This is a genomic window from Streptomyces sp. NPDC052687, assembly GCF_040678395.1.
In the GTDB taxonomy this organism is placed as follows: Bacteria; Actinomycetota; Actinomycetes; order Streptomycetales; family Streptomycetaceae; genus Streptomyces.
Map to the genome: position 1 here is coordinate 1 of NZ_JBFATR010000024.1, position 103,749 is coordinate 103,749.

Annotated in this window: 97 protein-coding genes and 2 pseudogenes; 57 read left to right on the forward strand and 42 right to left on the reverse strand. The window is 73.6% G+C overall.

Annotated elements, in window-relative coordinates; translation table 11 throughout:
• The 4 genes from AB0K92_RS19950 to AB0K92_RS19965 all read left to right on the forward strand — a co-directional run.
• On the forward strand, positions 1-367 hold a 367-nt coding region (locus AB0K92_RS19950; protein ID WP_365924574.1), incomplete at its 5' end, for an alpha-glucosidase C-terminal domain-containing protein.
• Positions 368-410: 43 nt separating this feature from the next.
• Entirely contained in the window at positions 411-1,802 is a 1,392-nt protein-coding gene (locus AB0K92_RS19955; RefSeq protein ID WP_365924576.1) for a maltokinase, read from the forward strand.
• 4 nt (positions 1,803-1,806) lie between these two features.
• Entirely contained in the window at positions 1,807-4,047 is a 2,241-nt protein-coding gene (glgB, locus tag AB0K92_RS19960; protein ID WP_365924579.1) for a 1,4-alpha-glucan branching enzyme, read from the forward strand.
• A 79-nt stretch (positions 4,048-4,126) separates the two neighbouring features.
• Entirely contained in the window at positions 4,127-5,224 is a 1,098-nt protein-coding gene (locus AB0K92_RS19965; RefSeq protein WP_365924581.1) for a glutamate--cysteine ligase, read from the forward strand.
• 231 nt (positions 5,225-5,455) lie between these two features.
• On the opposite strand, the gene AB0K92_RS19970 is transcribed toward AB0K92_RS19965, so the two are convergent.
• Positions 5,456-5,689, reverse strand: a complete 234-nt coding sequence (locus tag AB0K92_RS19970; RefSeq protein ID WP_165995354.1) for a DUF6480 family protein — start codon at positions 5,687-5,689, stop codon at positions 5,456-5,458.
• Positions 5,690-5,842: 153 nt separating this feature from the next.
• Here AB0K92_RS19970 and AB0K92_RS19975 point away from each other — a divergent pair, with 153 nt between their 5' ends.
• On the forward strand, positions 5,843-7,774 hold the full coding sequence (locus AB0K92_RS19975; RefSeq protein WP_365924583.1) for an AMP-dependent synthetase/ligase: 1,932 nt from the start codon (positions 5,843-5,845) through the stop codon (positions 7,772-7,774).
• Positions 7,775-7,903: 129 nt separating this feature from the next.
• Here AB0K92_RS19975 and AB0K92_RS19980 read toward each other — a convergent pair whose 3' ends face one another.
• Positions 7,904-8,746 carry an aminoglycoside phosphotransferase family protein gene (locus AB0K92_RS19980; RefSeq protein WP_365924585.1) on the reverse strand — a complete coding sequence of 281 codons (843 nt, stop codon included), beginning with the start codon at positions 8,744-8,746 and terminating at the stop codon, positions 7,904-7,906.
• Positions 8,747-8,935: 189 nt separating this feature from the next.
• Between AB0K92_RS19980 and AB0K92_RS19985 the strand changes: the two are divergent.
• The 3 genes and pseudogenes from AB0K92_RS19985 to AB0K92_RS19995 all read left to right on the forward strand — a co-directional run bounded on the left by AB0K92_RS19985 (position 8,936) and on the right by AB0K92_RS19995 (position 12,032).
• Positions 8,936-9,866 (forward strand): annotated as a pseudogene (locus AB0K92_RS19985) (IS5 family transposase).
• Positions 9,867-9,995: 129 nt separating this feature from the next.
• Complete coding sequence (locus AB0K92_RS19990; RefSeq protein WP_365924587.1) at positions 9,996-10,430, forward strand: ATP-binding protein; 435 nt, start codon at positions 9,996-9,998, stop codon at positions 10,428-10,430.
• A gap of 228 nt (positions 10,431-10,658) precedes the next feature.
• The gene (locus AB0K92_RS19995; RefSeq protein WP_365924589.1) at positions 10,659-12,032 is read left to right on the forward strand and encodes an NAD(P)/FAD-dependent oxidoreductase; all 1,374 of its coding nucleotides are present in this window, start codon (positions 10,659-10,661) and stop codon (positions 12,030-12,032) included.
• 78 nt (positions 12,033-12,110) lie between these two features.
• On the opposite strand, the gene AB0K92_RS20000 is transcribed toward AB0K92_RS19995, so the two are convergent.
• Both AB0K92_RS20000 and AB0K92_RS20005 read right to left on the reverse strand, forming a co-directional pair.
• Entirely contained in the window at positions 12,111-13,001 is an 891-nt protein-coding gene (locus AB0K92_RS20000) for an RNA polymerase sigma factor SigF (protein ID WP_165995363.1), read from the reverse strand.
• A 243-nt stretch (positions 13,002-13,244) separates the two neighbouring features.
• A complete protein-coding gene (locus AB0K92_RS20005; protein ID WP_365924591.1) occupies positions 13,245-13,718 on the reverse strand; it encodes an ATP-binding protein in 474 nt (157 codons plus the stop codon).
• Between the two features lie 165 nt (positions 13,719-13,883).
• On the opposite strand from AB0K92_RS20005, the gene AB0K92_RS20010 reads away from it, so the two are divergent.
• Positions 13,884-14,105, forward strand: a complete 222-nt coding sequence (locus tag AB0K92_RS20010; RefSeq protein WP_365924593.1) for a hypothetical protein — start codon at positions 13,884-13,886, stop codon at positions 14,103-14,105.
• Between the two features lie 332 nt (positions 14,106-14,437).
• Entirely contained in the window at positions 14,438-14,890 is a 453-nt protein-coding gene (locus AB0K92_RS20015; RefSeq protein ID WP_365924595.1) for a cyclic nucleotide-binding domain-containing protein, read from the forward strand.
• Positions 14,891-14,960: 70 nt separating this feature from the next.
• Here the strand turns inward: AB0K92_RS20015 and AB0K92_RS20020 are convergent, their stop codons facing one another.
• Both AB0K92_RS20020 and AB0K92_RS20025 read right to left on the reverse strand, forming a co-directional pair.
• Positions 14,961-16,283, reverse strand: coding sequence for an MFS transporter (locus tag AB0K92_RS20020; protein ID WP_365924597.1), 1,323 nt, complete (start codon positions 16,281-16,283; stop codon positions 14,961-14,963).
• A gap of 80 nt (positions 16,284-16,363) precedes the next feature.
• Positions 16,364-16,981, reverse strand: coding sequence for a LysE/ArgO family amino acid transporter (locus AB0K92_RS20025; protein ID WP_365924599.1), 618 nt, complete (start codon positions 16,979-16,981; stop codon positions 16,364-16,366).
• Between the two features lie 93 nt (positions 16,982-17,074).
• On the opposite strand from AB0K92_RS20025, the gene AB0K92_RS20030 reads away from it, so the two are divergent.
• Together AB0K92_RS20030 and AB0K92_RS20035 are read left to right on the forward strand one after the other, a co-directional pair.
• The gene (locus tag AB0K92_RS20030) at positions 17,075-17,977 is read left to right on the forward strand and encodes a LysR family transcriptional regulator ArgP (RefSeq protein WP_165995374.1); all 903 of its coding nucleotides are present in this window, start codon (positions 17,075-17,077) and stop codon (positions 17,975-17,977) included.
• A gap of 84 nt (positions 17,978-18,061) precedes the next feature.
• Entirely contained in the window at positions 18,062-18,313 is a 252-nt protein-coding gene (locus AB0K92_RS20035; RefSeq protein WP_365924601.1) for a WhiB family transcriptional regulator, read from the forward strand.
• 118 nt (positions 18,314-18,431) lie between these two features.
• On the opposite strand, the gene AB0K92_RS20040 is transcribed toward AB0K92_RS20035, so the two are convergent.
• Complete coding sequence (locus AB0K92_RS20040; protein WP_365924603.1) at positions 18,432-18,887, reverse strand: DUF6098 family protein; 456 nt, start codon at positions 18,885-18,887, stop codon at positions 18,432-18,434.
• Positions 18,888-19,009: 122 nt separating this feature from the next.
• Here AB0K92_RS20040 and AB0K92_RS20045 point away from each other — a divergent pair, with 122 nt between their 5' ends.
• Entirely contained in the window at positions 19,010-19,360 is a 351-nt protein-coding gene (locus AB0K92_RS20045; RefSeq protein ID WP_365924605.1) for a DUF488 family protein, read from the forward strand.
• A gap of 134 nt (positions 19,361-19,494) precedes the next feature.
• Here AB0K92_RS20045 and AB0K92_RS20050 read toward each other — a convergent pair whose 3' ends face one another.
• Positions 19,495-21,168, reverse strand: a complete 1,674-nt coding sequence (locus AB0K92_RS20050; protein WP_365924607.1) for an FAD-binding dehydrogenase — start codon at positions 21,166-21,168, stop codon at positions 19,495-19,497.
• A gap of 16 nt (positions 21,169-21,184) precedes the next feature.
• Positions 21,185-21,811 (reverse strand): TetR/AcrR family transcriptional regulator, encoded by a 627-nt coding sequence (locus AB0K92_RS20055; protein WP_365924609.1) that lies wholly within the window; start codon positions 21,809-21,811, stop codon positions 21,185-21,187.
• Between the two features lie 136 nt (positions 21,812-21,947).
• Here AB0K92_RS20055 and AB0K92_RS20060 point away from each other — a divergent pair, with 136 nt between their 5' ends.
• From AB0K92_RS20060 to AB0K92_RS20070, 3 genes are all read left to right on the forward strand, one after another.
• Positions 21,948-22,568, forward strand: coding sequence for an alpha-ketoglutarate-dependent dioxygenase AlkB (locus AB0K92_RS20060; protein WP_365924611.1), 621 nt, complete (start codon positions 21,948-21,950; stop codon positions 22,566-22,568).
• Between the two features lie 190 nt (positions 22,569-22,758).
• Entirely contained in the window at positions 22,759-23,505 is a 747-nt protein-coding gene (locus tag AB0K92_RS20065; RefSeq protein WP_365924613.1) for an MBL fold metallo-hydrolase, read from the forward strand.
• A 44-nt stretch (positions 23,506-23,549) separates the two neighbouring features.
• The gene (locus tag AB0K92_RS20070; protein ID WP_365924615.1) at positions 23,550-24,788 is read left to right on the forward strand and encodes a DUF4032 domain-containing protein; all 1,239 of its coding nucleotides are present in this window, start codon (positions 23,550-23,552) and stop codon (positions 24,786-24,788) included.
• Here the strand turns inward: AB0K92_RS20070 and AB0K92_RS20075 are convergent, their stop codons facing one another.
• Complete coding sequence (locus AB0K92_RS20075; protein WP_365924617.1) at positions 24,789-25,658, reverse strand: universal stress protein; 870 nt, start codon at positions 25,656-25,658, stop codon at positions 24,789-24,791.
• Between the two features lie 85 nt (positions 25,659-25,743).
• On the opposite strand from AB0K92_RS20075, the gene AB0K92_RS20080 reads away from it, so the two are divergent.
• The 5 genes from AB0K92_RS20080 to AB0K92_RS20100 all read left to right on the forward strand — a co-directional run bounded on the left by AB0K92_RS20080 (position 25,744) and on the right by AB0K92_RS20100 (position 31,599).
• Positions 25,744-26,097 (forward strand): VOC family protein, encoded by a 354-nt coding sequence (locus AB0K92_RS20080; RefSeq protein WP_365924619.1) that lies wholly within the window; start codon positions 25,744-25,746, stop codon positions 26,095-26,097.
• 139 nt (positions 26,098-26,236) lie between these two features.
• A complete protein-coding gene (locus AB0K92_RS20085; RefSeq protein WP_365924621.1) occupies positions 26,237-27,913 on the forward strand; it encodes an FAD-dependent oxidoreductase in 1,677 nt (558 codons plus the stop codon).
• An 11-nt stretch (positions 27,914-27,924) separates the two neighbouring features.
• Complete coding sequence (locus AB0K92_RS20090; RefSeq protein WP_365924739.1) at positions 27,925-29,379, forward strand: ATP-binding protein; 1,455 nt, start codon at positions 27,925-27,927, stop codon at positions 29,377-29,379.
• The gene (locus AB0K92_RS20095) at positions 29,376-29,729 is read left to right on the forward strand and encodes a UBP-type zinc finger domain-containing protein (RefSeq protein WP_365924623.1); all 354 of its coding nucleotides are present in this window, start codon (positions 29,376-29,378) and stop codon (positions 29,727-29,729) included. Before AB0K92_RS20090 ends, AB0K92_RS20095 begins: the two co-directional genes overlap by 4 nt.
• Before the next feature lie 151 nt (positions 29,730-29,880).
• The gene (locus AB0K92_RS20100) at positions 29,881-31,599 is read left to right on the forward strand and encodes a serine/threonine protein kinase (RefSeq protein ID WP_365924625.1); all 1,719 of its coding nucleotides are present in this window, start codon (positions 29,881-29,883) and stop codon (positions 31,597-31,599) included.
• A gap of 7 nt (positions 31,600-31,606) precedes the next feature.
• On the opposite strand, the gene AB0K92_RS20105 is transcribed toward AB0K92_RS20100, so the two are convergent.
• Positions 31,607-33,058: a serine hydrolase domain-containing protein gene (locus AB0K92_RS20105; protein ID WP_365924627.1), complete on the reverse strand. Its 1,452-nt coding sequence runs from the start codon at positions 33,056-33,058 to the stop codon at positions 31,607-31,609.
• 160 nt (positions 33,059-33,218) lie between these two features.
• On the opposite strand from AB0K92_RS20105, the gene AB0K92_RS20110 reads away from it, so the two are divergent.
• Positions 33,219-34,190, forward strand: a complete 972-nt coding sequence (locus AB0K92_RS20110) for an LLM class F420-dependent oxidoreductase (RefSeq protein WP_365924629.1) — start codon at positions 33,219-33,221, stop codon at positions 34,188-34,190.
• Positions 34,191-34,287: 97 nt separating this feature from the next.
• On the forward strand, positions 34,288-34,713 hold the full coding sequence (locus tag AB0K92_RS20115; RefSeq protein WP_365924631.1) for an SsgA family sporulation/cell division regulator: 426 nt from the start codon (positions 34,288-34,290) through the stop codon (positions 34,711-34,713).
• Between the two features lie 180 nt (positions 34,714-34,893).
• Here the strand turns inward: AB0K92_RS20115 and AB0K92_RS20120 are convergent, their stop codons facing one another.
• The 3 genes from AB0K92_RS20120 to AB0K92_RS20130 all read right to left on the reverse strand — a co-directional run bounded on the left by AB0K92_RS20120 (position 34,894) and on the right by AB0K92_RS20130 (position 37,759).
• Positions 34,894-35,319: a DUF6328 family protein gene (locus tag AB0K92_RS20120; RefSeq protein WP_365924741.1), complete on the reverse strand. Its 426-nt coding sequence runs from the start codon at positions 35,317-35,319 to the stop codon at positions 34,894-34,896.
• A 229-nt stretch (positions 35,320-35,548) separates the two neighbouring features.
• A complete protein-coding gene (locus tag AB0K92_RS20125; RefSeq protein ID WP_365924633.1) occupies positions 35,549-36,532 on the reverse strand; it encodes an aldo/keto reductase in 984 nt (327 codons plus the stop codon).
• 12 nt (positions 36,533-36,544) lie between these two features.
• Positions 36,545-37,759 (reverse strand): FAD-dependent monooxygenase, encoded by a 1,215-nt coding sequence (locus AB0K92_RS20130; protein ID WP_365924743.1) that lies wholly within the window; start codon positions 37,757-37,759, stop codon positions 36,545-36,547.
• Between the two features lie 323 nt (positions 37,760-38,082).
• Between AB0K92_RS20130 and AB0K92_RS20135 the strand changes: the two genes are divergently transcribed.
• From AB0K92_RS20135 to AB0K92_RS20145, 3 genes are all read left to right on the forward strand, one after another.
• Positions 38,083-38,487, forward strand: coding sequence for a tyrosinase cofactor (locus tag AB0K92_RS20135; protein ID WP_365924635.1), 405 nt, complete (start codon positions 38,083-38,085; stop codon positions 38,485-38,487).
• 32 nt (positions 38,488-38,519) lie between these two features.
• Positions 38,520-39,350: a tyrosinase family protein gene (locus tag AB0K92_RS20140; protein ID WP_365924637.1), complete on the forward strand. Its 831-nt coding sequence runs from the start codon at positions 38,520-38,522 to the stop codon at positions 39,348-39,350.
• A 103-nt stretch (positions 39,351-39,453) separates the two neighbouring features.
• Positions 39,454-39,903: an SRPBCC family protein gene (locus tag AB0K92_RS20145; protein ID WP_165995420.1), complete on the forward strand. Its 450-nt coding sequence runs from the start codon at positions 39,454-39,456 to the stop codon at positions 39,901-39,903.
• 74 nt (positions 39,904-39,977) lie between these two features.
• Here AB0K92_RS20145 and AB0K92_RS20150 read toward each other — a convergent pair whose 3' ends face one another.
• Together AB0K92_RS20150 and AB0K92_RS20155 are read right to left on the reverse strand one after the other, a co-directional pair.
• Positions 39,978-40,676, reverse strand: coding sequence for a ribonuclease H (locus tag AB0K92_RS20150; RefSeq protein ID WP_365924639.1), 699 nt, complete (start codon positions 40,674-40,676; stop codon positions 39,978-39,980).
• A gap of 38 nt (positions 40,677-40,714) precedes the next feature.
• A complete protein-coding gene (locus AB0K92_RS20155; RefSeq protein WP_365924641.1) occupies positions 40,715-41,518 on the reverse strand; it encodes a VOC family protein in 804 nt (267 codons plus the stop codon).
• Positions 41,519-41,750: 232 nt separating this feature from the next.
• Here AB0K92_RS20155 and AB0K92_RS20160 point away from each other — a divergent pair, with 232 nt between their 5' ends.
• Entirely contained in the window at positions 41,751-42,668 is a 918-nt protein-coding gene (locus AB0K92_RS20160; RefSeq protein ID WP_365924643.1) for an SGNH/GDSL hydrolase family protein, read from the forward strand.
• 4 nt (positions 42,669-42,672) lie between these two features.
• Here AB0K92_RS20160 and AB0K92_RS20165 read toward each other — a convergent pair whose 3' ends face one another.
• Positions 42,673-43,155 carry a VOC family protein gene (locus AB0K92_RS20165; protein WP_365924645.1) on the reverse strand — a complete coding sequence of 161 codons (483 nt, stop codon included), beginning with the start codon at positions 43,153-43,155 and terminating at the stop codon, positions 42,673-42,675.
• Positions 43,156-43,282: 127 nt separating this feature from the next.
• On the opposite strand from AB0K92_RS20165, the gene AB0K92_RS20170 reads away from it, so the two are divergent.
• The 3 genes from AB0K92_RS20170 to AB0K92_RS20180 all read left to right on the forward strand — a co-directional run bounded on the left by AB0K92_RS20170 (position 43,283) and on the right by AB0K92_RS20180 (position 45,864).
• Positions 43,283-44,485, forward strand: a complete 1,203-nt coding sequence (locus AB0K92_RS20170; RefSeq protein ID WP_365924647.1) for an epoxide hydrolase family protein — start codon at positions 43,283-43,285, stop codon at positions 44,483-44,485.
• Between the two features lie 135 nt (positions 44,486-44,620).
• The gene (locus AB0K92_RS20175; RefSeq protein ID WP_365924649.1) at positions 44,621-45,259 is read left to right on the forward strand and encodes an ATP-dependent Clp protease proteolytic subunit; all 639 of its coding nucleotides are present in this window, start codon (positions 44,621-44,623) and stop codon (positions 45,257-45,259) included.
• 2 nt (positions 45,260-45,261) lie between these two features.
• On the forward strand, positions 45,262-45,864 hold the full coding sequence (locus AB0K92_RS20180; RefSeq protein WP_365924651.1) for an ATP-dependent Clp protease proteolytic subunit: 603 nt from the start codon (positions 45,262-45,264) through the stop codon (positions 45,862-45,864).
• Positions 45,865-45,886: 22 nt separating this feature from the next.
• Here AB0K92_RS20180 and AB0K92_RS20185 read toward each other — a convergent pair whose 3' ends face one another.
• Positions 45,887-46,309, reverse strand: coding sequence for a helix-turn-helix transcriptional regulator (locus AB0K92_RS20185; RefSeq protein WP_365924653.1), 423 nt, complete (start codon positions 46,307-46,309; stop codon positions 45,887-45,889).
• Between the two features lie 365 nt (positions 46,310-46,674).
• Between AB0K92_RS20185 and AB0K92_RS20190 the strand changes: the two genes are divergently transcribed.
• Positions 46,675-47,571, forward strand: coding sequence for an RNA polymerase sigma factor SigF (locus AB0K92_RS20190; protein ID WP_166004526.1), 897 nt, complete (start codon positions 46,675-46,677; stop codon positions 47,569-47,571).
• Positions 47,572-47,736: 165 nt separating this feature from the next.
• Here AB0K92_RS20190 and AB0K92_RS20195 read toward each other — a convergent pair whose 3' ends face one another.
• Positions 47,737-48,192: an ATP-binding protein gene (locus tag AB0K92_RS20195; protein WP_365924655.1), complete on the reverse strand. Its 456-nt coding sequence runs from the start codon at positions 48,190-48,192 to the stop codon at positions 47,737-47,739.
• A 175-nt stretch (positions 48,193-48,367) separates the two neighbouring features.
• On the opposite strand from AB0K92_RS20195, the gene AB0K92_RS20200 reads away from it, so the two are divergent.
• A complete protein-coding gene (locus tag AB0K92_RS20200; RefSeq protein WP_365924657.1) occupies positions 48,368-49,648 on the forward strand; it encodes a streptophobe family protein in 1,281 nt (426 codons plus the stop codon).
• Between the two features lie 4 nt (positions 49,649-49,652).
• On the opposite strand, the gene AB0K92_RS20205 is transcribed toward AB0K92_RS20200, so the two are convergent.
• Entirely contained in the window at positions 49,653-52,049 is a 2,397-nt protein-coding gene (locus AB0K92_RS20205) for an FHA domain-containing protein (protein ID WP_365924659.1), read from the reverse strand.
• A 75-nt stretch (positions 52,050-52,124) separates the two neighbouring features.
• A complete protein-coding gene (locus AB0K92_RS20210) occupies positions 52,125-52,535 on the reverse strand; it encodes a hypothetical protein (protein ID WP_365924661.1) in 411 nt (136 codons plus the stop codon).
• 215 nt (positions 52,536-52,750) lie between these two features.
• Between AB0K92_RS20210 and AB0K92_RS20215 the strand changes: the two genes are divergently transcribed.
• Positions 52,751-53,038 carry a DUF1905 domain-containing protein gene (locus tag AB0K92_RS20215; protein ID WP_365924663.1) on the forward strand — a complete coding sequence of 96 codons (288 nt, stop codon included), beginning with the start codon at positions 52,751-52,753 and terminating at the stop codon, positions 53,036-53,038.
• A 131-nt stretch (positions 53,039-53,169) separates the two neighbouring features.
• Here the strand turns inward: AB0K92_RS20215 and mgrA are convergent, their stop codons facing one another.
• Entirely contained in the window at positions 53,170-54,162 is a 993-nt protein-coding gene (gene mgrA / locus AB0K92_RS20220) for an L-glyceraldehyde 3-phosphate reductase (RefSeq protein WP_365924665.1), read from the reverse strand.
• Positions 54,163-54,300: 138 nt separating this feature from the next.
• Between mgrA and AB0K92_RS20225 the strand changes: the two genes are divergently transcribed.
• A complete protein-coding gene (locus AB0K92_RS20225; RefSeq protein WP_365924668.1) occupies positions 54,301-55,185 on the forward strand; it encodes a LysR substrate-binding domain-containing protein in 885 nt (294 codons plus the stop codon).
• 303 nt (positions 55,186-55,488) lie between these two features.
• Positions 55,489-56,004: a DinB family protein gene (locus AB0K92_RS20230; RefSeq protein ID WP_365924670.1), complete on the forward strand. Its 516-nt coding sequence runs from the start codon at positions 55,489-55,491 to the stop codon at positions 56,002-56,004.
• On the opposite strand, the gene AB0K92_RS20235 is transcribed toward AB0K92_RS20230, so the two are convergent.
• The 6 genes from AB0K92_RS20235 to AB0K92_RS20260 all read right to left on the reverse strand — a co-directional run bounded on the left by AB0K92_RS20235 (position 55,986) and on the right by AB0K92_RS20260 (position 61,281).
• Positions 55,986-57,065 carry an adenosine deaminase gene (locus AB0K92_RS20235; protein ID WP_365924672.1) on the reverse strand — a complete coding sequence of 360 codons (1,080 nt, stop codon included), beginning with the start codon at positions 57,063-57,065 and terminating at the stop codon, positions 55,986-55,988. The two genes, AB0K92_RS20230 and AB0K92_RS20235, sit on opposite strands and share 19 nt — an antisense overlap.
• 48 nt (positions 57,066-57,113) lie before the next feature.
• Positions 57,114-57,518 (reverse strand): VOC family protein, encoded by a 405-nt coding sequence (locus tag AB0K92_RS20240; protein WP_365924674.1) that lies wholly within the window; start codon positions 57,516-57,518, stop codon positions 57,114-57,116.
• Between the two features lie 245 nt (positions 57,519-57,763).
• Positions 57,764-58,180, reverse strand: coding sequence for a lasso peptide biosynthesis B2 protein (locus AB0K92_RS20245; RefSeq protein ID WP_165995454.1), 417 nt, complete (start codon positions 58,178-58,180; stop codon positions 57,764-57,766).
• 740 nt (positions 58,181-58,920) lie between these two features.
• Positions 58,921-59,178, reverse strand: a complete 258-nt coding sequence (locus tag AB0K92_RS20250) for a lasso peptide biosynthesis PqqD family chaperone (protein WP_365924676.1) — start codon at positions 59,176-59,178, stop codon at positions 58,921-58,923.
• Complete coding sequence (locus AB0K92_RS20255) at positions 59,175-61,046, reverse strand: asparagine synthase-related protein (RefSeq protein ID WP_365924678.1); 1,872 nt, start codon at positions 61,044-61,046, stop codon at positions 59,175-59,177. The genes AB0K92_RS20250 and AB0K92_RS20255 overlap by 4 nt, the downstream gene beginning before the upstream one ends.
• A 127-nt stretch (positions 61,047-61,173) precedes the next feature.
• Entirely contained in the window at positions 61,174-61,281 is a 108-nt protein-coding gene (locus AB0K92_RS20260; RefSeq protein ID WP_165995458.1) for a keywimysin-related RiPP, read from the reverse strand.
• A gap of 511 nt (positions 61,282-61,792) precedes the next feature.
• Here AB0K92_RS20260 and AB0K92_RS20265 point away from each other — a divergent pair.
• Positions 61,793-62,251 (forward strand): pyridoxamine 5'-phosphate oxidase family protein, encoded by a 459-nt coding sequence (locus AB0K92_RS20265; protein ID WP_365924680.1) that lies wholly within the window; start codon positions 61,793-61,795, stop codon positions 62,249-62,251.
• 110 nt (positions 62,252-62,361) lie between these two features.
• Positions 62,362-63,348, forward strand: a complete 987-nt coding sequence (gene sph, locus AB0K92_RS20270; protein WP_365924682.1) for a sphingomyelin phosphodiesterase — start codon at positions 62,362-62,364, stop codon at positions 63,346-63,348.
• 34 nt (positions 63,349-63,382) lie between these two features.
• Here the strand turns inward: sph and AB0K92_RS20275 are convergent, their stop codons facing one another.
• Positions 63,383-63,997, reverse strand: a complete 615-nt coding sequence (locus AB0K92_RS20275) for a helix-turn-helix domain-containing protein (RefSeq protein WP_365924684.1) — start codon at positions 63,995-63,997, stop codon at positions 63,383-63,385.
• 66 nt (positions 63,998-64,063) lie between these two features.
• Between AB0K92_RS20275 and AB0K92_RS20280 the strand changes: the two genes are divergently transcribed.
• Both AB0K92_RS20280 and AB0K92_RS20285 read left to right on the forward strand, forming a co-directional pair.
• Positions 64,064-64,903, forward strand: coding sequence for a class I SAM-dependent methyltransferase (locus AB0K92_RS20280; protein ID WP_365924686.1), 840 nt, complete (start codon positions 64,064-64,066; stop codon positions 64,901-64,903).
• A complete protein-coding gene (locus AB0K92_RS20285) occupies positions 64,893-65,348 on the forward strand; it encodes an archease (protein ID WP_165995461.1) in 456 nt (151 codons plus the stop codon). Before AB0K92_RS20280 ends, AB0K92_RS20285 begins: the two co-directional genes overlap by 11 nt.
• A gap of 38 nt (positions 65,349-65,386) precedes the next feature.
• Here AB0K92_RS20285 and AB0K92_RS20290 read toward each other — a convergent pair whose 3' ends face one another.
• From AB0K92_RS20290 to AB0K92_RS20305, 4 genes are all read right to left on the reverse strand, one after another.
• Positions 65,387-66,796, reverse strand: coding sequence for an RtcB family protein (locus AB0K92_RS20290; protein WP_365924688.1), 1,410 nt, complete (start codon positions 66,794-66,796; stop codon positions 65,387-65,389).
• A gap of 1 nt (position 66,797) precedes the next feature.
• Positions 66,798-68,561 (reverse strand): DNA polymerase/3'-5' exonuclease PolX, encoded by a 1,764-nt coding sequence (gene polX / locus AB0K92_RS20295; protein WP_365924690.1) that lies wholly within the window; start codon positions 68,559-68,561, stop codon positions 66,798-66,800.
• A 230-nt stretch (positions 68,562-68,791) separates the two neighbouring features.
• A complete protein-coding gene (locus AB0K92_RS20300; protein WP_365924692.1) occupies positions 68,792-70,879 on the reverse strand; it encodes an MMPL family transporter in 2,088 nt (695 codons plus the stop codon).
• 309 nt (positions 70,880-71,188) lie between these two features.
• Positions 71,189-71,695, reverse strand: a complete 507-nt coding sequence (locus tag AB0K92_RS20305; RefSeq protein ID WP_365924694.1) for a MarR family transcriptional regulator — start codon at positions 71,693-71,695, stop codon at positions 71,189-71,191.
• 400 nt (positions 71,696-72,095) lie between these two features.
• On the opposite strand from AB0K92_RS20305, the gene AB0K92_RS20310 reads away from it, so the two are divergent.
• Positions 72,096-73,628 (forward strand): SDR family oxidoreductase, encoded by a 1,533-nt coding sequence (locus tag AB0K92_RS20310; RefSeq protein ID WP_365924696.1) that lies wholly within the window; start codon positions 72,096-72,098, stop codon positions 73,626-73,628.
• A 30-nt stretch (positions 73,629-73,658) separates the two neighbouring features.
• Positions 73,659-75,026, forward strand: a complete 1,368-nt coding sequence (locus tag AB0K92_RS20315; protein WP_365924698.1) for a deoxyribodipyrimidine photo-lyase — start codon at positions 73,659-73,661, stop codon at positions 75,024-75,026.
• 269 nt (positions 75,027-75,295) lie between these two features.
• On the opposite strand, the gene AB0K92_RS20320 is transcribed toward AB0K92_RS20315, so the two are convergent.
• Positions 75,296-76,258 carry a MerR family transcriptional regulator gene (locus AB0K92_RS20320; RefSeq protein WP_365924700.1) on the reverse strand — a complete coding sequence of 321 codons (963 nt, stop codon included), beginning with the start codon at positions 76,256-76,258 and terminating at the stop codon, positions 75,296-75,298.
• A gap of 181 nt (positions 76,259-76,439) precedes the next feature.
• Between AB0K92_RS20320 and AB0K92_RS20325 the strand changes: the two genes are divergently transcribed.
• From AB0K92_RS20325 to AB0K92_RS20345, 5 genes and pseudogenes are all read left to right on the forward strand, one after another.
• Positions 76,440-77,018 (forward strand): sigma-70 family RNA polymerase sigma factor, encoded by a 579-nt coding sequence (locus tag AB0K92_RS20325; RefSeq protein WP_365924702.1) that lies wholly within the window; start codon positions 76,440-76,442, stop codon positions 77,016-77,018.
• 258 nt (positions 77,019-77,276) lie between these two features.
• A complete protein-coding gene (locus tag AB0K92_RS20330; RefSeq protein WP_365924704.1) occupies positions 77,277-78,335 on the forward strand; it encodes an acyl-CoA dehydrogenase family protein in 1,059 nt (352 codons plus the stop codon).
• Positions 78,336-78,359: 24 nt separating this feature from the next.
• Positions 78,360-78,476 (forward strand): annotated as a pseudogene (locus tag AB0K92_RS20335) (SPW repeat protein); the annotation flags it as partial.
• Between the two features lie 234 nt (positions 78,477-78,710).
• Positions 78,711-78,983: a GlsB/YeaQ/YmgE family stress response membrane protein gene (locus AB0K92_RS20340; RefSeq protein ID WP_365924706.1), complete on the forward strand. Its 273-nt coding sequence runs from the start codon at positions 78,711-78,713 to the stop codon at positions 78,981-78,983.
• 91 nt (positions 78,984-79,074) lie between these two features.
• A complete protein-coding gene (locus tag AB0K92_RS20345) occupies positions 79,075-79,587 on the forward strand; it encodes a nucleoside deaminase (RefSeq protein ID WP_365924708.1) in 513 nt (170 codons plus the stop codon).
• Positions 79,588-79,590: 3 nt separating this feature from the next.
• Here the strand turns inward: AB0K92_RS20345 and AB0K92_RS20350 are convergent, their stop codons facing one another.
• Positions 79,591-80,271, reverse strand: a complete 681-nt coding sequence (locus AB0K92_RS20350) for a TetR/AcrR family transcriptional regulator C-terminal domain-containing protein (RefSeq protein ID WP_365924710.1) — start codon at positions 80,269-80,271, stop codon at positions 79,591-79,593.
• Positions 80,272-80,427: 156 nt separating this feature from the next.
• Between AB0K92_RS20350 and AB0K92_RS20355 the strand changes: the two genes are divergently transcribed.
• The 4 genes from AB0K92_RS20355 (at position 80,428) to AB0K92_RS20370 (ending at position 86,422) form a co-directional block, all read left to right on the forward strand.
• A complete protein-coding gene (locus AB0K92_RS20355) occupies positions 80,428-80,697 on the forward strand; it encodes a hypothetical protein (protein WP_365924712.1) in 270 nt (89 codons plus the stop codon).
• Between the two features lie 60 nt (positions 80,698-80,757).
• Positions 80,758-81,045 (forward strand): hypothetical protein, encoded by a 288-nt coding sequence (locus AB0K92_RS20360; RefSeq protein ID WP_365924714.1) that lies wholly within the window; start codon positions 80,758-80,760, stop codon positions 81,043-81,045.
• A gap of 329 nt (positions 81,046-81,374) precedes the next feature.
• Positions 81,375-85,670, forward strand: coding sequence for an aminotransferase class I/II-fold pyridoxal phosphate-dependent enzyme (locus AB0K92_RS20365; protein ID WP_365924745.1), 4,296 nt, complete (start codon positions 81,375-81,377; stop codon positions 85,668-85,670).
• A 5-nt stretch (positions 85,671-85,675) separates the two neighbouring features.
• Complete coding sequence (locus AB0K92_RS20370; protein ID WP_365924715.1) at positions 85,676-86,422, forward strand: class I SAM-dependent methyltransferase; 747 nt, start codon at positions 85,676-85,678, stop codon at positions 86,420-86,422.
• Between the two features lie 521 nt (positions 86,423-86,943).
• Here the strand turns inward: AB0K92_RS20370 and AB0K92_RS20375 are convergent.
• Entirely contained in the window at positions 86,944-87,660 is a 717-nt protein-coding gene (locus AB0K92_RS20375) for a chaplin family protein (RefSeq protein ID WP_365924717.1), read from the reverse strand.
• Positions 87,661-87,978: 318 nt separating this feature from the next.
• Here AB0K92_RS20375 and AB0K92_RS20380 point away from each other — a divergent pair, with 318 nt between their 5' ends.
• From AB0K92_RS20380 to AB0K92_RS20390, 3 genes are all read left to right on the forward strand, one after another.
• Positions 87,979-89,631 (forward strand): alpha/beta hydrolase, encoded by a 1,653-nt coding sequence (locus tag AB0K92_RS20380; RefSeq protein WP_365924747.1) that lies wholly within the window; start codon positions 87,979-87,981, stop codon positions 89,629-89,631.
• A 54-nt stretch (positions 89,632-89,685) separates the two neighbouring features.
• Positions 89,686-90,780: a chemotaxis protein gene (locus AB0K92_RS20385; RefSeq protein WP_365924719.1), complete on the forward strand. Its 1,095-nt coding sequence runs from the start codon at positions 89,686-89,688 to the stop codon at positions 90,778-90,780.
• A gap of 88 nt (positions 90,781-90,868) precedes the next feature.
• Positions 90,869-91,894, forward strand: coding sequence for a Gfo/Idh/MocA family oxidoreductase (locus tag AB0K92_RS20390; protein WP_365924721.1), 1,026 nt, complete (start codon positions 90,869-90,871; stop codon positions 91,892-91,894).
• Position 91,895: 1 nt separating this feature from the next.
• Here the strand turns inward: AB0K92_RS20390 and AB0K92_RS20395 are convergent, their stop codons facing one another.
• Positions 91,896-92,309 (reverse strand): SsgA family sporulation/cell division regulator, encoded by a 414-nt coding sequence (locus AB0K92_RS20395; RefSeq protein WP_365924723.1) that lies wholly within the window; start codon positions 92,307-92,309, stop codon positions 91,896-91,898.
• A 374-nt stretch (positions 92,310-92,683) separates the two neighbouring features.
• Between AB0K92_RS20395 and AB0K92_RS20400 the strand changes: the two genes are divergently transcribed.
• Positions 92,684-94,135 carry a SpoIIE family protein phosphatase gene (locus AB0K92_RS20400; protein ID WP_365924725.1) on the forward strand — a complete coding sequence of 484 codons (1,452 nt, stop codon included), beginning with the start codon at positions 92,684-92,686 and terminating at the stop codon, positions 94,133-94,135.
• Positions 94,136-94,209: 74 nt separating this feature from the next.
• On the opposite strand, the gene AB0K92_RS20405 is transcribed toward AB0K92_RS20400, so the two are convergent.
• Positions 94,210-95,712, reverse strand: coding sequence for a hypothetical protein (locus AB0K92_RS20405; RefSeq protein ID WP_365924727.1), 1,503 nt, complete (start codon positions 95,710-95,712; stop codon positions 94,210-94,212).
• Positions 95,713-95,955: 243 nt separating this feature from the next.
• Here AB0K92_RS20405 and AB0K92_RS20410 point away from each other — a divergent pair, with 243 nt between their 5' ends.
• Together AB0K92_RS20410 and AB0K92_RS20415 are read left to right on the forward strand one after the other, a co-directional pair.
• Positions 95,956-97,089: an aminoglycoside phosphotransferase family protein gene (locus tag AB0K92_RS20410; protein ID WP_365924729.1), complete on the forward strand. Its 1,134-nt coding sequence runs from the start codon at positions 95,956-95,958 to the stop codon at positions 97,087-97,089.
• Positions 97,090-97,407: 318 nt separating this feature from the next.
• On the forward strand, positions 97,408-99,315 hold the full coding sequence (locus AB0K92_RS20415; protein WP_365924731.1) for an N-acetylmuramoyl-L-alanine amidase: 1,908 nt from the start codon (positions 97,408-97,410) through the stop codon (positions 99,313-99,315).
• A 10-nt stretch (positions 99,316-99,325) separates the two neighbouring features.
• Here the strand turns inward: AB0K92_RS20415 and AB0K92_RS20420 are convergent, their stop codons facing one another.
• From AB0K92_RS20420 to AB0K92_RS20435, 4 genes are all read right to left on the reverse strand, one after another.
• Positions 99,326-99,823, reverse strand: a complete 498-nt coding sequence (locus AB0K92_RS20420) for a hypothetical protein (RefSeq protein WP_365768418.1) — start codon at positions 99,821-99,823, stop codon at positions 99,326-99,328.
• Between the two features lie 97 nt (positions 99,824-99,920).
• Positions 99,921-100,832, reverse strand: a complete 912-nt coding sequence (locus AB0K92_RS20425) for a universal stress protein (RefSeq protein WP_365924733.1) — start codon at positions 100,830-100,832, stop codon at positions 99,921-99,923.
• A gap of 145 nt (positions 100,833-100,977) precedes the next feature.
• The gene (locus AB0K92_RS20430) at positions 100,978-101,220 is read right to left on the reverse strand and encodes a DUF397 domain-containing protein (RefSeq protein WP_165995508.1); all 243 of its coding nucleotides are present in this window, start codon (positions 101,218-101,220) and stop codon (positions 100,978-100,980) included.
• A 36-nt stretch (positions 101,221-101,256) separates the two neighbouring features.
• Positions 101,257-102,147 (reverse strand): alpha/beta hydrolase, encoded by an 891-nt coding sequence (locus AB0K92_RS20435; protein ID WP_365924735.1) that lies wholly within the window; start codon positions 102,145-102,147, stop codon positions 101,257-101,259.
• A gap of 192 nt (positions 102,148-102,339) precedes the next feature.
• Between AB0K92_RS20435 and paaK the strand changes: the two genes are divergently transcribed.
• Positions 102,340-103,635, forward strand: a complete 1,296-nt coding sequence (gene paaK, locus AB0K92_RS20440; protein WP_365924737.1) for a phenylacetate--CoA ligase PaaK — start codon at positions 102,340-102,342, stop codon at positions 103,633-103,635.
• The last annotated feature ends 114 nt before the right edge of the window (positions 103,636-103,749 follow it).

Sequence of the window (103,749 nt, forward strand, 5' to 3'; positions counted from 1 at the left end):
CGAGGCGTCCATGGCGTCGCCCTCGTCGCTGCTGCACTGGACCCGCCGCATGATCGAGATCCGCAAGCAGAACCCCGCCTTCGGCCTCGGCTCGTTCCGGGAGCTCCAGTCGTCCAACCCCGCGGTGCTCGCCTTCCTGCGGGAGTACGAGGACGACCTGGTGCTGTGCGTGAGCAACTTCGCGCGGTTCGCCCAGCCGACCGAGCTGGACCTGCGCGAGTTCGCCGGCCGCCACCCGGTCGAGCTGTTCGGCGGGGTCCGCTTCCCCGCCATCGGTGAACTCCCCTATCTGCTGACCCTCGGGGGCCACGGCTTCTACTGGTTCCGGCTCGTCCGAGTCGCATCTCGCATCGGCCGCCGGCTGTGACGCCGACGACCGTGAGCGTGCGCCGACGAAAGGAGGCGTCACCATGACGAAGACCGCATACCTCCGACCGAGCGGCAGCGGCAGGGCCGGGCTCGTCCGGCCCATGGCCTCGCTCGACGGCCTGCTGCGGGCGTGGCTGCCGAGGCAGCGGTGGTTCGCGGGGAAGGACCGTCCGGTCACGGATCTGCGGCTGCTGTCCCTGACCGAGCTGTTCCCGGGCTGCCTGCACCTGCTGGTGCACGCCGGTCACGCGGGCGGCCACGGCAGCCACGCGGGCGTGCCCGCACCCGGCGGCACCCCGCCTCCCGGGGACATCTACCAGCTGTTCCTCGGCGTGCAGGAGCATCCGTCGCCGCGGCTGGGCCGGGCCCTGATCGGGCGCGCCCAGGAAGGCCCGCTGGCCGGTCTGACGATCTTCGACGCCCTCCTCGACCCCCGTTCGGCGCAGCTGCTGCTGGAGCGGCTGCGGCACCCGGGCTCGGCGGGCCCGCTGCGCTTCGAGGGCGACCCGGCCCAGCCGGTGCCGGCCGGGCTGGTGCCGCGGGTGCTGGACGCCGAGCAGTCGAACTCCTCGCTGGTGTACGGCGACGAGTTCATCCTGAAGGTGTTCCGGCGGATCCAGCCGGGCGTCAACCCGGACCTGGAGGTGCCGGTCGCGCTGGCCGGGCAGGGCTGCGCGCGGGTGCCCGCGCCGGTGGCGTGGTTCCGCACCACCCAGCCGCAGCCCGCGACGCTGGGCGTGCTCCAGCCGTTCCTGCGGGACGCGCACGACGGCTGGACGCTGGCCCTGAACGCCCTCGCGACCGGCACGGACTTCACCGCCCACGCCCGCGAACTGGGCCGGGCCACCGCGGACGTCCACCTGGCGCTGGCCGCCGCGTTCCCGACCGGCGCGCCCGGCGAGAACGCGCGCACGGCGGCGGCGATGGCCGAGCGGCTGGACGCCGCCGCGCACAGCGTGCCCGCGCTGCGGCCGTACGTGCCGGGGCTGCGCGGCGCGTTCAGCGCGCTCACGACCTGCGATCCGGGACCGCCCGCCCAGCGGATCCACGGCGACCTGCACCTCGGCCAGGTGCTGCGCGCGGGCCGCGAGTGGTTCGTCATCGACTTCGAGGGCGAACCGTCCCGGCCGCTCGCCGAGCGGCGCAGCGCCCAGTCCCCGGTCCGGGACATCGCGGGCATGCTGCGGTCCTTCGACTACGCGGCCCGGCAGCGCCGGCCCTGGCGCCCCGAGTGGGCGCGCCGCTGCCGGGAGGCGTTCTGCGCGGGCTACGCGGCGCGCGCCGGCTGGGACCCCCGCAAGAAGCACGGCCTGCTGCGGGCCTACGAGACCGACCGGGCCGTCTACGAAGTGCTCTACGAGGCCAGACACCGTCCGGACTGGCTCCCCGTGCCGATGGCGGCGATCGAACGACTCGCCGTGAGAGGAGACTGACACCGTGGCGCTGCGCGACACCTCACTCCCCGAGAACCCCGCACTCCCCGAGAACTCCGCCCCGCCCCCGGCCGCGTACCGGCCGGGCGGGACGGCTCCCCCGCTGGACCCGGCCGACCGGGACCGGCTGCTGTCCGGGTCGCATCACGACCCGCACGCCCTGCTCGGCGCGCACCCCGTGCCGGGCGGGGTGGCCGTGCGGGCGCTGCGCCCGTTCGCCGAGTCGGTGACCGCCCTGGTCGACGGGGTGCGCCACCCCCTGGTCCCGGAGGGCGGGGGCCTGTTCTCCACCGTGCTGCCGTGCGCGGAGATCCCGGCGTACACGCTGCTGGTGTCGTACGGCGACGGGGAGCGGGAGACGCACGACCCGTACCGGTTCCTGCCCGCGCTCGGCGAGCTGGACCTGCATCTGATCCGCGAGGGCCGGCACGAGCAGCTGTGGAAGGCGCTCGGCGCCGAGCCGATGGTCCACGAGGGCGTGGCGGGCACCCGGTTCACGGTGTGGGCGCCGAACGCGCGCGGCGTGCGGGTCGCCGGGGACTTCTGCCACTGGGACGGGACGGCGTTCCCGATGCGGTCGCTGGGCGCCTCCGGGGTGTGGGAGCTGTTCCTGCCGGGCATCGGCGAGGGCACCCGGTACAAGTTCGAGATCACCTCCCAGTACGGCGGCCGGTTCCTGAAGGCCGACCCGATGGCCCGCGAGGCGGAGCTGCCGCCGGACACGGCGTCGATCGTCACCCGCTCGCGCTACGAGTGGGGCGACCAGGAATGGCTGGCGCACCGCGCGGACACGCCGGTGCACGAGGCGCCGTTCTCCGTCTACGAGGTGCACCTGCCGTCGTGGCGGCCGGGGCTGACCTACCGGCAGCTCGCCGAGGAGCTGCCCGCGTACGTGAAGGACATGGGCTTCACGCACGTGGAGCTGATGCCGGTGGCCGCGCACCCGTTCAGCGGGTCGTGGGGCTACCAGGTGACGTCGTACTACGCGCCGACCCCGCGGCTCGGCAGCCCGGACGACTTCCGCTACTTCGTCGACTCCTGCCACCGGGCGGGCATCGGCGTGATCATGGACTGGGTGCCGGCGCACTTCCCGAAGGACGACTGGGCGCTGGCCCGGTTCGACGGGGACCCGCTGTACGAGCCCGGGAACGCGCAGCGGGCGGAGCACCCGGACTGGGGCACGTACGAGTTCGACTACGGGCGCACCGAGGTGCGCAACTTCCTGGTCGCCAATGCCGTCTACTGGTGCGAGGAGTTCCACATCGACGGGCTGCGCGTCGACGCGGTCGCCTCGATGCTCTACCTCGACTACTCCCGCGAGGACGGCCAGTGGTCCCCCAACGCCTACGGCGGGCGGGAGGACCTGGCGGCGATGACGTTCCTCCAGGAGATGAACGCCACCGTGTACCGCAGGGTGCCCGGCGTGGTGACCATCGCGGAGGAGTCCACCGCGTGGGGCGGGGTGACCCGGCCCACCGACGGCGGCGGGCTGGGGTTCGGGCTGAAGTGGAACATGGGCTGGATGCACGACTCGCTGGAGTACATGAGCAAGGAGCCCGTGCACCGCAAGTACCACCACAACGAGATGACCTTCTCGATGGTGTACGCGTACAGCGAGAACTACGTCCTGCCGATCTCGCACGACGAGGTCGTGCACGGCAAGCAGGCCCTGGTCTCCAAGATGCCCGGCGACTGGTGGCAGCGGCGCGCCAACCACCGCGCCTACCTGGGCTTCATGTGGGCCCACCCGGGCAAGCAACTGCTGTTCATGGGCCAGGAGTTCGCGCAGGGCGGTGAGTGGTCGGAGGCGCACGGCCCCGAGTGGTGGCTGCTGGACGACGGTTACTGCGCGGCGGGCGACCACCGTGGCGTGCAGGATCTGGTGCGCGATCTCAACGCCCACTACCGGCGCAGTCCGGCCCTGTGGCAGCGGGACAGCGACCCGTCCGGCTTCCGGTGGGTGGCGTGCGACGCGGCCGACGACAACGTCTTCGCGTTCCTGCGTTACGCCGCCGACGGCAGTCCGCTCCTCGCGGTCAGCAACTTCTCCCCCGTCGTCCGCCACGACTACCGCCTGTGGGCCCCGGACGACGTCGTCGCCTGGCAGGAGATCCTGAACACCGACGCGGCCCGCTACGGCGGCAGCGACGTCACCAACCCCGGTCCGGTCGAGCCCGAGGACGGCCACGTCCGGATCACCCTGCCGCCACTGGCCACGGTCTGGCTGACGCCCGTGCCGGTGTGAACCGCCGCCGCCGGGGCAGTCGTGGGCTACGGGAGGAGGGTCCTCCCACCTCGGCAGAGCATCGGAAAGGCGGGCACAGGTGCGCACCGTCGGTGTGGAGGAGGAGCTCCTCCTGGTGGATCCGGAGACCGGCGAGCCACGGGCCCGCTCGGCGGCCGTGCTGGCCCGCGCGGTTCAGGAGGACGCCGAACAGGATGTGTTCGAGAAGGAACTCTACGATCAGATGCTGGAGTTCGCGACGCATCCGCAGACGGACATGGCGGCGCTGGGCGCGGAGATCGTCCGCTGCCGCCGGGAGGCCGCCCGGCACGCGGAGGGGATAGGCTGCGCGGTCGCCGCGCTGGCCACGTCCCCGCTGCCGGTGAGCCCGTCCGTGGGCGCGAACGAGCGCTATCAGTGGATGGAGCGGGAGTACGGGATCGCCACCCGCGAACAGATGGTCCTGGGCTGCCATGTCCATGTGGCCGTTGAATCGGACGAGGAGGGCGTGGCGGTCGTGGACCGGCTGCGGCCGTGGCTCGCGGTGCTGTCCGCGCTGAGCGCCAACTCGCCCTTCTGGCAGGGCAAGGACACCGGTTACAGCAGCTACCGCAGCCGGGTCTGGCAGCGCTGGCCGTCGGCGGGCCCGACCGAGCTGTTCGGCTCGGCGGAGCGCTACCGGCGGCGCGTCGCGGACATGATGGCGACGGACACGCTGCTCGACGAGGCGATGGTGTACTTCGACGCCCGGCTGTCCGAACGCTATCCCACGGTGGAGATACGGGTCTCCGACGTGTGCCTGGAGGCGGACACCGCCGTGCTGATCGCCACCCTCGCCCGGGGGCTGGTGGAGACGGCGGCGCGGGACTGGCGCGCGGGACGGCCGCCGGCCGATCTCGGGGTGAGCGTCCTGCGGCTGGCCGGATGGCGCGCCGCCCGCTCCGGGCTCACCGGCGACCTGCTGCTGCCCGCCGGGATGCGGCCCGCGCCGGCCGAGACGGTCGTCGGGGCCCTGCTGGACCACGTCGCGGACGCGCTCAAGGAAACCGGTGACCTGGACCGGGCGCGCGAGACCTGTGCCCGGCTGTTCCGGGAGGGCAACGGCGCCCGCGTGCAGCGCGAGACGCTGGAGCGGACGGACAGCCTCCGCGAGGTCGTCGCCGAGTGCGTGCGCCGCACCCAGGGCGAGACGGGCTGATTACGGGACCCTGCACCCCAGGGCGAGACGCCCTGAACGCAGGGCGCCGGCCCAGGAGCGGGACGGGTCGAACGCGGGCACGCCGCAGACCCACCCCCTCCGGTCACGGCAGAGGGCGTGGCTCCCCCGCACCGCGCGCGGACCGGGTCCGGGCGCGGCGGGCGTGGGCCGTCCCGCGATCCCGCGACACCCGCAGGCTGCGGGCGCCGCGAGCACCGCGAGCGCCGCGGGCTAGAGCATCAGGACCACGGCGTAGGCCACGAAGAACGCCGCCACCAGGACCGCCAGCACGATGATCACCGTCAGCGGGCCCTTGGCCCAGCCCTTGGTCGGGTTGTGCGTCTCCCGGGGGCCGGCCTCCGGCATGCTGCTCTCGGCGGGCGGGGTCTCCCCGGGGGGTACGCCGCCGCCCGGTTCGAGGCCTGTCGTCCGCTCGGGTTCCGGGTCTGGGTTGACATGAGTCATATGCACCGAGTCCCCCGATCCCGCCGAGATCATCGATCGGATCCCACTTCCGCGGACCGGCCACCACACGGGCCCGCCGACCGCTAGATTCGACCAGCGCCGATAACGGTTCTCGTCGGCGACGTCACGGCCCGTACACCTCAGGAGCAGCGCATGCGCGATGTCGCACTCGCTCCCCCGACCATGCCGCCCGCGCTGACCGGCGGGCTCGCCGACAGCCTCTTCGACAGAGCCGAACGCGACCCCGCCCTGCCGCTCGCCGCGTACCGCCCGGACGCGTCCGCCGATCACTGGGTGGAGGTGACCGCGGTCGAGCTGCGGGACGAGGTGGTCGATCTGGCGCGGGGCCTGATCGCCTCGGGCATCGCGCCGGGCCGGCGGGTCGCGGTGATGGCGCGCACCCGGTACGAGTGGACGGTGCTCGCCTACGCGCTGTGGGCGGTGGGCGCCGAGGTGGTGCCGGTGTATCCGAGCGCGTCGCGCGAGCAGGTCGAGTGGATCCTGCGGGACGCGGCGTGCACGGCGGTGGTGGTGGAGGACGAGCACGGCGCGATGACGGTCGGCTCGGTGTGCGCGGGGCTGCCGGCGCTGCGGCACGTGTGGCAGCTGGACGCGGGCGGACTCGCGCACCTGGCCGCGCGCGGCGAGGTGATCCCGCCGGAGACGGTCGACTCGCTGCGCCGGATCGTGCTGCCGGACGCGACGGCGGTCGTCGCCTACACGTCCGGCGCCTCGGGCCGCCCGCTGGGGTGCATGCTCAGCCACCGCGCCCTGGCGAGCGTCTGTGACACCCTGCTCGCGGGCTGGGGCCATACGGCGGCGCCGCCGGGCGAACAGGGCCGGATCCTGGTCTTCCTGCCGTTCTCCCATGTGTACGGCCTGATGGTGCAGGGTCTGTGTGTGCGCGGCGGGATGGTGCTGGGGCATGAGCCGGAGGTGAGCGAGGCGGCCCTGAGCAGCGCGCTGCGCTCGTTCCGGCCGACGTACTTCCACGCCGTGCCGTCGCTGTTCGAGAAGCTGTACAAGACGTTCCTGCGGACGGCGCAGCAGTCGGGGCGCGGGGCGCTGTTCGAGCGGGCGGCGGAGACGGCGCGCGCGTTCGCGGCGGCCGGCGAGCGGCAGCGGCTGGGCCGGGGCTCGGGGCCGGGGATGGAACTGCGGCTCCAGCACGCGGTGTACGAGCGGGCCGTCTACCGGCGGCTGCGGGCGGCGCTCGGCGGCCGGGTGAGCCGGGCCACCTCGGGCGGCTCGCCGCTCAGCCGCGAGCTGTCGCTGTTCTTCGAGGGCATCGGCATCTACGTGCACGACGGTTACGGGCTGACCGAGACCGGCGGCGGTATCACCATGCAGCCGCTCGGCCGGGAGAAGTCGGGCACCGTGGGGCAGGCCCTGCCGGGCACGGAGATCCGGGTGGCCGCCGACGGGGAGATCCTGGTGCGCGGGCCGTCGCTGTTCCAGGGCTATCTGGGCGATCCGGCCGCCACGATGGCCGCGCTGCGCGGCGGCTGGCTGGCCACCGGGGACCTGGGGCAGCTGGACTCCGAGGGCTATCTGACGATCACCGGGCGCAAGAAGGACGTCATCATCACCAGCAGCGGCAAGAGTGTCGCCCCGGCGGCGCTGGAGCAGCGGCTGCGGCTGCATCCGCTCATCCACCAGGCGGTCGTCGTCGGCGACAACCGGCCATGCGTGGGTGCCCTGATCACCCTGGACCCCGAGTTCCTGGTGCACTGGCGGGCGGCGCTGGCGCTGCCGGGGGACGCGCCGCTGCGGGAGGCGCGGGAGGAGAACGCGCTGCGGGAGGAGGTCGCCCGGGCGGTGGCCGCGGCCAACAGCGCGGTGTCCCGGTCGGAGTCGATCCGCGTGTTCCGGGTGCTGCCGGAGCCCTTCGACGTGGCGAACGGCCTGCTGACGCCGTCGATGAAGCTGCGGCGGGACGCGATCGTGCGGCACTACGCGGCGGACATCGACGCGATGTACGCGGCACGGGCACCGCTGCCCCGGCTCGCCACCGAGGAGCCGGCGCTCTGGGACGACACGGACGACGTGTTCCGCTGGGACTTGTCCGGCCGATCATGTGACTAGTCCGTCCGGGTCGTTGACGTGGGCACGGGGCGAGGGGCCCCTCAGACTGGCAGACTTCGACCGCTGCACCGTGACGGGACGCCGCACACGGCGCAGCGGATCGGAAGGAGCAGCCCCTCTGTCTCAAGTTCAGCCCAGTCCGCAGCGATCGAGTGCAGCACGAACCTGGTTGAGGCCCTCCACTCTCCAGTGATCCCGGTCGGGCATTTGGTCGTCTCGGCGCCAGCGCCAGGCGGAGAACATCGCCCAGTTCAGGGCGCGGCACCGGTGGACCAGGTCGTGGTCAGCCCCCGCATAGTGCTTTCCCACGTCTTCGGGCGCATGGGCGAGGTCGAACTCGATCGGCCCGCGGCAGCAGGTGGCGAGGTCTACGAAAAGCGGCCCTCTCCTCGTGTTCAGGAGGTTGCCCGGGTGAGGCTCCCCGTGCAACAGCTGGTCGCCAGCTTTGTCGATGCTGATCGCGGTGCTCAGTCCACTGAGCGTGTCGCTGAGGAGTGCCCTGTCGACATCGGGCAGCTCGGGAGACTGCTCCCGGTCGTTCACCTCTCTCAGTGCCACGGCGACTCGATCGGTGAAATGCGGTGCGTCCAGATCGATCTGCCGCAGGGCGGCGTGGTGCCGCAAGAACACGTCTGCGTAGTCGGCCGGCGCGATCTCTGATCCCACCGGTTCGTGGTAGGTCCATAGCGAGATGGCGAAGGCATCGCGCACATAGACTCGGGGCTCGACCCGACGCTCGAGTTCAGCCACCGGCGCGTCAACGTCGGCGAGACGGCGAGCAACTTCTACCTCGAACTCGGAATCAGCCAGATGCCTCAACGGTGCGACCCGAGCCATAACATCACAAGGGACCAGGCGCAGCGCGACGCGGTCCGAGTTGTGGATGACGATCGCATCGTCGACCTGAAGGCCCAGCTCTGAAGCAGTCGCCCGCCCTGCCTCAGCTGCGCGGTGGAGTTCTGATGGCTCCATACCGTTCTCCCTCATCATTGAGTCACATACGTCGGGGGACAGCAGTGACGCCCCCGATGTCTTCGTGGACATCATTTGGCGGCCAATCCCCGGACCGGCGATAAGCATCGCAAAGCGGGACCTGCACAGGCCCTGGGATTTATTCAGCCGATCATGTGACTGGCCCGTGTTCGGGTCGTTGACGTGGACATGGGACGAGGGGATCTGACGGATGTCGAGTGGGAACGGCTGCGGGCGTTTCTGCCGGTTAGCAACGGTTGTTGTGGCCGGTGGCGGGATCATCGGCAGGTGATCGACGGCATCCTGCACCGGGTGAGGACCGGCGTGCAGTGGCGTGACCTGCCCGAACGCTTCGGTCCGTGGAAGACCGTCTACGAACGCCACCGGCTGTGGTCCGCAGACGGAACGTGGGAGCGTCTGCTCCAGCAGGTCCAGGCCGCCGTCGACAAGGCAGGTGAGATCGACTGGGACATCTCGGTCGACTCCACCATCGTCCGTGCTCACCAACATGCGGCCGGCGCCCCCACCGCCCCACCTCCGGCGCCCGCTTCAAAGGGGGCCAAGATGGTAGAACGCCAGAACGAGACGCCGTGGCAGAGCCTCGTCGGCGCCTGGAGGAGGTGGTGCTGGAGGTGAGGGCCTGGGCCGTTCGCTGGGCGGGTTCACCAGCAAGATTTACCTGAGCGCGGACGGCCGCTGCCGTCCGTTGTCCCTGGTCCTCACGCCGGGCCAGCGGGCGGACTGCACCCAGTTCAAGCCCGTGCTTGAGAAGATCCGCGTCCCGCGGGTGGGGCCGGGCAGGCCCCGCAAGAAGCCGGACAGCCTGGCAGCGGACAGGGCATACAGCAACGGGCCCTGCCGCGAGTACCTACGCCGACGGGGTATCCGGCACACCATCGCGGAGAAGACCGACAGCCAGGCCGCCCGCGTACGCAAAGGCTCACGCGGCGGACGGCCACCCGGCTTCGACGAAGACCGCTACAAGAAACGCAACATCATCGAGCGGACCATCAACCGGCTCAAACAGTCCCGCGCGGTCGCCACCCGCTACGACAAGCGCGGCTACGCCTACCTCGGCACCACCACAGCGGCAGCCCTGGTCATCTGGCTCCGGACATGATCGGCCGGACAAGTCCTAGTCGGGTCGACCCGGTCCGCATGGGCCCTGCGGCCCGGGGAACTCGCCCAGTGCTCACCTGGGACGGAACAGGTGACGAGGAGCCTGCGAACCCTACGCGGGAATGGCGACATGACGACCGAGCCGGGATGGGACGACAGACTGGCTGCCCAAGGAATCCCCAGCCGCACGATCGGCTTTCCGGGCGAGCCGCGCGACGTGACAGGTGCGCGGCTCGCCGCGGAGGCGTTCCTGCGGGATCTGGCGCGGGTGGCACCGCCCGCGCTGCCCGAGCACTGGGACGATGTCCTGCTCGTGGTGACGGAGCTGGCGGCGAACGCGGTGCAGTACGCGCCGGGCCCCTTCGAGCTGCGGCTGCGCCGCGCGATCGACGGGGTGCACGTCACCCTGCACGACACCAGTACCACGGTGCCGGCGCCGCGTCCGTTCCGCCCCAGTACGGGCGGCGGCGGCATCGGCTGGCATCTGCTGCACGCCCTGTGCGACCAGGTGAGCGTGGTGACCGGGAAGGACGGCAAGGACGTGCACGCGTTCCTGCCGTGGTGACGGGTTGATCGCCACGGGGCGTCGACCGGCGCTCGCTGGGCACCCGGCGGGCCGGACCCCGGTTCCGGGCGGGAAGCCAGTGGCACGGCCCCCGCCCCGGCGCCGGCTCACCGAAGGTCCGCTTCAGCGATGCGGTTACGGCCGAGGCCCGCCGGTCATCTGCATGCCGCGCCCGACTGGCGCTCCGGCGTCCGGCACGGTGGGATCGATGCGTACACCGCGGAAGGGATGGACGACGTGACACGACCCAGGATCCTGGTGGTGGGCGCGGGCTTCGCGGGAGTGGAGTGCGTACGGCGCCTGGAACGCCGGCTCGGCCCCGACGAGGCCGACGTCACGCTGGTGACCCCGTTCTCCTACCAGCTCTATCTGCCGCTGCTGCCGCAGGTCGCCTCCGGGGTGCTGACCCCTCAGTCGATCGCGCTCTCCCTGCGCCGCAGCCGCAAGTACCGCACCCGGATCATCCCGGGCGGAGCCATCGGCGTGGACCTCAAGGCGAAGGTCTGCGTGATCCGCACCATCACCGACGAGACCGTCAACGAGCCGTACGACTATCTCGTGCTGGCCCCGGGCAGTGTGACCCGCACCTTCGACATCCCCGGGCTGACCGACCACGCCTTCGGCATGAAGACTCTCGCCGAGGCGGCCTACATCCGTGACCACGTCATCTCGCAGCTCGACCTCGCCGACGCGAGCCAGGACCCCGCCGAGCGGGCCTCGCGGCTGCAGTTCGTGGTCGTCGGCGGCGGCTACGCGGGCACCGAGACGGCCGCCTGTCTGCAGCGGCTCACCCACAACGCGGTGAAGCGCTATCCGCGGCTCGACCCGCGGCTGATCAAGTGGCATCTGATCGACATCGCGCCGAAGCTGATGCCCGAACTCGGCGACAAGCTGGGCCGCAGCGCGCTGGAAGTGCTGCGGCGGCGGGGCATCGAGGTGTCGCTGGGGGTGTCCATCGCGAAGGCGGGCCCGGAGGAGGTCACCTTCACCGACGGCCGGGCGGTGCCCACCCGCACCCTGATCTGGACGGCGGGTGTGGTGGCGAGCCCGCTCATCGCGACGCTGGGCGCGGAGACCGTGCGCGGGCGGCTCGCCGTCACCGCCGAGATGACCGTGCCGGGCCACGACGGGGTGTTCGCGCTGGGCGACGCCGCGGCGGTGCCGGACGTGGCCAAGGGGCTCGGCAACGTGTGCCCGCCGACCGCGCAGCACGCCATGCGGCAGGGCCGCAAGGTCGCCGACAACGTCATCGCGACGCTGCGCGGCGCGCCCCTGGAGCCGTACATCCACAAGGATCTCGGGCTCGTGGTCGACCTGGGCGGCAAGGACGCGGTGTCCAAGCCGCTCGGCGTGGAGCTGCACGGGCTGCCCGCGCAGGTCGTCGCGCGCGGCTACCACTGGTCGGCGCTGCGCACCAACGTCGCCAAGACGCGGGTGATGACCAACTGGGTGCTGAACGCGGTGGCCGGGGACGACTTCGTCCGCACCGGCTTCCAGGCGCGCAAGCCCGCGAAGCTGAAGGACTTCGAGTACACCGACGCCTACATGACGCCGGAGCAGGTGCGGGCGCACGTGGAGAGCACCCGCTCACAGGCGTCCTGACCCGTCCTGCGCAGCGGAGAGGGGAGGCCGGTCCGAGCGGACCGGCCTCCCCTCTGTCCGGGTCTGCCCGGGACCCCTTCAGCGGCGGCGGCGCCGCGGGGTGCACGATCCCGTCGTACGCGCCGAGTTCGGCCGACCGCCGCCGCGCCGGCCCAGGGCTTCGTCGCGGACGCGGGCGCAGCTGCGGCTGATCAGCCGGGAGACGTGCATCTGCGAGATGCCGAGCCGGTCGGCGATCCGGCTCTGCGTCATGTCCTCGAAGAAGCGCATGTAGAGGATGGCGCGTTCGCGTTCCGGCAGGTTGCGCAGGCACTCCTTGGCGGACTCGCGGTCCACCACGACGTCGTAGGCGTTGTCCGGCGCGCCGAGGGTGTCGGCGAGGCTGTAGCCGTCCTCGTCGTTGGAGAGTTCGGCGTCGAGGGAGAGGGTGCTGAAGCTCTCCAGCGCCTCGATACCGGCGGCCACCTCCTCCTCGGTGAGGCCGGTGTGGGCGGCGATCTCGGCGACGGAGGGCTCGCGGGTGCCGGGGTTCTGGGCGAGCTCGCGGCGGGCGACGCGCACCTTGTTGCGCAGCTCCTGCACCCGGCGCGGGACGCGCAGCGCCCACATGCGGTCGCGGAAGTGGCGCTTGACCTCGCCGGTGATGGTGGGGACGGCGTAGCTCTCGAAGGCTCCGCGTTCGGGGTCGTAACGGTCGACGGCCTTGACGAGTCCGAGGGCGGCCACCTGGCGCAGGTCTTCGACGGACTCGCCCCGGTCGCGGAACCGTCCGGCGATGCGGTGGGCCATCGGCAGCCAGGCCGTGACGAGTTCGTCGCGCACGGCGTCACGCTCGGGACCGTCCGGCAGCTCGGCCAGCTTGGCGAAGAGGTGGGCGGTCTCGGGGGCGTCGTCGTGCGGTCGTCGGTTGGGGTGCGTGGTGGGGAGCCCGGAGGTGGGGGTGCTGCTGGTCGACGTGTCGATGCGCATGCGGAATCGCTCCTGAACGGTCTTCTCAGCGACTTTCTCGGGACTGATGACCGCGGGAAGAGGAGTGCGTCCGGAGTGCGTCCGGTCGGCCGGGGCCCCCGGAGCGCAGACCACTCCCCGCTGGCGCGCCTCCGGTCCGAAGCACGAAAGTGCGCTTGCCCGGTCGCCTGGAGTACAAACACGGACCGGAGCGGGGAACTCCGCGTCAAGCGCTCAGAAGACGCCGACCTGGGCCGATGGTGATCAGAAGACGTCCACCTCCGCGGTGATGCGCTTGCCGCCGGAGGGCAGTCCGGTGACCCGGACGTCGCGGGCCAGGCGGCACACGATCGGCCAGCCGCGGCCGCCGACCCGGCGGCGCCCGCGGTCGTCGAGCGGCGACCTGACCTCCGGCATCCGGTCGCTGCGGTCGCACACCGACACCCGCACCCCGTGCTCGACGACGTCGACGTCGACCCGGGTGACACCGCCGCCGTGCAGGATGGCGTTGGTGGTCAGCTCCGACGCGACGAGCAGGGCGTCCGCGAGGCCGTCCTCGTCGCAGCGGGCGCCGGTGACCCGGCAGCACCGCGCCACCGCGCGCCGTACGGCTCCGCGCACATCGGCCGGGCGGCAGGTGCCCGGGCAGGCCGGCCCGTAGCGGCCGGCCGGTTCACTTCGGGGCCCCTGCCGGCCGGGTCGCTCACCTCGGGGCTCGGTCCATTGCTGGATGCTCACGTCACTCGCTCCCTGACTTGTCGGTCGGGATGAAGGGAGGGGGAAGGAGCGGGCGATTCCGCCCGATTTCCCCCATTTTTCGGCTGACCATCGACGGCGGACCCAAACCCGTCGCGCCCCGTCCGGACGGCCATCGAGTCCCGGAATGCGGGGTACGCGAACGTCATGACCGATGTCGTGGACTCAGACGAGCTGATGCGGCGGATCCAGCGGGGCAGGGCCTGGGCCGTACGGGAGGAGCAGGCGTGGCGGCGGCGTGGCGACGAGCTGGAGGCGGCCGAACCGGACCGGGCCCGCGAGGCCGCCGCGCGTGCGCTGGCGTTCGAGGCGGTGATCGGGGTGCTGGACGAGATCCTGACCCCCGGCAAACACGCGAAGGAGGGGTGAGCGGCGTGTGAGCGGCGGGCTGACCGCGTGCGCGGGATGACACGTGCGCGCAACGCGGAGGAAACCCGAGTGAAACAGGTCACGTAACCCGGTTCAACGTGCAACCAGCACCGAGAGATGGTTTACGATTCACACATACGTGGTGACGGAGTCGATGGCATCCTCCTCCGGCACCGCTACGGCCCTGGCTGGTTTCCCCCGTCCAGCCAGGGCTTTTAATACGCCCGCAGGACGGGAAACTCCGCTCCGCCGAGGTGCTCGCGACGCCCGCAGCGGCTGAAATGGGCGTAGGCAACGCACCCGAACCGAGCGCCGGCGAGGAGCACCGCGTCATGACCAAAGCGATCAAACTGCTGACCGCCCTGCCCCCGCCGCAGCGCGGGCGCCTGATGGCGCTGGCCCGGGAGGTGTCCTTTCCGGAGGACGCCCGGATCTTCGAGGCGGACGGAGTCGCCGACCGGTTCTGGGTGATCCGCTCCGGCGCGGTCTCGCTCGACCAGCGGGTGTCGTCGCTCCAGCGGGTGACCGTGGCCGGCCTCGGCGCCGGCGACCTGCTGGGCTGGTCCTGGCTGTTCCCGCCGCACCGCTGGGACTTCGGCGCCGAGGCCTTCAGCCCCGTCCGCGCCTACGAGTTCGACGCCGAGCCCGTGCTCGCGCTGTGCGAGGAGGATCCGCGGCTCGGCATGACGCTGATGCGCATCGTCGCCGAGATCCTCGCCCACCGGCTGGAGACGACGCGGGTGCAGCTGCTGGAGCAGTACACCATGCACCGGCGCTCCTCCTAGGAGGCGCCGGGCGCGACGCCGCGGACACCCGCGGGCGCCGCGAACCGCCGCGAACCGCCGCGCGGCCGGGTCAGATCCGGTGGCGGCGCAGGGCCGGGACCGCCAGGGCCAGGGTCAGCATCACCACGACCACCAGCAGCCCGCCGCCCGTGACGGCGGCCCGCGGGCCGAAGGCGGAGCCCGCCGTGCCGTGCAGCACGTCGGCCAGGCGCGGTCCGCCCGCGACGACGACCGTGAAGACGCCCTGCATCCGGCCGCGCATCTCGTCGGTGGCGGCGGACAGCAGGATCGCGCCGCGGAACACCATGGAGACCATGTCCGCGACCCCGGCCAGCATCAGGAAGGCCACCGCGATCCACAGGCTGGTGCTCAGCCCGAACCCGGTGATCGCGACGCCCCAGACCACCACCGCTCCGATGACCATCAGCCCGTGCCGGCGGGCCCGGGAGAACGTCCCGGAGAACAGCCCGCCGGCCACCGCGCCGACGGGTATCGCCGCGAACAGCAGCCCCAGCGCGAATCCCTCGCCGTACGAGGCGTAGGTCTCGGACGCGAGCTGCGGGAACAGGGCGCGGGGCATGCCGAGGACCATCGCGACGATGTCGGCGAGGAACGACAGCAGCAGCACCTTGTGCAGGGCGATGTAACGGAACCCGGCCGCGACCTCGCGCAGCCCCGCCCGCCGTACGGCCGTGCCGCCGAGCGGCGGCAGCGCGGGCAGCCGGTACACGGCCCACACGGTGACGCAGAGCGCGACGGCGTCGATGAGGTACAGCTCGGCCAGTCCGATGACCGGGATGAGCACGCCCGCCAGCAGCGGACCGGCGACCAGGCCGGTCTGCGAGACGGTGGAGCCCAGCGCGTTCGCGGCGGGCAGCTCGTCCTCGGGGACCAGCCGGGCGACGGAAGCCGTACGGGCCGGGAAGTTCAGGCCGAAGAACGCCTGTTGTGCGGCGAGCAGCACCATCAGCACGCCCACCGAATCCAGCCCGGCCACCGCCTGGACCCAGAACAGCAGCGAGACGACGGCGATACCGCTGTTGGTGATCAGCAGCAGGGTGCGACGGTCCATCGAGTCGGCGACCGCGCCGCCCCACAGGGCGAACACCACCAGCGGCAGCAGGGCGGCGAGGCTCGCGTAGCCGACCCAGGCCGAGGAGCCGGTGATGTCGTAGATCTGCTTGGGCACGGCGACGGCCGTCAGCTGGCTGCCGATGGCCGTGACGATGGTCGAGGACCACAGCCTGCGGTAGGCGGGGCGCCGCAGGGGGCGGGTGTCCATGGCCCAGCGGCGCCGGCCAAGGCGGGACGGTTCGGCCGGTGCCGGGGCGGAGGGCTGCTGCTCGGTACTGCTGTCGCTGGTGTCCACGGGCTTCCTGGTTGCTCGATACATCTAGGGGGACCAGGGTGCACCAACCCCGCAGCAGCACGGGAGTTGGGCAGGCGACGCCGTCAGGCCGAGGCGGCGGAGGCTCAGCCGCCCAGGATGAGCGAGAGGCCGAGGGCGATCATCGTGGCCGCGACCAGACCGTCCAGCACCCGCCACGCGGCGGGCTTGGCCAGCCAGCGGCCGAGCAGCCGGGCGCCGAACCCGAGGGCGGTGAACCAGCACAGGCTGGCGAGCACGGCGCCGATGGCGAAGGTCCAGCGCAGCGGGCCCTGGTCGGCGGCGATCGAGCCGAGCAGGAAGACGGTGTCGAGGTAGACGTGCGGGTTGAGCCAGGTCATGGCCAGACAGGTGAGGACCGCACGGCGGCGTGAGGTCGCCGCCTCCCCCTCCGTGCGCAGCCCCGCCGTGGCCGGACGCAGCACCCGGCGGGCGGCGAGCGCGCCGTACCCGAGCAGGAACGCGCCGCCGATCCACGCGACCGCGGTCAGCGCGCCCGGCCAGGCAACGACGACCGCTCCGACGCCGCCGACGCCGAGCGCGATGAGCAGCGCGTCGGACAGGGCGCAGATCCCGACGACGGCGAGGACCGCCTCCCGGCGGACCCCTTGGCGCAGGACGAAGGCGTTCTGGGCGCCGATGGCGACGATGAGCGAGAGGCCGGTGCCGAATCCCGCGGCGGCGGCGGTGAGCGTGGAAGACATGCCCCTGACGCTAGGCAGACGCCGCCCCTGCGTACAGCTAAAGATTCTTACGTATCTTTAGTGCTTGTGAAGGACGAAATGATTGCGCCCGGTATGCCGGAGCTGCCGCTCGACCAGGTGCGCACCCTGCTGGCGGTGGTGGACGAGGGCACCTTCGACGCGGCCGCCGCCGCCCTGCACGTGACGCCGTCGGCGGTCAGCCAGCGGGTCAAGGCGCTGGAGCGGCGCACCGGCCGGGTCCTGCTGCTGCGCACCAAGCCGGTGCGCCCGACCGAGTCCGGCGAGATCGTCGTACGGCTCGCCCGGCAGCTGGTCCGGCTGGAGCGGGACGCCCGCGCCGAGCTGGGCCTGAGCGGGTCCGGGGAGCCCACCCGGGTGTCGGTGGCGGTCAACTCGGACTCGCTGGCGACCTGGTTCCTCACCGCGCTCACTCGAGTCCCCGAGGAGCTGCGGCTCTGCTACGAGCTGCGCCGCGAGGACCAGGACCACACGGCGGTGCTGCTGCGGGAGGGCCTGGTGATGGCGGCGGTGACGTCGTCGGCGGAGGCGGTGACGGGCTGCTCGGTGCGCGCGCTGGGCATCATGCGGTACGTCGCCGTCGCGCACCCGGACTTCGCCGGACGCCATCTCGGCGGGCCGCTCACCGAGACGCTGCCGCACGCGCCGGTCGTGGTCTTCGACCGGCGCGACGACCTCCAGGACGGGTTCGTCCGGCTGCTGCGGCGGGGCCGGGGCGGGGCGGGCCCGCTGCGTCACTCCGTGCCCACGTCGGAGGGGTTCGTCGAGGCCGTCGCCGCCGGTCTCGGCTGGGGCATGGTGCCCGAGGTGCAGGCCGAGCCGCTGCTGCGGACCGGCCGGCTGGTGCACCTCGCGCCGGACCGCACGGTGGACGTCCCGCTGTACTGGCAGCAGTGGAAACTGGACTCCCCCGCGCTCGCGGCGGTCGCCCGCGCGGTGACGGCGACGGCCGCCGAGGCCCTGCGTCCGCCGCACTGACGGGTTTCACCCCCGCATGGACCGGTGACCCGGAACCGAACAACCGACGGCACATGTCCATTACTTCTGACACGGGTGACATCCATGACCAACTGGCGCGAGCGCGCGGAATGCCGCAACGAGGACCCCGATCTCTTCTTCCCGATCGGCACCTCCGGACCGGCGTTGATGCAGACGGAACAGGCGAAGGCGGTGTGCCGGCGCTGCCCCGTCCGGGAACCGTGTCTGCAATGGGCGCTGGACACCGACCAGAGCATCGGGGTGTGGGGCGGCACCAGCGAGACGGAACGCAGGACCCTGAAGCGCAGGGTGAACTCCCGCCGCGCCTCACGCTAGCGGACACCCCCCAGGGGGTCTCGTCCGCTCCAGGGGCGGGCCCACCGGCACCGGAGCGGCGCGGCGCCGCTCGCTCAAGCCGGTGGGCTCACCGCTGAGAGCCGCCGAGCCGGTGGGCTCACCGCTGAGAGCCGCGGCGCAGCGGGCCCCACTCGTTCTCCTGGCGGGCCACCTCGGCCCGCGCCTCGTCGATCACCTCGTCGCTGAGGCGGCAGAGCGGGCGGACGTCCTCCACCAAGGGCTCGTTGTCGGGGCCCCGGCCGTTCTCCCGGCCCTCCAGGACCCAGGGACGCACGCCCGGGCCCTTCTCGTGCGGCAGATGGGCGTAGTCGTACAGCCTGCGGGCCACCCACAGGCGCACCGAGCGGCCCTGCCACCAGTCCTCGACGTCGAGCGGGTTGGCCGACAGTCCCGGCATGGGGACGCCGGTCAGTTCGTCGGTGCTCGACGCCTTGCCCAGGTCGGCCTCGGGCCCCCGTGACCAGCGGACGTACAGCCCGTCCTGCCGCTCCTCGACCAGCCCGGCCAGCTCGGCCAGCGTGTCCACGACCGGCAGGTCGTCCCAGGCGCTCATGACAAGACCTCCCTCTTCGCCGTCAGGCGAACGGGGTACCCCGTTCGACCGGATCGGAATCGGGCGGTCCGCCTCGCCGCGGGTTAGGCTCCCGGCACTCTAAGCCCCAGGGAGGTCCCCGTATGAGCGTCCGTGTGCGCCGCGTCCAGGAACCGCCGGACCCCGACGACGGCCTGCGGGTCCTCGTGGACCGGCTGTGGCCCCGCGGCGTGTCGAAGGACGCGGCCCGGGTGGACGAGTGGCCCAGGGAACTCACCCCGTCGGCCGAGCTGCGCCGCTGGTACCACGCGGGCGAGGGCTCGTACGAGGAGTTCACCCGCCGGTACGAGGCGGAGCTGGCCGCCCCGGAGGCGGCCGAAGCCCTCGCCCGCGCCCGGGGGTGGGTGCGCGAGGGCCCGGTGACGCTGCTGACCGCGGTCAGGTCCCCCGAGCGGAGCCACGCGGCGGTGCTGGCGGGTGTGCTGAAGCACTAGGGTCCGCCGCAGGGCCCGTGGCGATCAGGGCCCCGTCGCGCAGGGCGAGCCCGTCGCACGGGACCCGGCGGGTCAGCGGCGGGCCAGCCGATGCGGCGGGTCAGCCGGTGCGACGGGTCAGCCGGTCTGGTGGGTCAGCCGGTCTGGTGGGCCGCCGCGCGGCCGGCCGCCCGGCCGGAGAAGAGGCAGCCGCCCAGGAAGGTGCCCTCCAGCGCGTTGTAGCCGTGGACGCCGCCGCCGCCGAAGCCCGCCACCTCCCCGGCCGCGTACAGGCCCTCGATCGGGGTGCCGTCCGTGCCGAGGGCGCGGGAGTCGAGGTCGGTCTGGATGCCGCCGAGCGTCTTGCGGGTCAGGACGTGCAGCTTGACGCCGATCAGCGGCCCCGCGGCCGGGTCGAGCAGACGGTGCGGGGCGGCGACCCGGCCGAGCCGGTCGCCGATGTAGCGGCGGGCGTTGCGGATGCCCTGGACCTGGGCGTCCTTGGCGTAGGGGTGGGCGATCTGGAGGTCGCGGGCCTCGATCTGGCGGCGGATCGCGGCGGCGTCGAGGAGGGGCTTGTCGGTGAGGCCGTTCATCTTCTCGACGAGCTGTTCGAGGGTGGGCGCGGTCACGAAGTCGGCGCCGTGGCGCAGGAACGCGTCGACCGGGCGGGGGGCACCCTTGCCGAGGACGCGTTCGCGCAGGAACGCCGCGCGGTCCTTGGCCGTGATGTCGGGGTTCTGCTCGGAGCCCGAAAGCGCGAACTCCTTCTCGACGATCTTCCGGGTGAGGATGAACCAGGAGTGGTCGTAGGCGGCGATGTCCTCGGTGGTGCGCAGGTACCTGAGCGTGCCCAGGGTGTCGTAGCCGGGCAGGCAGGACCCGGGCAGCCGGCGGCCGAGCGCGTCGAACCACATGGAGGACGGTCCGGGCAGGATGCGGATGCCGTGGCCGGGCCAGATCGGGTCCCAGTTGTGCAGGCCTTCGGTGTAGTGCCACATGCGGTCGCGGTTGACCAGCCGTACGCCCGCCTCGGCGCTGATGTCGAGCATCCGCCCGTCGACGTACGCCGGCACGCCCGTGACCATGTGCGCCGGCGGGGTGCCCAGGCGCCGCGGCCAGTGGCGGCGGACGATGTCGTGGTTCGCGCCGATGCCGCCGGTGGTGATGATCACGGCTTGGGCGGTGAGTTCGAACGCGCCGACGGCGTCCCGGTTGGAGGCCACCCCGCGCGGCGCGTCGTCGGGCGCGAGCACCGTGCCGCGCACGCCGCGCGCCGTGCCTCCCTCGACGACCAGCTCGTCCACGCGGTGGCGGTGGTGGAAGGTGAGCAGTCCGTCGCGGACGGCCTGCCGGGCGTACCGGACGAACGGCTCGACCACGCCGGTTCCGGTGCCCCAGGAGATGTGGAAGCGGGGCACGGAGTTGCCGTGGCCGTGCGCGGTGAGGTCGCCGCGCTCCGCCCAGCCGACCGTGGGCAGGAAGCTGATGCCGTGCCCGGCGAGCCAGGACCGCTTCTCCCCCGCCGCGAACTCGACGTAGGCGCGGGCCCAGCGCACCGCCCAGGAGTCCTCGTCCTCGACGCGGTCGAACCCGGCGCTGCCCTGCCAGTCGTTCCAGGCCAGCTCGACGGAGTCCTTGATGCCGAGGCGGCGCTGCTCCGGGGAGTCCACGAGGAACAGCCCGCCGAACGACCAGAAGGCCTGGCCGCCGAGGTTGGCGGCGTTCTCCTGGTCCACCAGCGCGACCCTGCGGCCCCGGCTGGTCAGTTCGTGTGCGGCGACCAGGCCCGCGAGGCCCGCTCCGACGACGATGACGTCGGCGTCCATGGCGACCGTCCCTTCCTCATCCTGTGGTGCCGCTGCCGTCCGTCAGCAACGCGGTGAGCAGCTGTTTCAGCCAGGTCCGCGCGGCGTCGACGTCCTTGTCCAGCAGCAGTCGGGTGGTGACCCCGTCGTAGGCGGCGACCACCGCGTGGGCGGCGGCGTCGATGTCGCCGAGCACGGCGGGCAGCTCGGTGTGGCCCCGGGCGCGGGCGAGCCGGTCGGCGATGGCTCCACGCAGCCGGGCCCGGTGTTCCAGCAGGGTCGCGGCGATGTCCGGCTGCCGGGCGGCGTGCACCAGGAAGTCGGTCTTCACCAGCAGCCAGTCCCGGTCGAGGAGCAGCACGTCGGTGACCCGGTCGACGGCGGCGGGCACGTCGAGGTCGGGGCCGTCCTGGGCGAGGGCGCCGGAGACCTGGTCGGCGATGAGGTCGGCGCGCTGCCGGTAGAGGGCGAAGAACAGCTCGTCGAGGCTGTCGAAGTTGGAGTAGAAGGCGCCCCGGCTGTAGCCGGCGGCCTCGCAGACCTCCTCGATGGAGACCCGCCCGAAGCCCTTGGCGGCGAACACGGCGAACGCGGCGTCGAGGAGGTTGGCCCGGGTCCGCACGCGGCGCTTGGTGACGCGGCGGATGGGGGGTGGCGCTGCCATGGGGCGACCTCCGTTTCGATGCGCGAATGTATCGGATACATCGGTGTATCGAAAGAGGCGGGGCGGGGCGTGGCGTGACCGGGCCGGACGAAGATCGATGGGAACGTATTTTCGATTAGCGGAGTACCCTGGACGCATGCACCTCCAGGGCTCCCTCTTCGACCAGACCGACGAGCTGCGGCTCGGCCCCCTGGACGGGATCCGCCGGACGAACCTCGGCTCCGGCGCCTGGATCGACGTCCTGCCGGGCTGGCTGAGCGGGTCCGACGCGCTCTTCGCACACCTGGCGGCCGACGTGCCGTGGCGGGCCGAGCGGCGGCACATGTACGACCACGTCGTGGACGTCCCCCGGCTGCTCGCCTATTACCGCGAGGGCGAGCCGCTGCCGCACCCCGTGCTGACCGAGGCGCGCGACGCGCTCAGCGCGCACTACGCCGACGAGCTGGGCGAGCCGTTCACCACGGCCGGGCTGTGCTACTACCGCGACGGCCGGGACAGCGTGGCCTGGCACGGCGACCGGATCGGCCGGGGCGCCCGCGAGGACACCATGGTCGCCATCCTCTCCGTGGGCACGCCGCGGGATCTGCTGCTGCGCCCGGCGGGCGGCGGCGAGACGCTGCGACGGCCGCTCGGGCACGGCGACCTCATCGTGATGGGCGGCTCCTGCCAGCGCACCTGGGAGCACTGCGTACCGAAGACGACTCGCGCCGCGGGCCCCAGGATCAGCATCCAGTTCCGCCCCGCCAACGTGAACTGAACGTCGTCGGCGGCGCCCGGCGACGCCAACCGAGCGTCGTCCGTTCCGCCCGGCCGACGTCGACTGAGCACCATCCGCGGCGCCCGGCCGACGTGAACGCGGCGCCGGCTCCTCCGCCCGGCCGACACGGACGCGGCGCCGTCTGCTTTGCTGTCCGGGTCGGGGACGGAACTCACCACGCGGGGCGAGGATGCGGGTTGATGTGCGGCACGTCGCGGACGGCGTCTGTCTGGTGCACGGAAGCAACACCAACTGGGTGATCCTGACCGAGGGGGACGCGGTCACCCTGGTCGACACGGGCTATCCCGGGGACCGGCAGCTGGTCCTCGACTCCCTCGCGGCGGTGGGGAGTTCACCGGAGGCGGTCGCGGCCGTGCTCGTCACCCACGCCCACAACGACCACCTGGGGTCGGCGGAGTTCCTGCGCGCGACGTACGGCGCTCCCGTCCGTCTCCACGAGGCCGAAGTGCCGCACGCGCGCCGGGAGTTCCTGCACCAGGTGTCGATCGGGCGGGTGCTGCGCAACGGCTGGCGGCCGGGCGTGCTGCCCTGGGCGGTGCACGCGCTGCGCTCCGGCGGCACCGCGCGCCTGCCCGTCGCCGCGCCCGAGGCGCTCCCCGCGGCGGGCCCGCTGGACCTGCCGGGCCGCCCGGTGCCGGTGCACACCCCCGGCCACACCCTGGGCCACTGCGCCTACCACCTGCCGGACACCGGCGTGCTCATCACCGGCGACGCCCTGGTCACCGGCCACCCCACGAGCCGCGCGAAGGGCCCGCAGCTGCTGCCGGACATGTTCCACCACGAGCGCGCCCGCGCGGTGGCCTCGCTGGACGTGCTCGCCGGGCTGGACGCGGACGTCCTGCTGCCCGGGCACGGGCCCGTCCACCGCGGTCCGGTACGGGACGCCGCGCGGCAGGCGGCGGAACGGGCCGCTTGAGACCGGGCGGGCCGGGCCCGCACATCCGCCGTTAAGGTCAGGCCATGGCTTTGCACATCAGCGCCACCAACCCGGAGCACCCCGCGCTCCTGCTCGAACTGCCCTGGCAGCTCCCGCTGGAGGAGTGGCCGCAGGAGTACCTGGTCCCGCTGCCGCGCGGCATCTCGCGGCACGTGGTGCGGTACGCGCGCGCGGGCGACGAGGTGGTCGCCGTGAAGGAGCTGGCCGAGCGGCCGGCGCTGCGGGAGTACGGGCTGCTGCGCGACCTGGACCGGCTCGGCATCCCGGCGGTGGACGCCCTCGCCGTGGTCACCGGGCGCACGAACGCCGACGGCGAGCCGCTGGAGCCGGTGCTCATCACCCGGCACCTGGGCGGTTCGATGCCGTACCGCTCGATGTTCGAGACGACCATGCGGCCCGCGACCATGCACCGGCTGATGGACGCCCTCGCGGTGCTGCTGGTGCGGCTGCACCTGGCCGGGTTCGCGTGGGGCGACTGCTCGCTGTCGAACACCCTGTTCCGGCGGGACGCGGGCGCCTACGCCGCCTATCTGGTGGACGCCGAGACCGGCGAACTGCACCCCCGGCTCAGCGACGGGCAGCGCGACTACGACCTGGACCTCGCCCGGGTCAACATCAGCGGCGAGCTGCTGGACCTGGAGGCGTCCGGGGCACTGCACCCGTCCGTCGACCCGATCGCGTTCGGCACCGAGATCTGCGCCCGCTACCAGGGGCTCTGGAAGGAGCTGACGCGCACCTCCGTCTACCCGGCGGGCAAGTACCACTACATCGAGCGCCGGATACGCCGGCTCAACGACCTCGGCTTCGACGTGGCCGAGATGCAGATCGACCACTCCTCCAACGGCGACACCGTCACCTTCGTGCCGAAGGTCGTCGACGCCGGGCACCACCAGCGGCAGCTGCTGCGGCTGACCGGGCTGGACACCGAGGAGAACCAGGCGCGGCGGCTGCTCAGCGACCTGGAGTCCTGGATGGCCACCCAGGACGACTACGCTCCGGGTGACCCCCTGGCAGCCCGCCCGGAGGTGCTGGCGCACCGCTGGGTGCGCGAGGTGTTCCGGCCCACCGTCCGCGCGGTGCCGCCGGAGCTGCGCGGCGGCATGGACCCGGCCGAGATCTACCACCAGCTGCTGGAACACCGCTGGTACCTCTCGGAGCGGGCCCAGCACGACATCGGTCTCGACACGGCCGTGCAGGACTACGTCGAGAACATCCTGCCGCGCGCCCGCGAGACGCTGGAGAGCCCGTCGCCCGCCGAGTGATCAGGCGGGCGGTACGACGGCCACCGGGCACGGCGCGTGGTGCAGCACCCCGTGCGCGACGGAGCCGATCCGGGCGCCCACGGCGGTCCGCCGGGCACGGCGGCCGACGACCACCAGCTGGGCCCGCGCGGACACGTCCAGCAGCACCTGCCCCGCGCTGCCCATCTCCACGTGCTCCACCACCGGGACCTGCGGGAATTGCTCCCGCCACGGCTGCAGCGCCTCGCTCAGCGCCTTCTGCTCGTACGGCTCCGGGCCGCCGGCCTCGTCGAGGAGTTTCAGTGAGGCCGGGCTGTAGGCGAACACCGGCGGCAGCGTCCAGGCCCGCACCGCGCGCAGGGTCGCCCCGCGCGCCGCCGCCGTCTCGAACGCGAACCGCAGCGCCGCGGCGCCGTCCTCGGGGCCGCCCTCGTGGCCGACGACGATCTGCCGGCCCTCCGCCTCGTCCGAGGCGCGGTTCCCGGAGCGGACCAGCACGACGGGAGCGGCGGTCTCGGCGATCACCTGCTGTCCGACCGAGCCGAGCAGGAAGCCCAGGACGCGGCCGTGCCCGCGCGAGCCGAGCACCAGCTGCTCCGCCTCCGCCGCGGCGGCGACCAGTGCCTCGACGGCGTCGTCCTCCACCACCGCGGTCGTCACGTCCAGGCCGGGATGCCGCTCGGTGACCTCCCGCACGGAACCCTCCAGCGCCTCGCGCACCCAGCGGCCCTGGGTCTCCCGGTCACCGTCCACGGTCTCGTGCTGCGCGAACCGCCAGGCGTGTATCACCCTCAGGTCACGTCCGCGCCGGACGGCCTCCCGGGCCGCCCAGGCCAGCGCCGTGTGGCTCTCCTCGGTTCCGTCCACCCCTGCGGTGATCGGCCGCGTCATCCCACTGCCTCCTCTTCCTCGCCCGACCCTGTGCGTCGACTCCGTCCGTCCGGCGATCACCGTCAGTCTTCCCTACGCTGCCCGCATGAGCCTTGTCTGGGAGCAAGTCGTCGTCGACGCCTCCGATCCGGTCGCCCTGGGCCGCTGGTGGGCCGACGCCCTCGGCTGGACGGTGGTCGGCGACGCCCCCGACGAGTTCGAGATCCGCCCCGCGCCGGAGCGGCTGCCGGGGCTGGTCTTCGTGCCGGTCCCCGAGGCCAAGTCGGTCAAGAACCGCCTGCACCTCGACTTCCGCCCCGAAGACCAGCGGGCCGAGGTCGAGCGCCTGCTCGCGCTCGGCGCCCGGCCCGCGGACGTGGGGCAGGGCGAGCAGCCGTGGGTGGTGCTCACGGACCCGGAGGGCAACGAGTTCTGCGTCCTGGGCTCCCGCACGGCCTGACCGCCTCCCACGGCCGCGTGACCGGGCCTTTCGTATACCTGAGCGAACCGGGGCCATCGAACATACGATGGCGGGAGCCGGCGCGGCGACGAGCGAGCCACCGCGGCGGGATGTCCGACCGCTCTGGGGTGGGAGACGCATGGCACAGGCCGCCGACACAGCGCGGACCGTCATTCTGACCGTGGACGACGATCCGGGGGTCTCCCGCGCCGTCGCCCGCGATCTCAGGCGGCGCTACGGCGCGTCGTACCGGATCGTGCGGGCCGAGTCCGGCGAGTCCGCGCTGGAGGCGCTGCGCGAGCTGAAGCTGCGCGGCGACCTGGTGGCGGTGATCCTGGCCGACTACCGGATGCCGCGGATGAACGGCATCGAGTTCCTGGAGCAGGCCCTGGACGTGTATCCGGGGGCGCGGCGGGTGCTGCTGACCGCGTACGCGGACACCAACGCGGCGATCGACGCGATCAACGTCGTCGACCTCGACCACTATCTGCTCAAGCCGTGGGACCCGCCCGAGGAGAAGCTGTACCCGGTCATCGACGACCTGCTCCAGGCGTGGCGGGCCGGCGACCACCGGCCGGTGCCCAGCACCAAGGTGGTCGGGCACCGCTGGTCGGCGCGCTCGTCGGACGTACGGGAGTTCCTGGCCCGCAACCAGGTGCCGTACCGCTGGTACTCGTCCGACGAGCCGGAGGGGCGGCGGCTGCTGGCCGCCGCCGGGGAGGACGGCGCCCGGCTGCCGCTGGTGGTCACCCCGGACGGGACACCGCTGGTCGAGCCGGAGGCGCCGGAGCTGGCGGCGCGGGTGGGACTCGCGACCACACCGGCCGCCGAGTTCTACGACCTGGTGGTCGTCGGCGGCGGCCCGGCCGGGCTCGGGGCGGCGGTGTACGGCGCCTCGGAGGGGCTGCGCACGGTGCTGGTGGAGCGGTCGGCGACCGGCGGGCAGGCCGGGCAGAGCTCCCGCATCGAGAACTACCTCGGTTTCCCCGACGGCGTGTCGGGCGCGCAGCTCACCGACCGGGCGCGGCGGCAGGCGGCCAAGTTCGGCGCGGAGATCCTGACCGCGCGCGAGGTGACGGGCCTGGAGGTCAACGGGTCCGCGCGGGTCGTGCGGTTCTCCGACGGCTCGGCGGTCGCCGCGCACAGCGTGATCCTGGCGACCGGTGTGTCGTACCGGCAGCTCGACGCGCCGGGCCTGGACGAGCTGACCGGGTGCGGGGTGTTCTACGGGTCGGCGCTGACCGAGGCGGCCGGCTGCCAGGGCCAGGACGTGTACATCGTGGGCGGCGCCAACTCCGCCGGGCAGGCGGCCATGTACCTGGCGCGGGGCGCCAAGTCGGTGACGCTGCTGGTGCGCGGGGAGTCGCTGGCCGCGTCGATGTCGCACTACCTGATCCAGCAGATCGAGCAGGCGCCGAACATCTCGGTGCGTTGCGGCACGGTGGTGGAGGCCGCGCACGGCTCGGGCCATCTGGAGGCGCTGACGCTGCGGGACGCCGCGACCGGGCGGAGCGAACAAGTCGACGCGCAGTGGCTGTTCGTGTTCATCGGCGCGGCCCCGCTGACGGACTGGCTGGACGGCACCGTGCACCGTGACGGGCAGGGGTTCATCCTCGCCGGGCCCGACCTCACCGCGGACGGGCGGCCGCCGGCGGGCTGGGAGCTGGACCGGGCGCCGTACCACCTGGAGACCAATGTGCCCGGCGTGTTCGTCGCGGGTGACGCGCGCGCGGAGTCCGCGAAGCGGGTCGCGTCCGCCGTCGGAGAGGGAGCCATGGCCGTGATGCTCGTCCACCGCTACCTGGAGCAGTCGTGAGCGGCCGGCCGATGCCGTGCAGCCCGCGGGAGATCGGCTCCCTGTTCCTGTTCGAGGAGCTGAGCCCCGAACAGCTGGGGCGGCTGTGCGCCGAGGGGCGCGTGGAGCTGTTCGAGCCGGGCCCCGTCTACGCCGAGGGCGAGCCCGCCACCTGCTTCTACGTGATGATCGAGGGCACCGTCGTGCTGTCCCGGCGGGTCGGCGGCGACGACGTCGAGGTCATCAGGTCCTCGCAGCGCGGGGTGTACGCGGGCGCCATGCAGGCGTACCTCGGCGACCGGGTCCGGCAGGTCTACAACAACTCGATGCGGGTGACCGAGCCGACGCGTTTCTTCGTGCTGCCCGCCGACACGTTCGCGAGCATCATGCGCGAGTGGTTCCCGATGGCGGTGCATCTGCTGGAGGGCCTGTTCTTCGGGTCGAAGAACACCCAGCGGATGATCGGGCAGCGGGAGCGGCTGCTGGCGCTCGGCTCACTGTCCGCGGGGCTCACCCACGAGCTGAACAACCCCGCGGCGGCGGCCGTCCGGGCCACCGAGGCGCTGCGCGAGCGGGTGGCGAAGATGCGGCACAAGCTGAGCGTCATCTCGGCGGGGCCGTATCCGCGCGAGGTGCTCGCGCATCTGATCGAGGTCCAGGAGCGTACCGCCGAGCAGGTCGGCAAGGCGCCCGCGCTCAGCCCGCTGGAGGCGTCCGACCGCGAGGACGCGATCGCCGACTGGCTGGACGACCACGGCATCCAGGACGGCTGGCGGCTCGCCCCCACGTTCGTGCAGGCCGGGCTCGACCTGGACTGGCTGGACCAGGTCGCGGCGGCCGTCGACGAGCCGGTGCTGCCTGGGGCGATCGGCTGGCTCAACTACACGGTGGAGACCGAGCTGCTGATGGACGAGATCGCGGACGCCACCGCCCGCATCTCGCACCTGGTGGACGCCGCCAAGCAGTACTCGCAGCTGGACCGCGCGCCCTACCGGATCGCCGACGTGCACGAACTCCTCGACAGCACCCTGCTGATGCTGTCCGGGAAGATCGGCGAGCGGATCAAGGTCGTCAAGGAGTACGACCGTACTCTCCCGCCGGTCCCCGCCTACCCGGCGGAGCTGAACCAGGTGTGGACGAACCTGATCGACAACGCGGTGTCCGCGATCGACAGCGCGGGCGGCGAGGGGACGCTGACGGTGCGGACCGCGCGCGAGCACGACCGGCTGCTGGTGGAGTTCCGGGACACCGGGCCCGGGGTGGCGCCGGAGATCCGCGACCGGATCTTCGACCCGTTCTTCACCACCAAACCGGTCGGCGAGGGCACCGGGCTCGGCCTGGACATCTCCTGGCGGATCGTGGTGAACAAGCACCACGGCAGCCTCCAGGTGGAGTCCGTGCCCGGGGACACCCGCTTCCAGGTGCTCCTGCCGCTCACCGTCACGGAGGACGAGACGACTCCCGAACCCCTGGAGGAGACGGCATGACCGAGCAGAACGGCATCGACCCGAGCGTGCCGCCGAGCGGCACCGGGTGCGCGGAGTGCGAGGCCGACGGCGGCTGGTGGTTCCATCTGCGGCGCTGCGCCCGGTGCGGGCACGTGGGCTGCTGCGACTCGTCGCCCGCGAAGCACGCCACGGCCCACTTCGAGGCCACCGGTCATCCGCTGGTGCAGAGTTACGAGCCCGGCGAGGAGTGGTTCTGGGACTTCGCCACCGAGACCCTGTACGACTCCGGTCCGGCGCTCGCGCCGCCCGTCAGCCACCCCGCCGACCAGCCGGCGCCGGGGCCGGCGGGCAGGGTGCCGCGGGACTGGGCGAAGGTGCTGGGCGCCTAGGGGGTGTCGTTCGGGTCAGGCCCTGGCGAGCGCCGGAACTGACTCAGGGTCAAAAGTGTGCCGTCGCCCGGAATACCCGTCCGCGCGTTGAACGCGCCCCGTCGCGCCTCCCGTACCACTGGCAAAGGGTGAGCCGGGCATTCAGCGAGGGATGACCATGGGCGAGGCGTACGTCGGCACGCGGCAGTCGGTGGCGGGCAGGTACCGGCTCCTCGACGTCGTCCACCGCGAGACGAACCGCGTCTGCTGGTACGGGGAGGACGCCGGGACCGGCCGGCCGTGTCTGGTCACCGGGATCGGGCTGCCGCAGGCGCCGGGCGACGACGGGGCGCGCCGGATCGCCGGCCGGGTGATCCGTGGTTCCGGGACGGTGGAGGGGCTGTGCCCCGGACGGGTGGCGCCGGTGCTGGACGCCGTCGTGGAGGACGGTGTCCTGTGGACCGTGTCCGACTGGGTCGGCGGCACCCCGCTCGGTGAACTCCTCGCCGAGCGCGGGCCGTTGCCCTATGTGCTCGCGGCGCGGATCGGGCTGGAGCTGCTGGACGTGCTGGACGCGGCGCACGCCGAGGGTGTCACGCACGGCGAGCTGAGCCCCGGCCAGGTCGTCGTGCCGGAGCGGGGCCCGGTGGTGGTCACCGGCTTCGGGCTGGCAGGGGTGACCCTCGCGCCGCGGCTGACGGCACCGTCGTACGCCTCTCCCGAGCAGGCCCGTGACGAGCGCGTCGGCCCGGCGGCCGACCTGTGGGCGCTGGGTGCCGTGCTGTACACCCTGGTCGAGGGGCGTCCGCCGTTTCGCGAGCGGGACCGTCCGGAGGCGACGCTGCGGGGCGTGGACCGGCTGCCGCTGCGCACCCCGGTGCGCGCCGGGCCGCTCGCCCGGGTCGTGCAGGGGCTGCTGCGCAAGGACGCGCGGGAGCGGCTGACCCGGCCGGTGGTCCGCGCGGCCCTGCTGCGGGTGCTGCACGAGGATCCGGGGGCGCCCCTGCCCAGCGCCCCGCAGCCCCGGGTGCGGCGGGCGTACGCGGCCGTCCGTCATGCCGCGCCGGGGTGGAGCGGGCGCACGGTGGCCGCCGGGACGGCCGTGGCGGTGGTCACGGTCGCGGTGGCCGTCCTCGTGGCGACGATGAGCCTGCGGGACGGCGGTCCGGTCGCGTCCGACGCGCCGCCGCCCTCCCGGCCCTCCGCGTCCGGAGCGTCCGGCACCTCCGGCACGTCCGACGGTCGCCGCGGTGACTCCGGCGGGTCCGCCACCGGAGAAGAGGAGGCCGGCCCGCGCGAGCCCGATTCCGCCCGTCCGGACCCGCCCCGTTCCGCGGCCCCCTCCCCGACCACGCCGCCGGCGCGCACGCCCGCGCCGAATCCGCCCGGCCCGCCGGGCGCCACCGGACTGCCGGAGGGTTTCCGCACGTACGCCGCCCCCGAGGGTTTCTCCGTGGCCCTCCCCGAGGGCTGGCGTCCGCTGCGCACGACCCGTGTCCCGGACGTGGGTTACCGCGTCGTGCTCGGCGCGGACGGCGACGACCGTACGCTCGCGGTGACCTACAGCGAGCGGGTCGGCCCGGACCCGGTCGCCGTCTGGCGCGACGACGTGGAGCCCGGGCTGAAGGGCACCGTGGACGGCTACCGGCGGCTGGGCGCGATCCGGGCGACCACGTACCAGGGCCGTGAGGCGGCGGACATGGAGTGGGTCGCGGGGACCGGCGGCTTCCGGGTGCGCACGTTCGGGCGGGGCTTCCTGCTCGGCGGCGGCCGGGGCTTCTCGCTGCGCTGGACGGCCCCGGCCGACGGCTTCGGGGCCGCGGAGAACCGGCAGGCGCTGGACACCGCCCTGCGCACGTTCCGCATTCCGCCGGAAGCGACGCGGGGCTGACGCGCCGTCAGGCCGACGGGTGACGGGGAGCGCGCCGGGTGCGCAGCGGGCCGCCGTGCAGGGGCTGGGTGCTCCAGCGGGCGGTGAAGGTGCGGTCGGGGAGCGTGCAGGTGAGCAGCAGGTGGTGCGGTGTCTCCAGGAAAGCCACGTCCAGGGCGAGCGTCGCGGAATCCGTCCAGCCGCCGCTGACGGCCGTGGGGGCGGGTTCCTCGGCCACGGACCAGCCCGGACCGTCGCCGAGGCGCAGCGCGAGGTCGTGGCCGTCGTCGGTGAGCGTCACCGTCCAGCCGTCCGCCCCACCGCGTACGGTGACCGCCGACAGGCCGGGCTGGGCGGCGCAGACCCCGCCGGCCGGGACGAACGCGGCGGCGGCCCAGTCCTCGGCCCGCCCCTGGGGGGCGGGCCGGCCCGGCGCCGGGGGCAGCGCGAGGCGGGACAGCCGCTCCCGCAGAGCGGCCTCGGCGGGCTCGTGGCCGGCCGGGGGCACGGCGCCGAAGGCGGGCAGCAGGTGCTCCCAGACCAGGTTCAGCAGCTGCTGCATCCGCTCGGTCTCGGCGGTCGTCACGACCACCGCGTCGTGCTCGGGCAGGATCAGGCAGAACTGGCCGTAGGCGCCGTCGCCGCGGTAGCCGTGCCGGGACATCCAGAACTGGCAGCCGTAGCCCTGGTCCCAGTCCTGGCGGTCGGTGTCGCCCATGCCGCCGGCGGTCGGGATGTGCGCGCGGCTCGCCTCGGCGACCCAGCCCTCGGGCAGCAGCCGCTCGCCCTCCCACACGCCGTCGCGCAGATACAGCCGGCCGAGCCGGGCGACGGCGTCCGTCGTGGCGTGCAGCCCGCTGAAGCCGAGTTCGCGGCCGGTGCGGTCGCGCAGCCAGGCGGTCTCGCCGATGCCGAGCGGGTCGAGGAGGCGCGGGCGCAGATAGCCGGTGAGCGGCTGTCCCGTGACGCGCTGGACGATGGCCGCGAGGGTGTAGGTGGTGGGCTGGTTGTAGGCGAACACGGTGCCGGGGTCGCGGTCGGGCGGCAGCAGCAGGAAGCCGCGGACCAGCTCCTCGGGGTCGAGGGCGCGGGCCGCGTCGAGGGTCTCGGCGAGGTGGCCGCTGGCCATGGTCGCCACGTGCCGCACCCGCATGGCGCGGCTGCGGGGGTCGGTGATGTCGGCGGCGAACTCCGGGAAGTACGAGATCACCGGGGCGTCGAAGTCGAGCAGTCCGTCGGCGGCGGCGAGCGCGGCGGCGGTCGCCGTGAAGCTCTTGCTGAGCGAGTACAGCAGCTGGGGGCGGCCCGCGGTGTACGGAGCCCACCAGCCTTCGGCCACGACGTGGCCGTGGCGCAGGATCATCAGGCTGTGCGGCTCGATCCCGGGGGCGGCGTCGAGGGCGTCGAGGAAGGCGAGGACACCGGAGGCGTCGACGCCCTGGGCGGCGGGGGTGCTCGAAGGCAGCGGTCGCACACTCATGCGGTCATCCTCTCCCCCGCGATCAGCGGTGGGGAGGGGTACGCCGGACGCCGTTGGCCGCGCCCTCCGCCGGGACGGGTCGCGCGCCCGCCACCGGGAGCGGTTGCCCCCGGTCACTCGCGTCCCGTTTTCGCCGCGTCCGGCCGGGGACTCGCCGGTCATGGTGCGAATCGGATACACGATGATGACCGAGCAGGCCGGGCCCCGTGAGCTGGTCGACCATGTGGTGCGGGCCGAGGAGGTCGGCTTCGACTTCTCGGTGACCTCGGACCACTACTTCCCGTGGCTGCGCGCGCAGGGTCACTCGCCGTACGCGTGGGCCGTGCTGGGAGCGGCGGCGCAGGCGACGTCCCGTATCCCGCTCATGACGTACGTGACCTGCCCGACCTTCCGCTATCACCCGGCGGTGGTGGCGCAGAAGGCGGCGACCCTGCAGCTGCTGTCCGAGGGCCGGTTCCGGCTGGGCCTGGGCTCGGGCGAGAACCTGAACGAGCACGTGGTGGGCGGCGGCTGGCCTCCGGTGGACGTGCGGCACGAGATGCTGGAGGAAGCCGTCGAGATCATCCGGGCCCTCTTCGAGGGCGGGCACGTCACGCGGCGCGGTCAGCACTTCGACGTGGAGTCGGCGCGGCTGTGGGACCTGCCCGACGTGCCGCCGCCGATCGGCATCGCCGTCTCCGGTGACCGCTCCTGTGCGCTGGCGGGGCGGTTGGCGGACCTGGTCATCGCCACCGAGCCCAAGCCGGGGCTGCTGGAGGCGTTCGACCGGCACGGCGGTGCGGGCAAGCCCCGGGTGGGCCAGCTGCCGGTGTGCTACGACACCGACCGGGACGCGGCGGTCAAGCGGGCGCACGCCCAGTTCCGCTGGTTCGGCAACGGCTGGAAGGTGAACTCCGAGCTGCCGCACCCCGACTCCTTCGAGTCGGCCACGCAGTTCGTCACCCCCGACGACGTGGCGGACTCGATCCCCTGCGGCGACGACCCGGAGGTCTTCGTGGAGGCCGTACGCCCGTACGCCGAGGCCGGTTTCACCGAGATCGCGCTGGTGCAGATCGGCGGCGAGTCGCAGCCGGAGTTCCTGGACTGGTCGGCGAAGACCCTGCTGCCGGCGCTGCACGACGCCCTCGACTGAGACCGCCGGGCCGGACGAATCACCCGGAGGGCGGAGCATCTTGTGCGTGGAGCGGGTACTGGAAGGTTTTACGTCCGTTCTCCCCGGAGGCCTTGTGGTGAACCCCTTCGTGCACAGGACCCTGGTCGTCCAGCTCCAGGCCGGCACCGCGGACCGCTTCCCGGTCCTCGCCCACCTGGGCTACGAGGCCGAGGATCCGTACGCCGTCACCGCGGTGTTCAGCCATGACGGCCGGGTGCTCGCCCGGTGGCGGCTGGACCGCGAGATGCTCGCCGACGGACTGCGCCGGCCGGTCGGTGTCGGCGACGTCCGGATGCGGCCGGTGGCGACGGGCCACTGGGAGGAGCTGCGGCTGGACTTCTTCGGCGACCCGCGCTCCGGCGGCGGGCAGCATCACGCGGCCGTCTTCGCCTGGGCGCCGGCGGTCGCGGCGTTCCTGCGCGACACCTACGCCGTGGTGCCGCCCGGCCGGGAGCGGGTGCGGGTGGACGACTTCCTGGCCGAGGTCATCGCGGAGAGCTGAAGATCGTCGCGGGAAGCCGAGGGGCGCGGTGAGCCGAGGGTCACACCGCGACGGGCTGGGTGGAACGCGACGGGCTGGGTGGAAAAGGACCGGCGGCGGGTCCGGGACGCGTGGGCGTCCCGGACCCGCCGCCGGCTCGTGAAGGCATGAGCGGCGCTCGGCGCGCGCCGGTGCCGACGTTCAGCGGCTGGTGTGCCGGTGCCGGGTCCACAGCGGTATCCCGAACCAGCACAGCAGATACCACAGCAGTACACCGGTGACCAGCCACGGCACGAAGCCGTCGTGGGTCGCCACCCGCAGGATGAGCAGCAGCGACGCGGTGGTGGTGGCGAGCAGCAGGATCAGTCCGACGATGGTCATGCGGGACGCCCACCTGACCGCCTGCGGTTTGATCCGGCGGCCGGAGACCAGCCGGTGCAGGGACACCGGTCCGATCAGGGCGCCGGTCGCGGCGGCGCCGAGGACGACCGTGACGATGTAGATCGTGCGGTCGGTGTCCGCGAGCTCGCGGTACGTCGGGGTGAAGACCACCGTCAGCAGGAAGCCGAACAGGATCTGCACGCCCATCTGGGCGACGCGCACCTCCTGGATCAGCTCGACCCACATCCGGTCGGCTCTCTCCTCCTCGGTCTCGTTGCGTCCCCTGGGCCTCGTCTCGGTGCCCTTCGCGCTGTCCCTCGCGCTGTCCTTCGCGTTGCCCTGCGCGCTGTCCTTCGCCTTGTCTTCGGCGGCCGTCACGACGCTGCCTCCCCGGTGGAAACGACCTGGTGTTTCCCGTCCGGGTTCCCCCTCGGCGGCGGAACTGTCCTGACGAGGGGGTCCGGTGAGCAGAGCGTTACCAGCGGCCCTCGACCTGGTCCTTGATCCGCCGGTCGTAGAGGTCGCGGATCGCCTCCAGCGTGGCGTCGGACAGCGGCGGCAGCGTGGCGGCGGCCGTGTTGGCGCGGGCCTGCTCCGGCGAGCGGGCGCCGGGGATCACCGTGGTCACGCCGGGCTGCTGGGCGATCCAGCGCAGTGCCAGCTGGGCGGGGGTGTACCCGTCGGGGGCGAGGGCGGAGAACTCGGCGGCGGCCTCCACGCCGGTGGCGAAGTCGACGCCGGAGAAGGTCTCGCCCTGGTCGAAGGACTCGCCGTGCCGGTTGTAGGTGCGGTGGTCGTTCTCCGGGAACACCGTGTCCTTGGTGTACTTGCCGGACAGCAGGCCGGAGGCGAGCGGCACCCGGGCGATGACGCCCACGCCGGCCTCCCGCGCGGCGGGCAGGACCTCGCGCAGCGGCTTCATGCGGAACGGGTTGAGGATGATCTGCACGCTGACCACGTTCGGCCGGGCGATGGCGGTCAGCGCCTCCGCGCAGGTCTCGACGCTGACGCCGTAGGCGGCGATCCGCTCCTCGGCGACCAGGGTGTCGAGAGCGTCGTACACCTCGTCGGAGGAGTAGACGGGGGTCGGCGGGCAGTGCAGCTGGACGAGGTCGACGCGGTCGACGCCGAGGTTGCGCCGGGAGCGGTCGTTCCAGGCGCGGAAGTTGTCCAGGACGTAGTTCTCGGGGATCTGGTCGACGCGGCGGCCCATCTTGGTCGCGACGAGGACATGCAGATCGGGCCGGCCGCGCAGGAACGCGGCGATGGTCTGCTCGCTGCGGCCGTCGCCGTACACGTCGGCGGTGTCGAAGAAGGTGACGCCCGACTCCGCGGCCGCCTCCAGCACCGCGAGGGCTTCCTTGTCGTCGACGTCGCCCCAGTCGGCGCCCAGCTGCCAGGTCCCGAGGCCGATGACGGACGCCCGCTGACCCCATCGTTCGAATACACGCTCTTCCATGGCGTCAGTGTGTCACCCGTCCCTGCCGGTCAGGCTGCGGGTGTGCGCGGCGCGGGCGAGTCTCGGGCCGAGCCAGCGCTTGAAACGGCGCAGTGGCTCCAGGCTGCCGGCCGCCCGGTCGAGGCGGTAGTACAGCCGGGGCGGGACGTGCGGGAGCAGGGGCGAGTGACGCTGGCCGAGCAGGGCGAACATCTGCTCGGGCGGGAGGCGGAGGTAGCGGGGCAGGTTCTCGTACCACCGGGCGCTGTAGCGGGCGGCGCTCTGCGCGGGCAGCAGGGCCGCCTTGCGCCGGTGTTCGTAGCGGGCGAGGGCCTCGGGCAGGGTGGGCGCCTCGCGCAGGGCGCCGGCCAGGGCGATGGCGTCCTCCAGGGCGAGGGTGGTGCCGGCGCCGATGGAGTAGTGGGTGGTGTGCGCGGCGTCGCCGACGAGGACGAGGTGGCCGCGGTGCCAGGTGCGGTTGGTGAGGGTGCGGAAGGTCAGCCAGGGGACGCTGCCGTCGCCGCGGGAGCGGCCGATGAGGCGGTGCCCGTCGAGGACGCCGGCGAACAGCTTCTCCAGCAGGACCAGGCCCTCGGCCTCGTCCGCCCGGTCCAGTCCGAGGGCGGTCCAGGTCTCGGGGGCGCACTCGACGACGCAGGTGGAGCGGTCGGCGCCGTAGCCGTAGCCGTAGCACCAGATCCAGCCGTGGTCGGTCTCGGTGAAGCCGAAGGTGAAGGCGTCGAAGACCTTGGTGGTGCCGAGCCAGATGTAGGGGTTGCGGCCCGCTGTCACCTCGGTGCCGAAGTGGTCGGCGTACCGGGTGCGCAGCGCGCTGCGGACGCCGTCGGCGGCCACCACGAGGTCGGCGTCGGGCAGCCGGTCGGCGGTGATCTCCTGGTCGTATTCCAGGCGGACGCCGAGGGAGCGGGCGCGGGCGGCCAGGATCTCCAGCAGGCGGTGGCGGCCGATGCCGAAGCCCTGGTCGCCGGTGTGCCGGACGGTGTGGTCGCCGATGTGGGCGACGCCGTCGGTCCAGCGGACGGACGCCTCGTCGAGGGCGCGTGCCGACTCGGGGTCGTGCAGGTGGAGCCGGTCGAGCAGGCCGCGCCAGTAGGTGACGCCCCACCCGTAGGTGGAGCCCTCCGGGTTGCGCTCGTGGACGGTGATCTCGTGGGAGGGGTCCTGGAGCTTGAGCAGGATCGACAGATACAGGCCGGCGGGCCCGCCGCCGACGCAGGCGACCTTCACACGCACCTCTGGTAACTACCTCTTGTGGTTATGGGGACACGCAGGGTAGCAGCCACCGGACGGCGGTTTGCGTCAGCTTTCCGGCGTGAGCCGCGCCACTGCGGACGCCGGGACGGGGCAAGTTACCTCGCGAAACAGGGGCCCCACGGAAGGAATTGCCCGTTCCGGCCACACCGGACGATCTTCACCGGCAAGATCAACTTGGTTCAACACTGTACGACATGTGGGTAATTGTCCGGATCGCAGCCAACCGTTCGCCGGGGTGCCGGGCGGCCCGATAGGCATGCGGAGTCATCCGACCCACCGCATCCCTGGAGGTCCGCATGCCGGAACTCAGCCGACGCAGCGCCCTCGGCACGGCCGCCGCCCTCGCCGCCGCAGCCGGTACCCAGGCGCTCGCCGCCCCGTCCGCCGACGCCGCCGCACACGCCCATGAGGCCTCGGGCCACTCCCCCGCCCCCGCCGCGCCCGCCGCCCCCGCCTCTTTCGACGAGGTCTACAAGGGCCGCCGAATACAGGGCCGGACGGCCGGCGGCCATCACCAGCACCACGGCGGCGGCTACGCCGTGTTCATCGACGGGGTGGAGCTGCATGTGATGCGCAACGCCGACGGCAGCTGGATCAGCGTCGTCAGCCACTACGACCCGGTGCCCAGCCCGCGGGCCGCCGCGCGGGCCGCGGTCGACGAACTCCAGGGCGCGCGGCTGCTGCCGTTCCCCGCCAACTGATCCGCACGCAACGCCTTTTGGAGCACGCGCACATGACCGTCCGCAAGAACCAGGCCACCCTGACCGCCGACGAGAAGCGGCGGTTCGTCGCCGCCGTCCTGGAACTCAAGCGCAGCGGCCGCTACGACGAGTTCGTCACCACCCACAACGCCTTCATCGTCGGTGACACCGACAACGGCGAACGCACCGGCCACCGTTCCCCCTCGTTCCTGCCCTGGCACCGCAGATTCCTGCTGGAGTTCGAACGGGCCCTGCAATCGGTGGACGCCTCGGTCGCGCTGCCGTACTGGGACTGGTCCGCCGACCGCACCACGCGGTCCTCGCTGTGGGCGCCGGACTTCATGGGCGGCACCGGGCGCAGCCTGGACGGCCGGGTGATGGACGGCCCGTTCGCGGCGTCGGCCGGCAACTGGCCGGTCACCGTGCGCGTCGACGGGCGTACGTATCTGCGGCGGGCGCTCGGCGTCGCCGTGCGGGAGCTGCCGACGCGGGCGGAGGTGGAGTCGGTGCTCGCCATGGCGACGTACGACATGGCGCCGTGGAACAGCGGCTCGGACGGGTTCCGCAACCATCTGGAGGGCTGGCGCGGCGTCAATCTGCACAACCGCGTGCACGTGTGGGTGGGCGGGCAGATGGCCACCGGGGTGTCGCCCAACGACCCGGTGTTCTGGCTGCACCACGCCTACATCGACAAGCTGTGGACCGAGTGGCAGCGCCGCCACCCCGACGCGGGTTATCTGCCCGCCGCCGGGACGCCGAACGTGGTGGACCTGAACGAGACGATGAAGCCGTGGAACGACACCGCCCCGGCCGCTCTCCTGGACCACACGCCGCACTACACCTTCGACACCGACCCCGACTGACCACCGGACGGCCGGTCACTCCGCGTGCATCCCCGCGCCGGTCACGGGTACCCGCCCCGGAGCCGTACGACGAACGACGAACGACGAAAGGAGTGACCGCGGCATGTCGCAGGTCGAGGAATCCATCGAGGTCGCCGTCCCGGTGCGCACCGCGTACAACCAGTGGACGCAGTTCGAGACCTTCCCCGAGTTCATGAGCGGCGTGGAGCGCGTCGAGCAGCGCACCGACACGCTCACCCACTGGGTGACGAAGGTCGACGGGGTGCAGCGGGAGTTCGACGCGCGGATCACCGAGCAGGTCCCGGACGAGCGGGTCGCCTGGACGACCGTCGCGGGCGACGCCCGGCAGGCCGGTGTGGTGACCTTCCACCGTCTCGACGACGACCACACCAAGGTGATGCTCCAGATGGAGTTCCAGCCGGAGAGCGCCACCGAGAAGGTCGGTGACAAGCTGGGCTTCGTGAAGCGGCAGACCAAGGGCGACCTGGAGCGCTTCAAGCAGTTCATCGAGAAGCGCGGGCAGGAGACCGGGGGCTGGCGCGGCGCGGTCTGACGCCCCCGCGCTCCCGGCGCGGCGTGCCGGTGGTACGCCGCGCCCCGGCCCGCGGTGCAGTGCCGCCCCCTGCCTCAGCCGACGGGCGCGGTGCGGCACTCCGGGTGGCCCCAGCCCCGGTCGTTCTTGGCGATGGGTTCGCCCGCCGCGTAGGAGCGGCCGCACGCGCAGCGGCCGGGGAACTTGGCCTTGATGGTGCGCGCCGAGCCGCCGCCGCCCTTGCGAGTCGCCGGGGCGCGGCGGCCGCGCTGCGTCTTGACGGGGGCGTCCGGGGCGGGCGGCGGCTCGGGGGAGCCGAGGGCGCTGCCCGCCGGTTCCTGGACGGAGGCCGCCTGGCTGGCGGCGCGGTCGGCGAAGTCGTTGAGCGGGTCGCCGTCCACCTGGTGGGCGGGGACGTAACGGAACTCGACCGAGCGGCCGTCGAGCAGCTCGTCGATCCGCACGACCAGGTCCTGGTTGGCGACCGGCTTGCCCGCCGAGGTCTTCCAGCCGTTGCGCTTCCAGCCGGGCAGCCAGGTCGTCACGGCCTTCATCGCGTACTGCGAGTCCATGCGGATCTCCAGCGGCACGGCCGGGTCGGTCGCCGCGAGCAGCCGCTCCAGGGCGGTCAGTTCGGCGACGTTGTTGGTGGCCCGGCCGAGCGGGCCCGCTTCCCACCGGGCGGGCGTCTCCGTCTCGTCGGCGACGACCCAGGCCCAGCCCGCCGGCCCGGGGTTTCCCTTCGATGCCCCGTCGCACGCGGCCACCACTCGTTCACGCATGTGTCCGATCATGCCATGGCCCGGCCGGGCGCCGGTCGCCGACGGTCGCGTCAGGAGACGTCGGTGAGCTGCGGCATCTCCCCCTCGGTGGTCGTGGTGTCGATCACCGAGAATCTCGCGCCCTGCGGGTCGACGAGCGCGGCGAACCGCCCGAAGGGGCTGCTCATCGGGCCGAACCCGAGCTCGGCACCGAGCCGGGTGGCCTTCGCGACCGCCTCGTCGCAGTCGGGGACGCCGAAGTAGACGTTGACGTACGACGGCACCTCGGGCGGGAAGTCGTCGTCGGTCATCCTCATCCGGCCGAGCACGGGGGCACCCCCGGCGTTGTAGACCCGGAAGTCGATGTCGTCGTCCTCCATCCGCTGGGCCGTGTAGGGGAAGACGGCCGGGAAGAAGGCGTCGGCCCCCTCGGCGTCCCGGGTGAAGACCTCCGCCCAGCAGTACGCGCCCGGCGTGCCCATCTCCGCCTGGAACCCCTCGTGGCCGCCCGCCTGCCAGACGCCGAAGACGACGCCGCCGGGGTCGCGGGCCAGGCACATGGTGCCCTGGTCGCCGACCGGCATCGGGCCCATGACCAGCTCGCCGCCGTTCTCCCTGATCTTTGCGGCGGTGGCGGCGGCGTCCGGGGCGGCGAGGTACAGACACCACTGCGACCGGCCCTCCTGGCCGGGCACCGGCGGGACGATCGCGGCGACCGCCTTGCCGTCGCGGTACGCCTCGGTGTAGTTGCCGTACTCCGTCTGCGACTCGCCGAAGGTCCAGCCGAGGACGTCGCCGTAGAAGCTCTTGGCCCCCTCCAGGTCGGTGAACATCGCGTCCGCCCAGCAGGGGTGCCCCTCAGGTTTCACGGCCATGATCGCGGCCCTCTTCCGGTTGCGCGGGATGGTCCGGTTCTTCACGCTAGCCACGCACCGGGCGCGCCGCGCGCCGAGCCCGCTCCCTCCCGGGTGCCCTGGGGCGCCTGTCGCGACGGCGGTTTCCCGTATTTGCCGATCGCGGCCGGCCGCGTCCGACGCGTGTCTTCCGCCCGCCGCCGGGCTGTGCTTGCCTGGGGAGCCGTGTCGGCGGCGGGGCGGGGGTGACCGGATGCGCGGACGGTGGGCGGCGGGGTGGGCACTGGCCGGTGCGCTGCTGCTGGGCGGATGCGGGGATCCGGCGTCCGGGGCCGCCGGACCACCGGCCGCCCCGTCCTCGCCGAAGGCGTCGGCCACCACGCACCGGAAGGCACCCGCCGCGCCCGCGCGGCCCCCGGCCGTGCTGTATCTCGGCGACTCGCTGGCGATGGAGAACCAGCGGGTCCTCGGCCAGGAGCTGCGCCGCGACCTGAAGGCCCGCTACACCAGCGCCCCGTACTCCGGCACCACCCTCTGCGACTACCTGGAGGGCACCGGCGAGCGGTCCCTCGTGCCCGGCGCGGACAAGGCGGCGGCGCTGGTGCGCTCGGTGCGGCCGGACGTCGTGGTGCTCCAGTTCTGGGGCAACGCCTGGGGCTACACCCCCTGCATGGACGGGATCACCTACGACGCCGCGCCGGACCGCTATCTCCAGCGGTACGCCGCCGACGCGCGGCGCCTCGCGGAGCAGATCACGGACGCCGGGGGACAGTCCCCGCCGCGGATCGTGTGGGTGCTCCAGGGACCGGACCCGATCACCCCGGAGCGGGTGCGGAAGGTGAACGCCGTCTACGCGGAGCGGGCCGCCGCCTCCGGCGGCCTGGTGGCCGACGCGGGCCGTGCCGTCAGCCCCGCCTCCGGACGCCACACCTGGGTCCGGTTCCTGCCGTGCACCGCCTGGGAGCGGGCGCACCCGGACTACTGCACGGAGCCGGGCAGCGGCCGTACCGCCCTGCACCGGGACGACGACTACCTGCACTTCTGTCTCGCCCCGACGACGTCCGACCCGAAGCCGTGCCCGGTGCGCTCCCCCGGTGTCGTGCGCATCGCCCGGGAGATCGCCCGAGCGGTCGCCCGGGTGGCCGGCTCGGCGGCCGAGGACGGCGGCTGAGCCGTCACTCGCCCGCGTACGCCCGCTCCAGGGCGGCGATGTCGAGCTTGCCCATCGACATCATCGCGGCCATCGCGCGCTGCGCCTTCGCCGGGTCCGGGTCGCTGACCATCTCCTCGAGCCGGTCCGGGGTGACCTGCCAGGACACGCCGTACTTGTCCTTGAGCCAGCCGCAGGGGCCGGGCTCGCCGCCGTTCTCGGTCAGCTTGGTCCAGTAGTAGTCGACCTCCTCCTGGTTCTCGCAGTGGATGATGAAGGACACCGCCTCGTTGAACCTGAACTCCGGGCCGCCGTTGAGGGCCAGGAACCGCTGGCCGTTGGCCGTGAACTCGACCGTCATCACGGTGCCGGCCGGGCGGGGGGCTCCCTCGGGGTAGCGGGCGACCCTGCCGATGCTGGAGTTCTTGAAGATGGAGACGTAGTGGTGGGCGGCTTCCTCGGCCTCGGTGTCGAACCAGAGACAGGTGGTGAATCCGTCGGCGGTCATGGCTACCTCCAGTGCGGGGGCGGAACGCGGTCGTGAGTGTGGACCGCCGCCCGCCGGGAAACTCATCGGCCGCGGCGGAGAAACAATTCGGGTGGCTTCGTCGCCCCAGGCACCTAACATCGCGGGCATGACCACGTCACCGTCCACGGACGCGATCCGCCCCTTCCGCCTCGCCGTTCCCGAGGCCGATCTCGCCGATCTCCACGACCGCCTCGACCGCACCCGCTGGCCGGACCAGCTGCCGGGGGTGGGCTGGTCGTACGGTGTGCCGGCCGGCTATCTGCGGGAGCTGGTGCACCACTGGCGGCACGCGTACGACTGGCGGGCCGCCGAGGCACGGCTGAACGAGTGGCCGCAGTTCACCACCACGATCGACGGGGCGACCGTGCACTTCGCGCACATCCGCTCCCCCGTCCCGGACGCCACCCCGCTGGTCCTCACCCACGGCTGGCCCGGCTCGATCGTCGAATTCCTCGACGTGGTCGGGCCGTTGACCGATCCGGCGGCGCACGGCGGGGATCCGGCGGACGCGTTCCACGTGGTGGTGCCGAGCATTCCCGGCTTCGGGCTGTCCGGGCCCACGGCCGAGCCCGGCTGGGAGGCCGGCCGGGTCGCCGACGCCTGGGCGGAACTGATGAGCCGGCTCGGCTACGAGCGGTTCGGCGCGCAGGGCGGCGACTGGGGCGCAGCCATCTCCCGCGAGCTGGGCCGCGCCCACCCCGACCGGGTGCTCGGCGTCCATCTGAACCTGCTGCCGGGCGCCCAGGCGACCTCGGAGCCGGCCGAGGAGGAGCTGGCGGCCCTCGAACCGGAGGAGCGGGAGCGGACGCTCGCCTCCTGGCGCGGGTGGCAGGCCTGGTCGAGCGAGGGCACCGGGTACGCGGTGCTCCAGGCGACCCGGCCGCAGACCCTGGCGTACGCGCTGACCGACTCGCCCGTGGGCCAACTCGCTTGGATCGTGGAGAAGTTCCGGGAGTGGACGGACTCCGAGGAGCTGCCCGAGGAGGCCGTGGACCGGGACCGGCTGCTGACGAACGTGATGCTGTACTGGCTGACGGGCACCGCCGGTTCCTCGGCCCGTATCTACTACGAGCGGGCGCACGCCACCGGCCGCGCCGCCCGGCCCACCGAGCCGTCCACCGCGCCCACCGCCGTGGCCCTCTTCCCGGCCGAACTCCAGCTCCCGCTGCGGCACAAGGCCGACCGCACCGAGAACATCGTGCGCTGGACGGAGCAGCCGCGGGGCGGGCACTTCGCGGCGATGGAGGAGCCGGAGCTGCTGGTGGCGGACGTACGGGCGTTCTTCCGGCAGTTGCGCGAGCGGGGCTGACGAGCGGAGCCGGCGAGCCGGGCCGAGGCGGGCTCTGCCCGTGGCGAATCTGCGGCGGGCAGAGAAGACGCCTGCGGGCGCCTCGCGCGGCCGAGAGTGGAGTGGACGGCATCCGGGCCACCACGAGGAGAACCGATGACTCCACTCAGCAAGCTCACCCCGCGGGCCGAGGAGGGCGACACCCCTGCCACCCGCTTCGACGACCATCTCGCCGCGCAACTGCTCGGACAGCGGATCGTGCTGCTGGGCACCCAGGTCGACGAGGTCTCCGCGAACCGGGTCTGCAGCCAGCTGCTGATCCTGTCCGCCGAGGACCCGCGCACCGACATCACCCTGCTCGTCAACAGCCCCGGCGGCTCGGTGCACGCCGGTCTCGCCATCTACGACACGATGCGGCTGATCCCCAACGACGTCTCCACGCTCGCGATGGGATTCGCGGCCAGCATGGGGCAGTTCCTGCTCAGCGTCGGCGCGCCCGGCAAGCGGTACGCGCTGCCGAACGCGCGGATCATGATGCACCAGCCGTCGGGCGGCATCGGCGGGACCACGGCGGACATCGAGATCCAGGCGCAGAACCTGGAGTTCACCAAGCGCACCATCGAGCGGATCACCGCCGAGCACACCGGGCAGAGCCCGGAGACCATCTCCCGGGACGGGGACCGCGACCGCTGGTTCACGGCCGAGGAGGCCAGGGAGTACGGCATGGTGGACCGGATCGTGGACTCCTTCACGTCCGTCCTGCCGGCCGCGACGCGTCGACGGACGGGGCTGTAGTCATGGGGAGTTACACGATTCCGCACGTGGTGGAGCGCACCCCGCAGGGCGAGCGGTCGTACGACGTGTTCAGCCGGCTGCTGTCGGAGCGGATCATCTTTCTCGGCACCGAGATCGACGACGGCGTCGCCAACGTCGTCATCGCGCAACTGCTGCATCTGGAGTCGGCGGCGCCGGACACCGAGATCGCGGTGTACATCAACTCGCCGGGCGGCTCGTACACCTCGCTGATGGCGATCTACGACACGATGACCTTCGTGAAGGCGCCGATCTCCACGTTCTGCGTCGGCCAGGCGGCCTCCACGGCGGCCGTGCTGCTGGCGGGCGGTGACAAGGGGCGGCGGTTCGTGCTGGAGCACGCGCGGGTGCTGCTGGGGCAGCCGGCCTCCGGCGGCCGCCAGGGCACCGCCGCGGACCTGTCGCTGCAGGCGAAGGAGATGGTGCGGATCCGCTCGCAGGTGGAGGAGGTACTGTCCCGGCACACCGGTCACGACATCGCCACGCTGCGGGCCGACATGGACCGGGACAAGGTGTTCACCGCGCGGGAGGCGGTGGCGTACGGGCTGGCCGACGAGGTGCTGAGCCGGCGCCTCACGACGGGGTGAGACGCCGGCCGGGCCCGGTGGCTCAGGCGGCCAGGCAGAGTCCGTCGTACGACGAGGTGGTGGTGGTACGGCCGTGACGGGCCGGGCGGGAGGTGACCCGGACCAGCTCCCGCTGAGCCAGCGTCAGCAGGTCGCCGAGGCCGAGGCCGAGCGCGTGGGCGGCGGCCGCGAGCACCTCCGAGGAGGCCTCCTTGCGGCCCCGCTCCACCTCCGACAGATACGGCATGGAGATCCGGGCCGCGTCGGCGACGTCCTTCAGCGTCCGCTCCTGGGCGAGCCGTTCACGCCGCAGGACGTCCCCGACGAGGTCGCGCCAGAGCGGCTCCTTGAGCGCGGGGCGCGGGGCCGGTGCCGCGGGGCGCGGGGCCGGGCCGTGCGGGGCCGGTGCGGTGGCGCGGGGCCGCAGGGGGATGACACGGGCTTCGTTCGGCGCTTGGTTCGTCACCTCTCCAGCCTAGGAGCGGGGCGCCGCACGGGAAGGGCGCGGCGTTCCGCCCTCGGTGGAATCGGGCGAATCGCCCGGCGGTTCGCGGCCCTCTCGCCCGCGCCGCGCGCATGCCCCCGGACCCCGCTCTCCCGCTTGGTCCCCCCCTTGGTCTGGCTCGGTCGCGCTCGGTCCCGCGGACGCGGTGCACCGCACAGGGCGGAATGGAGGTAGCGTGGCGACTGTTTCGCGCCGCCTTGAAACAAAGAGTGCATGGTCGGCGACAGTCCGGGTACCCGCACGGATGCGTCACCGCGACGCGAGGACACAACTGCAGCATCGTCCGAAGAGGCAGACGTCGCACCATGACTTTCGTGGGAGAGGTAATGGACACCGCCACCGCCACCGCCGTGACCGGGTCTCAGGCACCGCTCGTCGAGGAGAACCGGGCCGGGACGGACCAGGTGCGGGAGCCGGTGGTCGTGGACCCGCGGGCCGTGGCGCCCAGGGACGCCCGGGAGCTGTCCCGCCAGTTCTTCCGCCGGCTGCAGGAGCTCGAGGAAGGCACGCACGAGTACCAGTACGCGCGCAACACCCTCATTGAGATGAACATGTCGCTCGTGCGGTTCGCCGCCGGGCGGTTCCGGGGCCGCGGGGACGACATGGAGGACGTCGTCCAGACCGGCATGATCGGCCTGATCAAGGCCATCGACCGGTTCGACCTGTCCCGCGAGGTCGAGTTCACCTCCTTCGCGCTGCCGTACATCGTCGGCGAGATCAAGCGCTTCTTCCGCGACACCACCTGGGCCGTGCACGTCCCGCGCCGGCTCCAGGAACTGCGCGTGGAGCTGGCCAAGGCGCGCGAGGAGCTGTCCAGCAGGCTGGACCGGGAGCCCACGGTGGCCGAGCTGGCCACGCTGATGAACCTCTCCGAGGACGAGGTCGTCGAGGCCCAGATCGCGGCCAACGGCTACAACTCCTCGTCCCTGGACGCGGCGCTGACCGGTGACGGGCCGGAGAACGGCGAGGCCGTGCTGGCCGACTTCATCGGTGTCGAGGAACACGGGCTGCGGCTCGTCGAGGACTTCCAGTCGCTGGCCCCGCTGATGGCCGAGCTGGACGAGCGGGACCGGCGCATCCTGCACATGCGGTTCGTGGAGGAGGCGACCCAGGCCGAGATCGGTGAGCAGCTCGGCTGCTCGCAGATGCACGTGTCCCGGCTGCTGAAGCGGATCATCGTGCGGCTACGCGAGGGCATGCTCGGAGAGCTGGACCGCGTCTGAGCCGCGGGGCCCCCGGGACGGGACCGACGGCATCCGGGGCGTGCTCCCGTCGGTCCGTGCGCTCCGGGGGCCCCGCTCCGCGGATTCTGCTGCCTCAGGTCCGCGTACACGACACCGCGTACACGACGACACCTTGTACGTGCGCCGCACTGCGCGCCCGCGTCGTCACCCGTCTCCGAGTTCCACCTCGGCCCAGACGCGCTTGCCGACCGGGACCCGTTCGACCGCGACGCGCGACGCGAGCGCGTGGACGATCTCCAGGCCGTGCCGGCCGACGCGCTCGGGGTCCCGGGGAAAGCGCCGGGGCAGGGCGTCGCTGCTGTCGTAGACGGAGACCGTGACCGCGGCGTCCGTGCCCTCCAGGTCCAGGATGTACGGGCCGTCGCTGTGCCGGTCGGCGTTGGTGACCAGTTCGCTGACCACCAGGAGCACCGCCTCCTGGGTGCGGGCGGTGATGTCGGCGCACCACTCGGTGGCGAGCTGGTTCAGGAACTGCGCGGCGAAGGCACGCGCCTCGGCTATGCACCCGGGCTCGCCCGTGTAGTGCGCCGCCCGCCGGAGCGGTTCCACGGGTACGTCGAAAGCGGAGGGTGCGACCGTCGCGTCCCGGTGCTCGATCATGCGTTCTCTCTCCCAAGCCGGCGTGGCCGGATACTGCTGCACCAGTCCTCGTACCCCGAGCCCGGCGGAGCACTCCAGGGTGCTGTGGGCGTCGCACCGGTGCCGCCGGGCGCGCCCGGGACGCGTACGGACCTCCCGGCGGGCGCGGCCGGCCGGTGCTGTCTAGCGTGGGCGTGTGAGCCCGCGAGACTCCGCCGGCCAGGCCGGCGCCCGCCCCGGTTGGGTGCAGGCCCTGGCCGTGACGCTGGCCGGGGTGCTCGCCATGGGCGTCGTCGCCGCGCTGGGGCTGTGGGCGGCCGGCGCGACCGGGATTCCGGACGGCGCCTACCCGAAGGTGGTCGCGGCGACCGTGGTCGCCGCCGTCGGCGGCGGCGTCGAGCTGTCGGGGAGCGCCGGATCGCTGGCGGGGGCCGAAGGGGGTCTCACGGTGATCCCGCTGTCGGTGACGCTGGTCGGCGCGCTGGTCTTCGCCGCCGGTTTCCTGCGGCCGCTGCGGCACAGGGCGGTCACGGGGACCGGGGAGCTGGCCGGCTGGGCCGCGCGGATCGGTGGGCTGTGGCTGCTCGCCCTGACCGGGCTGGCCCTCGCCGCCCGGCACACCTTCCGCCTCTCCCTCGGTGAGGGGCTGATCAGCGACCTCGGCGAGCTGTTCGGGATCGAACCTGAGGTGGGGTTCACCACGGAGGTGCCGCCGACCGTCGTCTTCGGCGTGCTGTGGCTGGCCGGGGTGCTCGTGGTGGCGCTGCTCGTCGCGCGCGGGGTGCCGCTGCCGGGGCGGCTGTCGCGGTTCCGGGAGGCGGCGGGCCCGGCGGCGTACGCGATGGTGGCGCTGCTGCTGGCCTGCGCCGTGCTCGGGGTCGTCATCGGTGTGGTGGTGGCGGTGACGCGCGGGCATCCCGTGGAGACGCTGGCGGTCGTCCTGCTGGGGTTGCCGAACCTGGCGTGGCCGGCGTTGACGGTCGGGCTCGGGGCCACCTGGGACGGCCGGGTGGAGGGGCCGTTCGCGCTGCCGATGCCGAACGTGCTGGACCGGGTGATGCGGTCGGGCGAGATGAGCGCGGTCGACCTGGGCACGCTCGCCGAGCAGGACGGCCGGGTGTGGTGGCTGCTGCCGATCGCCGCGGCGCTGCTGTCGGCGGCCGCGTGTCTGATGGCGGTCCGCTCACCGGCCGGGGTCCCGCTGTGGCGGCACGCCGTCCACATGGCGGTCGCGCTCCTGCTCACGGTTCTGGTGATCTGCCTGCTCGGCCGGGTCTCGGCGGCCTTCGGACTGTCCGTGCTGGGCATCGGTGACCTGGGCGGCGACCTCTCCCAGCACCTGTTCCTGCGGCCCCGCTGGTGGAGCGCGCTGGGCCTCGCCGTGCTGTGGGGGCTGGTGACGGGTTTCCTCGGCGGCCTGATCGCCCGCCGCCTGCCCCGGCCGGACAGCTCGCACAGGGCGCGCGACGCGCGCTAGCCCGTCACCGCGCCGCCCCTCCCCCGCCGCGGACCCGCGCTGCGCGCGCCGGCTGCCGTGCCCGCTTGCGCAGGGCCGGCGGTTCCCGGCGGCGCAGCAGTCGGGAGACGAGGGCGCCGAGGGATGCGGAGAGGGCGATCAGCATGGTGACGGCGAGGAGCCAGACGGGGGTGGAGTGGGCGAACAGGGGATCGCCGGTGAGGTCGCCGGGCGAGAGCCGGGCGAGGCCGAGGGTGGCGGCCATCGCGCCGAACGCCCAGCGGGAGGGCACGAGCCAGGCCGCCTGCTCCAGTACGGGCACGCCGTCCAGCTTGAGCAGGGCGCCGCAGAAGACGACCTGGACGAGGGCGAGCAGGACCAGCAGCGGCATCGTCACCTCTTCCTTGCGGACCAGTGCGGAGACGGCGAGGCCGAGCATCATCGCGGTGAAGGCGAGGAGGGCGACGGCGACGGTGATCTCGGCGAGCGGCCGGGTCAGCACGCCGTCGCCGCCGGGGGCGTGGAGGTCGACGCCGAGCAGCGCGACCAGGGTGAGCAGCACGGCCTGGACCACGGTGACCGTTCCGAGCACCACCACCTTGGACAGCAGATACGCCCGTCTGGACAGGCCCACGGCGCGTTCCCGCTCGTAGATCACCCGCTCCTTGACGAGTTCGCGGACCGCGTTGGCGGCGCCGGTGAGGACGGCGCCGACGCACAGGATCAGCAGCACGTTCAGGGCGTTCCTGCCGGTCAGCTCGTCGCCCGCGAGGGCGCGCGCCATGGCGCCCATCACGAACGGCAGCGCGATCATGACGGCGAGGAACACACGGTCGGCGGCGAGGACGGCGCAGTAGCGGCGGGTCAGGGTGCGCAGCTGGGCGCCCGCCCGGCGGGGTCTGGGCGGCAGGCCGATGATCACCGGGCCCGCGCGGGGCAGCCGGGGCTGGACGCCGGCGTCGGCGACGTAGCGCCGGTGGAAGGGCGAGTCGCGGTACTCCGCCGCCCAGTCCCGGTCCCGGCCGCGGTCGAAGGCCTCGAAGGCTTCCGGCCAGTGCGTGAAGCCGAGGAAGGCGAGGGCGTCGCCGGGCGGGCCGTAGTAGGCGACCTTGCCGCCGGGGGCGAGGAAGAGGAGCCGGTCACAGACGTCGAGGCTGAGCACGCTGTGGGTGACGACGATGACGGTGTGGCCGCCGTCGGCGAGGCGGCGCAGCATGTGCATCACCGAGCGTTCCATGCCGGGGTCGAGGCCGGAGGTCGGTTCGTCGAGGAAGAGCAGGGAGGGCTTGGTGAGCAGCTCCAGTGCCACGCTGACCCGTTTGCGCTGGCCGCCGGACAGGGTGTGCACGCGCCGGCCGGCGCCGGCCTCCAGGCCCAGCTCGCGGATCACCTCCTCGACGCGGGCCTGGCGCTCGGCCTTGGCGGTGTCCTGCGGGAAGCGCAGTGCGGCGGCGTAGGAGAGGGCGGCGCGGACGGTGAGCTGGGTGTGGAGGATGTCGTCCTGCGGGACGACTCCGATGCGCTGCCGCAGTTCGGCGTAGTCGTGGTACAGGTCGCGGCCGTCGTAGAGGACGGTGCCGTGGTCGGCGGGGCGCCGGCCGGTGAGCGCGTTCATCAGGGTGGACTTGCCGGCGCCGCTCGGTCCGACGACGGCGAGCAGGCACCTCTCCCCCACCGGGAAGGAGACGTGGTCCAGCAGCTGTCTGCGGCCCCGGTCGACGGAGACGGTGAGGTCCTGTACGTCGAGGGAGACCACGCCGGTGTCGACGTACTCCTGGAGCTGGTCGCCGACGAGGCAGAAGTCGGAGTGGCCGATGCCCACGATGTCGCCGGGGTGGACCGCGGCGCTGGTGACGCGGGTGCCGTTGAGGTACGTGCCGTTGTGGCTGCCGAGGTCGGCGATCTCGTAGCCGCCGTCGGTGCGGGCCCGCAGCTCGGCGTGGTGCCGGGAGACGATCAGGTCGTCGACGACCAGGTCGTTGTCGGCGGCGCGGCCGATGCGGACCGTGCGGGTGGTCAGCGGACGCACGCCGGCCGGGTGGCGGAAGGTGTGGGTGAGGGCGGGCCGGGAGACCCCGGCGGGGCGTTGGGCGGCCGGGCCGGTGACTGTGCTGAGCACGATGCGGGGGCCGTCGGTGGGGCTGCCGAGGCGGATGACGGTGCCGGGGCCGACGCCCCACTGGTGGACGCGCCGGCCGTCGGCGTAGGTGCCGTTGGTGCTGTGCTGGTCGTGGAGCGTCCAGTGGTCGTCCTCGGGACGGAGCACCGCGTGGTGCCAGGAGACGCGGTCGTCGTCGAAGGCGATGTCGCTGAGGGGGTCGCGGCCGACGCGGTAGTCGTGGGCCGGGGTCATCACGGTGATCCCCGTCTCGGTCTCCAGGACGAGTTCGGGTGCCGTGGACGCGGCCGGCCGCTCCGCCATGCCCCGGATTCTACCGATCCGTCCCCCTGCGTGCCTGATCGTCGCAGGTCAGGAAGGTGCGGTCAGGAACGTCGGTCAGGCCACGGGCATGACCAGCGCCGGGATGGTCCGCTGCATGCGCAGGGCGTCGACGGACTCGGCCAGCAGCTCGTACTCCGTGGTGTCGTCGCTGACGGCGATCCGCACCAGCCGTCCGGCCGCCAGCTCGTCGGCGACCAGCTCCTGCCGGTCCGCGTCGGCACACCAGGAGCGCAGTACGGCGGGCACGTCGGTCACCGTGTCGCCGACGGGGACCAGGGCGTTCGGCGGGTAGGGGGCGTCGCCGGGGTGGGGGTCGAGCCGTTCGGCGATCCAGGTGGCGCGGTCGCGCAGCCACCACAGGGCGAGGGCCAGGGTGGGGGCCCGGTACGTGCCCAGCGGCACTCCGATGCGCTGCCCGCCGCAGGTCCCGTAGGCGGTGACATGGCACAGGAATTCGTCGTGCACGTTCTCCTCCCCCGTCGCGTCGCTCGCCGGCCGGTGGTGTCGCGCTTTCCGTGCGGCTCCTGTGCGGTGAACTGCCCCTGGGGTCGAGTATCTTCACTGTTGAACCACTGTCACCATGGCTTTCCGGCCAGTCTCCTGGCATATTCCCGGCGGCTCGATTGGCCGGATCGTGACGGCCTGCGATGAGTTTTCGGGCGGACCGGAGTCTCCCTCGTATGAATACGACGGGAAAAGCGGACGTGGAATTCACCGCGGTGTTGACCAAGAGCCCGGAGCAGGGCGGCTGGACCTATGTCGTCTGGCCGGAATCGGTCGCCTATTTCGGCACCCGGGGATTGGTCAAGATCCGCGGGACGATCGACGGACACCCCTTCCGCAGCTCTTTCATGGCGCTGGGCGACGGCACGCACAAATTGCCGGTCAAGGCGGAGATCCGCCGGGTGATCGGAAAAGAGGAGGGCGACACGGTGACCGTGCGCATCGAGGAGCGGCTGAGTTCCTGATCGCGAAACCGGGATGCCCGGAGAGGGTGACGTGACCGTCTCCGGGCATCCGGTGAATCGTCCTGGGCTGTGAGGACCGCGTCGACAAGGGCGGGACGAGCGGCTCGGTCAGGCCGGGACGACCGCGTCGGTCAGGCCGTGACTACCGCGTCGATGCGGGCCAGTTCGTCCGCGTCGAAGTCCAGGTTCTCCGCCGCGGCGACGCTGTCCTCCAGCTGCCGCGCGCTGCTCGCGCCGACCAGCGCGGAGGTCACCCGGCCGCCGCGCAGCACCCAGGAGAGCGCCATCTGCGCCAGCGACTGGCCGCGGGACTTGGCGATCTCGTCGAGCGCGCGCAACTTGCCGACCAGCTCCTCGGTCAGCGCGTCGGAGTTCAGGAACGGGCTGTCGCTCGCGGCCCGCGAGTCCTCCGGGATGCCGTCGAGGTAGCGGGCGGTGAGCACGCCCTGCTCCAGCGGGGAGTAGGCGATGGAGCCGACGGCCAGCTCGTCCAGCGCGTCGAGCAGGCCCTCCTCCTCGGGGCGGCGGTCCAGCATCGAGTAGCGCGGCTGGTGGATCAGCAGCGGGGTGCCCAGCTCACCGAGGATGCGGGCGGCCTCGCGGGTCTGCTCCGCGGAGTAGTTCGAGACGCCGACGTACAGCGCCTTGCCCTGCTGCACGGCGGAGTGCAGGGCGCCCATCGTCTCCTCCAGCGGAGTCTCCGGGTCGGGGCGGTGCGAGTAGAAGATGTCGACGTAGTCCAGGCCCATCCGCTTCAGGCTCTGGTCGAGCGAGGACAGCAGGTACTTGCGCGAGCCCCACTCGCCGTACGGGCCGGGCCACATCAGGTAGCCCGCCTTGGTGGAGATGACCAGCTCGTCGCGGTACGGCGCGAAGTCGGCCCGCAGCGCCTCGCCGAACGCGGACTCGGCGGCGCCGGGCGGCGGGCCGTAGTTGTTGGCGAGGTCGAAGTGGGTGACGCCGAGGTCGAAGGCGCGGCGCAGGATGGCGCGCTGGGTCTCGACCGGGCGGTCGGGGCCGAAGTTGTGCCACAGGCCGAGCGACAGCGCCGGGAGCTTGAGGCCGCTGCGTCCGGTGCGCCGGTAGGGCATGGTGGCGTAGCGGTCGGGGTGTGCGGTGTACAACGCGACTCCAGAGGGGTTGGCACACGGAAGACGGCTCCGGGGCCGGAGCCGTCCGAACCGTCCCCTACTCTGGCGTGACCTGCGGCCAGTGGTCCAACAGAAGAATCCGATGGGATTCAGCGACTACGCTTCTCGGTCATGGAACTGCGCCAGCTCAGGCACTTCCTCGCGGTCGCCGAGGACCAGCACTTCACCCGGGCGGCCGAACGGCTCATGGTCTCCCAGTCGGGGCTCTCGGCGTCGATCCGCGCGCTGGAGCGGGAGTTGCAGACCCCGCTGTTCGTGCGGACCACCCGCCGGGTGACGCTGACCGAAGCGGGCCGGGCGCTGCTGGTGGAGGCGGAGCGGGTGCTGGACCGGGTGCGGGCGGCGCACGAGGCGGTGGCCGCCGTGCAGGGCGTGCTGCGCGGCACGCTCGCGCTGGGCACCGAGCAGTGCATCGCCGGGGTGCCGGTGGCAGGGCTGCTCGCCGCGTTCCGGCGGCGCCATCCGGACGTGGAGATCCGGCTGCGGCAGGCCGGCTCGGGCGCGCTGGCCGAGGAGGTGGCCGCGGGGCGGCTTGACCTGGCGTTCGTGGTGCGCACCGACACGGACGCCGAGCACCTGCGGGCCGTGGCGCTGACCAGCGAGCCGATGACCGTCCTGTGCCACGCGGACCACCCGCTGGCGGCGGCCGGCGCGGCCGTCACTCCGCAGGACATCGGCGGTGAGGTGTTCGTCGACTTCCACCCCGACTGGGGGCCGCGCCGCACCACCGACGCGGCGTTCGCCGCCGCGGGCGTACGCCGGACGGTGGCGCTGGAGGTGAACGACGTGCACAGCCTCCTCGACCTGCTGGACGAGAACCTGGGCATCGCCGTCGTCCCCCACCACTTCCACCACAAGCGCCCGTCCCTGACCGCTCTCCCCCTGAAGGGCACCGGCGAGGCCGGTTACGAGACGGTGGCCGTGCTGCCCCCGCCCGAGGCGACCAGCCCGGCCGCGCGAGCGCTGATGGCGCTGCTGGAGACGGGGAGCGCGTGAGCGGTACGCCGACGGTCGGCTGACGGCGGCTGACGGCGGGCGAGGAGGCGTCCGGCGGTGCGCAGCCGCCTGCGGCGCGCATCGGCCGCGGGGCGCATCGGCCGCGGGGCGCACCCGTCGGCGGCCCACATCCGCGCATCGGCCCGCGGCCCGCTTCCGCCTGCGGCCCGCATCGCCCCGCGGGGCGCAGCGGCTTGCGGCCCGCCTCCACCCGCGGGGCGCGCTTCCGCCCGCGGCGCCTTCGTGGTGGACCGGCTGACGGAATCGGGGGCGCGCGGGGCGCGTCCGGGTCATGGTGGACGTATGCATGCGAAGGACGTCCTCATCGACGGCTACGGCCGTATCCAGGAAGAAGTCCATGCCGCCGTGGACGGTCTCGGGCCCGAGGAGCTGAACGCCCGGCCGGCCGGCGGCGCCAACTCCATCGCCTGGCTGATCTGGCATCTCACCCGGGTCCAGGACGACCACGTCGCCGACGCCTCCGGGCTCGACCAGGTGTGGCTGGCGCAGGACTGGGCGAAGCGGTTCGGGCTGAAGCTGCCGCTGGGCGACACCGGGTACGGGCACAGCCCGGCCAAGGTCGCCAAGGTGCGGGTCGACTCCCCCGACCTGCTGACCGGGTACTACGACGCCGTGCACGAGCAGACGCTGGGGTTCGTGCGCGGGCTGACCGCCAGGGATCTCGAACGCGTCGTGGACGAGAACTGGGATCCGCCGGTCAGCCTCGGCGTACGGCTGGTCAGCGTCCTGTCCGACGACCTTCAGCACGTCGGACAGGCCGCGTACGTGCGCGGGCTGCTTCAGAGCGCGGCGGCGTAGCCCGGCAGCACGACGTCCTCGATGAGGGCCTTGCGCTCGTCGAACGGGATGAACGCGCTCTTGACCGCGTTCACCGTGACCGTGCGCAGGTCCTCGACGGTCCAGCCGGCCTGCTCGACCAGCAGGGACATCTCGCGGGTCATCGTCGTGCCGGACACCAGGCGGTTGTCGGTGTTGAGGGTGACCCGGAAGCCGAGGTCCTTCAGCGCGGTGATCGGGTGCTCGGCGATCGAGGTGGCGCAGCCGGTCTGGAGGTTGGAGGTGGGGCACATCTCCAGCGCGATCCGGCGGTCGCGCACCCAGCTCGCGAGGCGGCCGAGCTTGCCCGCCGCGAGGTCGGGGATGTCCTCGGTGATGCGGACGCCGTGGCCGATGCGCTGGGCGCCGCAGACCTGGAGGGCCTGGTGGATGCTGGGCAGGCCGTGGGCCTCGCCGGCGTGGATGGTGAAGGGCACGCTCTCGCGGCGCAGCAGCTCGAAGGCGGCGAGGTGGTCGGCGGGCGGGAAGCCGTCCTCGGCGCCGGCGATGTCGAAGCCGACGACGCCGGCGTCCCGGTAGGCGACGGCCAGCTCGGCGGCCTCCTGGACGCGGTCGAACATCCGCATGCCGCACAGCAGGGTGCCCACGCGGACCGGGGTCCCGGCCGCGGCGGCCTTGGCCATGCCCGCCGCCAGACCCTCCTGCACGGTCTCGACGACCTCGCGCATCGTCAGCCCGCCGTTGGTGTTCAGCTCGGGCGCGTAGCGCACCTCGGCGTAGACGACGCCGTCGGCGGCGAGGTCGAGGACGTACTCCTCGGCGGTGCGCAGCAGGCCCTCGCGGGTCTGCATGACGGCGAGGGTGTGCTCGAAGGTGGCGATGTAGCGGACCAGGTCACCGGAGTTGGCGGCCTCGTAGTACCAGGCGGCCAGCTCGTCCGGGTCGGTGGTGGGCAGGGTGTGGCCGACCTCCCGGGCCAGCTCCACGACGGTGGCGGGGCGCAGGCCGCCGTCGAGGTGGTCGTGCAGGACGGCCTTGGGGAGGCTGCGGACGAGGTCGGTGCCTATGCGCGTAGATGACATGGTGCGGTGCGTTCCTCGGCGGTTCGGTGTGCGGATGTGCGAAGTGGGTCAGGAGGCGGCGGGCACGGCGGGCTCGAGCAGGTCCCAGCGGTTGCCGTACAGGTCCTGGAAGACGGCGACCGTGCCGTACGGCTCGTGCCGGGGCTCCTCGAGGAAGGTCACCCCCGCGGCGCGCATGCGGGCGTGGTCGCGGGCGAAGTCGTCGGTGTGCAGGAAGAAGCCCACCCGGCCGCCGGTCTGGTCGCCGATCCGGTCGCGCTGGGCGTCGCCCTTCGCGCGGGCCAGCAGCAGTCTGGTGCCGGCGTCCCCGGCCGGGGGCTCGACGACCACCCAACGCGAGCCGTCCGGCCGTGGCGCGTCCTCGACGAGCCGGAATCCCAGGGCCGCGGTGTAGAAGCGGATCGCCTCGTCGTAGTCGTCGACGACGAGGGTGACCAGGGCGATGCGACTCATCGGGTCATCGGGACCTTTCGGGGCGGGCGGGATCCGGCGGCATCCAGGGAGGGATTGACGGGAGAGGTTATACGTAAAACTTCGCGGATGCCAGTCATGGTTCCCGTTGCCGCGCACAGGCGTCTCACGCCCGGTCCGGCCCGGCCCGACCCCGGCCGGTGCCGCGGGGCCGCCCGGTCATGCGGAGCCGCCCCGGACGGGCGGACGGCCTGCCCGCCGGGGCCGGGGCGGAAGACCCTCGGAGGTCACTCCACGGTGAAGAACCGCTGGAAGTAGTCGGCCGGTGCGCCCTCACCGACCAGGACGCCCTCCGCCTCCACCCACGCGTGCGCCGCGAACGGCGGATGGGTACGGACACCGACGCACCAGGTCGGCCAGTGACCGCGCAGACGGCACAGCAGCACGGTGGCCAGCGAGCGGGGCAGGCAGCCGCGCTGTCCGCCGGCGGACAGGCTGACGGCGAGGACGGTCTCGCGGGCCCGGGCGGCCTCGGCGAGGGTGGCCGGCCGGGCGCCCCTGCGCAGCCGGAGCAGCACCGCGCGGATGCGGGCCGGGGGCTGCCGGGCCAGCAGATGGGCGACGATGACGACCAGCCGGGTCACGGTCCGCCGGCCGAGGGGCACCGACCGGGGGTCGTGCGGGACTACTTGCGAGGTGGACACTGCTGCTTCTCCTCCGGAGACGGAACGGCTTGTCCTGCCGCGGTGACGGTCGGGGAGCCCCGGCTTTCCTCCGGGGCGAGTCGGAGGCCCGCCCGCGCCTGCCCGGAGTGGGGTTCCTCCAGGGCGGGGGTGCGGCGAGTGGCGGGGCGGGGAGCGGAGCTGGGGCGGGAGGGGGACTGCGGCGGTGCTGGGAGCTGGGTTTTGGCGGGGCCGCGGGCCCAGCGGAGGGATGACCGCGGGTGCCGGGGGCGGGGCCGAGACGGGTGCCGTAAAACGGACCCGCGCGGGCGCCGGGGGCCGGACCCGGCGGAGCCGCGAGCGGACCGCGGCGGGTGCCCGGCGCCGGACTGCGGCGGCGAGGCGGTGGCCGGAACCGCGCACGGCACCCACGGCGCCATCCGCCCGGGCGGACCACGGCAGACCCCGCGAACGACATCACAGGAGGTGCCACGAGCCGCACCACAGCGGGTTCCGTGAGCGGACCTCCCACCGCGAACCGGTCAACGGCAGGTGCCTGAACCGGTGCCGCCACCGGCGCCCGTGCCGGTGGCGGAACAACCGCCGTATCGGCGCCGGGCCGCCGCCAAGACCACCGCCGTGCCGAAGCCGGCCCGCCACCGGCGCCGCCGCCGGGACCGCCACCCTGCCTGTGCCGGACCGCCACCGCCACCGCACCGCCACACCGCCACCGCCACCCCCACCGCTGCCAGTGCCGGCGTCGAGGCCGATGCCCGTGCCGGTCAGTTGGTGAGGAGTTTGGCGGCGCGCAGTTCCTGGCAGATGCGGGCGATGTCCTCCTCGACCTGCTCGGCGCTCACGTCGTACGTGCTGGTGAGGGTGGCGACCGCCGCTTCCGTGGTCGTGCCGTCGAGCAGGGTGCGCACGATGAGCGCGGCGGTGGGATTGAGGGTGTAGTACTCGCCGCTGTTCTGGTCCAGCAGGGCCATGCCGTACTCGGTGTCGGCCGTCACCACTCCGGGGCGCAGCGTCATCGTCATGCCGTGATACCTCCCGTGTCGGTTGCCGTCGGCCCCACCGGGCCGCGGTTTCGTTCGCGTGCGCGCAGCCACACCTCGCAGCCGACGGTCGGATGCAGCAGCGCGCTCTCCAGATCGGCGGCGAGCGGCCGCAGGCACCAGTCGCGCAGGGCGGCCACGTCGACGAGGCCCAGCTCGCGCAGCCTGGAGTCCTCCCAGAGGGCGAGCAGCGAGGCCCGGTGGCGGCGCAGCCCCGTCTCCTCCTCGAACGCGGCGTGCGCCTTGGTGGTCCGGCGGCGGGCGGCCTCGGGCACGATGCCGCGCATGGCTTCCTCGATCAGCGGTTTGTACCGCCAGGGCGTCACCCGGTCCTGGGGGCGGACGGCGAGGGCCGCCTCGACGAGCAGGTCGTCGTAGTAGGGCGCGGCGAAGGTGACGCCGAGCGGTTCGGACATCTGCTGGACGTGCCGGGCGAACCGGGCCAGCGCGCGCAGGGTGACGAGTTCCCGGTGTCCCCCGTGGCCGCCGCTGAGCGGCTCGGCGTGTGCGGCCTGTTCGCGGAGAAGGTCCCGCACGGCCTCGACGGCCCGCCCGGTGGCCCACGGGGGCAGCCGGGGCGGGATGCCCCAGTCGAAGAGCGGCACGGAGAGGTCGGGCTGCGGGCGGGTGAGGTCCCGCGCGATCAGCTCCAGCCAGGAGCCGTACGAGCGGCGGTCGAGCAGCTGGGCCAGGGCCGTCCGGCGGGACCAGCGGTGCCGGGAGGTGAAGCCGCGGGCGAGCCGCCAGGCCGTGCGGGGATGGCGGGGCAGGAGTCCGTGGACGTGGGCGGAGGCGCCGCTGAACAGTTCGTCGCCGCCCATGCCGCTCAGGTGCAGCGGGGAGCCGCGCTCGGCGGCCCGTTCGACGATGAGCATGCGGCGGTGCCGGTTGACGGCGTACGGCGACGGGGTGTCGAGCTCGTCGTCCAGCGCGTCCACGCGGTCGAAGGTCAGGGGCACCTCGGTGGCGGGCACGACGTGGTGCTCGACCGTGTCCAGTTCGGCCACCGTGCGCCGCGCGTAGCTCACGTCGTCGCCGAGGACGTCGTGGACGGCGGCGGTGTACGCGACGGTCTTCGCGCCCGCGCGGGCGGCGGTGGCGACGACCGCGGTGGAGTCGACGCCGCCGAGGTCGGCGCTGACGAGTTCGCGGCCGGCGATCCGTACGGCGACCGCGTCGGCGAGCCGGTCGCGGACCAGCCGGGCGCCCTCGGCGAGCGGCAGCTCGGCCGGCGGCGGGGTCCAGCACCGGCTGGTGCGCAGCCGCCCGTCGCGGTCGAGCAGGACGCGCCGGTCGCCGGGTACGACGTCGACGCCGCGCCAGACCGTCTGGATGGTCAGCGGGTGCAGGATGCCCGGGCTGAGCAGTTGCACGGCCAGGCGGCGTTCGTCGAGGTCCGCGTCCGTCAGGCCGGCCAGGATGTCCGCGCGGTCGGAGACGAGGTGTGCTCCGCCGGCGCGGGGCGCCCTGGCGGCGAAGACGCTGCGCACTCCGGTGACGGTGCCGCGCACCAGGGTGCTGCCGCCCCAGCTGGCGATCAGGTGGTGGCTGCCGGGCCAGGTCCGCGCGCGGTCCTCGGCGGCCTCGGGCGATCCGGCGCGGGCGGCGCGCGCCGCCTCCTCCTCCGTCACCGCGTGCTGCCCGAGCACGGCGAGCTGGACGGTCCCGCACTGCGCCGTGGTGAGGGCGTGGGCCGGCCAGCGGCCCATCAGCCAGGGGCGGCCGGACGCGTGCGGCAGTTCCCGCACCCCGTCGGATCTGGCTCGGGCGGCGAGGGCCGCGACGGCGTCCGTGTCGGGGAGGACCAGGAACCAGCCGGCCCCGGTGGGAAACGACAGGCCGGTCACCATGGGCGGGTCCTTTCGGTCGATGAGGGTCCGGCGGCAGGAGCGTGGGCGGCACCGAAAGGCGCCGCCCACGTTCTTGACCCCCCTCTGATTTACGTGTACATGTCAATCAGAGAGCTGGTGAGGAAGATCAGAGCAGGCTGTGGCCGCCCAGCAGGTCGGGGCTCCCCTGCCCGGCCAGGCCCGTGACCTTCTGGAAGTCGCCGACCTTGGTGAGGGTGGGACGCTCGTAAGCCATGGTCATGATCCCTTCGTTGACGGATGTGCGGCTTGGCGCCGCGCCTGGCATGTGAGCCGGCGGCCCGCGGTGGGGCGGGGCGCCGACGCTGCACAAAGCTAGGCGGGCGGTTTCCCTCGCCACAACAGGCACCACGAGCCATCAGCGCTCCACTCACACCAGTCACAATCGCCTCAGTTCTTCCCTCACGTCACACGATCGCGGCGCCCCGTCATACTTGCCACCGACCGGGGTACTAGCGACGCCCCTCGCCGACCGGCGGAAGCCGGTTCCGGCCACGCACCGGACCAGGCCGGCGGCCCTCACCCCGGGAGCGAATCCCCTGTGACGTCGGATGATGCGGTAGTGGGCATTCCGCTCGGCGCGCGCGGCAGGCGAATCGTCGCCCCGCTGACCGAGAACCCACCCTTGCGGCGCGGCAGCGGCTCACGTCCGGCCTAGGACTCACGGCCGGGCGGCCCTCCGTCTCCGTACCGAGGCGCGCCGGCCGCGCGGGCCGTACCGTCGCCCCATGAAGATCACCGGACCCCCGCGCACCCCCGCCCAGCGCAAGCAGGACGTCCTGGCCCGGCTGGAGCGGGAGGAGGACGTCTGGGTGGCGACCGCGGACGGCGGCGGGAAGCCGTGGCTGGTCGCGCTGTGGTTCCTGTGGGACGGGGAGGCGGTGTGGCTGGCGACGCGGGCGACGAATCCGACCGGGCGCAATCTGCGCGAGGGCCGCGGGGTCCGGCTGGCGTTCGGCGACACCCGGGACGTGGTGCTGATCGATGGGGAGGCGGAGGTCTTCACGCGGGAGGAGGTGCCGGCGCAGACCGTGCGGGCGTACGTCGCCAAGTACAGGTGGAATCCGGGCGAGGACGCGCCGTCGTACGCGTACTTCCGGGTGCGGCCGCTGGTCGTGCAGGCGATGCGCGGGGAGTACGAGATGACGGGGCGACAGGTGATGCGGGAGGGGCGGTGGGTGAGCTGACGTCTGCCCGACATCTCTTCCGGGCACGGTAGTTACCTGGGAGTAATCCCCGGTGGTTTGATGTGCGGCGCCACACAGCCCGCTTCCCCCTTCACCCACAGGGAGATCCCGTGCCGCTGTCCGTCCCGCGCCGCACCCCCGGCGCCGCCCTGCTCGCCCTCGCTCTCGCCACCGCGGGACTCTCGGGGACGGCGCCCGCCGCCACGGCCGCCGAGCAGCCGCCGCCGGTGCGGGTGTTGTCGTACAACGTGTTCCTGTTCAGCAAGAGCCTCTACCCGAACTGGGGCCAGGACCACCGGGCGGCACAGATCGCGAAGGCGCCCTTCTTCCGGGGCAACGACGTGGTCGTGCTCCAGGAGGCCTTCGACAACGCGTCCTCGGACGCGCTGAAGCGGGCCGCCTCGGCCGCCTACCCGCACCAGACGCCGGTGGTGGGCCGGAGCAAGGACGGCTGGGACGCGACGGGCGGCGCCTACGCGTCCACGACCCCCGAGGACGGCGGGGTGACGGTGCTCAGCAAGTGGCCGGTCCTGCGCCAGGAGCAGTACGTCCACCGGGACGCCTGCGGGGCGGACCGGTGGTCCAACAAGGGCTTCGCGTACGTCGTGCTGAACGTGAACAGGGCCAGGGTGCACGTGCTCGGCACGCACGCCCAGTCCACCGATCCGGGCTGCGAGCCGGGCGAGGCCGCCGCGACGCGCAGCCGCCAGTTCAAGGCGATCGACGCCTTCCTGGACGCGAAGAACATCCCGCCCCACGAGCAGGTCCTGGTCGCCGGCGACCTGAACGTGGACGCGCACGGCGCCGAGTACGCCTCGATGCTCGCCGACGGAGGCCTGGTGGGCGCCGAGTCCCGCACCGGGCACCCGTACTCCTTCGACACCGAGGAGAACTCCATCGCCCGCGACCGCTACCCCGACGACCCGCGCGAGGACCTGGACCACATTCTGCACCGTGCCGGTCACGCCCGGCCGGCGGTGTGGAAGAACGACGTGGTGAAGGAGACGTCGGCGCCCTGGACGGTGTCGAGCTGGGGCACCTCGTACACGTACACCAACCTGTCCGACCACTATCCGGTGACCGGCCAGGCGGGCTGAGCCGGTACGGCCCGAGGGGGCGGGCGCGGCCCGCTCAGGGCAGCAGCTGCCGTACGAGCGCGTCCGCGGCCCAGCGCTCCCAGCGGTCCGGGGTCCAGCCGCGGCCGGTGACCAGCAGGTCGTACGTCTCGGGGCCGAGGACGGTGACCGCGATGTCCGCGGCGGACGCCGCGTCGTGGCCGTCGCGCAGGGCCGTCTTGGCCACCAGGGCCTCGGCGAACCGGAGTTGGACGGTGTGCCGCTGCTCGCGGTTGAGCCGCCACAGCTCGGCCAGCTCCGGTTCGGCGGCGGCAGCGGCGCGCACCACCTCCAGGACGGGGGCGGCGCGCTCCAGGACGTGGCGGGCACCCGCGGCCTGGCGGGCGAGCTGGGCGGCGGGGTCGGGTTCCGCCAGCACCTGTCGCGCCCAGGGGCGGTCGAGGGTGGCGACCGGGTCGGTGTCACCGGCGACGGCGACGTCCAGTACCTCCTTCAGCAGGGCGCGCTTGGTCCCGAAGGTGAAGTAGACGGTCTGCACGCCGACTTCGGCGGCCCTTGCCACGTCCTCGACGGTCGTCCGCGTCCAGCCGCGCTCGGTGAACAGGCGGGTGGCGGCGTCGAGCATCCGCTGCCGGGTGCGGCGGGCCTTCTCGGCGCGGGTCATCGGCATGGACCTGACTCCCGGTGGTCACGAACTCTTTGACTGTAGTGACACTACAGTGTGTTTCACTGGAGCATGACTACAGTGAACGGGCCGGGGACGGCCGCGTGGCGGGGCGGTGACTACACCGCCGCCGGGGATGCCTGGGCGCACGCGGCGGACGACGTGGTGGCCGCCGTCCTGGCCGGACTGCCCGGCGCGGCGCGCGTGCTGGACGTGGGCACGGGGTCCGGTCCGGCCGCGCTCGCCGCGGCGCGGTCCGGGGCGCGGGTGGTGGGGCTCGACCTGGAGCCGGAACTGCTGCGGATCGCGGCGCAGCGGGCGCGCCGGGCGGCGGGTCCGGTCGGCTGGGTGGCCGGGGACGCCCGCCGGCTGCCGTTCCCGGCGGGCGCCTTCGACGTCGTCCTGTCCACGTTCGGTGTGATGTTCGCCCCGGAACCGGCGCGTGTCGCCGCCGAGTTGGTGCGGGTGACCCGGCCCGGCGGGCGGCTCGCCGTCGCCTCGTGGACACCGGACGGGATCATGGGCCGGATCGCCCCGACGGTGCTGCGCCATCTCGACACCCCGGCCGCCGCGGACGGGCCGACCCGGTGGGGCGAACCCGAGCGCGTCGAGGCCTGGTTCGCGCAGCTGCCGGTGACCGTGCGCTGCCGCCCGGCGCGGGTGCGGGTCAGGTATCCGTCGGTGGCGCACGCCGTGTCCGTCTTCGAGGCCAAGCCCGGTCCGATCCGCGCCCACCGCCGGGCCCTAGAGCGCGCCGGACGCTGGGACCGGGCCCGCGCCGACCTCGCCGCCCTGTTCGCCGCCCACAACCGGGCCGGCGACGGCAGTCTGGTGTTCGACGCGGCGTACCTCCTGGTGGAGGGCCGTGTGGGGGCGGGGCGGGCGGGGAACTCGGCGGGGCATGGTCGGTGACACGGACGACGACATCGCGGTGCGGCGCCGGGGTACGAGCGGGCACCGGGCGTCCGGGCACACGGCCGACGTACGGATCGAGGCGTGGGGCGCCGACCGGGACAGCTGCCTGCTCGAAGCCGTACGGGGCCTGGTCGAGTGCTTCGCGGACGTCACCGGGGCGCGGCCGTCCGGGGTGTCCCGGGCGCGGCTGCCCGACGAGGGCGACGAGGAACTGCTGGCGGCCCTGCTCGACGAGGTCGTCTACCGCCTGGAGGTGCGCGGCGAGGTCCCCGTCGACGTGGCGGCCGGGTCCGCCGAGGGCGCGCTCGACGTGCGGTTCACCATGGCGGACCTGGACAGCGTGGAGATCACGGGGGCCGTGCCGAAGGCGGTCGCCTGGCACGAGCTGCGCATCCGGCCGGACGCGTACGGCTGGTCGTGCACGGTGACGGTCGACGTGTGACCGGCTGGGCGGATGCCTGGCAGATGCCCCTGATGCGCTCAGCCCTTCACCACTCCCAGCGGCACCAGCCGCGCCACCGTGCGGCACAGCCCCGCGCCCTCGCTGGCGGCCACCACCGCGGCGACGTCCTTGTACGCCTCGGGGGTCTCCTCGGACAGGCCGCGCCACGAGCGGGGGCGCACGGCGATGCCCGCGCGTTCCAGGCGGGCCCGCAGTTCGCGGCCGGTGACCGTGCGGGCGGCCTCGTGGCGGCTCATCCGGCGGCCGGCGCCGTGGCAGGTGGAGGCGAAGGCGTCGCCGCCGGTGACTCCGGCGAGGACGTAGGAGGCGGTGCCCATGGTGCCGGGGATCAGCACCGGCTGCCCGGCCTCGCGCAGGTCGGCCGGCAGGTCGGGGTGGCCGGGCGGGAAGGCGCGGGTGGCGCCCTTGCGGTGCACGCACAGCCGGCGGGGCCGCCCGTCGACGGGGTGGGTCTCCAGCTTGGCGAGGTTGTGGGAGACGTCGTACACCAGGGACAGGCGGGCGCCCGCGGCGCGCCGGAAGATCCTTCGGGCGGCGTGGGACAGCAACTGGCGGTTGGCGCGCCCGTAGTTGGCCGCCGCGGCCATCGCGCCGAGATAGGCGCGGCCCTCCGGGGAGTCCACGGGGGTGCAGGCGAGCTGCCGGTCGGGCACGGTGATGTGGTAGCGGGCCATGGCGCGGTCCATCGCCCGGACGTGGTCGGTGCAGATCTGGTGGCCGAGGCCGCGCGAACCGCAGTGGATCATGACGCAGACCTGTCCGGTGGTGATGCCGAAGGCGGCGGCGACGCTCTCGTCGTACACCTCGGAGACCTGCTGGACCTCCAGGAAGTGGTTGGCGGAGCCGAGGCTGCCGACCTGGCCGAGGCCGCGCTCGCGGGCCCGTCCGCCGACCTCGCGCACCTCGGCGTCACCGACCGCCCCGCCGTCCTCGCAACGGACCAGGTCGCGTTCCTCGCCGTAGCCCCGGTCGACGGCGTAGCGGGCGCCGCCTTCGAGGATGCGGTCCAGTTCGCCGGGGCCGGGGTGCCAAACCCCGCCGGGCCCTGCGCCGCGCGGGATGGCGTGGTCCAGGCCGTCCATGATCGCGCCGAGCGCGGGGGCGAGGGTGGCGCGGTCGCAGTCGGCGGCGAGCAGCCGTACGCCGCACGAGATGTCGAAGCCGACACCGCCCGGGGAGATCACCCCGCCCTCGTCGACGGCGGTGGCGGCGACGCCGCCGATGGGGAAGCCGTAGCCCCAGTGGATGTCGGGCATGGCGTACGAGGCGGTGACGATGCCGGGCAGGGTGGCGACGTTGGCGACCTGGGTCAGGGACTGCTCGGCGTCGGCGAGCAGGTCGCGGGAGGCGAAGACGACGCCGGGCACCCGCATGGCGCCGTGCGGGTCGAGCCGGAAGCGGTACGGGGTTTCCTCGACGAGTCTCATGTCATCTCCCTCGGCCCTTGCGCAGGAAGCGGCGCAGCCGGGTGAGCGGCCAGGTGTTGATCACGTCGTCCGCGGTGAGCCAGCCGCGCTGGGCGGTGCCCACGCCGTAGCGCAGGTTGGGCAGGTGGACGACGGCGTGGGCGTCGCTGTCGACGGCGAACCTCACGCCGTGCCGCTTGGCACGCAGGATGTCCTCGTCGCGCAGGTCGAGCCGGTCGGGGTGGGCGTTGATCTCCAGGGCGGTGCCGGTGCGGGCGCAGGCGGCGAAGACCGCGTCGAGGTCGGCGTCGATGCCGGGCCGCTTGCCGATGATGCGGGTGGTGGGGTGGCCGATGACGTTGACGTACGGGTTCTCGCAGGCGCGCACGATCCGGCGGGTGAGGGCGTCGCGGTCCTGGGTGAAGTGGGAGTGGACGGAGGCCACGCACAGGTCGAACCCGGAGAGGAAGCCGGCGGGCCAGTCGACGTCACCCTCGGGTCCGATGTTCAGCTCGGCGCCGTGCAGCAGGCGCATTCCGCCCTGTCCGCCGGTGGCCTGGCGCCTCCCGTGCCGGCCGTAGGCGCCGTCCAGTTGGCGGACCCGTTCCCGCTGGGCGAGCATCCGCTCGTCCGTCATGCGCTGCATGGCCATGTCGGGTCCGTGGTCGGTGATCGCGTAGTAGGCGTAGCCGCGCGCGGCGGCCGCGGCGACCATCTCCTCCAGCGGGGCGAGCCCGTCGGTGAGGTCGGTGTGGGTGTGCAGGTCGCCGCGGATGTCGTCCTCGGTGACCAGTTCGGGCAGTTCGCCGCGCAGTCCGGCCTCGATCTCGCCGCGGTCCTCGCGCAGGGTGGGCGGGATCCACGGCAGTCCGAGCCGGGCGTAGACGTCCTCCTCGGTCTCGGAGACGATCCGCTCGCCGCTCTCGGCGTCGAACAGGCCGTACTCGGAAAGCTTCAGGCCCTGGCGCACGGCCAGTTCGCGGGTGCGGATGTTGTGCGCCTTCGACCCGGTGAAGTACTGCAGGGCCGCTCCCCACGACTGCGGCGGTACGACGCGCAGGTCGACGGAGAGGCCCTTGGCGGTGCGCACGGACGTCTTGGTCCGGCCGCGGGCGATGACCTCGGTGACGAAGGGCAGCGCGGTGAACGCCCGCATCAGGGGGCCCGAGTCCTCGGCGGCGGCCAGCACGTCGATGTCGCCGATGGTCTCGCGGACCCGGCGCAGGGAGCCCGCGTAGGCACAGCGCTTGCAGCCGGTGACGGCGGACAGTTCGCCGACGATCGTCTCCGCGGTGTCCATGGCGACGTCGATCAGTACGCGGTCGCCGGCGGACCGGAGCAGGGCGACGCCGTGGAGGATCTTCTCCTCGGTGCGGGGCCCGAAGCCCTTCAGGTCGCGCAGGCGTTCGGCGTGGATGGCGTCGATAAGTTCCTCGACGGAGGCGATGCCCAGTTCCTCGTAGAGCGCGTGGGCCTTCTTCGGACCGAGGGTGGGGATGGCGGTCAGCCGCCGGACGCCGGCCGGGATCCTCGCGCGCAGTTCCTCGACGGCGGACACGGTGCCGTCGCGGAGGTACTCGACCACCTTCTCGGCGACCGACCTGCCGACGCCGGGGATCTCCTGGAGCCCTTTCACGTCGAGGCCGGCGACATCGGTGTGGTGGCCGCCGATCGCCCGGGCGGCCTTCTCGTAGGCGCGTGCCTTGAACGCGTCCCCTCCGGTGATCGAGATCAGGTCCGCGTACTCGGCGAACAGCGCGGCGACCTCGTCGTTGGAACGAGCCACGCTTCCAGGGTAGGCAGGGACGGGGTGTCAAGGCGGGTGAGAGGAGAGGCCGGGAGGAGGGTGAAGAGGTGGCCCGCCCGGGGGTGGGGTCAGGCGGCCGGGTGCATGCCGGCTTGGCCCGCTCGCGTCGGGTGGTCCGTCGGTCCGTACGGCGGTCCGTCCGTACGGCGGTCCGTGCCCGGCCGAGTACCCGGGCGCCGCAGAGGACATTGCGGCGCCCGGGTGGGTCCCTAGGGGGTGTCCCGGCGGGTGCGCGCCAGGCGGCCCGGCCACCAGGCGGGCGGGCCGATGTCGCGGACCAGGGCGGGGACGAGCAGGGAGCGGACGACGAGGGTGTCGAGCAGGACGCCGAAGGCGACGATGAACGCGATCTGCGCCAGGAAGGCCAGCGGGATCACGCCGAGCGCGGCGAAGGTGGCGGCGAGGACGACACCGGCCGAGGTGATCACCCCGCCGGTGCTCACCAGGCCCCGCAGCACGCCGTGGCGGACGCCGTGCCGCAGCGACTCCTCGCGGACCCGGTCCATCAGGAAGATGTTGTAGTCGACGCCGAGGGCGACCAGGAAGACGAACCCGTACAGGGGCACCGACGGGTCGGTCGCGGTGAAGCCGAACACGTGCGGGAAGACCAGCGCGGAGACGCCCAGCGTGGCCAGGAAGTTGAGCGCCACGGTCGCGACGAGCAGGGCGGGCAGCAGCAGGGAGCGCAGCAGCGCGGTGAGGATGACGAAGATGATCGCCAGCACCACGGGCACGATGAGGCCGCGGTCCCGCTCGGCCGTGCGCAGGGTGTCGTACCGCTGCGCGGTGTAGCCGCCGACCTTGGCGTCGGCACCGGGTACGGCGTGCAGGGCGGTCCGCAGCCGGGCCACGGTGTCCTGGGCGGCGTCGCTGTCGGAGGCGGCGCGCAGGGTGACGTCGACCCGGACCCGTCCGTCGACGACGAGCGGTTCGCCGCCGGGACGGCCGTTGCCGGTGACCGCTGCCGCCGCGGCGACGCCCTCGGTGGCCCGGGCCGCGGCCAGCACCCGGGGCAGCCGGTCGGCGTCCGCGATGACCACGGCCGGGGTGCCGGAGCCACCGGGGAAGTGCCGGCCGAGGGTGGCCTGCGCGGCCACGGACGGGGCGTCGTTGACGAAGGTCTCGTCCAGGGGCACGCCCTTGGAGGCGAGGCCGGGCGCGAACGCCGCGCAGGCGAGCAGCGCGGCGAGGGACACGGCCCAGACCCGGCGCGGTGCCCGGTCGACCAGGCTCGCGATCCGCTGCCAGATCCCGGTGCCGTCGCTCGGGTCGGCGGCCGGGCGGAGCTTGGCGGGCCAGTAGGCGGCGCGTCCGAGCAGCACGAGGACGGCGGGCAGGAAGGTGAGGGAGGCGAGGACGGCGCAGCCGATGCCGATCGCGCCGACCGGGCCGAGCGCCCGGTTGTTGGTCAGGTCGCTGAGCAGCAGGGCCAGCAGTCCCAGCGCGACGGTGGCGGCGCTGGCCACGACGGCGCCCCACGAGCGCCGTACGGCGGCGGTGACGGCCGCGAACCGGTCGGTGCGGGCGGCGAGTTCCTCGCGGTAGCGGGCGGTGACGAGCAGCGCGTAGTCGGTGGCCGCTCCGATGACGAGGATGGAGAGGATGCCCTGCACCTGGCCGTCGACGCGCACCACGCCCCGGTCGGCGAGCGCGTAGACGATCGCGCAGGCCAGTCCGAGGGCGAAGACCGAGCCCAGGATGATCACCAGCGGCAGCAGCACGCTGCGGTAGACCAGCAGCAGGATGACCAGGACGGTCACCAGGGCGACACCGAGCAGCAGGCCGTCGATGCCCGCGAAGGCGTCGGAGAGGTCGGCCTGGGTGGCGGCGGGTCCGGCCAGCTGGACGGTGGTGCCGGGGACGCGTTCGGCGGCGGTACGGATCCGTTCCAGCGCGTCGGGCAGGTCGTCGCCGAGGTCGGGCCGCAGCGGTACGACGCCCTGGAGCGCCTTTCCGTCCTCGGCGAGCAGCGCCGGGGAGACCTGGCCCGCCACACCGGGCGTGCCGGTGAGCGAGGCGAGGACGCGGCCGGCCGGGTCGCGGCGCTCGGCCACGGAGGCACCGTCGGGGTCGGTCCACACCACGACGGCGGGCAGCGTCTCCTCCTGGCGGAACGCCCGCTGTTCGGTGATGACCTCCGTGGACTCGGCGCTGCGCGGCAGGAAGGCGGCCTGGTCGTTGGTCGCGACCTCGCCGAGCCGGCCGGCGAAGGGACCGAGGGCGCCGCCGATGCCGAGCCAGACGGCGAGCAGCAGCAGGGGGACGAGCAGACGGGCACGTCGGGGGTTGGGGGGCATGGTCTCCGGGCTCCGGCGTAGGACGTACGGCGTTGGGGGTGGGGTGGGAGTGGGGTGAGGTTTGAGGTGAGGTGGCGTGGGGTCGGGGAAGGCGGGACGTCAGAGCCGCGATCGACTCAGTCATCAAGAATCTCAATGATTGAGTTATCTCGCGACGAGGGTGATCTTAGGCGACGTACTCTCTTCCGGTGACAGGTGGCCCCCGGATGCGGGATCCGGCCGCTCGATCGAGGAAACCCAGCAAACCCAGAAACCGAGGAACCCAGAAACCGAGGAACCGAGGAACCGAAGAAACCGAGGACGCGGGGCTCAGCGGCCGCCGCGGGGCCTGCGCCCGCCCAGCTCCTCGTTCATCGCCGTGAGGAACCGCAGCACCACGGCCAGTTCGTCCTCGTCGAAGCGGTCGGTGGCGGCCTGGGTCGCCTCCGCGAGCGGGCGGAAGTGGATCCGCGCGGCCGGGCGGGCGTCGGCCGCGTAGTGCAGGTGGACCACCCGGCGGTCCGCGCTCTCCCGCACCCGCCGGATGTGTCCGGCGCGCTCCAGCCGGTCCAGGCACGCCGTGACGGCGCCGGAGGTGAGGCCGAGGTGTTCGCGCAGCCGCCCGGGGGTCATGGGTTCCTCGGCGTCGAGGATCGCGGCGAGCGCGTGGACGTCGGTCGTGTGCAGCCCCTGCTCGCCGGCGAAGCCCTGCATCAGGCGGTTGATCTCGCCGTGCAGCCGGCGCAGCTGGACGGCGAAGGAGTGCAGGTCGGACGCGGCGCCCCCGCTGGGCTCCGAGGGTCGTGCCGGCTGCTCCCGGTCGTCTGCTGTGGCCACGTGATCAGCCTATAGAACCACACCGGCCCCCATCCGACCGGTCGGCGCCCGCGCCGTACCGGGCACCTTCCGCGAGGGCTCGCGCGGTGCGCGGGACGGCGGCGTGAGCCGGACGGCTCGCACGGCGCGCGGGACCGGCGGCGCGCACCGGAGGCGAGCCCGGCTCGGGGCCCGCCGGGCGGCCCGGCCTCCGCCGGTTGGGCATCGACCGGCTGGGCGCACCGCCCCGGAACGGCCTCCCCCTGACACCTCCGGACACCGCCGCGGCGCGGCGTGCCTCAGCCGTCCGGCGCAGTGCGCATCCACGACGGCCCCTTCCGTGGAAGTCATCAGCAGACGGCGGCGGCCCGGCGCCGGGACGCGGTGCGGTGCAGCGGGACGAGAAGGGACCGAGCGCGAGATGAACGGTGACGACACGACGGCGAAGCCGCTGCGCTGCCTGGTGACGGGCGCGACCGGCTACATCGGCGGGCGGCTGGTCCCCGAGCTGCTGGGCGCCGGACACCGGGTGCGCTGTCTGGCCCGCTCCCCCGGCAAGCTGCGCGACCACCCGTGGGCCGGCGACGTGGAGATCGTCCGGGGCGATGTCACGGACGACGCCTCGGTCGGCGCGGCCCTGCGGGACGTGGACGTGGCCTACTACCTGGTGCACGCGCTGGGCAGCGGCAAGGACTTCGAGGAGACGGACCGGCGGGCGGCGACCGTGTTCGCCCGGCAGGCCCGCGCCGCGGGGGTGCGGCGCGTGGTCTACCTCGGCGGCCTCACCCCGGCGGGCGTCCCCGAACGGGACCTGTCGCCGCACCTGCGCTCGCGCGCCGAGGTGGGCCGCATCCTGCTCGCGTCCGGCGTGCCCACGACCGTGCTGCGGGCGGCGGTGATCCTCGGCTCCGGCTCGGCCTCCTTCGAGATGCTGCGGTACCTGACCGAGCGCCTGCCGGTCATGGTCACCCCCAGCTGGGTGCACACCCGGATCCAGCCCATCGCCGTACGGGACGTGCTGCGCGTGCTGGTCGGCAGCGCGCGGATGCCCGCGGAGGTGAACCGCGCCTTCGACATCGGCGGCCCGGAGGTGCTGACGTACCGCGACATGATGCTGCGCTACGCGCGGATCACCGGACTGCCGCGCCGTCTCGTCGTCCCCGTACCGGTCCTCACGCCCGGCCTGTCCAGCCACTGGGTCGGCCTCGTCACCCCGGTGCCCGCGTCCATCGCCCGGCCGCTCGCCGAGTCGCTGCGTCACGAGGTCGTCTGCCACGAGCACGACATCGCCCGCTACGTCCCCGACCCACCCGGGCATCCGCTCGGTTTCGACGAGGCGGTACGGCTCGCCCTGCAGCGGGTGCGGGAGGCCCGGGTGGACACCCGCTGGTCGAACGCCGCGGTGCCCGGCGCCCCGAGCGACCCGCTGCCCACCGACCCGGACTGGGCGGGCGGCAGTCTCTACACGGACGAGCGCGAGGTCACGGTGAACGCCTCGCGGGAGGCGCTGTGGCGGGTCATCGAGGGCATCGGCGGCGAGCACGGCTGGTACTCCTTCTCGCTCGCCTGGTCCGTGCGCGGCCGGCTGGACCGGCTGGCCGGCGGGGTCGGACTGCGCCGCGGCCGCCGCGACGCCCATCGGCTGCGGGCCGGTGACTCGCTGGACTTCTGGCGGGTGGAGGAGATCGAGCGGGGGCGGTTGCTGCGGCTGCGGGCCGAGATGCGGCTGCCGGGGCTGGCCTGGCTGGAGATGTACGCCGAGACGGACCCGGCCGGGCGCACCCGGTACCGCCAGCGTGCCCTGTTCCACCCGCGCGGCCTGCTCGGCCAGGCCTACTGGTGGGGCGTGTCGCCCTTCCACGCCCTGGTGTTCGGCGGCATGGCCCGCAACATCGCGAAGGCCGCGGCCAGGAGACCGGTCCCGTCCGACCGGACGCCCGAGCCCGCCCGCTGACCCCTCACCCGTCCGCCCCGGAGCCACCCCATGAACACCTCGATCGTCCTGTTCACCTGCGATCTGCGGCTGCACGATCACCCGCCGCTGCGCGCCGCGCTGGAGGGCGGCCGGCAGGTGGTGCCGCTGTTCGTGCGGGACCGGGCGGTGGCCGCCGCCGGGTTCGACGTGCCGAACCGGCGCGCGTTCCTCGCGGACTGCCTGCGCGACCTGGACGCGGGGCTGCGCGAGCGCGGCGGGCGCCTCGTGGTGCGCTCGGGCGACGTGGTGGCGGAGGTGTGCCGGGTGGCGGCGGAGACGGACGCCGACGAGGTGCACCTCGCGGCCGACGTCAGCGCCTTCGCGCACCGCCGCGAGGAGCGCCTGCGCCGGGAGCTGGGCGCCGACGGCCGCCGGCTGCACGTCCACGACACGGTGACCTGCATGGTCACGCCCGGCGCGGTGACCCCGTCCTCCTCCGATCACTTCGCGGTGTTCACCCCGTACTTCCGGCACTGGGAGCGCCGGCGGCTGCGCGCCCCGCTGCGCCCGCCCCGGTTCGTCCCGGTGCCCGACGGGGTCGGCTCCGAGCCGGTCCCCGCCCGCCACGAGGTGACCGGGACGTCGCCGGGGCTGGCCACCGGCGGGGAACGGGAGGGCAGGCGGCGGCTCGCGAACTGGCTGCGGTACGGTCTCGCCGCCTACGCCGACCGTCACGACGACCTCGCCGCCGACGCCACCTCACGTCTCTCGCCGCATCTGCACTTCGGGACCCTCTCCCCCGTCGAGCTGGTCCACCTGGCGCGCCGGGCGGACGGTCCGGGCGCGGAGGCGTTCGTACGGCAGCTGGCCTGGCGCGACTTCCACCGCCAGGTGCTGGCGGCCCGGCCACGGGCGGCGTCCGCCGACTACCGCACCAAGCACGACCGCTGGCGCACCGAGCGCACCGCGCGCGCCGACATCGAGGCGTGGCGGGAGGGCCGTACCGGCTATCCGGTGGTCGACGCGGCGATGCGCCAGCTGCTGTACGAGGGCTGGATGCACAACCGGGCGCGGCTGCTGGCGGCGAGTTTCCTGGCCAAGACGCTGTACGTCGACTGGCGCGTCGGCGCCCGCCACTTCCTGGACCTCCTGGTGGACGGCGACCTGGCCAACAACCAGCTCAACTGGCAGTGGGTGGCCGGGACCGGCACCGACACCCGGCCGAACCGGGTCCTCAACCCCGTCACCCAGGGCAGGCGCCACGACCCGGACGGCGCGTACGTACGGCGCTGGGTGCCGGAGCTGCGGGAGGTGGCGGGGCCCGCCGTGCACGAGCCGTGGCGGCTCGCCGGGCGGATCGCGCCGGACTATCCGGATCCGATCGTCGGCCTGGCGGAGGGGCTGGCCCGCTTCAGGCGGGCGCGGCAGCGCGACTGACGCGGACGCCACCCCGGCCGTTCCGTCGCCCGTTCCCGCCTTCCCGCCTTCCCGCCGCCCGTCCCGTCTCCCGCTCCGGCCTTCCCGTCTCCCGCTCCCGCGTTCCCGCCGCCCGTCCCGTCTCCCGCTCCCGCGTTCCCGCCGCCCGTCCCGTCTCCCGCTCCCGCCCTCCCGTCCACGGTCCCGTCTCCCGCTCCCGCCCTCCCGTCCACGGTTCCCGCCGCCTGTTCCCGCCGCCCGTTCCCGCCTCGCGGACCTCGCGAGCGCGCTCAGGCGTGGGAGCGGTACGTCCCGCTCAGCAGGTCCAGCGCCTCCGCGAGTCCGGCCGGCTTCGGCAGCCCGGCCGGAGGGCGTCCCGCCCAGCCGGGTCCGCCCAGCACCACCAGCGGCTGCCGGCGCGCCCCCTTGACGCCCCACCGGGTGCCGCCGACGTGCCGTGCCAGCGGCAGGCTCGCGGTGGAACGGGCCTGCGCCCACAGGACGACGGCCACCGGGCCGGTCCGCCGCACCGCCGCCGACAGGGCCTCGGCCGGCACCGCCGCGCCGAACATCCGGGTGGGGACGCCGCGCTGCGCGAGCCCGGCGTTCAGCGCCTCCAGCGGCAGGGTGTGCTGCTCGCCGGGGGCACACGCCAGCAGCACGGGTCCGGCGAGGCCGGCTCCCTGGGCCGACGGGGGCGGGGTGTGCCGGCGCAGCGTGGTGGACACGTGCCAGGACAGCAGGTGCTCGACCTCGACGTACCGGTCGCCGGAGGTGGCCCACTTGCGTCCCACGGCGTGCAGCGTGGGCACCATGACCTCCTGCCAGGCCACGGTCAGTCCGTGCTCATCCACCGCGGCGGCCAGCTGGTCCTCGACCGCCGGGGCGTCCAGCCGGACGGCGGCGCGGGCCAGGCCGCGGCATTCCTGACGGACGTCGCCGAGCGGGAGGGAGCCGGCCGCCCGGGAACGGCTCGGCTCGGGCGGTGCGAGCGGGGGCGCCCCCGTGGTGCGGGCATGCCGCGCGGCGCGGGCCGCCTCCGCCGGCGGCACGCCCGCCGAGGTCAGCCGGCACATCGTCTCCAGCATCTCCACGTCCGCCGGTGTCCAGCGCCGGTGCCTGCCGTCGACGCGGGCCGCGGGTCCGATGCCGTAGCGGCGGTCCCAGGAGCGCAGGGTGGTGGGCGACACGCCGAGGCGGCGGGCCACCGCTCCGGTGGTCAGACCGGTCTCACCGGGCGGGCTGTCGGACATGCGCCGACTATACGACGCACGATCGATGCGAGTTGAGCCCGTGGCGGATGCTCCGGACGATGGCGGCAGCCGGGCACACCCCGGCACACGCACCCCCGCGCACCCCACCCGCGCCCTGTCCACCGGCCGTGTCCACCGACCCCGTCCGCCCGTCCACCGCCGCCCCGTGAGGAGTCGCCGCATGGGCCCCCGACCGACCGCCGTACCGGCGGACGTGTACGACGCGGAGCTGGCGCGCGGTCTCGTCGCGGGCGACGAGGCCTGTCTCGTCGCCGCCTACCGCCGGTGGTCGCCCCTGGTGCACACCCTCGCGTGGCGCTCGCTGGGCGACGCGAAGGAGGCGGAGGACGTCACCCAGCAGGTCTTCCTCGGCGTCTGGCGCGGGCGCCGCACCTACCGGCCGGAGCGGGGCACGATCACGGGCTGGATCGTCGGCATCACCCGGCGCACGATCGCCGACGCCTTGGCCGCGCGCACCCGCCGCCTCGATCTGCTCGCCTCGGCCGGCTCGTCCCCGCTGCTCGGGGACGAGGACGCCCATCGCCCCGAGGCCGTACTGGACCGCGTGCTGATCGGGCAGGCGCTGGCCGAACTCCCGCCCCCGCAGCAGCGGGTGCTGCGGCTCGCCTTCTACGAGGACCTGACACACCCGCAGATCGCCGAGCGCACCGGCTGGCCGCTCGGCACGGTCAAGAGCCACGCCCGCCGCGGACTGCGCCGGCTGCGCGGCAGCCTGCACGAGGAGGCGCCGCGCCGCTGACCCCGGCCGTTCGATGGCGATCCCGCGATGCGGTGCTTCCGCGACTCGGCCATTCGGTTATTCGGCGATACAGCGATGCGGAGATTCGGCGATTCGGTGCATCCGGCAGCCCCGTAGGACCGGAAGAGATGTACGCAGCGTGGGCCCCGTGCCCGCTGCGAGCGGGGGGAGCCCGGGTACTCCCCCCGCTCGCCCCCGGGGAGGGTCGGTGCTCCCCGGGGGCCACCCGCGCGGGCGCCGCCCCGGAAGAATGGCCCCATGACCACCACCACACCGCATCCCGTCGTGACCGGCGCCCGGCGACTCGCGCGGGATCTACTCCTCCCGCACGCCGAGCGGGTCGACCAGGAAGGGCTGCCCCCGGGACATCTCGCCGCCGTCCGCGCGTCGGGGGTGCTGGGGGTGAGCGCGCCGCGGGAGTACGGCGGTGCCGGGGCGCCGGACGCGGTGGCGCGGGAGGTCCAGGAGATCCTGGCCGGGGCGTGCGGCACGACCTGGTTCGTGCAGACCCAGCACCACACGCCGGTCCGGCTGCTGTCCCGCTCCGAACTCCCGGTGCGCGAGCGCCTGTTGCGCCCGCTGGCCACCGGTGAGCTGCTGGCGGGCGTCGCCTACGCCCATGTGCGGGCCTTTCCCCGGGTGCCGGTGCGGGCGACGGCCGAGCGGGACGGCTGGCGGTTCGACGGCACGGTGCCCTGGTACACCGGCTGGGGCCTGAACGACGTGATGCTGCTCGCGGGGGTGACCGAGGCGGCGGAGGTGGTGTTCGTGTTCACCGAGGCCCGGGAGCAGCCGGGGCTGCGCGCCTCGCCGCCGATGCGGCTCTCCGCGCTGACCGCCGCGCGGACCGTGTCCCTGGAACTGGACGGCCTGCGGGTGCCGGAGGAGTCGCTGGTGCTGCGCACCCCCCGCGAGCGATTCGCCCTCGTCGACATCCCCCGCAGCGCCAACGCCTCCCCGGCCGTCTTCGGGGTGGCGTACGCGGCGCTGCGGCTGCTGGAGGACACCCCGCGCGGGCGGGAGACGGCGCGGGCCCTGCGGGGCCGGCTGGACGAGGTGCGGCGGCGGGCGTACGCGCTCGCCGACCAGCCCGTGGAGCGGGGAGGCGTCGAGGAGCGGCTGGAGCTGCGCGCCCGGGCGTTCGACCTGATGCGCGCGGCCACCACCGCGGCGGTGGTGGCCGGCGGCGGCCGGACCATGAGCCTGGACCACCCGGCGCAGCGGCTCGCCCGCGAGGGCATGTTCCTGCTGGTCCAGGGCCTGACCGCGCCGGTGCGCGAGGCGCAGCTGGCCGCCCTCACAGCGAGCTGCACGTAAAGGACAAACGAGAGCAGAATGAACGTCGGCGGCGGACCGGACGCGGGCGTGATCTGGAGCAACGCCATCATCGGCGCCCTGGCCGTGGTCCTGGGTGCGGTCTGCGCGGCGACGGCCGTGAAGAGCGCCTCCCGGCCGTAGACAGGCGAGAGAGACAGAGAGACGGGGTGGACGAGGACGGACGGCGAGGCCGGCCCGAGCGGGCCGGTCTCTTCGTGTGCGGCACGGCGTGTGCGGCACGGCGACCGGCACGGGGGTGCGCACGAAGCCAGGCACCGGACATCGGGGGCGCGTGGTCCGGACCCCTGCGGGGCACCCGCATGCGAGCGGGGTGCTTCACCGCATCCCGGCAGTCTCTCGACAGGAGGAGCGAAGATGGAGATATCCGGCCTCGTCAGCGCCCTGGTGATCGGCATCGTCATCGGCGTCCTTGGTCGCCTGGCCGTGCCGGGCCGTCAGCACATCGGCGTGCTCTGGACGATCCTCGTCGGCATCGTGGCCGCGCTGCTCGGCTCCGCGCTCGCCGCCGCACTGGGCGTGCGCGACACCAACGGCGTCGACTGGGTCGAATGGCTCATCCAGATCGCCCTCGCCGCGCTGGGCGTGGTGGCCCTGAGCCGCACCAAGGTCGCCAGGGTCCGGCACTGACGGCCGCGCCCGGACAGCACAGTCCGGGCGGCTGCGGGAGGGTGCGGGCGCACAGGCCGGCGAGATCACATCGCGAGGAGGACCGTACGCCATGGTCGTGAAGGAGACCGAACTGCCGTACCTGCGACGCTGCGTGGAGCTGGCGGAGCAGGCGCTGGACGCCGGGGACGAGCCGTTCGGCTCGGTGCTGGTGGGCGCGGACGGCACGGTGCTCGGCGAGGACCACAACCATGTGGCGTCCGGCGACCGCACCCGCCACCCGGAGTTCGAGCTGGCCCGCTGGTCGGCCACGCGGCTGACGCCCGAGGAGCGGGCGGCGGCGACCGTCTACACGTCCGGCGAGCACTGCCCGATGTGCGCCGCCGCGCACGCCTGGGTGGGCCTCGGCCGGATCGTATACGTGGTGTCCTCCGAGCAGCTCTCCGGCTGGCTGACGGAGTGGGGCGTGCCCGCGCCGCCGGTGCGGACGCTGCCGGTGCACGAGGTGGCGCCCGGCGTGACGGTGGACGGCCCGGTGCCCGAACTGGCCGACCGGGTCAGGGAGTTGCACCGCAGGTTCTTCCGCGTCCCGCCCACGTCCCCGCGCCCTGGGACCGCCCCCTGACCGTCACATGAAGCGGTCGAGCAGCGCGTCCAGCCCCGCCGCCAGCGCCTTCGGCCCGCCCGGATCGGCCAGGGCGAGGGCGGTGGCGCGCAACCGGGGCAGCTCCTGGGCGGAGATGCGGTGCAGCCCGATACGGAAGGCGGGATCGGGCTCCTCGGGCGCATCGTCCGTCGCGCGCAGCTCGACCAGCAGATAGCCGAGCAGCCACGCGGTGAACGCCCGGTGCACGGCCACCGCCTGACGGTCGCTCAGCCCCGCGTCGGACAGCAGCGCCAGGATCCGCTCGTCGCTGCGCAGCACGGCCGCCGGGCGGCGGGCCAGCGGGGTGGACAGCAGCCGGGTGGCGAGCAGCGGGACGACGTTGGGGTGACGCAGCGCGACCCGGTGGGCACTACGCGCGATGCGGTGCAGCCCGCCCCGCCAGTCCCCGGCGCGCTCCCCCGCCCCGGCCCCGCTCCCCGACTCAATACCCTCCCTTGCCGCCAGCCCCTCTCCCTCCCCCTCGCCCAGCTCCCGCTCCAGTTCCAGGCAGAACGCCTCCACCAGCCCGTCGAGCAGCGCGTCCTTGCCGGAGGCGTAGCGGTAGAGCGCCATCGCCTCCACGCCCAGCTCCGCGCCGAGCCGCCGCATGCTCAGCCCGGAGAGCCCGTCCCGGTCGACGATCTCCAGCGCCGAGGCGAGCACCCGCTCCCGGTTCAGCCTGCCGTAGCGACCACGACCAGAACCAGACGAGGCTCACCGCCCAGCCGTGAGCGACCAGGACCGGCAGGAACCGGTTGCTGTGGGCCATCGGAAACCGCTCCCGACGCTGTCTGCTGAAGCCGTACGTTTACAACGTATATGTATGACTTTGCGCTGGCTGGAGCCGCAGCACCGGGCGGGCCGGCCGGGCTGGTCGTCGACAGCGTGATCCTGCTGTACCTGACCGCCGTACCCGCCTGCTTCTTCCTCCCCGCCCTGAGGGTGCGCCGGGTCAGCCCCGACCTGGCGATCCCCTTGCTGCCGGTCGCCTTCGTCGTGACCCGCGCGCCCTCGGAGCCCTGGTCCACCGCCCGCCGCACCCTGCAGGCGATGCTCGGCCAGGACTCTCCGTACGCCCGCGATGTATGACTGTGCGAGGAGGTCCCGAGCGAGGGGACCGCCCGGTGGTGCCGCGAACACCACGTGCGGATGTCCTCGCGGCGCGGAGCCGCGGCCTGTCAGCCGGCCGACCGGCGGCGGCGCACCCGCTGCAAGGAGGGCAATCTCGCCCGGTTCTACGACCACTGGGGGTACGGGCGCTCCGACGCCGTCGCCCAGCTCGACGTCGACCACGTGCCCGCACCGTGCTGTCCCGCCGAGATGGTCCGCCCGTTCGCCGACCCCGCGATCGGCTGTGTCGCCGCACCCAGCGTATGCGACGGCAACGCCGACGGCTCCTGGGCCGCGCGGGGCCGGCTCCACCGCGAGGCGAGCTGACAGGGGCCGCTCCAGCTCGGCCACTGCGACGGCCTCGCACCGATGTGCATCGGCTCGCACTACGCGGTGCGCACCCGTGCGCTGCGCGACATCGGCGGGCTCGGACCCGAGCCGGCGGAGGACTTCTCGGCCACCTGCCTGCTGAACTCGGCGGCGGTGCTCACCGGGCTGCCGTGGAGGAACGTCGACTACTTCGGCTCGGCCCCTGCCGTCCGAGATGCAGGTGCCGACCGGCGATGCCTACGATCGATAGCGAACCGGGCCCCCTCGACGGCCCGGTCTCCTCGGGGCCGAGGAGGAGCCTGCCCTTGCTGCCGGCCCAGCGGCTGATGGCCGCTCATGTGGCGCTGGTCGCGGTCGCCACCGTCGTCTACATGACGGTTCCCGCGACCCGCACCCCGCTGTGGGCCGTGATCGGTCTCGCGGGCGCCGCCGCCGTCGTCGCCGGCGTACGGCTCAACCGGCCCGCCCATCCGTGGCCGTGGTGGGTGCTGGCGGCCGGCCTGGTCACGTTCGTCAGCGGCGACACGTACTACAACGTCATGGAGGAGTACTTCCACGCCTCCGACCCGTTCCCGTCGCCCGCGGACGCCTGCTATCTCGCCACCTACGCGCTGTTCGCGACCGGCCTGTCCGGGCTGGTCCGCTACCGGTGCGCGGGCCGCGACCTGCCCAGCCTGCTGGACACGCTGATCTTCACCGCGGCGCTCGCGCTGCCGGTGTGGGTGTACCTGATGCGGCCGCTGACCGAACTGGAGGGCCTGACCTGGCAGCAGCGCGCCATCAGCGTCGCCTACCCGCTCGGCGACGTGCTGGTCCTCGCCCTGCTTGCCCGGTTGCTGACGCCGCATCCGGTGCACGGCGGCGGCCGGTCGGTGCGGTTGCTGGTCGTCGGCACGGTGACACTGCTCGGCTTCGACATCGCCTACGGCCTGCTCCAGCTCAACGGACTGTGGCAGGCGGGCACGCTCACCGACTCCGGCTGGATCGTCTTCTGCACGGCGTGGGGGCTGGCCGCGCTGCACCCGTCCATGGTCCGGCTGACCGCCGCGGTCCCGCATCGCGGTTCCCTGCTGCCGCCGCGCCGCCGCCTGGTGCTGCTGGCCCTGGCCACGCTGATCGCCCCGGCGGTCCTCCTGGACGAGGGGCTGCGCGGCACCGTCTACGACGCCCCGGTGAACGCCGTGTTCTCGGCGCTGCTGTTCCTGCTGGTGACCCTGGGGCCGGCCGGGATGGTGGTGTCCCACCGCAGGGCCGTCGCCCGGGAACTGGCGCCGCGCCGGGCCGCCGTCTCGCTGGTGTCGGCGGTCCGCCGGGAGGAGGTGGCGCGCTCCTGCGAGGCCGCCGTGGACATCCTGCTGGGGCCGACGGTCCGGCACCGCACCCTGCTGCTGTCCGCCGAGCACGCCGCCCCGCTGGACCCGGGCCACACCCGGCTGCTGCCGTTCGCGGACCTCGATCCGGACGCCGCCGCCCGGCTCGGCGGCGACCTCGCCGGCATGCCCGCCGTGCTGGTGTGCCCGATGGCCCTGCCCGACCGGCCGTCCGGCGAGCTGCCCGGCGTGCTGCTGGTGGCGGCTCCGGCCCGCCGGCTCACCGAGAACTGGCGTTCGCTGGACATCCTCGCCTCCCACACGGGCCTCGCCATGGAGCGCGTGGTGCTGCGCCAGGAGGTGGTCCGCCGGGAGAGCGAGGCCTACTGCCGCACCCTGGTGCGCAACACCTCCGACGTCATCCTGATCCTGGACGACGACGACACCATCCGGTACGCCAGTCCGTCCGCGGCGAGCGTGTTCGGCTCCGCCGACCTGGCCGGCCGGTCGCTGCCCGGACTGCTCGCCCCGGCGGACCGGCAGCGGGCGGTGCGGGAGCTGACCGCTGTCCGCGAGCACGGCCCGCGCGGCACCCACGGCCACTGGTGGGTGCCGCGCCAGGGCGGGCGGGTCGAGGTGGAGGTGCGGTGCAGCGACTTCCGGGACGAGCGGACCGTCGGCGGGCTGGTGGTCACCCTGCGCGACGTGACCGAGCAGCGACGGCTGGAGCAGGAGCTGACCCAGCGGGCCTTCCACGACTCGCTGACCGGCCTGCCCAACCGCCCCCTGCTCCTGGAGCGCGTCGAGCGGGCACTGCTGCGCGGCCGCCGCGAGTCGTCGCTGACCTGTCTGCTCTTCGTCGACCTGGACGACTTCAAGCTGGTCAACGACACGATGGGGCACTCCACGGGCGACCATCTGCTGATCGCCGTCGATGACCGGCTGACGCGGACGCTGCGGCGCAGCGACACCGTGGCCCGGCTCGGCGGTGACGAGTTCGCGGTGCTGATGGAGGACGCCCGCGAACCGCTGGACGCGGAGCTGCTGGCCGCGCAGGTGATCCAGACGCTGTCCCGGCCGTTCGCGCTCGGCGAGGAGACCGTGACGGTCTCCGCCAGTGTCGGTGTGGCCACCGCCCGGGACAGCACCGACGCGGAGGAGCTGCTGCGCCACGCCGACCTCGCGCTGTACGCGGCGAAGTCGGCCGGGAAACGCCAGTGGCGCCGGTTCCGGCCGATGCTCCAGTCCCGGATGGTGCGGCGGCACGATCTGCAGAGCCGGCTCGCGCAGGCGGTCGCCGGCGAGGAGTTCGCGCTGCGCTACCAGCCGGTCGTGGACATCACCGTCGGTGACGTCGTCGGCTTCGAGGCGCTGGTGCGCTGGCCGCGCCCGCCGCAGCCGCCGGTCGCGCCGGAGCGGTTCATCCCGCTGGCCGAGGAGGCCGGGCAGATCGCCTCGCTGGGCGGCTTGGTGCTGGAGCACGCGGTGCGCGACATCGCGGGGCTGCAGCGGCTGCGCGACCGGGAGAGCCCGCCGTACGTCAGTGTGAACGTCTCCGCGCGGCAGTTCCACGACACCGGCTTCCTCGACCAGGTCGGCCGGGCGCTGCGCACTCCGGGGCTGGCGCCCGGCTCGCTCCAGCTGGAGCTGACCGAGACGGTGCTGCTGCGCCGCGACGCGCAGATCCAGGCGGTGCCGCACGCCCTGAAGGACCTCGGCGTGCACATCGCGGTCGACGACTTCGGCACCGGGTTCTCCTCGCTGCGCTGTCTGCGGGACTTCCCGATCGACGTACGGAAGATCGACAAGTCGTTCATCGACGACCTGCCGCGTGACGCGCAGCAGGTCGCGCTGGTCGAGGGCATCGTCCGGATCGCCGGCACTCTGGGCCTCCAAGTGATCGCGGAGGGCATCGAGGACCCGGAGCAGCGGGATCTGCTGGCCGACATGGGCTGCCGGTTCGGGCAGGGCTTCCTGTTCGCGCGGCCGATGACGGTGGAGCACAGCGCGCGCACCCTGCTGCGCCCGAACGGCCGGCCGCCCGCCGCGGACCGGACCGCAGCCCCGCTGCGGCCCGCCACCCGCCGGGCGGAGCTGGAACACCTGCGCCGGACCAGCCCGATGAGCGACGCGGTCCTCGACGAGGTGCGCGGCCGGCACATCCGCAGCGGCGGTCACTGGCTGATCGACTACGCCTCCTGCAACTACCTCGGCTTCGACCGGGACCCGGAGATCATCGCCGCGGTGGAGCCCGCGCTGCGCCGCTGGGGCACCCATCCGAGCTGGTCCCGGCTGCTGGGCAGCCCGCGGCTGTATCCGCTGATCGAGGAGCGGCTCACCGCACTGCTCGGCGCCCCCGACACGCCGCTGCTGCCGACCCTGACGCTGATCCACGCCTCGGTGATCCCGGTGCTGGCCGCCGAGGGGCAGGTGTTCGTGGAGGCCACCGCGCACAAGACGGTGTACGACGGCTGTCGGGTGGCGCGCGGGCAGGGGGCGACACTGCGCCGCTTCCACGCCGAGCGGCCCGACGAGCTGGACGGCCTGCTCGCCGCCGCGCCGGCCGGCGCGCCCCGGCTGGTGTGTCTGGACGGCGTCGACAGCATGAGCGGCAACGTGGCGGACCTGCCGGCGCCGGCGGCGGTGTGCCGGGCGCGCGGGGCCACGCTGTACGTGGACGACGCGCATGGCTTCGGGGTGACCGGGGAACGCGGGCCGGACGAGCCGTGCCCGTACGGGGCGCGCGGCAACGGCGTGGTGCGGCACTTCGGCGAGGCGTACGACGACATCGTGCTGGTCGGCGGGTTCTCCAAGGCGTACTCGTCGCTGCTGGCGTTCGTGGCCCTGCCCACCCCGCTGAAGAACCGGCTGAAGACGGCCGCCGGTCCCTGTCTGTACTCGGGTCCGGCGCCGACCGCGTCGCTGGCGACGGCGCTGGCCGGGCTGGACGTCAACGAACGGCGCGGCGACGCGCTGCGGGCGGATCTGTACCGCAGGGCGCGGCGGGTCACGGACCATCTCGCCGGGCTGGGCGCCGACACGCTCAGCCGGGACGGGCTGCCGATCATCGAGGTGCCGCTGGCCGACCCCCGCGATCCGGAGGCGGTCGCCGCGTTCCTGTGGCGGGAGGGGATCTATGTGACGCCGGCCGCCTATCCGCTGGTCCCGCGCGACCGGGTCGGTTTCCGGATCCAGGTCACCGCCCTCAACTCGGACGAGGACATCGACCGGCTGAACGCCGTGCTGACCCGGCTGGCCGCCCGCTTCCCGCTGCGGTCCCGCAGCCGCGCGGGCCGGGCGGCGAAGAGGTGACCGGCATGCGCGCCACACGCAACGACGACGTCGACTGGGACCGCTGGCCGGTGGCGGACTACCTGGCCGAGAACTACCGCACCCTGCACCCGGCGGACGCGGCGGTGATCGCCCACCACTCCGCGTACTACCGCCGGCTGCCGCCGCACGGACTGGCCAGCAGCGTGGAACTGGGCGCCGGACCCAACCTCTACCCGCTGATCCTCGCCTCGGCGGTGAGCCGGCGGATCGACGCGGTGGAGGCGGGCGCGGGCAACGTGGCGTATCTGCGGCACCAGATCCTCGACCACCCGGACACCAGCTGGCTGCCGTTCCACGCGCTGTGCCGGCGGCTGAACCCGGCGGTGCCGGCCACCCTCGCGGCCGCGCTGGCGCCGGTGGAGGTGGTGCACGCCGATGTGCGCGCGCTGCCGCCGGGGACGTACGAGCTGGCGTCGATGCACTTCGTCGCCGAGGGCGCGACCGAGGACCCGGCCGAGTTCGCCGAGTTCTGCCGGGTGTTCGCCCGGTGCGTGGTGCCCGGCGGGCATCTGGTGGCCGCGTTCATGGAGAACATGCCGACCTACCGGATCGGCCCGGAGTCCTGCTGGCCGGGCTGCCCCGTCGACACCGAACTGGTGCGTGAGGTGTTCGAGCCCTTGACGGACCACCTGGAAGTGACCCGCATCGACACGGACCCCACGCTGCCGGACTACGGCGACACGGGAATGGTGCTCCTGACGGCCCGGTCGACGACGGCCGGCCAAGGCTGAGCGTCCGCCTGCCACCGGGCCCGTCTCGCCGTCCCCTGCGCACGCCGCCCACCCAGCCGCCCCGTCGCCCGGTGGCCCCGTCGCCCCGTCGCCCCGTCGCCCCGTCGCCCCGCGAACGCTGGTGAAGACGCCGCGTCACATGCCGACCGCGGCGAGCGAGGCGAAGCCGACGCCCTGGCCAGGACGGCTCGAGGCCGGCCGAAAGACGCCGACGCCCCGACCCCGTCGCCCCTCCGCCACGTGAGCGCGGGTGAAGGCAGCGACACCGCCCCCCGGCCGCCCGTCGCGGCGCGCGCGGCTGCGTACCGTGGCGGCAAACGGGCGCCGAGCGCGCCCTCGTCACCCGGCGGGCGCGCCGAGGGGAGCCCCGGCCGGGCCGCCCTCGCCCGGACGGACGCGATGGAAGGCCCGGCCGGGCGGGTCGTCCGGTGGGCCTTCCGTCAGGGGGCGACCCAGGTCGAGCGGCCCGGCTCGAGTGGCCCGAGCCGGGTGACCCGGGTCGGTCGACCGGGGCTGGACGGTCAGTCGCCGTCGCCCGGCCTGAACCTGCGGCGCAGCGCGGCACCGCCGAGGACGAGGGCCGTCGCGCCGACTGCGGCCGACAGGATCGCGTCCGTGCCGGTGTCGGCGAGGACGGTCGGAGCCGGCGGGCGCTCCGCCTGCGGGGCGGGGGCGGGCTCGGGATGCGCCTTGACCGGCGGCGCGCCGGTCTCGGGCCGCGGCTTCACCGGCGCGTCGGGCGTACCGGGCTCGCCGGGCCGGTCAGGGGTGCCCGGCTGCTCGGGCTTGCCGGGGCTCTTGGGCCCTTCGCCACCCGAGCTGTTCTCGGACTCGTTGCCGAAGACCGGGTTGCCGATGCCGACCACGTCCACGGTGTTGCCGCTGACGTTGACCGGGACGCCGACGGGCAGCTGCACCCCGTTGCCGGAGATCACGCCGGGCGAGTCCTGGACGGCGCTCTGCGCGGTGGCGCCCCCGCCGGAGCCCTTTCCGTCGCCGCCCTCGCTGACGCAGGTGTTGCCCGCGGCGGGGTTCAGCAGTCCCACCACGTTCACGGTGTTCCCGCACACGTTGACCGGCACGTGCACCGGAAGCTGCACGGTGTTGCCGGAGATCACGCCGGGCGAGCCGGCCGCGACGCCCTCCGCCGCGGAGTCGGCGTGCGCGGGCATCGTCAGAGCCATCGCACCGGACGCGGCGGCGACGGCGAACACACCGTTTCGGGTAACCCGTCTCATCGGTTTCCCTGCCTTCCAGAGAGATACGCGGGCACTCACCCGCACCGGATAAAACGCGGGAGAGCCATCCGGGTTGTGGCTTGTCGGCCCTTCATCCCATCGAGCGACAGGAGCAACCGATAGAGCGATGAAACGTTCCTCGGGATGCCCGAAAATCGCACATGATACGACGCTCCACCCCACCCTGACCCCCTCCCCACCCGCTCCCATCCGCTCCCCGTCCGCTCCCATCCGCCCGGAGGCGGCCCTTCCGGCCGCCGCTTATGGTGAGCGAGGGTGCCGTTCCCCGCTCCGCAGCCCGGCGCCCTGGAGGCATCGATGCCGGCAAAGCCGTCGAGGCGGCCCGCACCGCGGCGCCGCGCACTCATCGGGGCCCTCTCCGTGACGCTGCTGTGCGCGGGACTCCCGGCGGCGGCCGCGGACGACGGCCAGCCCGACCTGACCCGCTTCTACCGCCAGAAGGTCACCTGGGGCCGCTGCGAGGGCATGGACATGCCGGAGGACCTCCAGTGCGGCAAGGTCACCGTCCCGCTCGACTACGCCCGGCCCCGGGCCGGCACCCTGGACCTGGCGCTCGCCCGCTACCGCGCCAGCGGCGACCGGCACGGTTCGGTCGTGCTGAACTTCGGCGGCCCCGGCGGTTCCGGCGTCGTCGGACTCGCCGGCAGCGGCCGGGCGTACATGGACCTGACCGACCGCTACGACGTGGTGAGCTTCGACCCGCGCGGCGTCGGCCGCTCCTCCCCCGTCAGCTGCGGGGACGCCTTCCAGGCGGCGGAGTTCGACGACGACACCGACGAGGTGCTGCGCGATCCGCGGGCGCTGCTGCGGCAGTTGCGCGAGGAGGCCGCCGCCTGCGAGAAGCACTCCGGGCCGGTCCTGCCGCACATCGGCACCGTGAACGTCTCCCGCGACCTGGACGTCATCCGCCAGGCGCTGGGCGACAAGAAGCTCAACTACCTCGGTTTCTCCTACGGAACCCGGCTCGGCGCGGTGTACGCGAAACAGTTCCCGGACCGCGTGGGCCGGCTGGCGCTGGACGGCGTGGACACCCTGACCGAACCCCTCACCGAGCAGGGCATCGCGGGTGCGCGGGGGCAGCAGACCGCGCTGGAGGACTTCCTCGACTGGTGCACGCGGGACGTCGCCTGTCCGTTCGGGCAGGACCCGCGCCGGGCCCGGGAGGACATGCTGCGGCTGGTCCGCTCGCTGGACCGGGACCCGGTGCCGACCGACTTCGGGTACGAGTTCACCGGCCAGGACCTGGTGGGCGCCATCGGGCAGGCGCTGTACAGCAAGGAGCTGTGGCCGTCGCTGGAGCGGGCCCTGGCCTCCCTCATGGAGGACGGCGAGACCCACCGCATCGAGGCGTTCGCGACGGGCGGCTATCTCCTTCCGGGCATCCCGCCGGGCATCCCGCCGGGCATCCCGCCGAACGGCCCGGCGGACGGCCCGGCGGACGAGCGCCGCCGCGAGACCGGACCGGAGAACGACGGCGGCCTGGCCGACGAGGAGGACGTCCCCCTCGACAACCTCGCCGCGGCGCTGATGGCGGTCAACTGCGCGGACGATCCCGACCGCCCCACGGCCGACCAGGTCGAACGTGACCTCGACCGGCTGCGCGCCGCGTACGAGCAGGCCTCGCCCGTCTTCGGCCGCTACCGGCTCACCGAGGTGCTGCTGTGCTACGGCCGGCCCCCGGGCACCGACTTCATCCGCGAGCAGGTGCGGGACGTCGACAGCCCGAAGCTGCTGCTGGTGGGCACCCGCGGCGACCCGGCCACGCCGTACCGCTGGACCGTGCAGACCGCGCGCCGGCTCGGACCGTCGGCGGTCGTCCTCGACAACAGGGGCGACGGGCACACCGGATACGGGTCCTCGAAGTGCGTGCACCGCAAGGTCGACGACTTCCTGCTGTACGGCTCCCTGCCCCCCAACGGCAGCTCCTGCGGGCCCGAAGACCAGGAATGACCTGGGGTTTTCTCCCCGAATGCCCGGAAGGTGAATCGGTCCTATGGTGCTGTCATGGAGCACGCACTCAGTCCCACGACCCTCGCCGAGCTGCGCCGCCCGCGCCCTTACCCAGCGGTGTCCGTGCTGGCGCCGACCCACCGCCGGGAACCGGAGAAGAACCAGGACGCGGTCCGGCTGCGCAATGTGGTGGCCGAGGCCAAGAAACAGCTGGAGCACGACCCGGCGGTGCCCCGCGACCGGCGTGTCGACGTCGTCGCCCAGCTCGATCGGGCCCTGTCCGAGGTGGATCTCACGCACACCGAGGACGGGCTGGTGATCTTCGCGGCGCCGGGTGAGCACCAGGTGTGGTCGGTGGCGCGGCCCGTGCCCGAGCGGGTGGTGCTGTCGGACACCTTCCTCACCCGCAACCTGGTCTCCGCGCAGGCCGCGGACCGGCCGTTCTGGGTGCTGTCGGTCGCGTCCGACCGGGTCACGCTGTGGAACGGCGGAACCGACCGGGTCGTCGAGGAGCGCTCCGGCCCCTTCCCGATGATCCGCGACCGGGAGAACTTCGATCCCGAGCGCCAGCAACGCGTCGGCGACCAGCCGAGCGGCTACCGCGACGAGCGCACCCGCCTCTTCCTGCGCGAGGCCGACCGCGCGGTCCGCGCGGTCCTGCGCGACAGCCCGCGCCCGCTGTACGTGACCGGCGAGCCCGCCGCGCTGACCCTGCTGAACGAGGTCGGGGAGGCCACCAAGGGCGCGGCCCAGGTCCCGCGGGGCGGTCTGGCGCACGCCAACCCGGAGACGGTGTGGCTGGCGCTGCGCCCGCTGATCCAGGCGGAGGAGGCCCGCACCGTGGACAGCGTGGCCGACCGGCTGGAAGCGGCCCGCGGCCACCGGGAGTTCGTGGCCGGGGTGGACGAGGTCTGGCAGAACGCCAAGCAGGCCCGCGTGCGGCTGCTCGCCGTGGAGGAGAACTACCGGGTGACCGTGCGCGACGACGGCGACCACCTGATCCCGGCCGACGGCGGTGACCTCGACGCGCGCGAGGACATCGTGGACGAGATCGTCGAGAAGTGCCTGGAGACCGGCGCCGAGGTGCGCTTCGTCCCCGACGGCGCCCTGGGCGACGCGGGCGGCATCGCCGGAGTGCTGCGCTACTGACGGCACCACCCACCGCGCCGCGGCGCTCCCCCCTGCCGGTGCCCGCCCGTACGCTACGCCGGGACGGGCGGCGGGAAGGAGCGCGGGCGTGGGTGACGTGCTGGGTGTGGCGGTGCTGGGTGCGGGACACATGGGAGCCGATCACATACGGCGGCTCGATCAGGTGGTGAGCGGCGCCAGGGTCGCCGCGGTGGCCGACCCCGACGCGGACCGCGCGAAGGAGGCGGTGGCCGGGCTGGCCGGGGTCACGGTGCACACCGAGACCGAGGCGGCGCTGGACGCGCCCGGCGTGGAGGCCGTACTGATCGCCTCGCCCGGCCCCGCGCACGAGGAGGCGCTGCGCGCGGCGCTCGCCCGCGGGCTGCCGGTGCTGTGCGAGAAGCCCATGGTGCCGGAGTCCGCCGGGGCGCTGCGGGTGGTCGAGGCGGAGGCGCGGCTCGGGCGGCGGCTGGCGCAGGTCGGGTTCATGCGGCGCTACGACCCGGAGTACGGGCGGCTCAAGGAGCTGCTGGACTCCGGGGGGCTGGGCCGGACGCTGATGCTGCACTGCGTGCACCGCAATGTGTCCTCGCCACCGGACTTCACCAGCGCGATGCTGATCGACAGTTCCGTCGCGCACGAGATCGACGCGGCCCGCTGGCTGCTGGCGCAGGAGCTGACCGCGGTGACGGTGGTGCGGCCGCGCCCCTCCGCGCTCGCCCCCGAGGGGCTGCTGGACCCGCAGTTCGTGCTGTTCGAGACCGAGGCCGGACCGCTCGTGGACGTAGAGGTGTTCGTCAACTGCGGCTTCGGCTACCAGGTGCGCTGCGAGGCGGTCTGCGAGGCGGGCAGCGCGCGGATCGGCGAGGAGCGTTCGGTGCAGGTCACGGCCGGTGGCGAGGCGCGCGCGGAGGTGCCGCGCGACTATCTGGTCCGGTTCGCGCAGGCGTACGACCGTGAGGTGCAGGCGTGGGTCGACGCCACCCGGCGGGGGCGGGTGACGGGGCCGAGCGCCTGGGACGGGTACGCGGCGGCCGCGGTCGCCGAGGCCGGGGTGCGCTCCCTGGAGGGCGGCGGCCGGGTGGCCGTGGAACTGGCCCCGCGCCCGGCGCTGTACGCGGGCCCGGGGGCCTGACTCAGACCTCGTCGAACAGGCTGCTCAGTCCCCGGTCGACGGTCTCCCCCAGGTCCTCCTGACCGGCCGCCACGACGGCGTAACTGCGCAGCAGGAAGCGGCGCAGGGCGGCGGTGTCGAACTGGAGCAGCGCCATCCCGTAGGGCGAGTGGAACTCCACGACGGTGCGTTCCGGGCCGCACGGCCACAGTTGTACGTCCCCGCGGCCGGCGGGGGCGCGCAGCCCCTCCTCCAGCAGGGCGCGGGCGAAGGTCCAGCTGACCGGCTCGCCGTCGAGGGCCGCGTGGGGCGGGAAGTCGAAGTACACGGCGAACGGGTCGTCCGCCGTGTACCGGAGCACCGCGGGCACGGGCTTCTCCCGTTCGTCCGCCATGATCAGACGGGCGTGGGCGGCCTGCTGGAGGGTGAGTTCCATGGGCGTCTCCCTGGGAGTGCGCGGTCGGGCCGGTGTGCCAGTACGAGCGCGCGACGGCCCGTCACATGCTGTGATCCGCGTCACTTCGCGGAGAGGCGTCGCATCACCTGGAACAGGGGTGCGTCGAACGGGTGAATGAGCGCCGCCTTCAGCGCCCGGCGGTCCGTCAACTCGCGTACGCCTTCTACGACTTGGGCCCCTCGGCGACGTACGTCCGACGTACGCCGCGACCACTCCGGGAGGACTATGGCATATGCCCGAAGCACCACCGTAACGTGTGTTGCCGAATCCCTTACGGGCCCTGGCGGGCTGTGCGACAGTCATAGCGGTCCCACCGCTCCCCTTGGCCAACCGTCCCCGCATCGGAGTACGTCATGCCGTCCCATCTCTCCGCGGACCACCCAGCCGCCCAGCCGCCCGGACGCGGCCGGGTCGACGCCCTCATCTCGCAGGCGCGGCGGCTCAAGGGCGAGGTGGACGCGGTACGGCGGGACGCGCAGGGGGACGGCGCGGACGACCCGCACGGACGCTGGCAACGCGCCCTGTACGACCTGGCGTTGCACCAGCTGGAGGACCTCGACGAGCATCTGGCCCAGCTGCGCGACGGGCCCCGGCCCGAGCCGGCGCCGCGGGCCCCGGTGCCGGCCGCCCGCACCGCGTCCGCGTCTGCCGCGGACAGTTCGCTGCTCAGCCGGGTCGGCAGCGCCGAGTGGGACCTGCTGACCGACGCGGCCACCTGGTCCCCGGAGCTGTACGCGATCCTCGGCCGTGAACCCGCCACTCCCCCGCTCACCCTGGACGAACTGCCGTCCGTGGTGTTCGAGGAGGACCGCCCGAAGCTGACCGCGATGGTCACGGGCTGTCTGGTGGACGCCCGCCGCATCGACGGCGAGTTCCGCGTCGTCCGCCCCGGCGGCGAGGTCCGTACCGTGCACATGATGGGCGAGCCCGTGCTCGACGCCGACGGCGGCACCGCCTCGATGTGGGCGGTCCTGCGTGACGTCAGCGAACTGCGCCGCAGCCGGCAGGCCGTGAGCGAGACCCGTGACTCGCTCCAGCGCCACCGGCAGCAGGAACAGGCCGAGCACCGGCTTGCGGTCGAGTTGCAGGAGGCCGTGCTGCCGGCATGGCGCGGCACCCTGCGGCTCCCGCACCACGGCCGGGAGAGCCTGGACCTGTCGGGCCGTTATCTGCCCGCGACGACGAGCACGCTGGCCGGCGGGACCTGGTACGACGCGCTGGAACTCCCTGGCGGCGACACCCTGCTGAGCGTCGGCGACCTCACCGGACACGGCCCGGCCGCCACCACCGGCATGGCGATGCTGCTGGGCGCCCTGCGCGGCATGGCGATGACCGGCACCCGGCCGGGCCCGCTGATGACCTTGCTCAACCGGCTGCTGGACACCACCGCCCAGCCCGCCCTCGGCAGCGCCGTCTGCTGCCGCTACCGCCCCGAGACCCGCACGCTGGTCTGGGCCCACGCCGGACACCCCGCCCCGCTGTTGTTCCGCGGCGGGACGGGGCGCAGGCTGAGCCCGCCGGACGGCGTCCTGCTCGGCGCGACCTCCGGTGCCGCCTACGGCGAGGCCGAGGAGACCCTGGAGACGGGCGATGTGCTGCTGCTGCACACCGACGGGCTGATGCCCGGGTCGGCCACCGGACCGGCCGCCGGGGACCGCCTCCTCGGCCTGGCCCCGCGGTTCGCCGCGGCGGCCACCGCGGAGGACTGTGTCCGGGTGGTCGTGGAGGAGTTCGGCGGGGCCGAACGCGAGATCGACGCCTGTGTGCTCGTCGCCAGGGTGCCCGCGGGGCGCGAGGCGCCCTGACGTCCCCGCGGCGCCTGAACCTCTTCCCGCCCGGTGCGGGGTGCGCTGCCCGCTCCTTACCTGGTCCGGCGCGGTCATGCGCGGGCGGTGCCGCCGCCGCCCAGCTTCCTCGCCTGGTCTTTCGGCAGGGCCAGTTTGATCTCCTCCCGCAGCTCCTGGATCTTCGGATAGGTGGCGTACTGGGCGGTGAGCCGGTACATCTGGCGCAGCCGGTCCCAGGTGCGGCGCGAGGAGTTGGAGCTCATCGACACCAGCGCGAGGCGCGCGTACCCGGCGGCCTGCTCCGGGTCGTCGGCGATGAAGCAGGCGGACGCCATGGAGAGGTGGTCGAAGATCTTCGACCGTTCCTGTGCGTCGACCCGCAGGGCCAGCGCCTTGTCCGCGTAGTGCTGGGCGTGCACCGCGGCCCCCGGCTCGAACTCCGCGAGCGTCCGATAGGCGAGGGCCTGCATCCCGAACAGATCCGCCTCGTTGAACAGCTGCATCCAGCTCGGCGGCGGCACATCGCCCTTGTCGGAGACGAAGAGGTCCTCCGCCTGGCCGAGGGTGCGGCGCATCGCCTGGCCCTTGCCCATGGACGCCTGGGCCCACGCCTCGATGGTGTGGAACATCGCCCTGGTGCGGGGCAGCACCTCGTCGCCGGAGCCGGACTGGGCGAGCTTCATCAGGTCCAGCGCGTCGTCGGGCCGGCCCAGGTGCACCATCTGGCGGGCCGCCCGGGACAGCGCCTCGCCCGCCCGGGGCCGGTCCCCGCCCTCTCTCGCGGCATGGGCGGCGATCACGAAGTACTTCTGGGCCGTGGGCTCCAGGCCGACGTCGTGCGACATCCAGCCCGCGAGGACGGCGAGGTTGGCCGCGACGCCCCACAGGCGCCGCTGGAGATGGGGTGGATGGTGGTAGGCGAGGATGCCGCCCACCTCGTTGAGCTGACCCACGACCGCCTTGCGCTGGAGCCCGCCGCCGCGGGCGGCGTCCCAGGCACGGAACACCTCGACCGAGCGCTCCAGCTCCTCGATCTCCTGCGACCCGATGGGGGCGGCCTCGTAGCGGTCGAACCCGGCGGGGTCGGCGTGCAGGGGGTCGTCGAAGTGGGGGGCGTCGGCCTTGAGGGCCGGGTCGGTGTGCAGCCAGTCGTGCATGGCGCTGCTGAGTGCGGATCCCGCGGCGAGCACGGCACCCGCGCCCACCAAACCGCGTCGGTTGAGCATGAGGTCCATTCCCGTGAATTCGGTGAGGACCGCGGCGGTCCGCTCGGGCGCCCACGGCACTCCGTCGGGATGCTCCGCACTCCCGCCGCCCTGCCGTTTCCCCGCACGCCCGTGCCGGACCAGACCGAGGTCCTCGATGGTCACGACACGGCCGAGACGCTCGGTGAACAGCGCCGCCAGCACCCGCGGCACCGGATCGCGCGGGATCTCTCCCATGTCGATCCACCGCCGCACCCGCGAGGTGTCGGTCGCCAGCTGGGGGTGGCCCATGGCCGCCGCCTGCCGGTTGACCAGCCTCGCGAGTTCTCCCTTGGACCAGCCGGCCAGGCCGAACAGGTCCGCAAGGCGGGTGTTGGGTTTTCCGCTCACGTCAAGCCCCCAGGTACTCGGCTGAGTTGACACTAGCCCGGTGAGACATGCCGGGCGACTATTCGCCAGGGTTCGCCAGGGTCCGCCAGATGGTGTGCCACCGGCCATCGGGTGTCAGGTAGGAACGCGCCACCCCGACCCGGTCGCCCCTGATGCGACAGGTGCATTCCCCAGGGTGTACCGGGACGGCCGGGCCGGGAGGCGTTTTGCAGACGCAGGCACACGAAGGGATCTGTATCGCCCATGTACGCAGCATCGTCCTCCGTGTCCGCCCCGCCCCGGCCGCTGCACCCCCGCCCGGGTGGCGGCGGCCCCTACCTCGCCCCCGCGCGCCCGGCCTCCCCCGTGCTCGGACAGGGCACGGCGCGGCGCGGCGGGGGGTTCACCCAGCCGCTCAGCGGGAGACTCGACTTGTCCGGCCCACAGGGCGCCCAGCTGCGCACGGCGATCGCGTCCGTGCACCGGATCTGCCCGGAGTTCGCTCCGGTGCAGGTGCTGCGGCGCAGCGGGCGGTCCGTGCTCCTGGTCGGCACGACCGGGCGCAGCACGGCCGTCGCCAAGTGTTTACTGGACCACTCCCCTGTGTGGGCGGAGCGGATCCGGCACGAAATAGCTGCATACCGCTCGTTCGTCCGGCACCGCCCTCCGGTGCGGGTGCCGAGGCTGATCGCAGCGGATCCGGAGAACTGCACCCTGGTGATCGAGCGGATGCCGGGACGGGCGGCGGCGTTGCAGCGGCACCCGGCCGAGGCGCCGCCGCGGGCGGACATCCGGGCGGCGCTCGGCGCGATCTGCCGGCTGAACGCCTGGCGGCCGCCGGCGGGCACGTTCGACGCGCCGCTGGACTACGCGATGCGGATCAACCGGTACCACGAGCTGGGACTGCTGACCGACCGGGACCTCGGCGACCTGCAGAAGCTGCTGCACGGCATCGCCCTGGCGTCCGGGCGGCAGGGCATGGGCCAGTTCTGCCACGGGGACGCGCTGCTGTCGAACGTACTGCTGTCGCCGGCCGGTCCGGTGCTGGTGGACTGGGAGCACGCGGGCTGGTACCTGCCGGGCTACGACCTGGCCACGCTGTGGTCGGTGCTCGCGGACGCGCCGGCGGCGCGGCGGCACATCAGCCAGATCGCGCAGTCCGCGGGCCCGGCCGCGCGGGACGCGTTCCTGGTCAACCTGATGCTGGTGCTGACCCGCGAGATCCGCACCTACGAGACGGCCGTGCAGCGTTCGATGCACGAGGCGGCCCCGGCGGCGGGAGCGGCCCACCCGGGTGCCGTGCCGTCCGGCGAGGAACAGCGGCTGCTGCTGCGGCGGCTGCACGACGACTGCCAGATGGCCCGCCGGGCGGTGCGCGCGGCGGTCGGCACTCGCTGACGGGGAGGGCGGTCCGCGGCGCGCCGTTTGACGACGGCGCACCGCGGACCCCGTCATGTCGGCGCCCCGCCACCCCCATTGGTGTACGCCGGTGACGCTGCGCAGGCCGGCGTCCCGCCACCGCGAAACTCCCGCCGACCCGCGTTGACGTGGGATGTCGCGTGGTCTCTTGCATGATTGACGGATCGTCGGAGAGCCGGTACCACTGTCAGGCTCCGTACGGCTCATCGCGCCCGACCGTCCCAGGAGGCTGCCGTGCACGTCACCCATTCCCGTCGAGCCGCAGGGCCGAGACCCGGACGGCGTGCCGCCGGTGCCGTGGCCGGCGCGGCTCTGTTGCTGCCGTTGCTGGGCGCCGCCCCGCCCGGGGGCGATGCCCCGGCAGGGGGTCTGCAAGAGGCGTTCGCCGCCGCGTCCGAGGCGTACGACGTGCCGCGGAGCGTGCTGCTCGGCGTGTCGTATCTGCAGTCCCGCTGGGACACCCACGCCGGCGCGCCGAGTGTCGTCGGCGGCTACGGCCCGATGCACCTCACCGACGCCCGGGCCGCCCTGGCGACCGCTCCCCCGCACCACGCGGAGGGCACGGAGGATCCGCGCGGTGACGACTCCCGCCCGCCGCTGCTCCCGACGGCGGAGGTGCCGGCCGGCACGCCGCTGCCCGCGCGTCTCACCACGCTGACGAAGGCTGCCGAGCTGACCGGTCTGCCGCCCGAGCGGCTGCGCACGGATCCGGCCGCGAACATCGCCGGCGGTGCCGCGCTGCTCGCCGAGGCCCAGCGGGAGCTGGGGGCGCCGGCGAGCGACGACCCGGCGGACTGGTACGGGGCGGTGGCCCGCTTCTCCGGCGCGGACGACAGCGCCACCGCGGCGGCGTACGCGAACGACGTGTACGACGTGCTGCGCACCGGCGGGGCGCGGGTCACGGACGCCGGGGAGCGGGTCGCCCTGGCCGCCCGGCCGGACCTGGTGCCCGACACCGCCCGGTTGCGGCAGGCCGGTCTGCGCACCGCCGACGCCGAGGGCACCGAGTGCCCGCCGACGGTGTCCTGCGAGTGGATCCCGGCGCCGTACGAGGAGTTCGGGGACGGTGACTACGGCAACCACGACCTCGCCGACCGGCCCCGGTCCCAGGACATCGACTACATCGTCGTGCACGACACGGAGGGCCGCTGGGAGGGCGTCCTGAAGATGGTCCAGGACCCCACCTATGTGTCCTGGCACTACAGTCTGCGCTCCACGGACGGGCACATCGCCCAGCATGTGAAGGCGAAGGACGTGGCCTGGCACGCGGGCAACTGGTTCGTGAACGCCAAGTCGGTCGGCCTGGAGCACGAGGGCTTCCTGGCATCGCCGGACGCCTGGTACACGGAGGCGATGTACCGCTCGTCGGCCCGACTGGTGCGGTACCTGGCCAAGCGGTACGGCATCCCGCTGGACCGGCAGCACATCCTCGGTCACGACACCGTGCCGGGCCCGACCCCGGCGACCGTGCCGGGCATGCACACCGACCCGGGGCCGTACTGGGACTGGCAGCACTACTTCACGCTGCTCGGCCGCCCGTTCCGGCCCACGGCGGGCCGGGGCTCCGGCGTGGTGACGATCCGCCCGGACTACGCCACCAACCGCCCGGAGTTCACCGGCTGTGTCTCCCGGGGCGAGCCGTGCGCGGTGCACGGGTCGAGCGCGGTGCGGCTGTACTCGGGTCCCGGCGAGGAGTATCCGCTGATCAAGGACATCGGGCTGCGGCCGGGCGGCGGCGACTCGACGACCGGGGTCAACGACATCGGCTCGCGGGTCTCCACCGGCCAGCAGTACGCGGTGGCGGACCGCGCCGGTGACTGGACGGCGATCTGGTTCCTCGGCCAGAAGGCCTGGTTCAGGAACCCGGCGACGTCCCCGGCGGCCGTCCCGGCACGGGGCGTGGTGGTGACGCCGAAGGAGGGCCGCACGAGCGTCCCGGTCTACGGCCGCGCCTACCCGGAGGCCTCCGCCTATCCGGCGGGCGTGCCCGCGCAGCCGGTGACGCCGCTGCCGTACCGGCTGCCGGCGGGGCAGCGGTACGTGGTGGGAGAGCGGCTGCCCGGCCAGTACTACTACGCGGTCGCCTACGACACCGACTCGCACCGCGTGGTGACCGGCCAGGACGTGTACTACCAGATCCAGTACGGCCACCGGGTGGCGTTCGTGCGGGCGGCCGACGTCGACGTGGTGCCGTCGGCCGGGTGACGCGCGGGCCTCAGCCCTGCTGGAAGAGTTCCGCCGGGAGCGGCTTCAGCAGGGCGTAGAGGTCGTCCGTGATGGGGCGGTCCCAGGCGGCGATCGTGACGAGGACGTTGTCGCTGCGGTCGAACTGGACGCAGGAGATCCGGCTCTCGGAGAGCTTGACGCGGCGCACGATCAGCAGGTTGTCGCCCTGCATGACCGGCACGTCCTCGGTGCCGACGACGGTCACCTCCTCGTCGTTCTCCAGCGCCAGCAGCAGCTGGGCCACCTCGAAGGGGACCTGGCCCTCGGGGACCTCGCGGGCCGGGGAGCCCTCGGGGAGGTTGCCGATGATCATGGCGGGGCCGCGGCCGCCGAACAGGTCGTAACGGAGGAAGACGCCCTGGCAGCTGCCGTCGGGGGCGGGCAGCAGGCCCGCGCCCAGATTGCCGGGCCAGTCGCCCGGATCCATGGCCAGTACGTCGAAGTCGGGCCCGGCGGGAGTGGCACTGCGGCGGCGGAGGAACGACATGTCGCCATGGTACGTGGCCGCGGGGCGACCGCGCCGGGCGGGAGCCGTCTGGGAGGGCCGACCCGCGGACCGCGCCCGGCGGTGCGCGGGGCCGGTGTCAGCTCGCGTCCTCCGGGGGCGCGGGCGGGACCACCGCGACCGGGCTCGGGGCGTGCAGGAGCACGGCGTGGGTGACCGAGCCGATCATGCGGGCGGGGGCGAGCAGCCGGCGGCGGTGGCGGCCGACGACGGTCAGGACGGCGCCCTGGGCGGCGGCGACGAGCTGTCCGGCCGCGTCGCCGGGCGCGACGTACGCTTCCGTCCCGACGTCGGGGTGGCGGGCGCGGTGCGGGGCGAGGAAGCCCTCGGCGAGGACGCGGATCTCGTGCTCGACGGCGTCCTGGTCGATCCCGGTGGGCAGGAGTTCGCCGGGCTGGCCGGCCCACAGTTGTACGGGCCACGGATAGGCCGCGACCACCTGGAGGCGGGCGCCGCGCAGGGCGGCCTCGGCGAAGGCGAAGGAGAGCACGGCGTCGTCGGGGCCGTCCACGTTGAGGCCGGCGACCACGCGGGGGCCGGGGGCGGCCTCCGGGACGCCGTCGAGTTCACGTCCGGGCCGGGGCACCACGACGACCGGGCACTCGGCGTCACGCGCGGCGGACATCCCGTTGGAGCCGAGCAGCAGGCTGGCGAAGCCGCCGCGGCCCCGGGAGCCCAGCACCAGCAGCTGGGCCTCGGCGCCCAGTTCGGGCAGGGTGGCGCCGGGCGAGCCGTCCACCGCGGCGTACGCGACCGGGACCGATCCGATACGCCCCTCGAGGTGGTCGCGGGCCTGGTCGAGCACCGGCTCGCCGGCGGTCTGCGGCGGCATCGGGACGGTGATCCCGGCCGGGGCCCAGGCCCCGTACTGCCGTACGTACACCACGCGCAGCGGGGCGGCGCGCCGGCGGGCGGCGTCGAGGGCCCAGTCGAGGGCGCGCACGCTGTCGTCCGAACCGTCGAACGCCGCGATGACCGGCAGGGTGTCCATGGGTTCCTCACCTCCGGAATGCGATGCACCGCTTCCGGGGCCAGCGTGACGCAGCGGGCGGCTCCGGAGTGCCGTACGGCATCACGTGTCCGGAAAAAGCGGCGGTGAACCCCCGGATCGGCTCCCCGGCCGGCCGGGCTCCCCGTCAGGTGAGGTCGAACTCGCCCTTCCGTGCCCCCGACACGAACGCTCCCCACTCGTCGGGGGTGAAGATCAGGGACGGGCTCTCGGGGCGGCGGCTGTTGCGCATGGCGATGAACCCCTCGACGAAGGCGATCTGGACATCCCCGAGTCCGCGGCTGCCGGACTGCCAGTCGGCGTTGCTCAGGTCCAGGTCCGGCTTGTCCCAGCCGGTCGGCGGCTTGTGCTGGGTGGTGCTCTCGGCCACGTCCGTGCTCCTCCCGATTCGTCGTGCGCGGTCAGCCTAGCGATCGGGTCCCGCGGCCGACAGGCCACGTGTGGGGGACCTTTCGGGGGAGGCGGTGGCCAGGAAGGCGGCGACCCGGTCCGTGAACCACTCCGGGTCGTCCAGCCACGGGTAGTGCCCGGCCCCGGGCTGCACCGTGCACTGGGCGTGCGGCAGGACGGCGGCGGCGCGGCGGGCCAGGTCGGGGCTCGGCCCGCCGTCGAGTTCCCCGGCGAGGACCAGGACGGGCGCGGTCAGGCGGGCGAGGGCGGTGCGGGTCGCGGGCGGGTCGTAGGCGCCGGCGGAGCCGTAGACGCCGGCGGCCTCCTCGTTGGTCTCCGCCTCCTCGCGGGCGGCGTGCGCGGCGGCGGTGGCGTCCCAGCGGCCGTAGAAGAAGGGCAGGAGGGCGTCGCCGAAGTCGCGCTCGCCGGCGAGCCAGGCGCGCAGGACCGGGAACGCCTCGGCGAACCACGGCTCGTGCGCCCGCAGCCGGGCCGCCGCCAGCCGGTCCCCGGCCGTCGCGGGCATGCCCAGCGCCCACGGCGTGGCGGTGACCAGCACCAGCCGCGCGACCCGCTCGGGGTACCGGGCGGCGTACAGCATCGCCAGGCTGCCGCCCGCGGAGTGCCCGAGCAGGTCCATCCGCTCCAGGCCCAGCTCCCGGCGCAGCGCCTCCACGTCGTCGACCAGCCGGTCGCAGCGGTACGACGCCGGGTCCGCGGGCACCTCGGACTCCCCCGTGCCGCGCGGGTCCGGCAGCACCAGCCGCCGGTGCCGGCCGAGCCCGCCGAGGTCACCGAGGTAGGAGGAGGCGCGCATGGGCCCGCCGGGGAGGACGACGAGCGGGTCGCCCGCGCCGCGCAGGTGGTAGGCGAGGCGGGTTCCGTCGGGGGCGGTGAAGGCCGGCATGACGCCGATGATCGACGCGGGGCGTGCCCGGCCGCAAGGCGATTCCCGCGAGGGCCGCACCGGTTGCGGCGGGCCGAGAAAGTGCGGGCCGGCCTCTTGCGCCGGTGCCGTGGGGGCTGGATTACTGATCTTCACACCTCGACCGAATGATCGGTCGCCCGGATTCGTGCGGTTGGTGAGGGAGTGGTCCGCATGGCGGAAGCGACGGAGTGGCTGGACGCGGGGGAACGGCTCGATCCGGAAGGGCTGCGGGCGCTCCAGCTGGAACGGTTGCGGGCCTCGCTGCGGCACGCGTACGCGAACGTGCCGTTCTACCGTGAGTCCTTCGACAAGGCCGGCGTCCACCCGGACGACTGCCGTTCGCTCGCCGATCTGGCCAGGTTCCCGTTCACCACCAAGGCGGACCTGCGGGAGAACTACCCGTACGGGATGTTCGCCGTGCCGCAGGACCGGATCCGCCGCATCCACGCCTCCAGCGGCACCACGGGGCGGCCGACGGTGGTCGGGTACACCGAGGGCGACCTGTCCATGTGGGCGGACATGGTGGCGCGTTCGATCCGCGCGGCGGGCGGCCGGCCGGGCGACCGGGTGCACGTGGCGTACGGGTACGGGCTGTTCACCGGCGGCCTCGGCGCACACTACGGCGCCGAACGGCTCGGCTGTACGGTCATCCCCGCGTCCGGCGGCATGACCGCCCGCCAGGTGCAGCTGATCCAGGACCTGAAGCCGCACGTCATCATGGTGACCCCGTCGTACATGCTCACGCTGCTGGACGAGTTCGAACGGCAGGGCGTCGACCCGCGCGGGACCTCGCTGCGCGTCGGCGTCTTCGGCGCCGAGCCGTGGACGGAGCGGATGCGGCGGGAGATCGAGGAGCGGTTCGCGATCGACGCTGTCGACATCTACGGCCTGTCGGAGGTGATCGGCCCCGGTGTCGCCCAGGAGTGCGTGGAGACCAAGGACGGACTGCACATCTGGGAGGACCACTTCTATCCCGAGGTGGTGGACCCGGTCACCGGCGAGGTGCTGCCGGACGGTGCGGAGGGGGAGCTGGTGTTCACCTCGCTCACCAAGGAGGCGATGCCGGTCGTCCGCTACCGCACGCGTGATCTGACCCGGCTGCTGCCGGGCACGGCCCGGGTGTTCCGGCGGATGCGGAAGATCACCGGCCGCAGTGACGACATGGTGATCCTGCGCGGCGTGAACCTCTTCCCCACGCAGATCGAGGAGATCGTGCTGCGCACCCCGGGGCTCGCCCCGCACTTCCAGCTGCGCCTCACCCGTGAGGGCCGGCTCGACGCGCTCACCGTCCTGGCCGAGGCCCGCCCCGACGCCGGTCCGGAGGTCCGCGAGGCCGCCGCCCGTTCCGTCGCGGCGGCCGTGAAGGACGGCATCGGGGTGTCGGTGTCGGTGGAGGTCGTCGAACCGGAGTCCCTGGAGCGGTCGGTGGGCAAGATCCGCCGCATCGTGGACCTGCGGCCGCGCTGAGGGGGCGGGCCCGGCGGGGCGCCGGTCGCAGGGCGCCGGTCGCGGCGTGCCGGTCGCGGCGTGTCAGTCGCGGCGTGTCAGTCGCGGCGTGTCAGTCGCGGCGTGTCAGTCGCG

Coding starts and splice junctions, on each gene's coding strand:
- AB0K92_RS19955 (WP_365924576.1), top strand. CDS start 411: ATGACGAAGACCGCATACCTCCGACCGAGCGGCAGCGGCAGGGCCGGG.
- AB0K92_RS19970 (WP_165995354.1), bottom strand. CDS start 5,689: ATGACTCATGTCAACCCAGACCCGGAACCCGAGCGGACGACAGGCCTC.
- AB0K92_RS19975 (WP_365924583.1), top strand. CDS start 5,843: ATGCGCGATGTCGCACTCGCTCCCCCGACCATGCCGCCCGCGCTGACC.
- AB0K92_RS19980 (WP_365924585.1), bottom strand. CDS start 8,746: ATGGAGCCATCAGAACTCCACCGCGCAGCTGAGGCAGGGCGGGCGACT.
- AB0K92_RS19990 (WP_365924587.1), top strand. CDS start 9,996: ATGACGACCGAGCCGGGATGGGACGACAGACTGGCTGCCCAAGGAATC.
- AB0K92_RS19995 (WP_365924589.1), top strand. CDS start 10,659: ATGGACGACGTGACACGACCCAGGATCCTGGTGGTGGGCGCGGGCTTC.
- AB0K92_RS20000 (WP_165995363.1), bottom strand. CDS start 13,001: ATGCGCATCGACACGTCGACCAGCAGCACCCCCACCTCCGGGCTCCCC.
- AB0K92_RS20010 (WP_365924593.1), top strand. CDS start 13,884: ATGACCGATGTCGTGGACTCAGACGAGCTGATGCGGCGGATCCAGCGG.
- AB0K92_RS20015 (WP_365924595.1), top strand. CDS start 14,438: ATGACCAAAGCGATCAAACTGCTGACCGCCCTGCCCCCGCCGCAGCGC.
- AB0K92_RS20020 (WP_365924597.1), bottom strand. CDS start 16,283: ATGTATCGAGCAACCAGGAAGCCCGTGGACACCAGCGACAGCAGTACC.
- AB0K92_RS20025 (WP_365924599.1), bottom strand. CDS start 16,981: ATGTCTTCCACGCTCACCGCCGCCGCCGCGGGATTCGGCACCGGCCTC.
- AB0K92_RS20030 (WP_165995374.1), top strand. CDS start 17,075: ATGCCGGAGCTGCCGCTCGACCAGGTGCGCACCCTGCTGGCGGTGGTG.
- AB0K92_RS20035 (WP_365924601.1), top strand. CDS start 18,062: ATGACCAACTGGCGCGAGCGCGCGGAATGCCGCAACGAGGACCCCGAT.
- AB0K92_RS20040 (WP_365924603.1), bottom strand. CDS start 18,887: ATGAGCGCCTGGGACGACCTGCCGGTCGTGGACACGCTGGCCGAGCTG.
- AB0K92_RS20045 (WP_365924605.1), top strand. CDS start 19,010: ATGAGCGTCCGTGTGCGCCGCGTCCAGGAACCGCCGGACCCCGACGAC.
- AB0K92_RS20050 (WP_365924607.1), bottom strand. CDS start 21,168: ATGGACGCCGACGTCATCGTCGTCGGAGCGGGCCTCGCGGGCCTGGTC.
- AB0K92_RS20055 (WP_365924609.1), bottom strand. CDS start 21,811: ATGGCAGCGCCACCCCCCATCCGCCGCGTCACCAAGCGCCGCGTGCGG.
- AB0K92_RS20060 (WP_365924611.1), top strand. CDS start 21,948: ATGCACCTCCAGGGCTCCCTCTTCGACCAGACCGACGAGCTGCGGCTC.
- AB0K92_RS20065 (WP_365924613.1), top strand. CDS start 22,759: ATGCGGGTTGATGTGCGGCACGTCGCGGACGGCGTCTGTCTGGTGCAC.
- AB0K92_RS20070 (WP_365924615.1), top strand. CDS start 23,550: ATGGCTTTGCACATCAGCGCCACCAACCCGGAGCACCCCGCGCTCCTG.
- AB0K92_RS20075 (WP_365924617.1), bottom strand. CDS start 25,658: ATGACGCGGCCGATCACCGCAGGGGTGGACGGAACCGAGGAGAGCCAC.
- AB0K92_RS20080 (WP_365924619.1), top strand. CDS start 25,744: ATGAGCCTTGTCTGGGAGCAAGTCGTCGTCGACGCCTCCGATCCGGTC.
- AB0K92_RS20085 (WP_365924621.1), top strand. CDS start 26,237: ATGGCACAGGCCGCCGACACAGCGCGGACCGTCATTCTGACCGTGGAC.
- AB0K92_RS20090 (WP_365924739.1), top strand. CDS start 27,925: ATGCCGTGCAGCCCGCGGGAGATCGGCTCCCTGTTCCTGTTCGAGGAG.
- AB0K92_RS20095 (WP_365924623.1), top strand. CDS start 29,376: ATGACCGAGCAGAACGGCATCGACCCGAGCGTGCCGCCGAGCGGCACC.
- AB0K92_RS20100 (WP_365924625.1), top strand. CDS start 29,881: ATGACCATGGGCGAGGCGTACGTCGGCACGCGGCAGTCGGTGGCGGGC.
- AB0K92_RS20105 (WP_365924627.1), bottom strand. CDS start 33,058: ATGAGTGTGCGACCGCTGCCTTCGAGCACCCCCGCCGCCCAGGGCGTC.
- AB0K92_RS20110 (WP_365924629.1), top strand. CDS start 33,219: ATGGTGCGAATCGGATACACGATGATGACCGAGCAGGCCGGGCCCCGT.
- AB0K92_RS20120 (WP_365924741.1), bottom strand. CDS start 35,319: ATGTGGGTCGAGCTGATCCAGGAGGTGCGCGTCGCCCAGATGGGCGTG.
- AB0K92_RS20125 (WP_365924633.1), bottom strand. CDS start 36,532: ATGGAAGAGCGTGTATTCGAACGATGGGGTCAGCGGGCGTCCGTCATC.
- AB0K92_RS20135 (WP_365924635.1), top strand. CDS start 38,083: ATGCCGGAACTCAGCCGACGCAGCGCCCTCGGCACGGCCGCCGCCCTC.
- AB0K92_RS20140 (WP_365924637.1), top strand. CDS start 38,520: ATGACCGTCCGCAAGAACCAGGCCACCCTGACCGCCGACGAGAAGCGG.
- AB0K92_RS20145 (WP_165995420.1), top strand. CDS start 39,454: ATGTCGCAGGTCGAGGAATCCATCGAGGTCGCCGTCCCGGTGCGCACC.
- AB0K92_RS20150 (WP_365924639.1), bottom strand. CDS start 40,676: ATGATCGGACACATGCGTGAACGAGTGGTGGCCGCGTGCGACGGGGCA.
- AB0K92_RS20155 (WP_365924641.1), bottom strand. CDS start 41,518: ATGGCCGTGAAACCTGAGGGGCACCCCTGCTGGGCGGACGCGATGTTC.
- AB0K92_RS20160 (WP_365924643.1), top strand. CDS start 41,751: ATGCGCGGACGGTGGGCGGCGGGGTGGGCACTGGCCGGTGCGCTGCTG.
- AB0K92_RS20165 (WP_365924645.1), bottom strand. CDS start 43,155: ATGACCGCCGACGGATTCACCACCTGTCTCTGGTTCGACACCGAGGCC.
- AB0K92_RS20170 (WP_365924647.1), top strand. CDS start 43,283: ATGACCACGTCACCGTCCACGGACGCGATCCGCCCCTTCCGCCTCGCC.
- AB0K92_RS20175 (WP_365924649.1), top strand. CDS start 44,621: ATGACTCCACTCAGCAAGCTCACCCCGCGGGCCGAGGAGGGCGACACC.
- AB0K92_RS20180 (WP_365924651.1), top strand. CDS start 45,262: ATGGGGAGTTACACGATTCCGCACGTGGTGGAGCGCACCCCGCAGGGC.
- AB0K92_RS20190 (WP_166004526.1), top strand. CDS start 46,675: ATGGACACCGCCACCGCCACCGCCGTGACCGGGTCTCAGGCACCGCTC.
- AB0K92_RS20195 (WP_365924655.1), bottom strand. CDS start 48,192: ATGATCGAGCACCGGGACGCGACGGTCGCACCCTCCGCTTTCGACGTA.
- AB0K92_RS20205 (WP_365924659.1), bottom strand. CDS start 52,049: ATGGCGGAGCGGCCGGCCGCGTCCACGGCACCCGAACTCGTCCTGGAG.
- AB0K92_RS20215 (WP_365924663.1), top strand. CDS start 52,751: ATGAATACGACGGGAAAAGCGGACGTGGAATTCACCGCGGTGTTGACC.
- AB0K92_RS20225 (WP_365924668.1), top strand. CDS start 54,301: ATGGAACTGCGCCAGCTCAGGCACTTCCTCGCGGTCGCCGAGGACCAG.
- AB0K92_RS20230 (WP_365924670.1), top strand. CDS start 55,489: ATGCATGCGAAGGACGTCCTCATCGACGGCTACGGCCGTATCCAGGAA.
- AB0K92_RS20235 (WP_365924672.1), bottom strand. CDS start 57,065: ATGTCATCTACGCGCATAGGCACCGACCTCGTCCGCAGCCTCCCCAAG.
- AB0K92_RS20240 (WP_365924674.1), bottom strand. CDS start 57,518: ATGAGTCGCATCGCCCTGGTCACCCTCGTCGTCGACGACTACGACGAG.
- AB0K92_RS20250 (WP_365924676.1), bottom strand. CDS start 59,178: ATGACGATGACGCTGCGCCCCGGAGTGGTGACGGCCGACACCGAGTAC.
- AB0K92_RS20255 (WP_365924678.1), bottom strand. CDS start 61,046: ATGGTGACCGGCCTGTCGTTTCCCACCGGGGCCGGCTGGTTCCTGGTC.
- AB0K92_RS20260 (WP_165995458.1), bottom strand. CDS start 61,281: ATGGCTTACGAGCGTCCCACCCTCACCAAGGTCGGCGACTTCCAGAAG.
- AB0K92_RS20265 (WP_365924680.1), top strand. CDS start 61,793: ATGAAGATCACCGGACCCCCGCGCACCCCCGCCCAGCGCAAGCAGGAC.
- AB0K92_RS20275 (WP_365924684.1), bottom strand. CDS start 63,997: ATGCCGATGACCCGCGCCGAGAAGGCCCGCCGCACCCGGCAGCGGATG.
- AB0K92_RS20280 (WP_365924686.1), top strand. CDS start 64,064: ATGACTACAGTGAACGGGCCGGGGACGGCCGCGTGGCGGGGCGGTGAC.
- AB0K92_RS20285 (WP_165995461.1), top strand. CDS start 64,893: ATGGTCGGTGACACGGACGACGACATCGCGGTGCGGCGCCGGGGTACG.
- AB0K92_RS20290 (WP_365924688.1), bottom strand. CDS start 66,796: ATGAGACTCGTCGAGGAAACCCCGTACCGCTTCCGGCTCGACCCGCAC.
- AB0K92_RS20300 (WP_365924692.1), bottom strand. CDS start 70,879: ATGCCCCCCAACCCCCGACGTGCCCGTCTGCTCGTCCCCCTGCTGCTG.
- AB0K92_RS20310 (WP_365924696.1), top strand. CDS start 72,096: ATGAACGGTGACGACACGACGGCGAAGCCGCTGCGCTGCCTGGTGACG.
- AB0K92_RS20315 (WP_365924698.1), top strand. CDS start 73,659: ATGAACACCTCGATCGTCCTGTTCACCTGCGATCTGCGGCTGCACGAT.
- AB0K92_RS20320 (WP_365924700.1), bottom strand. CDS start 76,258: ATGTCCGACAGCCCGCCCGGTGAGACCGGTCTGACCACCGGAGCGGTG.
- AB0K92_RS20325 (WP_365924702.1), top strand. CDS start 76,440: ATGGGCCCCCGACCGACCGCCGTACCGGCGGACGTGTACGACGCGGAG.
- AB0K92_RS20330 (WP_365924704.1), top strand. CDS start 77,277: ATGACCACCACCACACCGCATCCCGTCGTGACCGGCGCCCGGCGACTC.
- AB0K92_RS20340 (WP_365924706.1), top strand. CDS start 78,711: ATGGAGATATCCGGCCTCGTCAGCGCCCTGGTGATCGGCATCGTCATC.
- AB0K92_RS20345 (WP_365924708.1), top strand. CDS start 79,075: ATGGTCGTGAAGGAGACCGAACTGCCGTACCTGCGACGCTGCGTGGAG.
- AB0K92_RS20355 (WP_365924712.1), top strand. CDS start 80,428: ATGTATGACTTTGCGCTGGCTGGAGCCGCAGCACCGGGCGGGCCGGCC.
- AB0K92_RS20360 (WP_365924714.1), top strand. CDS start 80,758: ATGTCCTCGCGGCGCGGAGCCGCGGCCTGTCAGCCGGCCGACCGGCGG.
- AB0K92_RS20365 (WP_365924745.1), top strand. CDS start 81,375: ATGGCCGCTCATGTGGCGCTGGTCGCGGTCGCCACCGTCGTCTACATG.
- AB0K92_RS20370 (WP_365924715.1), top strand. CDS start 85,676: ATGCGCGCCACACGCAACGACGACGTCGACTGGGACCGCTGGCCGGTG.
- AB0K92_RS20375 (WP_365924717.1), bottom strand. CDS start 87,660: ATGAGACGGGTTACCCGAAACGGTGTGTTCGCCGTCGCCGCCGCGTCC.
- AB0K92_RS20380 (WP_365924747.1), top strand. CDS start 87,979: ATGCCGGCAAAGCCGTCGAGGCGGCCCGCACCGCGGCGCCGCGCACTC.
- AB0K92_RS20385 (WP_365924719.1), top strand. CDS start 89,686: ATGGAGCACGCACTCAGTCCCACGACCCTCGCCGAGCTGCGCCGCCCG.
- AB0K92_RS20395 (WP_365924723.1), bottom strand. CDS start 92,309: ATGGAACTCACCCTCCAGCAGGCCGCCCACGCCCGTCTGATCATGGCG.
- AB0K92_RS20400 (WP_365924725.1), top strand. CDS start 92,684: ATGCCGTCCCATCTCTCCGCGGACCACCCAGCCGCCCAGCCGCCCGGA.
- AB0K92_RS20410 (WP_365924729.1), top strand. CDS start 95,956: ATGTACGCAGCATCGTCCTCCGTGTCCGCCCCGCCCCGGCCGCTGCAC.
- AB0K92_RS20420 (WP_365768418.1), bottom strand. CDS start 99,823: ATGTCGTTCCTCCGCCGCCGCAGTGCCACTCCCGCCGGGCCCGACTTC.
- AB0K92_RS20425 (WP_365924733.1), bottom strand. CDS start 100,832: ATGGACACCCTGCCGGTCATCGCGGCGTTCGACGGTTCGGACGACAGC.
- AB0K92_RS20435 (WP_365924735.1), bottom strand. CDS start 102,147: ATGCCGGCCTTCACCGCCCCCGACGGAACCCGCCTCGCCTACCACCTG.
- paaK (WP_365924737.1), top strand. CDS start 102,340: ATGGCGGAAGCGACGGAGTGGCTGGACGCGGGGGAACGGCTCGATCCG.